Raw genomic sequence first — 98,512 nt, forward strand, 5'->3', positions numbered from 1 at the left:
CCACGCGCATCTGTTCCTCGGCATCCAGGAAGCGCAATGGATTCTCGACCAGCTCGGCGAAGACTATCCGGGGCTCGTCGCGGAAGTGCAGAAAGCGCTGCCGCTGCAGCGGATGGCCGACGTGCTGCGACGTCTGCTCGAGGAAAACGTGCCGATCCGCAATATCCGCAGCATCACCGAGAGCCTGATTGTCTGGGGGCCGAAGGAAAAGGACATGCTGATGCTGACCGAGTACATCCGCATCGACCTCGGCCGGCTGATCGCGTTTCGCGCCACCGGCGGGCCACGCGACCTGCCGGTGGTGCTCGTCGACGTGCAGGTCGAACAGCATATCCGGCAGTCGATCAAGCAGACGCCGACCGGCAATTTTCTCGCGCTGCCGCCGGATGAAATCGGTCATCTGGTCGGCAAGATCGCCGCGCTGGTCGGCGACGAGCCGCAGCAACCGATCGCGCTTGTCTCGTCGATGGATATTCGCCGCTACCTGAAACGGATGATCGAGTCGCGCATCGCGTGGCTGCCGGTCTACTCGTACCAGGAACTGGGCGCGCATATCGATCTGCAGCCGGTCGGCCGGCTCACGATGTAAGCGCAAGGAGCACAGCCATGCATCCGTCTTCCGTTCATCGCGCGCGCATCGTCGAAGCACCCGCTGCGCACGCTCACGACACGCGCCCGCTAGCGTCGCCGCAGTTGCGACGGCAGGCCGCGCTGTTCCAGGCGCATCGCGACCGCCTCGCCGCTGAAGAAAGCGCGAGCGCGCACGAGCCCGACGCCGCGCCGGATACTTTCGCGCAAGCCGATGCGTTGACCGACATGCGGCCCGACGTGCCGCTCTTTGCCGAGCGCGTCGAGTCGGACCAGCAACACACCCCCGACGACGGCGCAAGCGACGACGATGGCGACGCATCCGGCGAATCGGGTAGCGAAGACTCCGGCACGCCCCATCGCGCCGTTGCGGACACGCGAGACGGCGGCGCGACGCCGCAAATGCACGTCGACGCGCGGCTGCACCCGGTGTCGGGCCCGCGCGCGGCCGGCCCGCGTGCCGAGTCGTCCAGCGCCGCGCACGACGCAACCGAAGACCCGCCCGCGCCGGCTCGCGTGGTCGATTTCATCGTGTCGCGCGTCGCCGGTTTCTGCGCGAATCCCGCCGTGCTCGCGCGCGGCCACTGGCACATCACGATCGCGATCGACCCCGCGTTGCTGCCCGGCTGCAAGCTGAGTCTGACGCTTTCGCATTTCGCCCTCAGCCTTCGCTTCGATCTGAGCTGCGATCATTCAAGATACCTAATCTCGCAACATGAAGCGTCGCTGCGCGATCGCCTCGACGAGCTGATGCAGTCCCGCTCCGACGGCCCGTACAGCATCGACATCATCGTGACGTAACACGACATGAACCACGAGCCCATGCAACCCGACCACCACGCCGCCGTACCCGAACCGATGCCGGCGCCGCCGCTTGCGCTGCCCGTTTCGCTCGATCCCGCCCGGCTGCCCGCGCTCGCCGCGGCAACCGCGCGTCAACACCGGCTCGCCACCGACGAACGGCTCGCCGCGCTGCTCGCGCATACGCTCGGCATCGCGGGCTGGAGCGTCGGCAGCCGCGATGCGCTCGACCCGGCGCGCGCGGCGATCGTGCAACTGCGCTGGGGCGTTCACAGCGCGTCGCTGCGCATCGATCTCGCGCAGCACGCGAGCCTCGAAAGTGTCGCCGGCGCGGCGGGCCCCGCTCACGCGGGCCTGCGCTCCGCGCTCTGCGCGATCCTGCTCGAACCGCTGACGCGCGCCTTCGCGACCCTCGGCATCGACGGCGTCGAAGTCGTGTCGCTCGGGCGCGCAACCTCCGCTCGCGCCCGCACCGAGTGCTGCGCGCTCGCGTTCCGGCTCGGCGTACAGCGTATCGACGCGGTGCTCGAACACATCGACGACGGCTGGCTCGACGTGCTCGAACAACTGGTCGCGCAGCAATGCATGCCGTTCGCGACGCACGTCAGCGAGATCGCGGTGCCCGGCCGGCTGCTGATCGGCGAGAAGGCGATCAGCGTCACCACGCTCGATTCGCTGCGGCCGGGCGACATCATCCTCCGTGCGCTGCCGCCGGCACTGCGCGCACTGCTGCAAAACGACACGCCGTCGGTGCCGATGCAGCTGGTCTGGGGCCGCTACGGCACCCGCCAGCTGCGCGTGCGCGCCGACGTCTCGAAGCAATCCCTAACCTTGATCGAGGATCCGACCATGACCCATGACACGCAGTTCAGCGCCCCGCTTTCCGACACGGCCGACATGCCGGTCGACATCAGCCAGCTCGACCTGCCGCTCAAGCTCGAAATCGACACGGTGTCGCTGCCGGTCGCGCAGTTGTCCGCGCTGCGCGCGGGCTACGTGCTCGAACTGCCGACCGCGCTTCCCGATGCCCGCATCCGGCTCGTCACGTATGGCCAGACGATCGGCTTCGGCGAACTCGTCACGGTCGGCGACCATCTCGGCGTACGCCTCGTTCAGCTGTCCCAAAGCCATGGTTCAGTTTAGCGACCTCACCGGACTGCTGATCGCCGTCGTCGCGATCAGCCTGATTCCGTTTATCGCGATGGTCGCGACGTCGTACGCGAAGATCGTCGTCGTGCTCGGGCTGTTGCGCAATGCGCTCGGCGTCCAGCAGGTGCCGCCGAACATGGTGCTGAACGGCATCGCGGTGCTCGTCACCGCGTACGTGATGGCGCCGATCGGCATGCAGGCGATGCAGAACATGCAGAGCATGCATCGCGCGCCCGGCGCCGACGCGTCGGCGGTCGTGCTCGACGTGTTCGACGCCGGCAAGGAGCCGTTTCGCGCGTTCCTGAAAAAGCATGCGCACGAGCGGGAAAAACGCTTCTTCGTACGCTCGGCTGCGGCGATCTGGCCGAAGGACATGGCCGCGAAAGTCCACGACGACGACCTGATCGTGCTTGCCCCGGCCTTCACGCTGACCGAAATGGCCGACGCATTCAAGATCGGCTTCCTGCTGTACATCGCCTTCGTCGTCGTCGATCTCGTGATCGCGAACGTGCTGATGGCCATGGGCCTGAACCAGGTCCAGCCGACCAACGTCGCGATTCCTTTCAAGCTGCTGTTATTTGTCGTGATGAACGGGTGGTCGACGTTGGTTCACGGCCTTGTCATGACCTATCGTTAAACGGCCGCGCCATGGAAACCGAAACCCTGATTCGCCTCACCACCGAAGGACTGCTGCTATGCCTGTCGGTATCGATGCCCGTGGTCGTCGTGGCCGCGCTGTCCGGACTCGGTATCTCGTTCGTGCAGGCGATCACGTCGATGCAGGATCAAAGCATCTCGTATGCGGTGAAGCTGGTCGCGGTGGTCGCCACCGTGCTCGTGATGGGCGCGTGGGGCGCCGCCGCGATCCTGCGCTTCGCCAATGAGATCGTCACGCTCGCGGTGCCGTCATGAGCACGCGCATCCACGGCGGCGACCACCACCACGCCGAACAGGCGGCGCACGACGCGCATACCGGCGACGAACACGCGTCGCAGGCGCTCACAGGACAGGCGCACACGTCGCGCATGACCATGCAGCGTACGAAACTGCGCGCGAAGATCCAGCACAACAAGGCGCAAGTCGCCGCGTTCTACCGCAACAAGCGCTTCGCGACGTCGCATCACAAACCGCCGTCGGCCAGCGCGCAAAAGCTCGTGCGCCAGCTCGGCCAGCGGCCGCGGCCGGGGCAGTCCGCCAAAGGACGCGGCAAGGACGGCGTCGCGCGCGATCCGCGCGAGGACAGGCACGCGCGCGAGGACAATCAGAAGCGCGACGAGAAACACGAGCACAGCCGCGACCAGCACGGTCACGAGCACGAGCATCAGCGGCGCGATCAGGATCAGAACCAGGGTCAAGGACGCGGACAAGGCCAGTCGCGGCAGCAACAGCAACAACAACAGCCGCAGCAACAACAGCAACAGCAGCAGCAAGGACCCTCACAACGCGACGGACAGCCGCGCGAGCGCCGTGAGAAGCCGCCGAAATTCGCGCTGAAGGTCGGCAGGATCCCGGCAGTGCCGGCGCTGCCCACCGGGCTGCGGTCGATCGCCGAGCGGCACGGCGCCGCGCCGGACCTGCCGCACGTGCTGGCCACCGCGTACACGAAGGCGGTGGTCGGCCTCACGTCGCAGATGGAGCTCGGCCCGCTGCTGGCGCCGCTGCTCGTGCTCAACATGTCTTCGCGGATGACGTTGAAACGCGACCCCGAGCGGCTGAACGCGCAGCGCACGATCGCGCACCGGGCTGAAGCGGGTGGCGCGGGCGCCGCGGGTGCGCCGGCGAAAGCGGCCGCGGCCTGCATCATCGGTCAGTCGCTGGACATGACGCTCGCGCGGCAACGCTTCGCAATCGAGTATTCGGATGACGAACAGTCTCTGGCGATGGTCAAACAGTACCTGCTGGACGCAACCCGAAATACATCGGCTTCCTCTGCGAACAGCAGTTCGGATGCTTCGCGAAATTCTCAGGAAGTTCGCGTCGCCCCGCCGGGTAGCGGAACCGGCACCTAGACTGACGTCAACTGATGAAGCTTCGCAGGAGGCCTGAATCACGCGGCCGGGCACGACCCGGCGCCGTCAGGCACGATCAACCAGGCAGCCATCGCACAACGTCGGACCTATGGGAACCACCAGCATGAAATCACTGCGAGTACTGACCGGCGCTCATGCAGGCGCCCAGATCCGCTTGACGCAGGGTTCCTACCGGGTCAGCGCGGCCGACGATGCGGATATCTGCATCGGCGACTGGCGGGAAGACGAAGTGACGCTGACAGTCGGCGGCGACGGTGTGGCGCGCGTGCATTCGCACAACGGCGACGAGGTGCTGGTCGCCGACTTCATCGCGGTGCCGTTCGGCGACGTCGTGCTTTGCGTCGGCCCCGACGACACGGCCTGGCCGCGCGATCTCGATCTGCTCGCCGGGCTGTGGAAAACGGCTGAGCCGGCAACGCCTCATGGTGCGGATGCGCACGGCAACGCGGACGGCGATGGCAACGTCAAGGTCAACGTCGACGGCGGCACGCCTGCGGATGATCTCGCCTCAGCGGCACCGCGTACGCTGGGCTGGCGCGCCGCGGCGGTCGCGATCGCCTGCACCGCCGCGATCGGCGGGCTGACGACAGCCGGGATCATGCTCGCCGGCACGCAACCGAGCGAGGCCGCGTATGTGAAAGTCGACGCCGATGCGCTGTCGAAGCAGGTAACCGAAGCGCTGCATCGCGCCGGGCTCGCCGATCTCAACGCGACGGCGCGCGACGGCAACGTCGAGGTTACGGGCATTGTGTCCGGCACGGACGATAGCGTGAAGGCGCGCCGCATCATGGACGACCTCGCGCGCGGCAAGGTGCTGAAGGCTTACGACGTCGCGCAACAGGACGTCGACGACATCCAGCAGTCGCTTGCCGGCACCGGCGCACAGGTCAGTTATGCGGGCAAAGGCGTGTTCCGGATCAGCGGCAAAGTGAAGTCGATGTCGAGCTTCCGCGAACGCGTAGCCGGTGTGCGCGCGGACCTGGACAGCAACATCCGGCGCGTCGACGTGGACGTGAAGGAAGCGCGCTCGCCGATACCGGACATCGAATACACCGAGGTGGTTGCGACCGGCGGACTGCGCTACATCGAGACGCCCGACGGCACCAAACACCTTTTCGACAGCGCAGGCAGCGACTCAGGTAACCACTCAGGTAACGACTGAGCCAACCACTGAACCAACAACTGAACCCCAGGCAACCGAACCCAGGAACCGACATGTACGACGCATTGCTACCCATCGCCCAGGACTTGAACACGCTCGACGCGACACTGGCCGCGCCGGACAGCCATCAGCGCGTCGCGCGCATCGCGGCGGCGTTCGACGAAACGGCGCAGCGCATCAGCGCGGCGACGCAGTCCGCCGCCGACGACACCGCGCGTATCGAGCTGCAGAAGCTGTACCGCGGCATGATCGCCGCGCGGCGCATCGTGCTGACGCTCAGCGAGCGGCGCAGCGCGCGCAATACCGCGTACTGATGCGCCGCCGCGCCGCTGTTGCGCGTGCAGGGGTGCGGATGTGCAAATGAGCAGGTGCAGTACCCTGGTTGAACATCAGCCGCTTGAATTTCAACCTTTTTTAACCGGCAGTGACTTTCGACTCTTTCAGTAGCCGTACTTTCAACCGCAACTTCACCACAGGAGAGCAACATGTCCTCTATCACCAGTTCGGGCGTCCAGGACGCCGGCAGTCTGAATTCGTCGATGATCGGTCAGATGCAGCAGATGGCCGACCAGAACAACGCGATGACGATGGCCAGCATGCAGATCAACATGGAGCAGCAGGAGACCTCGGCGGTCGCCTCGGTCGGCAACAACGGCACGAAGAATATCGCCGATGCCGCGAAGGGCCAGTAAGCGTCGCAACCACGCCGTTGCTCCACCACCGCGGGCACGGAAACGGGAACGGTTGTTCCTCGCTCCGTGCCTCGCGCTTTCTTCGATCCACTAGCCGCCTGCCGCCACCCACACCATGAGCCGGGAACGTTACGTCGAACTGATTCACGAAGTCTGTACCGCCGTCGGCCTGCCCGACGCCGAGCATGTGGTCGAGACCCAGACGCTCGAGATCGAAGGCTTCGACGTGCGGCTCGATCACTACGAGACCGACCCCGGTTCGATTTACGTCTGCTTTCACTATGGCGCGGTGACCGCCGGACGCACGCTCGTCATCTTCCGCATGATGCTGGAAGCCAACCTGCTGATCTACGCGCAGGATCAGGCGCAGTTGTGTCTCGATTCCGACACCGGCAGCGTCGTGCTTCTGGTGCACGTGCCGATGGGCCCGGAGATTACCGGCGAGTATCTCGCGGATGTCTTCGCACACTATGCGGAGCATGGGCGCTACTGGCAGAACAATATCCTCGAATCCGCCGACGAGATGTTCGAAGGCATCGCATCGGGCAACTATATGTGGCTGCGCGCGTAGCGCAGCGCGCGCTGACCGGCCGTGATCGGCTACAAGCGGCCACAAGCGGTTGCAGTCGACCCGAACCCGGCGGGCGATCAACCCGCGATACGCGGGATCAGCAGCACGAGACGCCGTGGCGCTTGCGGATCGTCCGACAGCGGCGCCGCGATCGCGAGACAGTCGCCGGGCGCGACGCTCGTCTCGACAACGCGATGTTGCCGTGCGCCTTCGCCGCGCCCCAGTTCGATGCGCAAGCCGATCGGCGCGGCCGGCGCGGCCCCGCTCACCGCCGGCTGGACCGACATCCACAGATCGGGCGCGGTATCGCTCATATCGTTCGCGTTGTTCGCATCGTTTGTATAGCCGGCTTCGTCCGCCGCGTGACCCGAGCCGTCACCCACGCGCTGCGCAACGCGCGCCTCGTGCCGGTCGATCACCGCGGCCGAACGGTCGAGCGTCAATGCCGTGCGCGCGATTTCGAGCCGCGCATGCCGCGCCGCTTCGAGCGCGTCGAGCTGCGCAAGCAATGCGTGGCCACCGCCCGCAACGGTTGCGAATACCGGCTGCGCGGCGGCATCGGCTGCCGTCATTTGCGCCGGCAGCATCGGCTGCAGGCCGGCCAGCGCGCGCGGATCGATATCGACAACCCATGTCTGCACGGACACCACAGCGGGCCGCACATCGAGATCGGCAGCGAGCATGCCGTCGCCGTCGATGCGCTCCGGCTTGTCGCGTATCAGGATCGAGTTGGTCACCGCGTCGGCTTCGATCACCGGCAGCGGCGCATCGAATTCGACGATCGGGTCCGGCTGCGCGTCGGCGCCCGGCGCATCGGCACCCGGCGCGTCGGCGCCCGGCGCAGCCGCGTCGGGCGAGTTGCCCGCACGACGCTCGAAGCGCCGGCGCAGCAGCGTCGCCGCGCCGGGCACGGTCAGCGTGCGGCCGTCGAAGGCGCGGGTCTGGTCCGCCGCGGTGGCAATCGCTAACCGGATCACGCGCACTGTCGTGCGTGTGCGCGCGCGTGCGTCGCCCTCGAAACGCTGCGCGGCGTCGCGAACGTGTTCGACATACGAAGCCGGGCCGTGCACGCGCAACACGCGTGCGGTACGGTCGACCTCGGGCGGAAAATGCGTGTCTGTGACGCGCGCCCGATCGAGCGCCGCGAGCAGCGCGTCCGGCGTGATGAAATTCGGCCTGATCGCGATGCGCTGCTGCTCACCGGCCGTCGATACTTGCAACACCGCGCCGTCGTAGTACCAGACGAGCCCGTACGTGTTGCACAACGTATCGAGAAACTGTTGCGGCGGCATCGCGAAGCGCCCGCTGACGACGCCCGCGACGGCCCCGCTGATGCGCAGCGGCAGATGCTGACCCGCGGCGAACACGCTGAGCGCGTCGGCCACGCTGCTGCCGTTCGTCGCATACACGTAGCGGCCGCCGCTCCAGTCGACATTCGCGGCGTGCGCATGCGCCGCGGCAACCAACACGGCCGCGCCCACGGCGCGGCAGATGAGTTTGCGCACAGGCATCGCGTTCATGACAGGGAAGCGGACCCGTTATCCGCCGCGGCCCGGTTATCGTCCGGTTTCCCATCGGCGTCGGTATCGGGTTTCAGCGTCAACCGGTAGCCGGTCGCATAGACCGACTGTACGTTCCAGCCGATATCCGCAGCCTTCAGCTTCGCGCGCAGCCGGCTCACGTACATATCGACCGACCGGCTCTGCACCGCCGCGTCCCAGCCCCAGACCACGCTCATCAGATCCTGGCGCAGCACGACGGCGCCCTGATGCCGCGCGAGATGCCACAGAATGTCGAATTCTTTCGTGCCGAGCGCGAGCGCATGGTCGCCGCTCACGAGCGAGCGGGCCTGCTGGTCGAGCACACAGCCCTCGAGCATCATCTTGCGTCCCTGCACGCTGGTGGGCGTCGCGCGGCGCAGCAGCGCACGCACCCGCGCGAGCAGCACCTGCCGGTCGAATGGCTTCACCAGATAATCGTCCGCACCCGCGTCAAGAATCCGCACGATGTCCGATTCGTCCGAATGCACGGTCTGGAAAATCACCGCCATCGATGACTGCGAGCGGCCGCGAATCTTGTGCAGCAGGCGCTCGCCCGACACGCCCGGCACATCCCAGTCGAGAATCGCCAGATCGGCCCACTGGTCGGCCAGATACTGTTGCGCTTCGAGTCCGTTCTGAAACCCGTCGACGTGATAGCCCTCGGCCCTCAACCACGCGTTGAGCAGCATATGGTGAGCGATGTCGTCCTCGACGAGCAGAATGCGCATCGGTCTGCCTGCCATCAATTTCATCGTCGAACCTCGATCAAAGTAAGCGCAGCGTGCGCCGCATCAGCTACGGCGCGCCGCATGCAGCGCACGATCCGCATCGACCAGCGATGCGGGCGCGCTTTTCGCCGCGCCCGGATTCAGACACGGCAGCCGCAACACGAACAGCGTACCGCCGGAGCCGTTCAATTCGGCATACAGCGACCCGCCATGCAGCTCGACGATCTGTACCGCGAGCTTCAGGCCGAGGCCGAAACCGGTCGCCGTTTTCCTGCCGAGCTTTTCGAAACTGGTCAGACGCGCGCCCTCGACCAGCCCCGGCAGCCCGCCCGCGCGATCGCTGACCAGCACTTCGACGAAACCGCCTTCGAAGCGCAGCGAAACCGTCACCGCCTCGCCGCGGGTCGACGCGCGCACCGCGTTGTCGATCACGTTCTGGATCGCGCGCGCGACGAAGTTGCGCATGCCGCTCACCCAGACCGGCGCACTGTCCGACAGCCACAACTGCAGCGCCACGCCGCAGTAAAGCGCGGTGACTTCGAGCTGCAGGATGATCTGGCGCACCGTCGCGCGCAGATCGAAACGCTTGAAGTCGCGCGCATGCAGATGTTCGGCCACCGACGTGAAAATAAACTGCTCGCCGAGCGACAGCACATAGTGCGCAAGCTGTGTGATCTGTTGCATGCCGCCGCAGCGCTCGAACGCGTCGGAATCGGTCGCATCGAGTTGCGTCAGCGCGCTGATCGAATTGAGCGGCGAGCGCAGATCGTGCAGCAGGAAACGCAGCGACATCGCGCGTTCGTCGACCGCGCGCGCGAACGGCGTCACATCGTTCACGGTCACCACCGTGCCGCCCACGCCCGGCGCCTCGACAGCGCCGGCCTGCAACCACAGCGTGGTCTCGTCGACGCGCACGTCGATGCCGCGCGCGAGGTCGGCCGGGCGCAACACCTCGGTCATCGCGAAGTGTTCGCTGATCGCGTCGGCGAAATCGATGCCGGCCGGCAGCGGCATTTGCAGCATCGCGATCGCACGCGCGCTCGCGTCGAGCACTTCCCCGGCGGCGCCGAGCGCGACGACGCCGCACGGCAGGCCGCCGAGCAGCGCGCGCGTGCGCCGCGTTTCGCCGTCCGACAGGCGTGGCTCGAGTTCCAAGGTCGACTCCTGTTCGCGCTTACGGTGAAATAACGCGCGGAGACAGCAGGAACAACCGCTCCATGTGGCTCTTCGAATGGCTATCGGTTCTGAACAGCGCACCGATCACCGGGATTTTCGACAGCCCCGGCACGCCGGTCACGCCGTTCGAATCGCTATCCGCGCGATAGCCGGCGATCAGCAGCGCCTGCCCTTCGTCGATAAACGCCTGTGTGCTGATATTGCTGCGCTGGATCACCGGCAGGTTGCCGACCGTCTGCGACGTCAGCTCGCCGTCCTGAATCGCGACATCGAGTTTGATATGCGTCTGTCCATTCTCGTCGACGACCATCGGCAGCACGCGCAGCGAAATGCCGGTCGACACGCTGTACAGATCGCCCGCCGTATAACCCGACACCGGCACGAAGAACTGCGTCTTGTTGTCCATCACCGCTTCGATGTTGTTCAGCGTCACGACCTTCGGACTCGCGTCGACCTTTGCCGCATTGCTCTGCTGCAACGCCGAGATGCGCGCCATCAGATAGCGGCCCGCGTCGCCGAGCACCGCCGCGACCGACGCGCCCGCCGGCGACGCGGCCGCGAGCACATTGCCCGGCAGCGACGTCTGGCCGAAGTTCTGCGTGATCGTGCCGCCGTTGTACGTGCTTTGCGGCAGTTGCCCGTTGCCGGTCTGCACGTCGAGATGGCTGTTATGCAGGGTCCAGTCGATGCCGAGCTGCTGTAGCGCGTCGTCGTCGATCTCGATGATGTGCGCCTCGATTTCGATCAGTTGCGGCTTCACGTCGAGGCGCTCGATCAGCTTGTCGTATTGCGCCATCCGCTCGCCAGTGTCGCGAATCACGACCGAGTTGGTGCGCTGGTCCGCGACGATCACCGGCAGCGTTTCGTCGGGCATGCTCGCGTGACTCGTATCCTGCTGCGGCTGCGGCGGGCCACCGACCGCTTCGAGCACGGCCGGCGACGGCTGGCCGGTCAGGCCGCCGAGCAGCCCCTTGCCCGACGAGCCGCCCGGTATCGGCGGCGGAACGTAAGGGCTCGTGTACGTGTTGCCCGCCGCGTCGGTCATCGGCGTCTTGCGCGTGACGCCGTCGGCCGGATGACCGGCGCCGTTCTTTTCGCCGTGCTCCTTGCTCGCATGCGGATGGTAAATGCCGTTCAGCACCGACACGACACCTTGCAGCGTCACGTCCTGGCCATCGATCGTCACCGTCCGGTCCTGCGCCCACGCGTGATTGAGCGGGAACACGCGCACCTGCGTGCCGCCGCGGCGCGCCTCGTTCGAATCGAGCCGGTCGGCGATCTGCGTGACCATCTGCACATAGCGCGGCGGGCCGCTGACGAGCGCGGTGCCCTGCGCGCTGTCATAGACGATCGGAAACCGCTCGTCCGCGATATGCATGCGCTCGAGCGTGTCGCCCAGCGCCGCGGTGCTGGCCGTATCGAGCTTCACCAGCGTGCTTTGCAGGTCCGACGCGGGTACGATGTCGAGCACCTCGCCGTCGTAGTACCAGACAAAGCCGAACGACGCCGCCAGCATGTCGAGAAAGCGCCGCGGCGGCAGATGAAACTTGCCGCTCACATTGCCGCTCACGCCCTGCGCGATGCGCGTCGCGATGCCCTGGCTCGCGCCGAAATCGCGTAACACGTCGTTGATATCCTTGCCTTCGGCCGCATAGTCGACGTTCGACGATTTCCAGTGCACTTGCGCCGCCTGAACGGCCGGCGCGATCGAGCCGAACGCAAGCGATGCGCATAAGGCGGCGGCGTGCAGCTTCGCGGTCCACTTCATGATGGCTTGCCTGATAGTTTCATGTGAGAATTTCCTATCCGATCTCTTTCGACAGGCATTGACGATGACCGTCCCGAACCACGAACGCCGCGACCTGACCCGCGAGATTCTCGATCTGATCGACCTGCGCCAGACCTTCACGGACATCCACATCGAGCAGGACCGTCCGATCATGATCAAGGCGCCGCGCGGCTGGCTCGCGGTCGGCGAAGAGCCGGTGCTGTTCGACGAGATGACGCCGACGCTCGCGTCGATCGAACCCGAATGGGAAGCGCTCCTGCAGCATGGCGCGATCGACCGGCCGTTCGTGCTGACGCGCTGCCGCCTGCGCTGCAACATCTACCGCACGTACGGCGGGCGCAAGCTGGTCATCTCGATCCGCCGGCTGCCGCTGCAGCCGCTGCCGCTCGACAGGCTCGGCCTGCCCGCGTATATCCGCTCGATGATCGACAGCGCGAAGGGCCTCGTGCTCGTCACCGGCCCGACGGGTTCCGGCAAGACCACGACCATCGCGTCGATGCTCGATCACATCAACCGCTCGCGCAACAGCCACATCATCACGATCGAACAGCCGATCGAATACGAACTCGAAAGCCATACGTCGATCGTGTCGCAGCGCGAGGTGCCGATCGACACGCCGAGCTTCCCCGCGGGGCTGCGCGAAGCGTTGCGGCAAAAGCCGGACGTGATCATGGTCGGCGAGGTGCGCGACCCGGAAACCGCCGAAACCGCGCTGCAAGCGGGCGAATCGGGGCACCTCGTGCTCGCGACGATGCATACCGGCAGCGCGATCGGCACGCTCACGCGCCTGCTGTCGTTCTTTCCGCTCGAGCAGCGCGCGCGTTACGCGGCGTCGCTGGCCAATTCGCTGATCGGCATCGTCTGCCAGTGTCTCGTACCGACCGTCGACGGCGAGAACTTCGTACTCGCGAGCGAGCTGCTGTTCAACAACACGCAGCAGGTGAGCGCGCTGCTGACGGACCCGGCGAAGCTGCCGTTCGTCACGGACTTCATGAAGCGCAAGGAAGACAACATGTCGCGCCTGCTGAACGACCACCTGGCGAGCCTCGTCGCGAAGGGCCAGTGCTCGTCGCGCGACGCGCTGCGCATGACATACAACCGGATGGAACTGCACGAACTGCTGCAAACGCTCGCGCCGCATTGAGCGGCGCATTGAGCGGCCGGCGCGCGGCGGCTTGCGCCGTCGCGTTCGCGTTCGCATGGGCGGCTGCGTTTGCATCCGCAGCGGCGAGTGATATTTGCGCTGTGCCATCCGGTCGCTCAGTAATAGGAGTTGATCGACCATCCGGCCGCGATCGGCGTATTCGGAATGTACTGGTTCGATACGCCGCAAAAGCTGCTTTGCCAGGGCGTCAGAATCGTGTCGGGCGTATACGTGGCCCAGTTCGTCGTCACGACAACCTTGTACGTGCCGGGGTTGCCCGCCTGGGTCAGGCTATTGTTGATGCCCCCGGAATCGTTGTTGAGCGTGGGGCTCTGGCTTTCGATGTGCGCGATCGTGTTGTTGTTGCTGTCGAGCACATCGACGTCCTGCGAGATCTGCGCCATCGCGGCCGCACTGCGCCCCGGGCATGTGCCGTCGTTCAGGTGAGCCCATGTCGACGCGACGATAATGCCGGGCTTCTCGAGTGTGACGCTGGTCTGGTACGCGTACGAGTAAGTGCCGTTGGCCGAGTTGTACGCGAACGGCGCGGCCTGATAATTCGACCCCGGCGGCCCGGAGCAAGTCGTATAGTCGCCGGCGCCGGGCGTCGCCATCAGCATCATGCAGCCGGTGGTCGACGACACGAGATCGATTTCCGATTGGGTCTGCCACTTGCCGTTCACGCACGACAGCACGCGGCCGGTCTTGTCGGTCGTCACCGGCGTCGTGGCCGGCGGGGCGGAAGCCGCGGCGTCGCTGCAACTGTTGCCCGCGACCGCCGTGGCGCCCAGCGCGAGGTTGCCCTGCTCGTCCACCGCGAGCGCCTGCCATTTGCTGCCGTTGAACGTGTACGCGCGATCGGTCGCGAGCGTGATCGCGACGTCTCCGGTGCGCGGCAGCGGCAGGCCCGTCAGCGCGGCCGCGTTCGCCACCGGCCCGCGCCAGTGATACGACGCCTGCGGCTCCCATACGCCGTCGCAATTCAGCACATTGCCGAAGCTGTCGGCGGCGATCGCGCCGAGCTGGCCGCACGCCGCGTAATCGGTCTGCGCCGCGAGCACGATCGGCACCTGCATCGTATTCGCCGCCGGGTTGCCCGGCACGCCGACCCGATACAGGAAATCCGCGTTCTGCTGCTGCGTGCCGTTCGAGAACACGAGGCTCGCGAGATGCCCGACGCCGGTCTTGACGCCCGAGCACGATGCGCCCGCCGGGTTCGGCGCGCTCACCGACCAGCTGCCGTATGCGCCTTGCGCCGCACCCGCGGTTTTGCTCATCGCCTGAATCGAACCGCCGCCCGTACCCGCATTCGCCGCGATATAGCCGAGTTGCGGATCGGCGATGGTCTGGCCGCCTTCGGTCACGAGCAGCGCCTGCAATGCGTTGCCGGCCGCGTTCGAATAGACGAGCAGGCAGGGCGACTGCCCGTACGCGTTCTGTGCGCCGGTTGCGGCAGGCAGGTAGGTCGATAGCTGGTACGGCGCGCCGTTGAGCTTCACGACCACCGGCGCGGTGGACGTCGCCTGCGCCAGCAGCGCCTGATAGTTTTGCTGGATCAACTGCTCGGCCGCTCCCGCGAGCTTCGACTGATAAAGCGCCGCCTGCTGCGCGCGCGTGTCTTCCATCGACGAATTGATCATCGTCGTCACGCCCGCGACCATCAGCGCGGTCAACGCGAGCGCGGCGAGCAACTCGACCATCGTGAAGCCGCGTTCGCGGCGAGACCGCCGCGCGGCGCGGCGTGCATGCACGACCGGAGTGTCATTCATACGCTTGTGCCATCCATACCGGGACGCCGTTCGGCACGCTGCCGGCAACGCCGTCGGGTAGTGCAACCGGCAGATTGCCCGGCGACACGACCGTCTGGTTGAACGCGACACCCGCGAGCGCCGAACCCTGCGCGAGCTGCTCGATCTCGGGCACGACGCTCCCCGCGCTCGCCGACGCCGCGTAGATCACGACGAGGCTGCCCGCATAGTCCGCATCGGGCGCGACGTAATTGCGCCAGACCGGGTCGGGCGTGCTCGACGCGAGATACGGTTGCAGGCTGCCCGGCGGCACGCTGCCGGAAAACCCCGGGTTCGCGACCGCGAACGCGACAACCGCCTGCCGGTACTGGCTCATGTTCATCGCGAGATTCTGCGTCGAGACGCTCGGCGTGGACGGCGCGGTCTCGGCGCTGACGAGCGCATACCCGCCCGCGAGCATGCCGAAGGTGACCGCGATCCAGAACAGATACATGATCTCGCTCTACGTGGTGGACGATAGATGGATGAACGCGGTAAGACGATCAGGACGAGGTCCAGATGAGGTCGTTCGCACTGCCCTTGCTGCAATTGGTCTGCGCAGCGGTCGGACTGACTGGCGGCGTGAGAGCCGCAGCATTGACACTGACCGAGTTCCAGCTTCCACCGGCAGTGACTGCATTGATGCAGACGCTCGTCGGGACATTCTTGTATTCGATCGTGAACGTGCCTACCGCGGCGCTTGCCACAGTGACGCCCCCGCCCCACGTATTGGTCGCCGTGCCATCCGATGCGACCGGGATCGTGCTCGGAAATACGCCCGCACTCTCCAGCACACTGTTGGTCACGCCCGTGTACCCGTTCGCCTGCCCCATATACAGCTTCTTCACGCCCGTCTGAATCGCGTTCACCTGCTCCGCGAGTTCATTGGTTCCCGCGCTGCTGAACGCACCATTGAGCAGCGCGACCGCGCCGATCACGACAATCGCCGCGATCCCCAGATAGGCGATCGCTTCGAGCAGCGAAGCGCCGCGTTGCGCGCCTCGCGAACGCCGCCGCATACGCGCGGCGAGCGAAGGAACGACGGTTTGCTTCTGCTTCATGTTGCTCTCCTTGATGAACGGACGCCCCTGCCGTCAGGCTTCGGGCTGATTCGGATAACGGACATACGGCACACAATCGATTACAGAACACCCTCAATGGACAGTACGAGACAAAGCGGCAATTTCCTGTTGAATTCCGAAGAAGCCTGCGATCAGCCACGACAGCACGAGCGCGAGCGTGATGATCGCGACGCCGTTGACGACGCGCATCTGCGCCTCGATCGTCTCGACGCCTTCCTGCATCCATTCTTCGGCAAGCGTGCGCAACGCCTCCGCAAAGCCTTTGTACTCGGCGTACACGCACAGGTCGTCGACAATCGCCGGCGACGGAAACCGGTAACCGGTGTTCTTCATCGCCTCGCCGACGTTGAGCCCGGACTTCACGCCGAACAGCATGTCGTCGATCCGCTCGCGCAGCCACGGCTTCGCCGTATCCGCGAGCCGCGTCAGCGATTTCTCGACGGTGAAGCCCGCGGTCTGCAGCGACGAAAACGCGACGAGGAAACCGGAGCCGACGATCAGCCGGTAAATCGAATACGGCGGATAGCGGTCGAGCAGCACGCGCGTGCGGCCGGACCAGCGCGGCATCGAATAGAACAGCAGCACGATGAGCACCGCGAACAGCAGGACGACATAGATCATCCCGCCCTGCACGAACTGCGACAGCGAGTAGAGCGAATACGCGACGCCGTGCCAGCGATCGGGACTGACGATCTGCGTAAAGCGCGGAATCACGAGCTTGCCGAACAGAAACAGGTATCCGACCGTCATCACGAGAATCGCGGCCGGATACGCAAGGCCGCCGACAATCGCCGCGCGGACGCGGCGCCCCGACGTCACGACGCCGGTGACGGTCGTCAGCGACGTTTCGAGGCGCCCCGACTGTTCGCCGGCCATGACGATCATCTGTTCGGTGTGCGGCACCCACCACTGCATCGCTTCGGACAGCATGCCGCCGTTCTGCACGACGCGGCGCCAGTCGGCCAGCACGACGGCCTGCGGCTCGTTCGGCTTGCGGCCTTCGGACGATGCGCGCAATTCGAGCTCTTCGAGCACCTTCAGAAGCGGCAGTCCGTTCGCCAGCATCTTCGCGATCTTGCGGTAGATGCGCAGCCGCACTTGCGTCGTCAGTTGCAGGCGTGCCCAGTGGCGGTTCAGGTCAAACGCCATCGCCGGCTCCGTGCAAAGCGGCATGCCTGTCCGCCACACTGGCGGCACCGGCCGCCGGCAGCAGTCCGACCACACGCTCGGCCATGCGAGGATCGACAAGACCGGTCGCGACCTTTTCGACCGCATGTTGCGCAACCGTCTGGCCGCCGAGTTCGCGCAGCCAGTATTCGTGCGCGGCGGCCTTGTGCCCGCTGCGCAGCAGTTCGCACAGCGTCGCATCGGTATGGATCACTTCCGCGACCACCGTGCGGCCGATCGTGCCGTGCCCGCAATACGAGCAGCCGGAACCGGCAATGCGCACGTGCTCGAAACGCGCGCCGACCGCATCCTTGACACGCGCGACAAAACCCGGATCGAGTTCGCGCAGCGCATCGGTCAGCGGCCTGGAACAATGAGGACACAGCAGCTTCACGAGCCGCTGGCTGATCAGGCCGGTGACCAGCGACTCATCGGTGACCATCGCCAGCGGCAGACCGAGATCGGTCAGGCGGTCGACAATCGCCAGCGCGCTGTTCGCGTGCACCGTCGTCCACACCTGGTGGCCGGTCATCGCGGCGCGCAACGCGCTTTGCGCGGACGCGCGGTCGCGCATTTCGCCGATCATGATCGTATCGGGGTCGAGCCGCATCGCGTTCGCAATCGCCGCCGCGAACGCAAGCGAACGCGCTTCTTCGGTCGTCGCGTTGACGACCGGTGTCTGCACGGCGCCCGCGATCGGATACTCGACCGGGTCTTCGACGGTGATCACATGCGTCGAGCCGGCCATCGCGCGGATCTGTCCGGTCAGCACGCGTTGCAGCGTGGTCGATTTCCCGGAGCCGGTCGGCCCGCTGATGATGTTCATTCCATGCGGCCGCTGCGCGAGCAGATCGAACGCCGCCGACTGCGCGCGCGTGAAACCGAGCTGCGTCAGATCCGTCGATTCGCCCGCATCGTTGTACAGCAGACGCAGCACCATCAGGCTGCCGGTGCTAGTCGGCGCGGTCGCGATCCGCACGCCGAACAGACGATCCGGCAGCTTGTCCCGATCGCCGATGCTCGCGTCCTGCCGCTCGGTCGGCTTGTACGTGTTATCCGACACGTTTGCCATCGCCGAATACAGCGTGGCCAGCAGCCGTTCGCCGTATTCGCGGGTCTGCTCGCCGATCCGCGTCAGCTCGTTGTGAATCCGGAACAGGATCTCGGTGTTGAAGCGGTTCACGCGAATGTGAATGTCCGACGCGCGTTCGTCGCATGCGCGCGCGATCAGGTTCTTCGCGACCACCTGCATCTGCGTGTGATCGACACGCTCGGCCGTGCCGTCGCGGCGCTGGCCCTGATACGCGCGCCGCACGACGTCGAGGCTCACGAGCCGCGTCGTGTAGCGGTAGTTCAGGCGTTCGAGCCGCGCGCAATACGACAGCACGAACGGATTCATGTCGTGCCCTTCCGCGACGAGCAGACTGCCGTCTTCGAGCAGGCAGACGAACTTGCGCTCTTCGCCGCTCGCGGCGAACGCACCGCTGTCCGATAGCGGCCGCGTCGCCGCCGCGACCGGCGGCTGCGCCTGCGCGGGCGCGTGAACGAGCGGCGCGGACTGCAACGGCACCACGTCCGTCGCCGGCGCGAGCTGGGGCGCCGCGGCGATCCCGAGCGTGCGCGGCAGCGGCACGCGAGGCGTCGGCTTCAGGATATTGCCGGATTGCGGGAAGGAACTCATCGTCATCACCTCGTCGGCATGGACAGTGTCGGAATCGGCGGCACGCCGCCGTTCATCGCGCCGGCCGCGGCGACCCGCGACGGCGCCTTGCGGGCGGACATGACCGTCAGCGTCGTGCGATGGCCGTCCTTGCCCTCCACGATGACCGAGCCCGGACGGATCGACATGACCCGCATGCCGTTCGCCAGCGTGTCGCCCTGGTGGACGTCGTACTCGCCGGCGCCGTTGACGTCGACAGTTGCGCTGATGGTGTCGCCGAGACTCTGCGTGGCAAGCACGGAAATCTCGTCGTACGTGATCGTGCGGCCCATCCGATTGAGCGCCGCCTCGCGCTCGGCGACCTGCTGCTGCGCGTCGAGCTTCTTCAGCTGAGCCTTCAGCACGACGGTGTCCTCCTGCAGATGCATCAGCTCGTTGGCCGCCGCCGCGGCGGCCGGCGTCGGCACCACCGCCGCGGCAACCGGCGCGCTACCGGGCGCGGCGGTTTGCGCACGCACCGCCGCGGAAAACCCGATCACGCCCGCCAGCGCCACGACGCCGAGCACACGCTGCACCCGTCTCGCACGATCATTTTTCATAGAGCACTCCTTCGATGGTCCACTGTCCGGACTGGTACGACACCTTGTCGAGCCGCACGCCCGGCTGATCCAGATACCTGATGACGCTGGTCGGCGACAGGTCGCCGAGATTCGCGGACAGACGCCACGTCTGCCACGGCGGCGCTGCGTCGCGCTTGCCGCCCAACTGCCCGAGCGCGTCGGCGGCGAAACTTTTCGGCGGCGTCGCGGGCCGTTGCAACGAGAAGGTCAGCGACACGCCAAGCAGCTGGAACGCGGACAGCATGCGCAGACGCACACCGTGCACGTCGATCGCTTCATCGCCGCCCGCGGCCAGCGAGACCGGCACGACCAGCGTTGCATGATTGCCGCTCGTGTCAATCACCGCGCGCGGCTGCGCGGCCACCAGCATCGCCACGTTCGAATCCTCGCGCGACCAGCTATAGCTGACGTTGGTCTCGCGGCACGCGTAGCTGTCGAGCTGCCAGCCGCCCGGCGCGATCAGCACGAAGTGATCGACGCAGCCGCTCACGAAGGTCGACGGCAGCGGCGCGGCGGCCCACGGATGCGGCGCTTCGGGCGGCGCGACCGGATGCGGCGGATGCAGCCGCAACTGCTCGCGCGCGCGTTCGAAGGCCAGTTGGCGCGCGACTTCGAGCTTGTGCTCGCGATACCGGTACCCGCCCCACGCAAGCAGGCCGACCGCCGTCAGCACCCCCGCCGCGAGCGCGATCCTGCGCCACTGAACGCGCCGCGACACCGGCATCAGATTGACCCAGCGCGGCAGATGCGTCCTGCCGCCGCGCCGCGGAATCATGTTCTCGATACTGCGTGGATAGAAGTTATGAAAGCCCTGCACTTCGATCTGCGGATCGCCGATCACGACGTTCCAGCCTCCGAGGCTATAGTCGCTATGCAGGCGTTCGAACACCTCTTCGCTGCTGCCGACCCAATCGCCATTGGGCAGAAACGCGCCATCGCGCACCGCGAAATAGGCCCAGCGTTCGTCCGGCAGCCGGAATGCGCCGAGCCAGTTCGGCGCCGGCTGCTGGCGTCCATCGTAAAACGCGCCTTCGGTGGCGATCGCTTTCGATACCAGCGCGCCGAGCGACGGCAGACCAAGCTGCGCCCCTTCGCGCGTGCTCGCGAATCCCGCGCCCGCGAAGCTGCGGTCGATACGCAGCACCAACGCGTCGAAGCGCAGCCGCGCGGCCAGCTCGGTCGCTTCCGCGCGCAGTTCGTGCCGGCGCGACAACGACTGCCAGAACAGCCCGCAAAGAAAGCGGTGGCGGCCGATCTGGACGATTTGCGTAGCCATGATGGGGTTCCGGTGCGGGTCGCGTCACGCGCCGTTCATCGTGATCGGCGAAATCAGGATCACGATGATTTCGCGCGAATGCGTCGCGCTGCGGCCGCCGCCGAGCACGAAGTTCGAAGGCGTGCCGACGCCTTGCTGGTTGCTGTGGTCCTCGACGCCTTCGTAGCCGCTGATCACCAGCGTCTGGCCCGACTTCATCGCGACACGCTGCAGAAAGTTGCGCGTGTCGACGGTCGGCAGCTCGATCTTCTGCCCGGTGCCGCTATCGAACGGAACCAGCGACACGAGCGACGAGATGTTCGTGTAGAACTGCATCATCACCGTGCCGTCGTCGAGGATATGCGGCAGCAGCGTCAGGTTGAAGCCGGTGGTGACCGTGCCCGGCGTCAGCGCCGTCTGGCTGCCGACGTTGGCGGTCTGCGTCGTCGAGACCTGCGCGAGATAACCCTGCTGCTCGGCGACCTGCACGGGCACGGGCTGATCGTTGAGTGTCGTGACCGATGCCGACGTCTTGCGCCGCACGGTGCCCTGGTCGGACAACGCGGTGATCACCGCGTTGGTGGTCGACGCGCGGCTCGACGGCGTAATCACCGTCGCCGAAAACTGGTTACCGCCCGTCACGAGACTCGAGAACGTGTTCGTGATGCCGAATTTCGTGCCGAGCGCCTGGTAGACCGCCGTCCAGTCAATCCCGAAGGTATCGTCCGCCGACAGCGTCACCGAAAGCACAGTCACGTTCACGAGCACCTGCCGCGCCAGCACGCGGTTCTGCTGCTCGATGAACGTGCCGACGCGGTCGAGTACGTCGGGTGTATCGGTGACCGATATCGAACCGGTCGCGGGCGATGCGATCACGGTCCCGGCCGGCGACAGCATCGTCTTGATCGCGGACTGCAAACCGCTGTAGACCGATAGCTGAGCGTTCATCGCGGTGTTCGTCGAGTTATCGGACGATACCGTCGGCACGCCGCCGCTGCCCGAGCCGCCGCCCCCGCCGCCTCCGCCGCCACCCCCACCCGACAGCAGGCCGCCCGACGAAGCGCCGTTATTGTTCGACGCGCTCACGACGCTCGCGTCGAGTTTCGAGTCGCCGGGAATCGCGATCACCTGGTACACGCGCGTATCGGTATAGTAGAACGTGATCGCCCCGTCCGCGTATTTCCAGTACACGCTAAAGCGCGCGGCAGCCGCATCGAGCAGGCCATGCAGCGTACCGTGCGGATAAACGATGTGAACCTGCATCGGCTCGGACGACGCGCCGCGCGAGGCCCCCATCACCGTCGCCTGCGGCGATGGCCCCTGCAGCAGGCCAGTCGGCAACGGCGGCAGACCGGGCAACCCCGTGCTCGCGCTCGACGGTCCACCGCCGGGCTGCGCGGCTTGCGCGGCTGCGTCCTCCGCGCCGGGCGCCACCTTCGCCGGAATGTGCGTGAGACGCGTAATGCGCTCCGCGAACGCATGCAGAGAATCGACCGTGCCGTCGAAGCTCGCGGGTTCGTTAAAGAGATTCGGCAAGGTCGACTTCGCGGCAATCTTCAATGTATTGCCGGACAGCCACAGGTCGTCGCGAACGATCACGTCGTCCGGATCGTGACTGCGGTTGTCGCCCTGCGAAAGCTTGCCGAGCGCGCGTCCCGCTTGCGACGCGTCGGCGTGCGCATCGGTATCGACCTTGTTCCACAGGTTCGTGCAACCGGCGAGTTGCATCACGCACACGCCGATCGCGGCGAATTGACGAATGGTGCGCATCAGCCTGCTCCCTTAGGAATGACCCGCAGTACGCGATTACCCTGATACATGACGATCTGGATCGGCACCTGCGAATTGCCCAGCGCGTTCGCGACCGCGTGCAGCGCGTGCTCGAGCGTGCCGTGAATGGTTGCGTCCGCATCGACCGTGAAATCGGTCGGCACGTCCCAGATGAATTGCCAGCCCGCGTCGGACGCCCAGCGCGCGAGCGCATTGCGCACCGAACCGTCCGAGCGCCGCAGTTCCCAGGTCGTTTGCACCGGGGGCGCTTCCGAAGCGGCGGCGGGAGCGGACGCCGCGGCGGCAACCACCGACGCTGCGGACATCGAAGCGATTGCCGGCGACGCCGACGATGCCGGCAACGCGGGCGGCGCGGATGGAGCAGGTGTGGCGGACGCAACCGCGAGCGGAATGCCGGGTGCGCCGGCAACCGGCGCTTGCTGCGTAACCATCGCCGCGGCCTGCGTTTGCGTCTGCGCCGACGACGCGGCCGACGGCCACGCGGCAAGCGCCGGTTGCCGCAACGCGGGATGCGCGGTCACGGTCACAAGATGCAGGTCGGTATCGACATGCGCCTGCAACGTGGGGTCGCCCGACAGCAGTTCGCCGAGCACGTGCACGAACGAACCGCCTGCGTGCCAGCTGACCGGCGCGTCGGCCCATGGCCCCGCGTTCGGTACGTTGACGCTGTAACTGGCCGGCACCACCTGTTCGATCGCATGCAGAAGCGGCACGGCATGGCCGCTCGTGCGCACGGTGTCTGCCGCGCGATGCGCGCCCTCGACGATGACCTGCTGATCCGCCGCGAACGCCGATACGCACATGGCCCACGTGCAACACAACAGCAGTTTCAACCCCACCCCGAACCGTAGCCTTTGCATGTTGTCTTCTTGCGTTTGCTGAGCTGCTCCGGCAGCTGTGCAACCGGCGTGAACGCCGGCTGCTCCTTGATCGCGACACTCCGTGAGGCGGGCCTCGCACGTGCCGTCAAGCCGCGCTTGCAGTGCATTGTCACGACGCGACGATGAGCACGCCACACTGTTTGACACTCTGTTGCATTCCAGAGTGAACCGCGGTGTCCAGGGTCAGGACAGCAGGAAGGCACTCTTGAGTCGTGCGTCGGGACATACCCGAGGCAAGCGGTGTTGCCGATCGCTACCGACCACTGCCAAAGGACCGCGCATCGTCCGGCTAAACGCACGACGATGTGCGAACGTTGCCAGCACATACCGCTGTCTCGTTTACGGCGCGAGGAATCGTAGCTTTAATGGAATTTCAAAAATAGAAGAAGAAAAACGTAGGCTATTTTTCTCTCAACACTATTGAGCGCTCCTTCCAATTTCACATAAGGAGGCTAGCGCTTATTTCTGCCGGGCATTGAGAGGACAGTTTTTCATGACAGCCATGTCTAACATGGCGAATCGCTCGCAAAGCACTGTATACAAGCGATAAGCGCGCGCAAGCGGGTCTTATCGAAAACCCTGATTGTTCACTTGCGCAGCACATGGACCTCCAGACAAACGGTGCCGCGTGCGTAAAGCACTAGCATGAAATTATGTTTTAGCCATGATATCGATCGCCATTCGCGGCATGCTTTTCTATACCAGTCGGACGTGTCGCACGAATGAATTTGCGGTAAACATTACCAGTCGACACAATGCCCTTCCCCCTCAGCCGCGGTTCACGCCGGGCTGTCGAATCGTCTCGTTCGCATCGGTACCTGATAGCCGATGCCCGATGGCCTGATGCCATTTGCCCCGATTGTGAAAGCTCGAAGAAGAGAAAGTCGAGACAGAAAAATTAATACGCGTCATAAAGAAATCGTATGGCGAGCCCGCGCGCGCGGCGCTCGCTCCGTCATGACGATGCATCGGCATGCGTTCGCCACGCAGAAAGTAACAAACCATCACAAACACGAGCCAGGATCGCCGCGCGATGAAAACATGCGCTCACTGCTTCACGAATTTCGTTGCACCTCACCTAACGCACGCTCTCATCGAGCAAGGAGCACGACATGTTCTCGACGATCTACTTCGCAGCCTCCTCGGTCCTCGCCACCCGCGACATTCCGTCCGACCTCGCACGCAAGGTGCTCGACGGGCGCTTTCTCGATGCGGTGCGCACCGCGGCCAACCTCGCCGATTTCCACGACGATCACGATCTGCATGCGCGTGCGCGTCTGCAGATCTACGGTGACCTCGAACTCGCGCTCGGCCGCTACGAGGAAGCGGAGGAAACCTACCGCCGCACGCAGAAGGCGATTCGCCATTCGCGCGATACGCTGCGCACGGTGACCTGCCGCAACACGGGCTGGCAAGCGTTCTTTCGAAACCAGTTCAACGTCGCGCTGACCTGCTTCAAGCGCGTGGCCGAAGACAAGGCCGTCACGCCCGAGCAACGGCTCGATAGCCTAGTCGGCGCAACCCTCGTGCTGTTTCATCTCGGTTGTATCCAGGCCGCGTGCGACCGTCTGATCGAACTGGTGTCGCTTGCGCGCGCGAGCGGCGATCCACGCTGGGTCTATCTGGTCGACGCGCTGCGCCGCGATTTGCTCGCGCAGCATGAACTGCACTGCTTGGAACGCCTTGCCGATCACATTTACTGGCGCTCGGTGGTCGCAGGCTTCGCGCTCAGCGACGCGAGCACGCAAGACGCGTCCGGCGCCGGTGGGGCCATCCCGCTGCTCGCGCAGCGCCTCGACCATCTGGGTCATCTCCTGCGCCTGGCGGGCGGCAGCATCGCCGCGTGCGAGCCGCTCAACCAGTATCTGAACTGGAGCCGCATGACGGGGCTGCACGAGTATCACCGCAGTCTGTGCCTCGAAATCACGCTCGCGGCAATTGCCGGCCACCTGACGTCCGTCGCCGAGACGATGCTCGACACGTCGGGCGCGGCGGCCTCGCAGGGCAGCCAGCACGCGCGCTGGTATCTCGATTATCTGTACTGCAAGGCGAAGATCATGCAGCAGCAGGCGCGTACGCAGGAATTCGCGCAACTCTACGGCCGCTATGCGCTTGCGTCGATCCAGCACGTGCGCGCGGACAACGTATCGATGCCCGCTACCGTGTCGGACCTCGTGCTGCCGTCGCGCAACCAGCAGCAGCGCACCGACGATGTCAGCGCGCGGCTGCCGGCGAAATATCGACGCGCGTACCGCTATCTGATGGACAACCTCGATCAGAAGGATCTGTCCGTCCGCGAGGTTGCATCGCACGTCGGTGTGACCGAGCGCGCGATGCAGGCGGCGTTCAAGAATCATCTCGGACTGTCGCCGAGCGAACTGATCCGCCGGCAGCGCATGGAGCGTATCCGCGACGACCTGCTCGACGACTACGCACCGGTCGCACGCGTGCTCGACGTCGCGAAGAAATGGGGCGTGCAGCATCGGTCGACGCTGATCAACGGTTACCGCCGCGTGTTCCAGGAAGCGCCTTCCGAAACGCTCGCCGCACGCTGACATCTGTTTTCACACACACACTCACGCACGGTTCACGAGGAGAGGATCATGTCCGGCCTGTCAGTTCAAAGCGGTTATTCAGTCACCCCACAGGATTATTCGACCAGTGGCGCTAACTCAAGCTCGACGCAACAGATGATGCAGGAACTGCTGCAGGAGATCGAGGAAATCATCAGCGAGCTCCAGGATGCGTCGAACCCCGACGACACCCCGTCCACGCCGCCGCAATTGAATGCAGCGCCGCCCCCGTCGCAGGGCGGCGGCGAACCCTCGGGTCCTTCGGGCTCTGCCGGCCCCTCCGGCCCGTCGGGCGCGAGCCCGGCCACGGCGACCGGCGACCTCTCCGGCAGCGGCTCGACGCTGGGCCCGGGCTTCCCGTCGCAGCTCGAACCGTACCGCCAGGACATCGAGAACGCGTCGAAACAGACCGGCGTGCCGGCCAATATTCTCGCCGCGCAAATCTGGCAGGAGTCGCGCGGCGATGCGAATGCCGGCAGCACGAACGTCAACGGCATGACCGACCAGGGGCTGATGCAGGTCGATCCCGCGACGTTCTCCCAGTTGCAGCAGGAGCACCCCGAGTTGCAAGGCAAGAGCCTGTCGGACCCTTCGACGAACATCATGGCCGGCGCCTACTACATGGCCGATATGTCCAAACAGTTCGGCGGCAACTGGGGTGAGGCGCTGCGTGCATACAACTCCGGCCCCGATCAGGTCAATCCGTCGAACCTGTCCAGCGTGACAGTTGGCGATCCGAACTACGTCAGCGAGGTCAGCAACTTCGCGTCGATCATTCAGAACGGCGGACAACTGCCGGCTTGACGGCGGTTGCCTCGATGCGGCCGGCGCGCCATGCGCCGGCGTTGCCTTTATCCCGTCCCTCAGCAACGGCGCGCGCGGAATCCACGCGAGCACGCGTCGCGCTGCCGTTGCCTGTCGCGTCGACGGCTCACTGTCCCAAACATCATGTCCATCCGCCTGACATCACTGAAGCCCGCGGTTTCGCTAACGGTCGCGGCCGCCTGCCTTGCCCCCGCGAGCGCGCGTGCGGCCGGCGACTGTTTCGACGCCGCCGCCGCGTACCAGCACGTCAATCCGCTGATCCTGCGCGCGATCGCGTGGCAGGAGTCGCACGCGAACGCGGGCGCGATTCACCGCAACCGCAACGGCTCGACCGACTACGGAATGATGCAGATCAACTCGATCCATCTGCCGGTGCTCGCGCGCTACGGCATCTCAGCGGCCGACCTGATGAATCCGTGTGCGAACGTTTATATCGCCGCCTGGTATTTGCGGCGGATGATCGTCAAATATGGCTATACGTGGACGGCCATCGGTGCGTACCACTCCGAATCGCCTGCGGAACGCGACCGCTATGCGGGTGCGATAAAGGCGCTCGTCGAGCGGACGGCTGTGCTGCCGGTGGTGGACCGGCAGCGCTAACGTGACTGAGCGGGATTGAACGCGGCCGCCGCGATGCGCGCCGCGAACGAAAAACGGGCCGCACGCTGTCATCGCGTGCGGCCCGCCTGATGGGAATCGCCCCGTTTAGTTACCCTTTGCAGCCTGGTCGAGGTAGTCCGCTCCCTTGTTGCCCATCGATGCAATCGTGGAAGCAAACTTCATCTGCTGGCTGGCCGCGGCGCCGGCCTGAATCATCTCGATCTGTTCCTGCGCCTCGTGCTGGGTGAGACCCATCTTGACATCATTGCCAAACGACTCAGTGAGCTGCGGCAGGTAATTCTGCCCGTACATGGCGGCTGCACCTCCATAATTCATCAGCTTCCCCGCCATGCCGAGCGGCCCCGGCATATGCGACATCATTTGCCCCGCCATGTGAGTCATCCCCCCCGCCGACATGAAGCCGCCGGGGCTTTCGGGGCCGCGTTGAGGCAGTTGCGCGTTCATCCGCATCGGCGTGTGCGACGCCATCGGTGACGGCGTCCTGTCCGCCATCGACGTCAGACCGCCCAGATGATGCGTCCCCGGCGCGTATTGCGGCGTCGGCATCTGTATTTCGGGCATCTCGTGTGAGTGACCCGTGAACGCATCAAGGCCGGCTCCTGAACCAAGACGATCAATTCCATCAGGCATATTTAGCACCTCATAAAATACTAGAATTTTCCGCTCGCTATGAGGGGCGCGCCTGCACCAGGCGAAAGCGCGCATGGATCTCGCGTGAGCGGGACAGTAACGAATCATGCAATGAAACATTAGTATTGCGAGCTTTCTGTCATTCGAAAGCGCGCGACAAATTGCACCATTTCGCGAAGCACCGTCTTCGCGCGAAGGTTCCGCGGGAAGACGGCGGGCGTGCTATCGGCGCAGCCGTCACGCAAGCGGCGGCGTGCTGCGCGGCTCCAGCTCGATCCGTTCCGGATCCGGCGGCACGGACGCTTCGTGGCGAACGGCGTCCGATGATTCCGCGGTCGTCGGTTCGGTCGTCGGTTCGGTCGTCGCTGCGTCGACCGCGTGATCGGACAGACCGGCGGTGTCGCCGGTATCCATTTTTCGCAAGGTCTCGAGCATCGGCCCCATCTGCTCGGCCTGGGTCCTGAAGTCCGCGAAAGCCTTGCCCGCCTCCTTCAGACCTCGACCGCTCTGCCACCAGTTGTCGTACAGATAAAAGGCGGGAGCAATCGTGCCTTTGCCGAACTGCGTCATGAAACCGATCGCGTCTTTGGCATCGGCATCGCGGCGCTGATTCTTGACGTTCGTCACCATCCCCTGGGTTCCCGCGGCGAACAGCCCGACCATAAAGCTGGCAATGGCCAGGTAGAACTGCACGGCAAGCGAAACGTGATCGTTTCCGCCTTGCGACGCGGAGATCATGCGTCCTCCCGCGGTCGCGCCCGCGCTTCCGAATGCGCCGAACGTAAAAGTCTGTCCGAGCCGCTGCGATATTTGCGCGCTGAGTTCGAGCGGCTTGGTGAGCTTCGCGTAACCTTCACGCAGTGCGAAGAGTCCGGAACCGTTCATCGCGGATTCCAGCAGCGCTTTGGTATCCGGGTGCATATCGTCGTTCACGTCGAACTTGCGGAGATTCTCCCGATCCCGCTTGTAGTCGTCGATTTTTATCTGCAGCGCAGGGTCGCCAGCCGGCTGCCCGCCCATTTCCGCGAGGTTGCCGCCAGTCTGAGCCGCTTTCTTGCGCTCCTGCCGCGCCTCGAGATTTTTCACCTCGGCCGCAAGCCGGTCCGCGACACGCAGCACCATGGACGCTTCCGGAAGCACGACCATCTTCCGGCACTTTTCGACGTCGATATCCTGCGCGTCGATTTTTCCCGTTCGGGCTATCTTGTCCTTCGCGCCATCGACGAACATATCGGCATGCAGCATGTTCAGCTTGTGCTCATGCCTGAGTCCGTTGACTTCATCTTTCGCGGCGGCTCGATGCTGCGCGAAAATCGCAAGGAGCGCCACGGCTGCCGAAACGCCCGATACCCCATAGGAGGATGGAATCTTCACGTGGGTGTTGTCAAAGAATGAAGCGGTCGCATGTGTGCCGCGTTCTCTGAAGACCGGCGAAAGAACACTGCTGCCCGAGCGCGCACCGCGGGCGGGAATCTGCCACAACGTCGACTCGATCTGACGGGCGTGCGAGCCGTCGACAGCATGCATCTGACTCGCGTGCCCGCAAAGCGCCAGCTGGTTTTCCAGATGTTTCTCACAATCCGCGATGAACTGCTTCGTTTCTTCCGGGCTAAGACCGCTATTCGCCAGTTTCTCGAGATCGACCTGTCCGTCCTGATCGATCAGCTTGCGGCTGCCAAGGAAATCCTTGATCTTCTGTTCGCTTTCCTGCGCCGTCTTGATGCTTTGCTGGATGTTCCCTCGTATCTGGGACTGTGTGACGCTGGAATTGATCGCGCCTTTGTCCACTTTCACGTCGATGTTGCCCGTGCGCCTGAAATAGTCGATCGCACCGATCACCAGCGACTGTATCGGCGCGGTGATGACCGGCTGAGCCAGCACCACGCCGAGGCCGGCAAAAGCCGCGTTCCATGGCTTCATCTTCTGCGTCGCAAAAGGAATCACGAAATAGCTGATCGCATTGAATACCGTGCCGCTTGTCGGAATCCACAAGCCTGCCTTGTGTGCGGCGCTTTCCATGCCGTCGATCTGCGCATCGGTGATGGAGAGCGCGTGGTACCAGTCCTTGAGCTGCGCATTCGAAATGTTATTGACGAGTTGCCGGTTCGACGGCACGGGGCCGCCCGCATGGTCGCCGAGCGGATGGAATCGAACGGCTTGCAGAACCTCGGCAAGATCGCCGGTGTTGATTTCTCTCTCTTTCTGACTTTTCAACGCGGCTTGCAGTTTGGGCAGATCGGTAGGGAACATCCATTTTCCCTGTCGCGCCTGCTGGACTGCCGGGCTTTCGATCTCGATCGAATCGGACTTTTCGACGGCGCCCTTCGATGTTTTTTGCAGCGCGCCTGTGGCATCCGGCTTCGACGGTGTGCTTTCGCGCGCGCTGAGCTCATGCCCGGCGTCGACGGTCTGAATCTCGTCAGAGGCAACCTGCGGGCTGGCCGGCAATGACGCGCGCAAGCGCAGCGAGCCGCGCGAGGCGGTCGACGGCGTCGGTGACGCCGGCCGGTTCTCCTTCAGTTTATCGAACGCTTCCGAGCCGGCCGAGACCTTTTTCTTTGGAACACCCGGTTGAGCGCTGGTGGCTTCGGGACTGTCGTGAGCGAATGTCACGTCTTGAGACTTGAAGGTTTGCAGCGGAATCGATGTCGGTGGCGTTGACATGGCGGAGTTGGATCCTTTTTCGGTAACGAGCGGAACGATTGATTGATGCCCGCGCATCGTAGAAATCGCTCGTGACACGCAAAAGATCGACTACCGAAGAATCAGGCGCAAACGCGAAGCTCAACCGTGCTCAAGCAACGGGCACTGCCCGAATGGATTTCGCGGCCGGATCGCTCGCCTCATGGTTTGCATCGAACGATACGTCAATATGACTACCGGGCGGCGGCTGATCATCGGGAATCACAGCAGCATCGGCATCGGTGAGTTGAGACCGTTGCAACCTGCCCTCCCCTCGTTTCGATCCGCGCGGGACCGGCTAGCCGCCGCTGGGTAACGCTGAGGGCGATGCCTGCCAGTATTAAGCAGGCGGCCGTTCCCGCAGCGAGCTGTGACGCCCGCATCTGCTCCCACCGATCCCCCGCTCCATTTCGAGCAGGCGACGCGCGGGCGACCGCTAACGTTGCACGCCGCGATGAGACCCGCTCCGCAGCCCCTCCTTTTTGACGCTAACGACGGTCAATAACGGCTAACGAGCATCTAATGGTGCTAATGGCGATTAGCGCCATTGGGCAAACGGGGCAGGTTGATACAATGACCTGTCGGACCTCCGCGGCCACGTTTGGCGTCCTCGTTGTTAATTTGCGCGGAGTCCTGATCCACCCAAATCAACAAATCCCCCTCAGGGAGCGCCGGCAATGAACGCCTGGCTTGCCGCCGCGATGTCCATCTGGCGACCGGGAATACAGTGCACTATTCTCGTAAAGAGCGTTTAGAGCCTTGTCAATCAAGAAATTGAGGTTGCCAGTTTGTCACCCAACGAGGGCGAAATGCGGCGAACCACGTCCTGGCATGCGCTTGTCTTGATGGCCCTGATGTCTTTCGGGACCGTTCCGCGGCTCGTTTCAGCGCAGTCCGGGTGCACCGCGGCGAACGACAACGAGGACCAGCTATGCAGCGTAAGCTGTCCGATCGGCGAGACCGCTTCATGCAATGCGGGGATAGGTTCCAGCGCTCCAAAATGCGTGTGCTCCAGCGCTAGCACCGCCATCGATCTGCCGGCCGATATCGCAAGCCCAATGCGTCGCGAATCAATGGACATTGACGAAACAGCCCCCGCGTTTGCGCGCAGCATCAATCGATCTTCTTGCCGTCCGGCAGTTTGTCCGGCACAGCCCTATCCGGCTGCCTGCGACACCAAGGGAACCTCAGTCACTCAATGCGATGACGTTGCTGGACGAGATCGAGAAACAGCTCGAGCGCGCGCGTTCGAGGCCGGGAAATTTCAATGATCGCGCTGATCGTATTTTCATAGACCGGGCCTGACGGCACTTTCGCCAGCGCGTGCCGTTTCGCGAACGACGCGGCGTAAAACTGCGGCAACAAGCCGACGTAATGCCCGGACAGCACCAGCATCGCGACGGCCTCGAGGCCCGACGCCGACGGTCCGCGCTGCATCCCCAGCTTATGAAGCGCCTCGTGCACGAACGGCTGCTCACGATAGACGAGCGGCAGTGTCGACGCGTCGCGCATCCTGCGACGCGCCACATACAGCGCTTGCCGCTCGATAAAGAGCGGCAGGTAATGGAAACCAGCCTCACGCCGGTACATGCCGCGAATCGCCACCTGCACCCGACGCTCCCGCAACGCCAGATCGAGTTCATTGAAGGTCATGACCTGTAACTCGACGCTCACGTCGGGCGCCTGTTCCTTCAGCGCGGCGAGCACCTCAGGCAGACGACAGGCTTCGTCGCTGGCGATGTGCTCGACCATCCCGATCGACAGCGTGCCGGACAGCACGCCGCGCAGCGCGTCAATTTCCGGCTGGATCCGTTCCAGCGAGCGAATCGCATCGCGCGCAAGATCGAGTGCGACCTTCCCCGCATGCGTCAGCACGAAGCCGGACGGACCCCGCTCGCATAGCCGGGCGCCGAGCGTTTCCTCGACTTCGCGGATGTGACGGCTAATCGAGGCCTTCGACATATTCAGCTGCTTCTCCGCCGCAGCGAAGCCATTGGCTTGCGCAACCGCGCAGAAGATACGCAGCGAGCGCAGATCGCGTTCGCTGAAATCAGGTCGCTGCACCTGGATGGCTCCTTAAGTTCGCCGAACGGCCGGTACAAACGCTTCCAAACACATTCCAAACGCATTCGAAAGGTTTCGTTTTCCAAAACCATACCGATAAAAAAATCATTTTTCACGCTCTTTATGGCGGCATACATTCGGGCACCTGGCGAATCGCGCGATGCCGCGGCGTCCGCGACGCGCCGGCCCGTCACCACACGGCCACACGACCCGCACGCGGAGAGAGCAATGAAGAACCTCACCAGACGATCTTTCCTTAAAACCACGCTCGCGTCGGGGGCCGCACTGGCGCTGCCGAAGCTCGCGCTCGCCGAGGGCGGCACGCTCGCGGACATCAAGCAACGCGGCAAACTCGTGGTCGGCACCGAAGCCGCGTACGAGCCGTTCGAATTCGTCCAGAACGGTCAGATCGTCGGCTACGGGCACGATGTGCTTGAACTGATGGCGGCGAAGCTCGGCGTGAAACTCGAGCAGATGAATCTGCCGTTTCAAGGCCTGCTTCCAGGCCTGATGGCGCACAAGTTCGACTTCGTCGCGACCAGTGTCGGCATCACGCCGGAGCGCGCCAAACGGTTTGCGTTCAGCGAGCCGGTCGGCGTGGTGCGCTCCGTGCTGCTGGTACGCGCCGACGATGCGTCGATCAAGCGCGATCTCGACATCGGCGGCAAGACGATCGGCACGCAAATGGGCTCGTCGTCACAGCCTGTCGCCGACGAGTTCGAAAAGGAACTGAAGGAAAAGACCGGCAAGGGCTACGCGGACACCAAGCTATTCCAGGCGTATCCGGACGTGTCGAACGCGCTCGCGAACAAGACCGTCGACGTCGCGCTCATGCCGTCGAACATCGCCGCCGTGGAGATGAAGCGTCAGCCGAGCGAATTCCGTATTGCCGGCACGATCGGTCAGCCGAAGCTGCTCGCATGGGTCGCCAACCCGAACGATCTCGAGATCCGTAAGTTCATCAACGATTCGCTCGATGAATTCCGCGCGAACGGCAAGCTCGCCGCATTGCAGACGAAATGGTTCGGCACGCCGATGGACACGCCGCACGCGAACTATCTGCCGGCCGGCGCCATCTGACGCGCCGTCATGCTCAACGCGCTCGGCCAAGGCGGCGTGATGGCGCCATTTCTCGATGGCGTCGTATCGGGCACCGCGCTGACGCTGGCCGCCTCGGCCGGTGCGTTCGTCATCGGACTCGCGCTCGGCATCGCCCTGCTGCTCGCGCGCATCTCGCCGTTCGGTCCGCTGCGCGCACTGGTGGTGCTGTGGGTGAGCCTGATTCGCGGCACGCCGGTGCTGATCCACATGCTGATCGCGTACTACATGGTGCCGGCGCTGCTCAATATTTCGATCTCGCCGATCACCGCGGGTATCGCCGCGCTTGCCTGCAATACCAGCGCGTATATCGTCGAAATCCTGCGCGGTTCGCTCGGCACCATCCCGTGGGGACAGCGCGCGGCCAGTTACGCGCTGGGCATGCGCACCGCCCAGGTGTGGCGTTACGTATTGCTGCCGCAGATGATCTATCGCGCGATTCCGCCGCTCACCAGCGAGTTCACGCTGCTGTTGAAAGCGTCGTCGCTGATGTCGATCATCGCGGTGCCGGAACTCGCGACGGTCGCGCGCAACGCCACGCTGCAAACCGACTTGCCGCTGCAGGTCTTCACGATCACCGCGGCGGTCTACTTCGTGATCCTGTTCTGCATCTCGGCCGTCTCGCGACTCTGCGAGCGCCGTGTTTCAAGGATGCTGCCCCATGGCCATTGATATGTCGGTCGTCCGCGAGGCGGTGCCGGTGCTGCTCGACGGACTTCGCATCACCGCGCTGGTCAGCGCGATCGGTATCCCGATCGGCGCCGCCGCCGGCGTCGTCGCCGCGTATGCCGCGCAATCGCACACCTTGCTCAAGCCGATCGCGCTCGCCTACGTCGAACTGGTGCGCAACATCCCCTATCTGATTTTGGTCTACCTGTCGTTCTTCGGCCTCCCGAAGCTCGGCGTGGGCGCCTCGGCGATGACCGTCGCGATCGGCTGCACGGCGTTCTACACGGGTGGCTACTTCTGCGAAATCCTGCGAGCGGCGCTGCGCAGCGTGCCACGCGGCCAGACCCAGGCGGCGCTTTCCCTCGGCCTGACGTTCTGGCAGACACAGCGCCTCGTGATCGCGCCGCAGTTGTTCGGCTATATCACGCCGCCGGCCACCAGCCTCGCGATCATGATGTTCAAGGATTCGGCGATTTTCTCGGTGATGAGCCTGCCGGAGATGACTTACCAGAGCAATCTGCTCACCGCGAACACCTTTGCCTATGTCGAAGTGCTCGGCACGACGGCATTGATCTACTGGATCTGCAGCGTTCTGCTGGCCGGCGTCGGACGACGTCTGGAGATAGCGATCGGACGGCGCACGCGCCCTGTCTGACGCAGATCCGCCCTTCCCCTGGAGATGCTCGCATGACCCGATACACCGTAGCGCCGCGCACCGGCCACCCCACCCTGCTCTACTCGGAACTCGATCTCGACATCGACAACCTGAAGGCCGATATCGCCGTGCTCGGCATGCCGTACGGCGCACCGTACGCGCCATCCGACTTCAGCAACGACCAGACCAATGCGCCATCGGCAATCCGTCAGGCGACCGACCGTGTGGTGCGCAAACCGGAGCACTACGACTTCGATATCGACGGTCCGCTGCTGCAAGGCCGCGACGACGTGCGCTTCGTCGATTGCGGCGACATCATTCCCGATCTGACCCGGCCGGGCGAGCACTACGCGCGCGCCGAAGCCGCGGTTCGCCGCATCGTGGCCGGCGGCGCAATGCCGATCGTGCTGGGCGGCGATCACGGCATCACGACGCCGATCCTGCGCGGCCTCGATGCCAAAGGTCCGATCACGCTCGTGCACATCGACGCCCACCTCGACTGGCGCGACGACGTCAACGGCGTGCGCGAAGGCCTGTCGAGCCCGATTCGCCGTGCGTCGGAAATGGCGCACGTCGATCGCATCGTCCAGATCGGTTTGCGCGCGCAAGGCAGCGGGCGTGCCGCGGAACTCGCCGCCGCACGCGCGTACGGCTCGGAACTCGTGACCGCGTACGAACTGCACGACATCGGCATGGATGCGGTGCTCGCACGCATCCCCGACGGCGGCAACTACTATCTGACAATCGACGCCGACGGCCTCGACCCGTCGGTGATGCCGGCCGTCGCGGGTCCGGCGCCCGGTGGAGTGACCTTCGTGCAAGCGCGCAAGCTGATTCACGGGCTGGTGAAGAAAGGCCGTGTGGTCGGCATGGACATCGTCGAAATCCAGCCGGAAAAGGACGACGCGAATCTCATTTCGTGCGTGACTGCCGGGCGGCTGATTCTCAACCTGATCGGCGCGTCGATCCGCGCGGGATATTTCGACAAATGAACGCGAATAACGCCCCCAGCGCTGCCGCGCAACGCTTTCTCTCCCGCACTCTTCATCGCTGAACTTTTCGAATCGTCACGACATGACCACTCATACGCGCATCCGCAAATTCAATACTCGAGAAACGTATCCCGAACAGAAGCTGGACAACGATCTGTGCCAGGCGGTCGTGGCCGGCAACACGGTCTACCTGCGCGGCCAGATCGGCCAGGATCTCGATACGCGCGAATCGGTCGGCATCGGCGACGTGGTCGCGCAAACCGAGAAAGCGATGTCGAATGTCAAGATGCTGCTCGATGAATGCGGCAGCAAGCTCGAGGACATCTGCAAGGTCACGGTCTATATCATCGATCCGCGTTATCGCGAGGCCGTCTACAACGTGATGGGCCGTTGGCTCAAGGGCGTGTTCCCGGTGTCGACGGGAATCGTCGTGCAGGCACTCGCGCGCCCCGAATGGGTCGTCGAAATCGACGTCATCGCGGTCAAGCCGGACGCGTGACCATGCCGCTTGCCCGACGGGCCGAACGCGTGAAAACGCGGTTCTCGGGCACGACCAGTCGACGGGTCCGGCGTGACGCCATAGGGCTACTTTTTGCGGTCGACGACACGGCCGACGAACTTCCAGCCCTGGTCACGTATCCACACGTAGGTATAGCCGGTAGGACCGTCGATAAATACGGCTAACGGGTGGATTGCAACAGCCTCCTCCCTCAACTGGGACACAGCCGCCGAGGTCACGTGCGCTTCGGTTCGCTGCGCAACGGCATTGCGATCATCGAGCGTCCAGCCGTCGTCCGCAAGGTAAGCAAGCTGGCGTGCGCTGCCGCCGGCAGGTTGAACAAGCAGCGTGAGCGGCGCATCCGTCACCGCCGTTTCCTGTTCGTGTCTTGCCGGCGCATCGCGCGCCGCCACGGCTTCCACCCGGACGGGATCCCCGCTGTCGGTCTCGCCGGCAGCCAGCGAAACCTGGCCGACGGTCACAAGCGCCAGCGCGCTTAGCGCTGCGCTCAGCAATCGTGCGCCTCTATTCGATCGTTTCATTGTGTTACCTCTACCAGTCATGAACCGAAGGCCACCGCGCTTCCGATACGCGGCCGCCGCCCGGGCAATCCACCAACGAAGCCGCCGCGCCACGATGGTCCGCGCAGCTCACACCATCGGCACCGCGCTGCGTCTCGCGCGCATCAGATCTCCAGCATATTCATGCGGCGTTCGAGTTCGCCCATGTCGGTCGCGGACGCCAGATAGGCGTCGCGCCGATTGTGTTCGGCGCGATCAAGCGCCTTTCTCAACAACGGGTACAAATAGATAAACAGAATCAGCACAGCGCCCTCCGGTCGATTGCGCGTTGCGCCCGAAAGGGCGCAAGCACGGGTTCCAGACGTGCATTCGCGACAGGCATCCGGGTTCGATGGATCGAGGGGTGCGCGACGGCTGGACGCTGTTTAACGCAGGGGTTGTGCCATACGGCCGCCGTCCTTGTCAGACGGGCGTTTCAGCGATATTGCGGAGTGCTGGAGAGCGAAAGTGTCGTCGCGCGGCCAACGCATCGAAAGAAAAAGTGGGGCCGCGCCGAACACGTATTCGTGTGCGCGAATGGGTGACCGGAATCGTTGCTGGCGAAGCCCCGCCCCGACGCAATTCCGGTTGCTAAAACAGGGGCTTTTTCGGACCGCGTCACATCATCGGCATATGCAGATGATGCGGATCCCTGAGCGTTTCGGCGACACGTTTCAACGCCTCGCGGCAATCGTCGCGATCCTGGGGGCCGCCGAGACACACCCGGATCGCGTTGGGCGGATTGCCGTCCGTCGAAAATGCCGCGCCCGCCACCGTGCCCACGCCCTGGTTGCGCAGTTGCAGCGCCAACTCCGGCGCGCTCCAGTTGCAGTTCGACGGAATGCCGAGCCACAGGTGAAAGCCGTCGTTCTGCGCATCGAATCGCCACTCGTCGAGCTCTTCCGCCGCGATGTCCTGACGTGCATTCGCTTCGCGGCGTATCGCGGCTAGCATCTCGTGCGCAGTACCGTCGTTGACCCACTGCGTCGCGAGTATCACGGTGAAGGGACTCGGCATCACCGTGGTTGCGCGTAACGCACCCGATATGCGCTGCGCCTGGCGCGCATTCGGCGCGCGCAGGTACGCGACGCGCAGGCCCGCGCCGAGCGTCTTCGAGAAGCCGGTCACGTAGTAGGTCAGATCCGGCGCAAGGGTTGCCAGTGCGACCGGCTTGCGCGCCGGCAGCCAGCCGTACGCATCGTCTTCGATAATCGGCACGCTGTAGCGCAATGCGACGTCCGCCAGCGCCTCGCGCCGCTGGATCGACAGCGTCAACGTGCTCGGATTCTGCAAGGTCGGGTTGCAATAGAACGCGCCGGGCTTTTCGCTCTTGCACAGCGCTTCGAACGCGTGCGGCAACGGACCTTCGTCGTCGCGCGGCAGCGGTTGCAGGCGCACGCCGAGTTGCGACGCGATCGCCTTGATGCCCGGATAGGCAAGCGTATCGAGGCAGATCGTCTCGCCGGGCCGCGCGAGTTGCGACACGAGCGCGACCAGCGCGCTATGAATACCGGGGCAGACGAGCACCGTGTCTTCCGTGCAATCGGGCAGCCTGTCCTTGAGCCACGTGCGTCCCGCCGCGCGGTCGTCGGGTGTGCCGCCAAAATCCTGATAGCGCAGCAGCCGGTAGGGGTCGGCCTGCGCAAACAGCTGGGACGCCGAATCGCGCAGGCGCGCGACCAGTTCGGGCGGCTCCGGCGGCATGTTCATCGACATCTCGACACTGCTGCCGCCCGCCAGCGGCAAGGTCTGCGTGCGGCCTCGCACGAACGTGCCGCTGCCCGCGCGTGCGTCGAGCAGCCCCCGCTTGCGCGCCTCCGCATAGGCGCGCGCGATCGTCGTATAGTTCAGTTGCAGTGCGCAGGCCAGATCGCGCAACCCGGGCAGACGGTCGCGCGGACGCAGACGTCCGCTCGCAAGGTCTTCCTCGATCAGATCCGGAATCACGAGATAAGCTGGCTTACGGCTTTCAGTCAGCCGCTTCAGCCAGTGATGCGTGAAACTGTCCACGATATGCATTCCTTAACGGGTTGCTGAACGGGTCGTTAGACGAATCACTAAAACCTAACACGAAGCCCCTGCCGGAAAACAATTTTCCTTGAACGCCGCGCGGCCCTGATTGCATTGATCGCATCAGTGCACGTCCGCGGGGTATCTCGCACCACGTGCACGCACAGCGCGCATCGCCGCTGCGCTGAGACGGTGCGCACGCAATCGATGCAATCAGCCGCAAAGCCCCATCCAGCAAGCATTGCAAAGAAAATTTCAGGTCGCTCGAACGTTTCGGCTCTAATTGATCGGCAATTGATTGCATGAACCGCGCCGGGCATTGGCATATCCGTTGCGTGATGAGGCGCGCCGGTCCGCACTGTGATCCGGACCGAGTTATCCGATTCCTCACGCGACTTACTGGAGAGCGCGCCATGCCTGCCGTCACGCAACCGTTGCATCAGAAAGGCGATTATCTGGTCGACTATGAAGAGAAGGTGTTTCCCGATGTCAAAGCCGAGCCCGGCGAAAAGGCGCTCGTCACGTTTCATACGGTCGCGTTCGAAGGCTCGATCGGTTTCGTCAACCTGCTGCAAGCCACGCGTCTGCAGCGCAAGGGCTTCGATACGTCGGTGCTGCTATACGGCCCGGGCGTCACGCTCGGCCTGCAGCGCGGCTTTCCGACGCTCGGCGACGAAGCGTTTCCGGGCCATCTGAACTTCAACAAGCAGCTGATGAAGTTCATGGAGGAAGGCGGCAAGGTCTATGCGTGCCGTTTCGCCTTGCAGGCGCTGTACGGCCATGGCGAAGCATCGCTGATCGAAGGCATCCGGCCGATCAATCCGCTCGACGTGCTCGATCTCCAGCTGCTGCATCGCAAGGAGAACGCACTGATCATCCATACGTGGACCGTCTGACGGGGAACGGTCATGTCCGAGCAGCGAATCATCCGTGCAGCGGCGGTGCAGATCGCGCCCGACCTCGAGCGGCCCGGCGGCACGCTCGACAAGGTGTGCGACGCGCTCGACGAAGCCGCGGCGCAAGGCGTGCAGCTCGCCGTCTTTCCCGAGACGTTCGTGCCGTACTACCCGTACTTTTCCTTCGTGCGTCCGCCGGTCGCGTCGGGCGCCGATCACATGCGCCTGTACGAGCACGCGGTGGCGGTGCCGGGCCCGGTCACGCAGGCGGTCGCGGAGCGCGCGCGGCGGCACCGGATGGTCGTCGTACTCGGCGTGAACGAGCGCGATTACGGCAGCCTGTACAACACGCAGCTGGTGTTTGACGCCAATGGCCAGCTCGCGCTCAAGCGCCGCAAGCTCACACCGACGTTTCACGAACGGATGATCTGGGGCCAGGGCGACGCGGCGGGCCTGAAGGTCGTACAGACCGCCTATGCGCGCGTCGGGGCGCTGGCGTGCTGGGAGCATTACAACCCGCTCGCGCGCTATGCGCTGATGACCCAGCACGAGGAAATCCACTGTAGCCAGTTTCCCGGTTCGCTCGTTGGGCCGATTTTCTCGGAGCAGATCGATGTGACGATCCGCCACCATGCGCTCGAATCCGGCTGCTTCGTGGTCAATTCGACGGGCTGGCTCAGCGACGCGCAGATCGAATCGGTGACGGCCGATCCGAAGCTGCAAAAAGCGCTGCGCGGCGGCTGCCATGCGGCGATCGTGTCGCCCGAAGGCCAGCATCTGGCAGAGCCGCTGCGCGAGGGCGAAGGCATGGTGGTCGCGGACCTCGACATGGCGCTGATCACCAAGCGCAAGCGGATGATGGATTCGGTCGGCCATTACGCGCGGCCCGAATTGCTGAGCCTCGCCATCAACGACCGGCCGGCGACACCCTCGATGCCGATGGCCGCCGCGTTTGGACATGGCGCGGGACCCGCATTCGGTCCGATACAGAGCGCCGCGTCGGCCGAACCGGTCAACGCGATCACCGATCCCACTTCAGGAAACGAGCATGAACGCCAGCACGAACCTGTCTCCGGTTGATACGCACGCCGGCGAGCAGCGGATGGTGGACCTGCGCACCGAACTGCAATCCGCCGGCCTGCGTCTCGTCGACCCGCACGCGGGCGCCGCGAGCCGGCGCGGCGGCGCGGGCCCGTCGGATCACAAGGCGGTGATCGTCGACGGCGTGACGATCATGGTGCCGGTCCATACGAGTTCCGCGTGGGATTCGCCGTTTGTCGCCGGCGTGCCGGATGCGTCGGGTCAGAGCACGCTGATGCGCGGCACGATTCCGATCGCGAACGTCAGCTTTGCGCGTGCGCCGCGTTTCACGCGGCTGCAAACGCTCGACGGCGTGCCCTACTCGCATATCGCGACGCTGCACGGCACCGACGTGCTCGCGACGACCGTGTTGCAAACCTGTATCCGCTACGAAAGCCGCAAGAAAAGTTGCAAGTTCTGCGCGATCGGCCAGTCGCTTGCGGCAGGCCGCACCATTGCACGCAAGACACCGGAACAGCTTGCCGAAGTGGCGCGCGCCGCGGTGCTGCTCGATGGCGTCAAACATATGGTGCTGACCACCGGCACACCGCCGACGCCCGATCGCGGCGCGCAGATCCTCTGCGAAAGCGCGTTTGCGATCAAGGCGGCGGTCGACCTGCCGATTCAGGCGCAATGCGAGCCGCCCGACGACGACCGCTGGTTCGAGCGGATGAAGGCAAGCGGCGTCGACACGCTCGGCATGCATCTCGAAGCGGTCACGCCCGCGGTGCGCGAGCGGATCATGCCCGGCAAGGCGAGTGTGCCGGTGTCGCGCTACATGGACGCGTTCAAGGCGGCCGTCGCGGTATTCGGGCGTGGCCAGGTGAGCACCTATATTCTTGCGGGCCTCGGCGACAGCGCGGACGCGATTCTCGCGATGTCGCGCGAGCTGATCGCGCTTGGCGTCTATCCGTTCGTCGTGCCGTTCGTGCCGATCAGCGGCACGCCGCTCGAGGACCATCCCGCGCCGTCGCCGGAATTCATGAAGTCGGTGCTCGCGCCGCTCGGCGCGATGCTGCGCGGCGCGCAGATGCATTCCGCCGATATCAAGGCCGGCTGCGGCAAATGCGGCGCGTGTTCGTCGCTGGCATCGTACGAGGCCTGAGCATGTATTGCGACACCTTCGATATAGCCAACGCGGCGGCGCCGCCGCTCGAATTCACGCCGGCCGAGTATCGCGTCAAATGGGCGACGCTGCCGTGGGAGAGCGAGCGCGCCTATGCGCTGCGGCGTGCGGTGTTCTGTATCGAGCAAGGCATTTTCGTCGGCGACGATCGCGATGAAATCGACCGTCACGCGAAGCTGCTGGTCGCGCTGAGCTGCGTCGCGGGCATGCCCGAGCAGGTGGTCGGCACCGTGCGGATTCACGAGACCGCGCCACGCGAATGGCTTGGCTCGCGCCTCGCGGTCCACGCGGCGTTCCGTTCGCACGGACGGCTGGGGTCGACGCTGATCCGGCTCGCCGTATGCAGCGCGCACGCACTCGGCTGCGACACTTTTCTTGCGCACGTACAAGGCCAGAACGTGCCTTTGTTCCGCCGCCTGCATTGGCAAACGGTCGCCGAAGAGACGCTGTTCGGCCGGCTTCATCATCGGATGCAGGCGGACCTCGCCTGGTATCCGCCGTGCCACACCCCCGAAAGCGGGTTCGTCACGTCCGGGGCGCGGGGGCGTTCATGAGCCTCGACGCGCTCGTTCAACGGCAGCGCGAAGGCCGCGGCTTTCGCCACAAGACCGATATCGCCGGGGTGGTCGCTTCGCTGTCCGAACGCTTGCCGGGCGGCGTCGACGCGCTTGCCCAGGCGGTCGCGGTCGGCGACGATTGCGCGGCAATCGCGGACCACGACGGCTATCTGCTGTTTGCGATCGAGGGGCTGGTCAGCGATTTCGTCGAAGCGATGCCGTGGTTCGCCGGCTACAGCAGCGTGATGGTCAACGTCAGCGATATCTACGCGATGGGCGGGCGGCCGCTCGCCGTCGTCGATGCCCTCTGGAGCGACGGGCACGCGCGAGCGCAAGACATGCTTGCCGGTATCGCCGCCGCCTCGTCCGCGTACGGCGTGCCGGTGGTCGGCGGCCACAGCAATACGCGTAGCGCGGCCCCGCAGCTCGCGGTATCGATCGTCGGACGCGCGCGCCGGCTGCTGTCGAGCTTCAATGCGCGCGCGGGCGATCGGCTCGTGATGGCGGCCGACCTGCGCGGCCGTTTCGAAGATCCGTATCCGTTCTGGAATGCGTCCGTCGGCGCGCCTGCCGAGCGGTTGCGCGGCGACCTCGAACTGCTGCCGATGCTTGCCGAGAGCGGCCTGTGCGATGCGGCGAAAGACATCAGCATGGCCGGCGTGCTGGGTACCTCGCTGATGCTGCTCGAATGCTCGGGGGTCGGCGCACGGATCGATCTCGATGCGATCCCCTGCCCCGACGGCGTCGATTTCGAGCGCTGGCTCAGCGCGTTTCCGAGCTTCGGCTTCGTGCTGTCGGTGCGCGAGCCGCAGGTCGACACGGTGCTCGCGCGCTTTCGCGAGCGTGGTCTTGCCTGCGCGGCAATCGGTGAGGTCGATGCGTCCCGCGAAGTGATGATCGCACGGCGCGACGACGCCGCGCTGCTGTGGAATTTCGCCGACCGCCCGTTTATCGGCGCGCCGTCGAAGCATGCCGCAAGCGCAGCGGCGCGCGCGCCGCGCAAGGAGCCCGCATGAACGGCACGCCTTTGCGCATTGCGCTGTTCACGCATTCGGTAAACCCGCGCGGTGGGGTCGTGCATACGCTCGAACTCGGCCGCGCGCTGGCGGCCGAAGGGCACGACGTGACGATTTTCGCGCCCACCGAGGACGATGCGCCGATGTTCCGTCCGTCGCCGTGCCGGATCGTGCTCGCAAACGTCCCGGCGCGCGCGGTCGATACGGTATCGATGGTGCAGTCGCGTATCGATGCGTTGAAAAACGCCTTGAAACTTACGCTGCGCGCACAGGCGCCGGCCGGCTTCGACGTGCTGCACGCACAGGACAGCATCAGCGGCAACGCGCTGGCCGAACTGCGCGCCGAAGGCGCGATTCGCGGCTACGTGCGCACGGTCCACCATCTCGACGCGTTTCGCGATCCGCGCCTCGCGCAATGGCAGCGTCGCGCGTATGCGGACGCCGACGCAGTGTTCTGCGTGAGCGAGGTCTGGACCCAGATGATGAAAACCCGCTTCGGCGTCGAAGCGGTCACCGTCAACAACGGCGTCGATCTGCAGCGCTTTCGCGCGGCGCGCGAAATGGACGACGTCACGCTGCCCGCCGAGCTCGGCGTGCGCGGCGACCCGGTCGTGCTGGCGGTCGGCGGTATCGAGGAACGCAAGAACACGCTGCAATTGCTCGAAGCATTTGCGCTGCTGAGAAAGACGCGGCGCGCGGCACAGCTGGTCATTGCGGGCGGCGCGAGTCTGCTCGATCACGACGCGTACACGCGCCGTTTCGCCGCGCGAGCCGCCGAACTCGGTCTGCCGATCGGCCTTGGCGAAGCGATCGTCGTGACCGGCGCGCTCGACGACGACGCGATTCCGGCACTGATGCGGCGCGCCGATGTCGTCGCGATGGTATCGCTGCGCGAAGGCTTCGGCCTCGTCGTGCTCGAAGCGCTGTCATCCGGCGCACCGGTGGTCGTATCGCAGATCGCGCCATTTACGGAATACCTGAACGGGCGTGTCTGCTACTGGGCGCAGCCGCACGACGCGCACAGCATTGCGGCGGCCTTGCAGCGCGCACTCGACGAGCGGCGCGGCATCGATTTCACCGATACGGTGTCGGCCTTGTTGCAGCGCTTCAGCTGGCGGGCGAGCGCGTTGCGTCATCTCGCGCTGTATCGCGAGCGGATGCACGCGGCGACGGTGTGAACCATCCAACGAATGCAAAGGAGAACCTGATGCCAGTCATGCATTTCCGGGTCGAGTGGCCCGATGGCGAAGAGGTCAACTGTTACTCACCGTCGACGGTGGTCGGCGAATTCTTCGTCGCCGGGCGGCGCTATCCGCTTGCCGATTTCGTCTCGCGCGCACGCGAGGCGCTGCATATCGGCTCCGAGCGCGTGCGCGAAAAGTACGGCTTCGCATGTTCGGCCGCGCTCGACCAGCTCGCGCAGATCGAACAGCATGCGGACCGCTTCGCCGCGGACCCGGCTGCCGAAGTGAAAGTGATCGAACTCTCTTGAACGGGATAGCATCATGTCGAACGTATCGTTGACGTCGCCGCCCCAAGGCGATGTGCCGCACCGCACGGTGATCGTGATCGGCGGCGGCCAGGCCGGACTGTCGATCAGCTACTACCTGAAGGCGGCGGGCATCGACCATCTGGTGATCGAAAAAGCGACGCTCGCTCACACGTGGCGCACGCAGCGCTGGGACACGTTCTGTCTCGTCACGCCGAACTGGCAGTGCGCGCTGCCCGGTCATCCGTATCGCGGCGACGATCCGCACGGCTTCATGAAGAAGGACGAGATCGTCGCGTATCTCGACGGATTCATCGAGAAACTCGCGGCACCGGTGCTCGAACATACCGAAGTGAAACGGGTCAGGCGCCAGCCCGACGGACGCTACGCGGTGACAACCTCGAACGGCGACTGGACCGCCGATCATGTGGTGGTCGCATCGGGCGGTTATCACACGCCGATCGTGCCGCGCATGGCCGAGCGCCTGCCGCCGGGCATCGCGCAATGGCAGTCGTCGGCTTACCGCAATCCGCACAGCCTGCCTGACGGCGCGGTGCTGGTGGTCGGCTCCGGCCAGTCCGGCGCGCAGATCGCGGAGGATCTGCACCTCGCGGGCCGCAAGGTCTATCTGGCGGTCGGCGAGGCGCCCCGCTGCGCGCGCTTCTATCGGGGCCGCGACGTGGTCGACTGGCTCGCCGACATGCGCTACTACGACATGCCCGTCGAACAGCATCCGCTGCGCGAAGGCGTGCGCGACAACACCAATCATTACGTGACCGGCCGCGACGGCGGCCGCGATATCGACCTGCGGCGTTTCGCGCAGGAAGGCATGGAGCTCTATGGCCGGCTCGACGATCTGCGTGACGGCTGCCTGCAATTCGCGCCGAACCTGATCGCGAACCTCGACAGCGCCGACGACACATACAACCGGATCAACGCGAGCATCGACGCGTTCATCGACCGGCAGCGCATCGACGCACCGGCGGGCGAGCCGTACCGCCCGGTCTGGCAACCGCAGCACGAGCGCACCTCGCTCGACCTGGCGGCGAGCGGCATTACATCGGTGATCTGGTGCATCGGCTTTACGCCGGACTTCAACTGGCTCGACGCGCCCGTGTTCAACGGGCGCGGCTACCCGGCGCACACGCGCGGCATCACGCCGCAAGCGGGTTTGTACTTTATCGGCTTGCCATGGCTGCATACGTGGGGCTCCGGGCGCTTCTCGGGCATTGCGCGCGACGCGGAGCATGTGGTCGATGCGATTCGCGCGTCCACGATGGCTTCGCAGGCAAGCTCCGCGAGCCTCGCCGCATGATGCCGGCCGACCGCTATCGGGCCGGCATGCCGCAGCTGACCTATACGGGCCTGTCGGAAAACTGGCTGCTCAAGGAATGCGGGCACCGGCACTGGGAAGCGCTCGCGGCGCACGCGGGCCGCGCCACGCACGACTTCGGCGATGACGGCGGGCACCGCTCGTACGCGGCCTTTACCGCGATCCGCCTGGAGGCGTTCGGCTTCGACTCGCTGGGCGAGAACGACGAGTTCGAGATCGGCAGCACATTGTGCCGGACCGGCGCGGTGCGGCACGTGAGCACGCATCGCGTCGAGCGGGACGGCGTGCCGCTTGCGCAGATATCGATGTCGTCGACGTTCGTCACGCGCGGCGGCGCGCGCGGCAATCGCTGCGTCGCGCGTGCGGCGCTGTCGGCACTGCCGGGCGATCTGAGCCCGGTGCCCGACGAAGCGGTGCCGATGATCGAACTCGGCAAGCGCATGCGCGCGGGCGACGCGGCGCTCGCGGACGGATTGCCGGCCACCGGCTGCGCGCCCGCCGAGTTTCTGCCCTGTCCGAACAGCGATTTCAACGGCGCGGACTTTCTGTACTTCGCGAACTTCCAGTCTTTCGTCGATCGTGCCGAATGGCAGCGTCATCGCTTCCCGGAACCGCCGGTCGTCGCGAGCCGCTCGCTGTACTACTACGGCAACGTCGACCTCGGCGACGCGCTCAGCGTTCATGTGATCGGCGAGCGCACCGGCGAGCGTGGCATCACGCACTGGAGCGAAGTGCGCCGCGCAAGCGACGGCCGCAAGATCGCCGACGTGATGACCGAAAAACACTGGAGGCGGCGATGACGCGCCCGGTCGGCAGCAGGCGTCGCCGCGCCGTTACGCTCAAGCCGCTCTACACGCGCGCGGATACCGAAGGCCTCGCTCACCTCGACAGCCTGCCCGGCGCGGCGCCGTTCGTGCGCGGGCCGTACGCGTCGATGTACACCGGCAGGCGCTGGACGATCCGCCAGTACGCGGGTTACGCGCAAGCGGCGGACACCAACCTGGCGTTTCGCACCGCACTCGCGGAAGGGGCGCAGGGTCTGTCGGTCGCGTTCGATCTGCCGACGCAGCGCGGCTACGACTCGGACGATCCTCGCGTGGCGGCGGATGTCGGCGTGACCGGCGTCGCGATCGATACCGTCGAAGACATGGCGCGGCTCTTCGCGGATATCGCGCTCGAGCGCACCTCCGTATCGATGACGATGAACGGCGCGGTGCTGCCGGTGCTGGCCGCGTTCATCGTCGCAGCCGAAGAGCGCGGCGTGGCTGCGGCGCAATTGACCGGCACGATCCAGAACGACATTCTCAAGGAGTTCATCACCCGTCATACGTGCATCTTCGAGCCGGAACCGTCGTTGCGAATCGCGGCGGATGTCGTCGAGTATCTGGCGAGCCATGCGCCGCGCTTCCATGCGCTATCGGTGTCGGGCTACCATTTTCAGGAAGCGGGCGCCGACCCGGTGCTCGAACTCGCGCTGACGATGGCCGACGCGCGCGAGTATGTGTGCACGCTCGTCGAGCGCGGCATGGGCGCGGACGACGTGTGCGAACGCATCAGCTTTTTCTTCGGCGTCGGCACCGATTTCTATGCGGAGATCGCCAAACTGCGCGCGGCGCGGCTCGTCTGGTCGACGCTTGCCGCGCAATGCGGCGCGCGTTCCGATCGCGCGCGTGCACTGCGCATGCACTGCCAGACGTCGGGCTGGTCGCTGACCGCGCAAAAGCCGCTGAACAATGTCGTGCGCACCACCATCGAAGCGCTGGCGGCGGTATTCGGCGGCACGCAATCGCTGCACACGAATGCCTACGACGAGGCGCTTGCCCTGCCCTGTGCAGCGTCGGCGCGCGTCGCGCGCGACACGCAACTGGTGCTGCAGCACGAGACCGGCATTGGCGACGTGATCGACCCGTGGGCCGGCTCGTACATGATGGAATCGCTGACCGCCGATATCGCCGCGCGCGTGCAGGCGCTGCTCGACGAGATCGACCAGCAGGGCGGGATAGTCGGCGCGATCCGCTCGGGATGGGCGCGCGAGCGCCTGAACCGCTGTGCGCTCGACGTGCAGGCGGAGATCGAAAGCGGTGCGCGGCCGATCGTCGGTGTGAACGGCTACCGGCAGGACGACGGCGAGCCGGAGACGTGCGAGGACGCGCGCGGGTCGGGTTTCGATGCGGCGCAAGTCGCGCGGCACCAGGCGCGCCGGATCGCGGACGTGAAATCGAGGCGGGACGGCGAACGGGTCGGCGCCGCGCTCCGGGCGCTCGAACAGGCGGCCCGCGACGGCAACGGCAATCTGCTCGCGTTGACGATCGACTGCATGCGCGCCCGGGCCACGGTCGGCGAATGCACCCGGGCGCTCGAAGCCGTATGGCCGCGGCACACGGTGGCGCTGCATGTCGGCGCCGGCGCTTATCACGAAGCGTTATCGGACGATCCCGCATGGCGGGCGGCATGCGATGCGGTGGCGCGCGTCAGTGCGGCGTTGGGCCGCCGGCCGCGCGTGTTGATGACGAAGCTCGGACAGGACGGACACGATCGCGGCGCGCGAGTGGTCGCCGCCGCGCTGACCGACGCCGGCTTCGATGTCGTCGCGAGCCCGCTGTTCGCGCCGGCGGCCGACATCTGCGCGCAGGCGATCGAACAACAGGTGGACATGATCGGTGTGTCGTCGCTATCGGGCGCGCACGGCGCGCTGGTGCTCGAATTGCTCGGGCAACTGCGCATACGGGGCGCGCGGATGCCCGTCGTGGTCGGCGGAAATCTGGATGACGAGAGCCGGCGCGGGTTGCAGTCCGCCGGCGTCGCGGCGTGCTTTCCGGTGGGCAGCAGCGTGAGCGATATCGTGTCCGGCCTCGCGCGGATCAGCGAACATCACGCGACGCCGGGCGCCAGCGGGACGCTATCCGGGCAGGGGCTTGTAGCGATAGGCCGTTGAAGCGGACGCGCCCATCGCGATCGACGCATGGGGCGCTAAACCATCGGGCGGCACCCGGCTACATCACAACGGGAAAGCTTGGTAAATCCTCTCGCGGCGGCGTGCGCGTCGGGAAATGCGCGTTCAGCAGCGCGGAGACCTGCTCGATGCCGTGTATGGCGCCGGGCTGATACTTGCCGCACCGGAAATCCGCTTCCATCATCCGGCAGACGGCTTCCCACTCCTCGCCCGAGACGCGGGCATCGATACCGCGGTCCGCGACGATTTCCACATCCCGGTCGGCCAGAAGCAGGTAAATGAGGATTCCGTTGTTGTGCTCGGTGTCCCACACCCTGAGTTGCGAGAAAACGTCGATTGCCCGCTCGCGAGCCGTCAGTCCATCGAAGAGATCGGCGCTGTCGAGCGCGCCTTCCACAACGAATCTGACCTGGCCCGCGTGAGTCCGGTGACTTTCCCGGATCGCGCCGCCGATCGCGGATAGCACGCGCGCCGAGAACGCTCGTCTAACCCGCCAGCGCGTCATCAGCAGATGTCGAAAAATGCGCTTCAGGTCCACGGTTACCACCTGCCCGAGGCACCGCCGCCGCCGAACCCGCCTCCCCCGCCGCGGAAGATGTCGCGATTCGAACGGCCGCCCGAGCCACCCAATCCCCCCCATCCGCCCGAACCTCCGCCCAGGTAACGGCCGCCGGCGAAGGCGCCTGGACCGCCGCCCGCCAGCGTAAACACCAGCGCTATCGCACCCGCAATGACGGCAAGCAGGATGGCGCCGGAGAACAGCCATGCAATCACGCCGACCACGCCACCGGTCACCATCGCGCCAGGCAGGCGACCGAACATCGCGCGCAGCACACCGCCCGCGACCACGGCTATCACGAGCAATGCCGGCAGCAGGCCCGTAACGCCATCGGTTTCGCCCGTGCGGCGAGACGGCGGTGGCAGCGGCTCGCCGCTTACGACGTTCATCATGCTGTCGAGTCCGGCCTTGACGCCCCCATAGAAATCGCCTTGCCTGAACCTGGGCACGATCGTCTCGTGGATGATCCGATTGCTTGTCGCGTCGTTGAGGGCGCCTTCGAGGCCATATCCGACTTCGATTCGAAGCGCGCGGTCATTTTTGGCCACGATCAGCATGGCCCCGTCATCGACCCGCTTACGACCGAGCTTCCATTGCTCGACCACACGCATCGAGTACTGCTCGATGGTTTCCGGTTGCGTGGTGGGAACCATCAGCAATGAAATCTGCGCACCTTTGCGTAACTCGAAGTCTTTCAGGGTCGCTTCGAGCGACGACCGCTGTGCGGGCGACAGTGTTCCCGTTTCATCGATAACCCGCGCCGTCAGAGGCGGTATCGACGCATCGGCATACGCGTCGACGGCAATAAAAGCGAGGCCCAGACAGACGAATATAAACAGTGAGCGGAGCGTCTTCAATTGCTGCCTCCACCGGCAGAAGCGGGCGTCGCGCCAAAATCGACGCGCGGCGGTCGCGCGATTTCCGTTTCGTTAGCAACAGAAAAATTCGGCTTCTCCGCGTAGCCGAACATCTTTGCCGTCAGGTTATTCGGAAACGACCGTACCGTTGAGTTGTACTGCTGGACCGCCTGGATGTAACGGGTGCGGGCGACCGTAATCCGGTTTTCGGTTCCTTCCAGTTGCGCCTGCAAATCCCTGAAATTCGCATCGGACTTCAGTTGCGGATAGTTCTCCGAGACAACGAGCAGACGCGAGAGCGACGAGGTGAGCTGGCCTTGCGCCGCCTCGAATTGAGAGAAGGCCTGCGGGTCGGACAGCGTTTCGGGGCTCACCCGAATGGAGCCCACCTGCGCGCGCGCCTCGGTCACACGCGTCAGGACCTCTTTCTCCTGGTTGGCGTAACCCTTGACCGTATTCACGAGGTTGGGAACCAGGTCGGCCCGGCGCTGATATTGGTTAAGCACCTCGGACCAGCCCGCCTTGACCTGCTCGTCCTCGCTCTGGATGGTGTTGTAGCCGCACCCGGCGACGGCAAGAGCGGTTAGCAGCAGGACAACTCGTCCGGTCGCCCGCATGGGGGCTTCGACAACGATGATCGACAAGCCGCGCATCGGTTTGCTCCTTCGCATGAGCTGCATCGGGCTAGTGGCCGGTGCGGGTTGCCGACTTGAGCGACAGCATCCGGTAATAGCATTGACCAGGCAATGTAAGCAAGGTTCTACCTGCGGGCGTTCGACCGCGGTTCTGCCGGCCCCCGGGATCCGACCGAAGCATCCAGCAGGAAGCCGATCGCCTCGCGCCACCCGCTATCGTCGACGTAGTCGATCCAGTCGTTGTGCCCGGCGTCTTGCACGACAATCAGCCGTTTCGGACCGTGCAGCGCGTGGTAGAGCGCTTCGCCGAAGCGCGCGGGAACGATGCTGTCGCGCTGCGCGGTCACGACGACAACAGCACGGTCGAACGCGTCCAGGTGAGCGGCGCTGGCGTACCGGTCGCGCAGCAACCACTTCGCCGGCAGCCACGGATAGTGATACGCAGCGACGTGCTCGAGGCAATCCCATGGCGTGATGAGAAGCAGACCTGCAATCGCGTCGCGCTCTCGCGAGGCGGCCGAAGCAGCGACGGCGGCCCCGAGCGACTCACCGATAACCAGCAGTGGCGCGCCGTACAGGCGGTGCGCAAGCGCGATTGTCTGTTCGGCATCGGCGGTCAGAGGCTTTTCGCCGGGCTCGCCGTCGCGTGGCCCGTAGCCCGGGTATTCGGCAAGAATCACGCGCAGCCCCAGCCGCGTCAGCGCCGCGGCGTACCGCGAACGGTGGCCGGCGTGTCCCGCATTGCCGTGAAAGACGATGGCCGTGCCGCGCGCCGCTCGGGGCGGCTCGGCGACGAGCCCCCGGAAAGCGTCAGGTGTGGGCCACGCGCGAAGGCCTTCCGACACGACATCCGCAATCGCGGCTTTCTCGGGGAAGTACAGCAAACGATCCTGCAGCATGGCGCCCCCTGCGAACGGGGCGAGACATGCGACGCCGACGAGCACGATCCATCCGATGAATTGCATTGCCGCAAGCCCGATCGCTCATGCCCTGCCCGGCCGACATGCGATCGACCGCACGGTGAACCGGATTCCTCGTGCCGGCGAGGTCTCTTTTCGCGAAGCGCTACCGCCTTTTCACTGGACTGTTTCTCAGCGGTGATACGGGTAACGATGCCAACCCCGATAACCGCCATAACCATATCTGTAGCCTGGCCAGTACGGACGCCCCCACCCGGTCCGATAGCCGAACGGATAGCCGTAGTAATAACGGGGAACCGGTGCGTATACGATGGGCGGTGAGCCATACAGGAACGGCGGCGCCGCATAAACCACTGGCGGATAAGGCCGATAAACGACCGGTGGCGGACCGACATAAACCGGACCGCCCAGGTAAATGCCGACGTTCCCGTGCGCGAGCACGGCAGCGGAGATGCAAGCCAGCGCAACGCCCGCTGCAAGCGCCATGAATGCGCGTTTCATGATGACTTCCGTTCCCGTCGCAGATGCGACTCGTGATGCCTTTCAAAGCATAGGGCGCAAGAACGCGGACCGCCAGTGACAGCGAGGGATCGCCGTCCCGGTTCGGGCATGCATCGTGTTACTGCTGATCAGGACCCGCGTGCGCGCCACACCGCACCTCGCCCGGAGCCGAGCGAATGTTGCGCTTCCCGACAGGCTGGATTTTCCAGAGGAATCCCTATGAAACCGACCGATCAAACCAGCGGACGTGCCCCCAATATCGGCGAACGTTCACTGGAACGAGGTATTTTCGCGAGCCGCTGGATCCTCGCGCCGATATATGCCGGTCTCGCGCTCAGTTTGCTGATGCTGCTCGTCAAGTTCGGACAGGAGTTCTGGCAAATGGCATCGAGCCTCGTGGCAAGCAGTTCTGACGATGTGATTCTTGGCGTTCTTTCGCTCATCGATCTTTCGCTGATGGCGAACCTGTTGTTGATGATTATCTTCGGCGGTTACCAGAACTTCGTTTCGAAGCTCGAACTGGACGGACATAAGGACACCCCCGACTGGATCGGCAACGTCGGATTCAGCGACATCAAGCTGAAACTGATGGCGTCGATCGTGGCGATTTCGGCCATCGAAGTGTTGCAGGGATTCCTGTCGGTCGAACAGGTCGGCACGCAGACCGTCGTCTGGGGAATAGCGGTGCACATCACGTTTGTCGTTTCGGCGCTGCTGCTCGCTATCATGGATTGGGTCATCGCGAAGTCGCGTCGAAGCCGGGCGGTGTGACCCGCCCTTCTCCGCCGCCACGCAGCGTTCTGGCAATCCCTTTGCCGTATCTCGATGCAAAGTTAAGCATCTCGCGCAGAAAACGTCGTCTCCCGCTACCATAAATATTGCACTCGCCTTTCGTCAGCGCCGATAGAGTCCAGCAGTCGAACTAAAGGAAAAAGGTGTTTATGGGCGCGAGCTATCCTGGGTCCGTGGTCAGGCACGTCATCCTCGCGTTTCTGCTGGGCGGGCTCGTCGTGCTGGGCTACGTCGTGCTGTACCCGTTCCTGGTGCCCCTCGCCTGGGGCACCATCATTGCCTACGTGACCTGGCCCGCCTATCGCCGCCTGCGCGCGCTGATGCGCGGCCGCGCCAGCGCCAGCGCGCTACTGCTGACGATCATTGTCGCGGCAGCGCTCGTTCTGCCCTTGATCTGGCTCACCATGCTGCTGCGCGGCGAAATGGTCGCCGCATACGAGGCCGTTGCCGGCTACCTCGCCAACGGCCCGCCCAGGCTGCCGGAATTCATTGCGCGTATCCCGTGGCTCGGACGATCGCTGCAGGAGCTTCTGAATCAGGTATCGGCGGATCCGACGGCTTTTCGTGCCCAACTCGCGGAGTGGGCCCGGCAGTGGACCGGGCAAATCGGCCAGTTGATCGGCAGCGTGGGGCGCAATGCAACGAAACTGGGCTTCGCGTTGCTCACCCTGTTCTTTATGTACCGGGACGGAGAAAGCGCGCTGAATCAACTGCGCGGCCTGCTGCGGCGTTTTCTGGGCGACCGCCTCGACGCCTATTTCGCTTCTATCGGCGGCACGATCAAGGCGGTCGTCTACGGACTCGTGCTGACCGCGTTGGTGCAGGGCACGCTTGCCGGCCTCGGTTACTGGGTTGCCGGCATGCGTGCGCCTGTGTTGCTGGCTGCGCTCACGGCGCTGATCGCGCTCGTACCGTTTGGCACCCCCTTCGTGTGGGGATCGATTGGAATCTGGCTTCTCGTCACCGGACACACGCTGGCCGGCGTGGGGCTTTTGCTCTGGGGTGCGCTGGTCGTGAGCTCGGTGGACAACCTGATTCGTCCGCTCGTGATCAGCAGCGCCACACGGATCCCGTTTCTTCTGGTCGTATTCGGCGTGCTCGGAGGTCTCGCGGCCTTCGGTCTGATAGGGCTGTTTATCGGACCCGTCATCCTGGCGGTTCTGATCGCCGTATGGCGTGGATGGCTGGAACAACAGGCAATCGTGGATACTGGAACACAGCCCTAGCCCGGCTTGACGCTAAAGCAATCGAACGCTGTTCGCTCTCATGCGGCTAGCGCAGTTGAAACCGGGCCGACGGTGGCGGATCTCAGCCCCCGGTCACCGGCTTAACCCCGCGGCAGGCTGAACGCGCGCCGGCAGCCCCCACTGCCGCGGCTCGAACTGATCGAGCGATGCCAGCACCGAATGCGCGTGCGCAAAGCGCGCGGCGCTCATCGCCGGGTCCGGCACGGCAATCACGTGCATACCGGCCGCCCGCGCAGCCGTTACGCCGAACGGCGAATCCTCGAAGACCAGCACGTCGTCGGGCGCGACACCGAGGCGCCGTGCCGCGACAAGAAAAATATCGGGCGCCGGCTTCGCCTCGCGCACGTCTCGATCGTCGGCTGTCACGACAACATCGAACAGACGAAACCAGTCCTGATGCCGCGACGTCTTGATATCGAAGAAAGTCCGTGACGAACTCGTCCCAACGGCGATCGGCACGCCCTGTTCCGCCAGATGCCGTACCAGCGCCGCGGCGCCCGGTTTTGCCGGCGCATCGGCGAAACCGGCGCGCAACAGCGGCTCGCGCTCGACGAGAAATTCTTCCGCGGTCATCGGCAAGCCGAGCGCGCTCACCACGTACTCGGCCAGATCGCGCGCGCCGCGCCCGATCGTATTCTGCTTGACCTCCCAGTCGAAGGTCTTGCCGAAACGCGAGGCGATCTGCTGCGTGACCGATGTATAGATGCCTTCCGAATCGAGCAGCAGCCCATCCATATCGAAGATAACCGCACGCGCGACGCGCCCGGCCTGCTCATTCGCCATACGGCACCCAGATGTTCTTCACTTGCAACGCGCGGTTCGCGAACTCGCCGAACGCATAGCGGTCGGCGCCCTCGTCGAACATCGCCGGATCGGGCGTCCATACCGGCTTCAGATTGCCCGCCGATTCCGCTTCGGCGCAAGTCCGTCCGGCCGCGTCGCCGGCATACCAGAAGGCGTCGACGTCGTTATGCGCGGCGAGTGTTTGAACCAGTTCGTCACGCGGTCCGCTGAGCAGATTCACGACCCCGCCCGGCACGTCGCTGGTATCGAGCAGCGCATAGAAATCGACGCCGACCAGCGGATGCGTTTGCGAAACGACCGCGACCACCCGATTACCGAGCGCGATCGCCGGCGCGATCATCGAGACCATGCCGACCAGCGGCGCATCGTCCGGGCACGCGATGCCCAGCACGCCCCAAGGCTCGTTCATCGCGAGCGTCACGTGACGCGTCAACGTCGAGTGGACCCGGCCATCGTGTTTGTCCGCGAGCGCGGCACACCGGAACAGACGCCGCACACTCAGCTCCACCTCGCGTGCGGCGTCCGCTTCGGCCGCTCCTGTGCATTCGCGCAGCAACGCGGCAAACGCCGTCTTGCGCGCGGCCAGATTTTCCGCGAGATAGTAGACGACCTGCGCGCGCGCATGCCCCGACATGCCGGACCAGCTGCCTGCCTTGCGCGCTGCCTCGACGGCATTGCGCACATCCTTTCGGTTGCCAAGCGGCGCGAGACCGAGCGGCGCGCCGTCGGCGCCGAACACGCGGTAGCTGTAACCGGAGTCGGGCCGCGTTTGCTTGCCGCCGATATACAGCTTCGCGGTCCGGTCGACCTGCCCGTTCTGCGCGACGAAGCCTTGCGAAGGAACCGGCGAACGCAGCGCGGCGGCACTTGCCGCGCCGGCCGCGTTGGCAGGACGCGGCCCGGCGCCGCCGGCGACCTCGCCACCGCGCGCACCGCGCAGCGCCAGATATTCGAGCATCCCTTCGCGCCCACCCTCGCGCCCATAGCCGCTTTCGCGATAGCCGCCGAAACCGGCTGCCGCGTCGAACTGATTCGCGCTGTTGATCCACACCACCCCTGCCTTCACCGCGGCCGCGACCTCGAGCGTGCGATTGAGATTCTCCGACCATACCGACGCGGCAAGACCGTAGCGCGTGTCATTGGCGAGCGCGACCGCTTCATCGGGCGTACGAAACGTGCTCGACGTGACGACCGGGCCGAACACCTCCTCACGCACCAGCACGGACGACGTCTCGACATCGGTCACGAGCGTCGGCGGATAGAAGAAGCCCACGTCGCGAACCGCCATCGGTGGTTGAAAGCAGGTTGCCCCTTCGGTCACGCCTCGCTGCACGAGCGACGCGATCCGTTCGAGCTGCACGCGATCGACGACAGCGCCGATGTCGGTCGATTTATCGAGCGGATCGCCGACCCGCAGCGCGCTCATGCGCGCGCGCAATTTCGCGTGGAAACGATCGGCCACGCCTTCCTGCACGAGAATGCGCGAGCCCGCGCAGCAGACCTGCCCCTGGTTGAACCAGATCGAATCGACGACGCCTTCGACGGCCGCGTCGAGATCCGCATCGTCGAACACGATAAACGGCGACTTGCCGCCGAGTTCGAGCGAGAGTTTCTTGCCGGTGCCCGCGGTCGCGCGGCGAATCGCGCGTCCCACTTCGGTCGAGCCGGTAAACGCGATCTTGTCGACGCCGGGATGCGCGACGATCGCGGCGCCTGTCGCGCCATCGCCGGTCACGATATTGACGACACCGGCCGGCAGTCCGACCTGCTGGCAAATTTCCGCGAACGCGAGCGCGGTGAGCGGCGTGAATTCGGCCGGCTTCAGCACCACCGTGTTGCCGGCCGCGAGCGCCGGTGCGATCTTCCACGCCAGCATCAGCAGCGGAAAATTCCACGGAATGATCTGCCCGCATACGCCGAGCGCTTCATGATGCGGAAACTCGTCGCCCGCGAGTTCGGCCCAGCCCGCGTGATGATAGAAATGCCGCGCGACGAGCGGAACGTCGATATCGCGCGACTCGCGAATCGGTTTGCCGTTGTCGAGGCTTTCGAGCACCGCAAGAAAGCGCGCGTGCTTCTGGATGTGCCGCGCGAGCGCGTACAGCAGGCGCGCACGTTCATGTCCCGGCGCGGACGACCACGCCGGAAATGCGCGTCGGGCGGCCGCGACCGACGCGTCGACATCGGCCGCGCCGCCTTGCGCGACATGCGCAAGCAGCGACTCGTTCGCGGGGTTCACCACCGCGAAGCGCGCACCGTCCGCCGGCGCGACGAATGCCCCGTCGATGAAATGGTCGAATGCGCGCCCGCGCGCTTCGAGCCAGCTCATTGCGACATCGGCGCTTTCGGGGGCGGGGCCATATTCCATGGTTTCGAGTATGTCTGTGATACGGGCTTGTGAAGTTTTCATGCGTGTATCCCGAGGGTTCCGGTGAGTCCGCCCATGGCCGCGCGGGCGCAAGCGTTATGCGAGACCGTGCCGGTGCAGCGCCGAATATTGACCGGTGACGAAATGCTCGATTTGCCGTTCGATATCGCCGAGCAGCGAGCTCGCGCCGATACGGAACAGGTTCGGTTCAAGCCACGCCCGGCCGAGTTCTTCTTTCATCAGGATCAGCCAGTTCATCGCGTCCTTCGCGGTGCGCAATCCGCCGGCGGGTTTGAAGCCGATCCTGAAACCCGTCAGCGTTTCGTAGTCGCGAATCGCGCGGCACATCACGAGGCTCACGGGCAAGGTCGCGTTGACGTCCTCCTTGCCGGTCGACGTCTTGATGAAATCCGCGCCGGCCATCATCGACACCATGCTCGCGCGGTACACGTTGCGCAGCGTCTTCAGGTCGCCCGTCGCAAGAATCGCCTTCAGATGCGCTTCGCCGCACGCCTCGCGCATCTGTCTGACTTCGTCGTAAAGCGCGTCCCACTGCTGCAGCAGCACGTGTTCGCGTGTAATCACGATGTCGATTTCGCGTGCGCCTTCGGCCACCGCATAACGGATTTCATCGAGCCGTTGCCTGAGCGGCGTAAGGCCGGCCGGGAAACCCGTCGCGACCGACGCGACGGGAATACCCGAGCCTTCGAGCGCCGCCACGGCCGCGCCGACCATCGTCGGATAGACGCAGACGGCGCCTGTCCTGGGCGGCGCGTCGTCGAGGCCGAGTGCGCTGATCAGATCGTCGCGCAGCGGCCGGCGTGCCTTCGCGCAGAGGCGTTTGACGCGGCCGGGCGTGTCGTCGCCCGCCAGGGTGGTGAGGTCGATGCAGGAAATCGCCTTGACGTGCCACGCGGCCTGCCAGACCTTTTTGACGGAGCGGCGTGCCTTGAGCGTGTCGCTGCGGCGCGCGGCGGCAGGCGCGTTGACCTGCGGGCCGAGTACGGCGTCGAGGGCGAGCGCCACACCCGGATTGCGTGCTAAGTGTTCGGACATGGAGTCGGGATGCGGAGGTTGAGCGGGAATGGCGGCCGGCGACGCTGCCGCCCGCCGCCGTCTGGACGTAGGGGCGCCGGCGGTCATGTGCGCCCCGCATAGTGGTCGATCAGGCGGTTCAGCAGAATCGCCAGCACGATGATCACGCCGGTAATCGTCATCTGGTAGAACGAGCCGAGTCCGACGAGGTTGAAGATGTTGCGCAACACCTGCAGCAGCATCACGGCGAAGGTCGTGCCGAGCATGCCGCCGCGCCCGCCGAAGAGGCTCGTGCCGCCGAGCACGACAGCCGCGATCGCATCGAGTTCGAGCCCTTGCGCCGAGGTTGGCTGGCCGATGTGCAAGCGCGACGTGAGCAGCACGCCGCCGAGCGCCGCAAGCAGGCCCGAGATCGCGAAAACGGCAATCGAAATCGCGCGCACCGGCACGCCCGACAGACGCGCGGCTTCGATATTGCCGCCCGTCGCGAGCACGTACTCGCCGAACACCGTGTAGCGCAGCACGAGTCCCGCGATCACTGCGATCGCGAGAAAGATGATGCCCATCACCGGGAACAGCAGATTCGAACCGGGCAGGATCGGGATCATGGCCGATCCGATGCTGCTGAAGCCGCTCGGCAGGCCGCCGATCGGCGAGCCGTCCGAGAGCAGATAGGTCGCGCCACGCAGCGAGACGAGGCCCGCGAGCGTGATAATGAAGCTCGGCACCTTTCCGTACACCGATATCGCGCCCATCGAGGCGCCGGCGAGCAGCCCGACGAGCAGCGCGAGCGGCGCCGCAAGCCAGCCCGACATGCCGCCGTGCAGCAGCGTGGCGACCACGATCCCCGTGAAGGCCGACAGGCTGCCGACCGACAGATCGATATTGGCGGTCAGAATCACGAAGGTCATGCCAATCGCCACGATGCCGACCACCGCGGCCTGCTGGAACAGATTCGCGATATTGCCGAAAGTCAGGAAATCGCTGGACAGCGAAGTCGCCACCGCCACCGCAAGCAGAAAAATCAGAATGAAGTTGTACCGCATCGCCCATTCGACGAGCGGACTGTTGATGAGGCTGCGCCGGGGGCCGCTATCGGCGCCGCGCGTGACGATCTCTTTTGACGTCGTATCCATGTTTCAAGCCCTTCGTCCGATGATGGTCGCCTGCTGGATCTCGAGGCTCGGCGTGACGGCCGGATCGAAACAGACGACGTTTTTGCCTTCGTGAATGACCCAGATGCGATTGCAGTTCGCGTACAGCTCTTCGAGCTCGCTGCTCGCGACGAGCACGGCCGCGCCCTGTTCGGCGAGACCGCGCGCGAGCCGATAGAGGTCCGCCTTTGCGCCGATGTCGAGACCGCGGCTCGGTTCGTCGAGCAGCAGCAGTTTCGCGCCGTCGATCACCCACTTCGCGAGCACGACCTTCTGCTGGTTGCCGCCCGAGAGCTGACGCACGGGTTGCGTGAGCGAGCCGAATTTCGTCTGCAACTGCCCCAGCACCGGTTGCGTGCGCGCCTTCATGCGCCGATGCGAAAGCCAGCGGTAGCGGCGGTTGTGCGCGAGCGTCGCATTGCGATAGATCGGTGCATCGAGCACAAGACCTTCGGTCTTGCGGCTTTCGGGAACGAGGCCGATGCCGCGGCGGATGGCGTCTTTCGCATGTTTCGGGCGATAGGGCTCGCCGAACAGTTCGATATCGCCGCTCGAAGGCTGCACGCCGAACAGCGCTTTCAACAGCGTCGTACGGCCCGCACCGTTCAGTCCCGCGAGCCCGACCACTTCACCCTCGCGCACTTCGAGATTGCGAATGTCGAGACCGGCGGGACCGGCAAGGCGCCGGATCCGCAAGGCCAACGTCTCGCGCGGCGGCGCATGCTCGCCGCGCTCCAGCAGTTCGTGGCTGTCGCCGACCACGGCCGACACGAGCGTGCGTTCGTCGACGGCGGCCACCTCGAACGTCTCGACGGTCTTGCCCGCGCGCAGCACCGTCACGCGGTCGCCGATCTCGCGAATTTCGTTCAGGCGGTGGCTCACATAGACGACGGACACGCCGCTGGCCACGATCTCGCGAATCACCTGAAACACCTTCTCGAGCTCGGTTTCGTTGAGCGCCGCCGAAGGCTCGTCCATCACGACGACCTTCGCGGCGCCGGTCAACGCGCGCGCAATGGCGGCAAGCTGCTGATTCGCGATGGACAGCGTCTCCACGCGTGCGGTCAGCGAGAAGGTCGCGCCGACCCGCGCGAGCGCCGCCGCGGCAAGCGCACGGCGCTTCGCGCGGGACACGATGCCGAAGCGGCGCGGCACGTGGCCGAGCAGCAGGTTTTCTTCGACCGTCATCTGCGGGATCAGGTCGAGTTCCTGATAGATCATCGCAATGCCTGCCGCGCTCGCCTCCTGCGGGTTGCGCAGATCGACCGGCTTGCCATCGATATGCAGCGCGCCTGTATCGGGCCGATGCGCGCCGGCCACGATCTTGAGCAACGTGCTCTTGCCGGCGCCGTTCGCGCCGAGCAGGCAATGCACTTCGCCGCGCCGCACGCGCAACGACGCGTCGACGAGCGCGACCACGTTCGGCGGAAAGCGCTTCGACACATGGCTCACGTCCAGTACGTTGTCACTCATCGCCGTGCTCCAGCAGGAAGCGCGCGGTCGCTTCGTCGGTCGCGAGCACGTTGACATAGCGCGCGCGCAAACAGGCGCGCGCGACCTTGTGTTTGCGCTCGCCGACGCACACGCCGATCGAGTACGCCTTGTCGCGCAATCGCTCGGGCCGCAAGCCGATGGTGCGGCTATCGAGTTCCGGCGCGACGATCTCGCCATTCCCGTCGACGAAGCGGCCGAGAATATCGCCGACGGCGCCGCGCTTCGCGAGGTCGCGCATGATCGCCTGGTCGACATAGCCCGACTCGACGAGCACCGAGCGGTCCGACAGCTCGCCCATGCTGAAGCAGGCAACCGGCGCCTCGTCGGCAACCCGCAGTGCTTCGGCGACCACCGTGTCCTGCTCGAGCGCTTCGCGCGTGCGCGCGCTGCCGAGCATCGCGGGCACCGGCAAGAGCGTTGCGTGGCCGTTACCGGCATGCGCGAAACGCTCGGCGACGTTGTTGGTCTGCTCGGCGACGTTGCGGATACTGATCGCGCCGTTCAACAGCACGACGTGCACGCCATCGTTCCAGCGCGGCGGCAGCCACTGCGCCATCTTGATCATGGTGCGGCCCCACGACACGCCGACGAGTTGCGGCGGCGGCTGCAGACCGGCGAGATAGCGCCCCGCCGCCTGCGTGACGACGTTCAGCTCGACGTCCTCGTCGCCGCTTGCCGCGAGCACGATCGCTTCGCGCAGCCCGAAGCGGCGTTGCATGTCAGCCTCGAGATGCGGCAGACGCGGCGAGCGCGGAATGATCTCGATGCGCACGATGCCGACCTCCTTCGCTTCGCGCAGCAGCCGCGCGACCTGCCAGCGCGTGAGGCCGGTTTCCTTCGCGATATCGTTCTGTGTGCGCTCGAGGTCGTAGTAAAGCTTGGCGACCTGCGCCATCAATTGCTCGCGTTGCGGATCGGAATTCAAGCGCGACGGCAGCGAGTCGTTCGTCGAAGGGTTTGTCATGCTGCGGACCTCATGGCGGAAGCCGCCTCGAGCGGCGGCCGGGAGACGATGGGTCCCACCGTGTCGGTCGCCTCGCGATAGCGTTCGAGCAGCATCTGGTATTGCTCGTGCGCTTGCGGGTCCGGGTCGACGCGCACGCCGTGCGTCGCGAAACTCGCGACCGCCTCGCGCAACTGCGCGCATTCGCCGACGCCGCATGCCGCGGCGGCGGCCGCGCCGATCAGCGTCAGATTGTCGTGCGCGACGACTTCGAACGGAACGCCCGTCGCATCGATGGTTGCGCGCAACCATAGCGGGTTCTTCTGAAAACCGCCAGCCGCGATCACGCGCCGCACGTCGATACCGGCTGTACGCAACGTATGAAACACATTGGCCGAGCCGAGCGCGATCGCTTCGACCGACGCGCGGTAGACATCCTTGCGCTGATGGTTCAGCGACAGGCCGAGGATCGCGCCGCGCAACTCGGACGAACGGTAGGGCGTGCGGTTGCCCATCCAGTAGTCGAGCACCAGCAGGCCCGTTTCGCCGGGTTTGAGTTCGGCCGCCTCGGCGATCAGCGCCTGGTGACCCGTTTCGTCGAGACCGAACATCTGATGCGCGAGCCAGTGCAGGATCGAGCCGGCCGATACCTGCCCGCCCTCGATAAGCCACGGCCCGTCGATCAGCGCGTTCGGATACGGTCCCCACATGCCGGGCACGTCGACCCATTCGGGGATATGCATGAGCTGGACGATCGACGTGCCGCCGATAAAGAGCAGGTCGCCCGCGCCCGTGGCGCCGGCGCTCAGCATCGCCATGTGCGCATCGATGCCGCCCTGCGCCACAACCGGCCGGCCGGCGATACCCAGATGCTGCGCAGCCTCTTGCGTGAGCGGGCCGATCCGGCCGCCGACCCGGATCATCTCGCCGGGAAGCTTGTCGGCGAGGTCCGGCACGCCGAGCCGCTCGTAGAGATCGACCGGGAAGCGCTGCTGGACCGTGTCGTAGTTCCACTTGCAGGTCGCATTCAATTGCGACGCCACCCAGCGGCCGGTGAGCCAGTAGTTCACGAGATCGACGGCTTCGCAGATTCGCGCGGCCCGGCGATACAGGTCCGGTTCGTTGCGAGCGAGCCAGATCGCTTTCGGCACGAGCCATTCGACCGCGTCGCCGCCGGCGCTCATCATCGGATGACGGACCGCACGCGTGCCGTTCGCTTCATTGCCTGCGCGGCAATCCATCCACAGCAACGCGGGCCGCAGCGGGACGCCGTGTTCGTCCGCGGCGACAACGGTCGAGGAAGTCGTCGCCACGCAAATTCCGGCGATCCGCGGATGCCCGGACCCCGCCATCAGTTCGCGGCAGGCTTCGCCGAGCGCCTGCCACCACGTGAGCGGCGCCTGCTCCGCCCATCCAAGGCGCGGATAGACCGTCGGGTAGCGTGCCTCCGCGACACGCACGAGCTTGTGGGTGCCCGCATCGTATAAACCGGCACGAACGCTGCCCGTGCCGAAGTCCAGCCCCAAGAGCAAGGACATTCTGTCTCCTCCTACGTTTGTTATGTCGACTCCATATTACGCAGGACGCTACGACGGGCGGAACACGACTTTGGCCGCCCCCTTCTTTTCCGCAAAATGCTGGAACATGTCGGGCAGTGCCTCGAGCGGAAGATCGTGCGTGATCATGAAGTCCCAGCGCAGCGCGCCGGTCGCGAGCTTGTCGATCGCAGCCGTCCACTCGTCGCCGGGGAACGGACCCGAGAACGAATTCCATGCGCCGTGCAGCGAGACTTCCTGACGCAGAAAGTGCGAGAAGCTCCTGTTCGTGAGCGCGACATCGGCGGTCGGAATACCGATGAACACCACGTGGCCGCCCGGGCCCGCGAGCTGGACCGCCTGGTTGATCGCACTGGGGTGACCCGCCGCTTCGACGATCAGATGGCAACGCGGCAGATCCGCGTCCGGCTGGCCGCTCAGCAGCGTATGCGTGGCGCCCGCGGTGCGCGCCATCTCGAGCTTGTCCTCGGCGATATCGATGGCGACGATGTTGCGCGCGCCCATCAGCTTCATCCATTGAATCGCGAACAGGCCGATCGGTCCGCAGCCGACCACAGCGGCGTTCTGGCCGGCCTTCAGCTCGCCCTGCCAGATCGCGTGAATCGCGATCGCAGCGGGATCGACGAGCGAGGCCGCGGTGGGGTCCATCGTCTGCGGCACTTTCACGAGATTGGTGGCCGGCACGCCGACAAACTCGGCATATGCGCCGTCGCGGCGGCTGCCGAAGTAGTCGTAGTCGAGACAACGCGACGGGTGCCCGCGCATGCATTGATCGCATTTCAGACATGGAATCAGCGGCGGCACGGTAACCAGTTCGCCAACTGAAAAGCCTTCCACGCCATTGCCGAGCGCTTCGACAAAGCCGGCGAATTCGTGACCGCAAATGAGCGGCATCACATGCGCGCCCTTGCTCAGCATGCGCGGGATATCGGACCCGCACACGCCGCACGCGGCCACGCGCACGAGCGCGTGTCCCGGCCTCACAGACGGTTTTTCGACTTCTTCGACGCGGATGTCGCCCGGCCGATGCATGACAGCTGCTCGCACGATGATTTCCTTAGCAAGTGAGTAGATGAAAAACCTGCCGCGAGCCGTTAAGACGCTTAACGGCTTCCACGCTTCCATGATTCAAAGGCGATGCCGGACGCGCTCGTGGCGAGGTGGTCCGGGCCGGCCCGACGGCGGAACGCGGCGCTTGCCGGGCCGCCGAAAAGATCAGTACACCTTCGGACGGTATTCGCCGAACAGCCCGTCGTGCTTGATCTGCTTGACGTTGTCCTTCGTGACGACTTCCGTGCCGGCATCGACGAACGACGGCACCTTCTTGCCGGCCGCGACCTGCTCGGCGGTCTGAATCGTGATGTCGCCGAGATAGCGCGGGTCGTTCAACGCGGTCGCGACATACTGGTTGCCGCTTTCGATCGCATTGAGCGCTTCGGACAGCCCATCGATGCCGGCGACGAGTACGTCCTTGCGATTGGCTTCCTGCAGCACCTGCATCGCGCCGAGCGCCATGTCGTCGTTATGCGCGACCACCGCCCTGAGGTCCGCATTCGCCTGCAGCAGATCCTGCATCGCGGTAACTGCGTTCGCACGAATGTATTCGCTGTACGGACCTTCGACGATCTTGAATCCCGTGCCGTTGAACGCGGTATGGAAACCCTTGCGGCGATCCTGCATGACGGTGCCGCCGGCGTCGCCCTGAATCTCGACGATCTTGCCGCTCGTCACGCCTTTCTTCTTCAGTGCGGCAACGAGCGCCTTGCCCGAGAGTTCGCCCATCTTCACGTTATCGCGGCCGATATAGGCCGCCACGCTGCCGTGCACGGCACGGTCGACGGTGATGACGGGCACATGCGCACGGCTCGCGGCATCGAGCGACGGGGCCACCGCATCGGGGTTCACAGGGTTGACGATCAGCACGTTGACCTTGCGCGTAAGCAGATCCTGAATGTCGTTGTTCTGCTTGTTCACGTCACCGTTTGCGTCGAGAAAGATCAACTCGTCGCCGTTCGCCTTCGCGGCGGCCTGCGCGCCCTCCTTGAGCTGGACATAGAACGGCGACTGGAGCGTCACCTGGCTAAAGCCGATTTTGAGTCCTTTGGCATTCGCAGACGAGGTGGCGGTCAGCGCGGCGGCCGCCAATGCGGCGACCGACACGAATCTCAATGCATGAGCAGTGCTCTTGAACATCGGTTGTCTCCAATTTGTTGTTTTACTGCTTTGTCATCACAAATGTGAATGCTACGCACATTTGTGATGACAAAGATAGGAGCTATTGCCGGCCTTGTCAATTGGATGAATCGCGCCTTTGACGAACCGGCCGTGCGGCAAAGACCGCGGCCCTGCTGCGCCGGTCACCGAAAGATGTGCGAAAAGGGGGATGAAGACGCCCGCGAACGTCGGGATCCCGAACAGGGGGCGGCGGCCGCGCGGCCTGGGCGGATGGACGCTTCCTGGACAACAAAAAGCCCTGGCTTCGCGCGCGACAAGCTTGCGCGGAGCCAGGGCCACGATACCGGCTTAGATACCGGCTTAGATACCGGCTTAGATACCGGCATTAGATACCGGCATGAGCCAGGAGCGGCATAGGAGCCGCTCCGAGGTGCATTACGCGATCGTGTCAATCACCTTGTTCATTGTCGAACTCGGGCGCATCGCCTTGCTCGCGAGATCGGTGTTCGGGCGATAGTAGCCGCCGATGTTCACCGGCTTGCCTTGCGCGGCCGCCAGCTCTTCGACGATGCGCGTCTCGTTCTCCGCAAGCGCCGCGGCCACACCCTTGAACTGCGCGCTCAGGTCGGCGTCGTCGGTCTGCTTCGCCAGCGCCTCGGCCCAGTACAGGCTCAGATAGAAATGGCTGCCGCGGTTGTCGATTCCGCCGACCTTGCGCGCCGGCGACCGGTTCAGGTCGAGCAGCTTGCCCGTCGCTTCATCGAGCGTGGTTGCCAGCACCTTGGCCTTCGCATTCCCGTACGCAGCGCTCAGGTGTTCGAGCGACGCCGCCAGCGCAAGGAATTCGCCGAGCGAATCCCAGCGCAGGAAGCCTTCCTGCACCAGTTGCTGGACGTGCTTCGGCGCCGAGCCGCCCGCGCCCGTTTCGAACATGCCGCCGCCCGCCATCAACGGCACGATCGACAGCATCTTCGCGCTCGTGCCCAGTTCCATGATCGGAAACAGGTCCGTCAGGTAGTCGCGCAACACGTTGCCGGTCACCGAAATCGTGTCCTTGCCCGCGCGAATGCGCTCGAGCGAAAAACGCGTCGCGGCGACCGGCTCCAGCACGCGGATATCGAGGCCGCTCACGTCGTGCTGCTGGAGGTAGGTCTCGACCTTTTTGATCAGCTGTGCGTCGTGCGCGCGGTTGGCGTCGAGCCAGAACACCGCGGGCGTGTGCGACGCGCGGGCACGGTTTACCGCGAGCTTGACCCAATCCTGCACCGCCGCGTCCTTGGTCTGGCACATGCGCCAGATGTCGCCGGCTTCGACGGCATGCTCGAGCAGCACCTTGCCGGCCGCGTCGGTCACGCGCACCACGCCGTCTGCCGCGATCTGGAAGGTCTTGTCGTGCGAGCCGTACTCTTCGGCGGCCTGCGCCATCAGACCCACGTTCGGCACGCTGCCCATCGTGACCGGATCGAACGGGCCATGCTGCTTGCAGTCTTCGATGGTCGCCGCGTAGACGCCGGCGTAGCACCGGTCCGGGACGACTGCCTTCGCGTCGTGAAGCGCGCCATCCGCGCCCCACATCTTGCCCGACTCGCGAATCATCGCCGGCATCGACGCGTCGATAATCACGTCGCTCGGCACGTGCAGATTGGTAATGCCCTTGTCCGAATTGACCATCGCGAGATTCGGGCGCTGCGCGTATTGCGTCTGGATATCGGCTTCGATCGCATCGCGCACGTCGGCCGGCAGACTTGCCAGGCGCGCGTAAAGGTCGCCGATGCCGTTGTTCGGATTGAAGCCCGCCGCAGCCAGCGTATCCGCGTGCCTCGCCAGCACATCCTTGTAGAACGCCGACACGACCTCGCCGAACAGAATCGGGTCCGAGACCTTCATCATGGTCGCTTTCAGGTGCACGGAGAACAGCACGCCTTGCTGTTTCGCCTCGGCGATCTGCGCCTCGAGGAACGCGCGCAGCGCCTTGCGGCTCATCACGGACGCGTCGATGATCTCGCCCGCGCGCACCGCCACTTTCTCTTTGAGCACCGTCTTCGCGCCGTCGGCCGCCGTCAGTTCGATCCGGACGCTGCCCGCCTCGCCGATCAGCGCCGACTTCTCGCTGCCGTAGAAATCGCCGTGGCTCATACTCGACACGTGCGTCTTCGATTCCGCGCTCCACGCGCCCATCTTGTGCGGATGCTTGCGCGCATAGTTCTTCACCGACAGCGGCGCGCGGCGATCCGAGTTGCCTTCGCGCAAAACCGGATTCACGGCGCTGCCCTTGATCCTGTCGTAACGCGCCCTCGCGTCTTTCTCCGCGTCGGTGTTAGCCTGGTCGGGATAAGACGGCAGCTTGTACCCGAGATCGCGCAATTCGGTGATCGCGTCTTTCAGTTGCGGCACCGATGCGCTGATGTTCGGCAGCTTGATGATGTTGGCTTCGGGACGCGTGGTGAGTTCACCGAGTTCCGCGAGATCGTCGGAAATCTTCTGTTCGGCTTTCAGAACGTCAGGAAATGCAGCGATGATGCGGCCCGCAAGCGAGATGTCACGGGTTTCGACCGTGATGCCCGACGATCGCGTAAAGGCTTTGACGATCGGTAGCAGCGAGTATGTGGCGAGCGCGGGAGCTTCATCGGTGAGGGTGTAGATAATCTTCGGCGGCGTAGACATATCGGATTCAGCGTTTACACAAAAGGTCAAACCGGCGATATTAGTTGATCTGGTCGGATTCTGCAGCGTTATCTCGGCTGCGAGCCGCTTTCATGCACCATTGCGGCGAATCCTGCCCCGGTTCCGGCCCCGCTGAAACGCCCCGAATTGCGGCCACAAATACACCTATTGCCGATGGTTGAGCCGCGCGCTAAACCAGTTCCTCCGTCACCGCCGGCGCCTGCACCGGCGACAGCTTGACGCCCTTGGCAAGCCGATGCGACGGCGCTTCGATCAGCAGATAAAACAGATACGCGTACACGAGCGTCAATATCGCCGTGAACAGCCATCCCGAGCGCGTGTATTCGTCGATTGCGGGCACATAGCGCTTCACGCCTTCGAGCACGCTCGGATGGACCAGATACAGCGAGTAGCTGAATGCGCCGGCCGCCGCGAGCAATGGCGAGGCCGCCCGGTTCTTGTGATACGCGATCTCGGCGCGAATCCAGAAATACGCCACGCCGCCGACGTACATCATGCTCACGATCTTCGAAACGCCCATATGAAACAGCAGGAACTCGCTGAGCCACATCGTGAGCCACGCGCTCATGCGCCACGCCCATATCGTCCAGGTGCTTTCCAATGGCTTTAAGGCCTGTGCCTTTTCAGCGAGAATGCACCCGCTCATCCAGACCGGAAACAGGATCAACGCGGTCGCGATCGGACCGATATCGGACCATTCGGACGCCCGGTGAAAAATGTCGGAAAGCACAATGCTCGTCGCAATCGCGACGCCCATCACGGGCCACCAGCCCACCCTGAAGCGGATCGCACGAAGCGCCGGATAGACCGCGTAATAGATCTCCTCGCATACAAGGCTCCACAGCATGCTTTTCCACAGAATCGAATCGCTGCCGAAAATATGCATCTCGGGGAACAGATGCGACATCAGCGTCACTGTCACCAGAACCGGCGCGAGCACGCGGATATAACGCCGCAAGTAAAACCTTGCGATAGGAATCTTGCCGGGCCGCCTGAATGGCATGTGGATGCAAAAGCCCGAAATCACAAAAAACGCCATGACCGCCGGTAAACCCCATATCAGCGTATGGGTGAATCGATCTATCGAATGGATGGCGCCGGTCGCGCCAATTGCCTGCTTGCCGAAGAGGGGGAAATGTCCGAGATGCCCTATCGCAACCCACGCAGCCAGAACAAAGCGCAATGCATCGATCACGTCATATCTGCTTTTCATGCCTGTTCCCCACATGATTCAGTTCCTGGCACTACTGATGTGGCAAATCAATCATCAGATCAATCATTAACCGGTCTGACTGTGGCGGCGATACGCCGGAAACAAAATTAGTGCGTGGACCAATTACCGGCACGAGGCCCGACGAAGCGAGGAGCCCCCGGCGCGAAGCGCATTCATTAAATCGACATCAAAACATTACAAAACACCCCGATTTAAAAAAAGAAAATTAAATGCCTTTAAACATTGAGTTGTTAGTTATCCTCGAAAAATATCCAAATAGAATACGAACCCGCACTAATGGAATGGCCGCTTCAAAGAAGAAATTGAAATCCCGATGGCCGGAGAGTCACCCTGAACGGGGTGTCCGGCCGCCGGCCTCTCGATGTGCATGTGACGCTCACGCGCGACGGTCTGCGTGCCGCCATCCCCGCCGCGGTGCCCCACCCTGCCCATCATCGTCCGCCTCCACTTTTTTAGAGACAATACGTACCGTTTATTGATCGAAACAGGTTGACGACGGGCGAGCGATGACCTACATTCGTCTCATACACAAATATTCAGGAACATTTCGTTCCGTTTAATGTACGCACGGAGACACCATGAGCGAACACGATCAGGCGCATTCGAACCCCAGCACGGCCACCGTCACGGGCCCCCAGGCCATGACGCCTTCGGAAGCTTTCGTCGAAACCCTCGCCGCCAACGGCGTGACGGACATGTTCGGCATCATGGGCTCCGCGTTTATGGACGCGATGGATATCTTCGCGCCCGCCGGCATCCGCCTCATTCCGGTCGTTCACGAACAGGGCGCGGGCCATATGGCCGACGGCTATGCACGCGTCTCGGGGCGCCACGGCGTCGTCATCGGCCAGAACGGGCCGGGCATCAGCAACTGCGTCACCGCCATCGCGGCGGCTTACTGGGCGCACAGCCCCGTCGTCATCGTCACGCCCGAAGCGGGCACCATGGGTATCGGCCTCGGCGGCTTCCAGGAAGCGAAGCAGTTGCCGATGTTCCAGGAGTTCACCAAATACCAGGGGCATGTCACGCACCCCGCGCGCATGGCCGAGTTCACGGCCCGCTGCTTCGACCGCGCGATGTCCGAGATGGGCCCCACGCAGCTCAACATTCCGCGCGACTACTTCTATGGCCAGATCAAGGCCGAGATCGCGCAGCCGCAGCGTCTCGATCGCGGCGCCGGCGGCGAGCAGCGCCTCAACGAGGCAGCCGATCTGATCGCACAGGCGACATTCCCCGTCATCATCTCGGGCGGCGGCGTCGTCATGGCCGATGCCATCGACGAATGCAAGGCGCTGGCCGAGCGTCTCGGCGCCCCCGTCGTCAACAGCTATCTGCACAACGACTCCTTCCCTGCCCGTCATCCGTTGTGGTGCGGGCCGCTCGGCTACCAGGGCTCGAAAGCCGCGATGAAGCTGCTCGCGCAGGCCGATCTTGTGATCGCGCTGGGCTCGCGCCTCGGACCGTTCGGCACGCTGCCGCAGCACGGCCTCGAATACTGGCCGCAAAACGCGAAAATCATCCAGATCGACGCCGATCACAAGATGCTCGGCCTCGTCAAAAAGATTTCGGTCGGCATCTGCGGCGACGCGAAAGCCACGGCCGTCGCGTTGACCGAGCGCCTGAAGACCCGCACGCTGACCTGCGATGCGACGCGCGAAACGCGTGCGAGCCAGATTGCCGCCGAAAAGGCCGCGTGGGAAAAAGAACTCGACGAATGGACGCACGAACGCGACCCCTACAGCCTCGACATGATCGAGGAGCAGAAGGGCGAGCGCACACCGACCGGCGGCCAGTATCTGCATCCGCGCCAGGTGCTGCGCGAACTCGAAAAAGCGATGCCCGAAGACGTCATGGTGTCCACCGACATCGGCAACATCAATTCGATCGCCAACAGCTACCTGCGCTTTAACCGGCCGCGCAGCTTCTTCGCGGCAATGAGCTGGGGCAATTGCGGCTACGCGTTCCCGACCATCATCGGCGCAAAGGTCGCGGCGCCGCACCGGCCGGCCGTGTCGTATGCGGGCGACGGCGCGTGGGGCATGAGCCTGATGGAGACCTTGACCTGCGTGCGCCACAAGATCCCCGTGACCGCGGTCGTATTCCATAACCGCCAGTGGGGCGCGGAAAAGAAGAATCAGGTCGACTTCTACAACCGGCGTTTTGTGGCGGGCGAACTCGATAGCCCGAGCTTTGCGGGTATCGCAAAGGCGATGGGCGCCGAAGGCATCGTCGTCGACAGGCTCGAAGACGTCGGCCCCGCGCTGAAAAAGGCGATCGACATGCAGATGAATCACGGCAAAACCACGATCGTCGAGATCATGTGCACGCGCGAACTGGGCGACCCGTTCCGCCGCGATGCACTGTCGAAGCCCGTGCGCCTGCTCGACAAGTACAAGGATTACGTCTGAGTCTGGGGCGAGTCTGAGTGGGAGGAGCCCGGTATTTCCGGCTGCGTGCGGATCGACCGCACGCGCCGGACATGCCGCGTTGATCAAGACGAACCCGCGGACGCACCCGGGTTCGAACCGCACGGCGCAGCCATGAAAGCGATCAACCGGATCATCGAGCAAGCGCGTCAGCACCCGATGCGTATCGTGATGTGCGAGAGCGGCGACGCGCGGATTCTGCAGGCCGCACAACGCGCGACCGTCGCGGGCATTGCGCGCATCGTGCTGGTCGGCGAACCCGAGGCCACGCGGCAGGCCGCGCAAACGGCGGGCGTCGATCTTGCCGGCATCGATATCGTCGACCCGGCTACCTCCGCGCTCACGCGTGCTTGCGCAGACGAACTGTTCGCTCTGCGTAGCAAGAAAGGCATGACGCTCGAGCAGGCGCAACGCGACGTGCTGCATCCGCTGTGCTTTGCAAACCTGATGGTGCGGCTCGGTCACGCCGACGGATCGATTGCGGGCGCCGTCAATACCACGGCGGATGTGGTGCGCACGGCGATTCAGCTGATCGGTATTCGCCCCTCGTTCAAGCTCGTCTCGAGCTTCTTTCTGATGATGTTGTGCGAGCCCTTTCACACCATGAAAGGCGGGCTGATTTTCTCCGACTGCGCGCTCGTCGTCGATCCGGATGCGCAGCAGTTGTCCGAAATCGCGATGGCCGCGGCCGACAGCGCGCGCAGTCTGCTGATGGAAGAACCGCGCGTCGCGATGCTGTCGTTTTCCACGAGCGGCAGCGCGAAGCATGCAGCCGTCGACAAAGTGGTCGAGGCAACCCATCTCGTGCAGGCGGCCAGACCGGGGCTTGCGATCGACGGCGACGTGCAGCTCGATGCCGCGATCGTCGCGGAGATCGCGCTGCGCAAGGTGCATCACTCGCAAGTCGAAGGTCATGCGAACACGCTGATCTTTCCGAGTCTCGATGCGGGCAATATCGGTTACAAGCTCGCCGAGCGCATCGGCGGCGCGAAGGCAATCGGCCCGCTGCTGCAAGGCCTGCAGAAGCCGGCCAACGATTTATCGCGCGGTTGCTGCGCCGACGATATTTTCCACGTGGTCGCGGTGACCTGCGTGCAGGCTCAGGCCGCGGTCGGTCTGCCGATCCAGCGGACCACCTCAGAGAACAACGCCATATCGGGCGCGACGGACAGATCCACCGCGAGCGAATACCGGTAATACGGGCTCAAATCGAGCCCGACGCCAAGACCCAGCACGTCGACCTCGCCGGTTGCGCGCTGCTGCGCGACGACCTGCTTCAGATGATTGTCGAGGTAGTACGCATCGTTTGCCTGATGCGTCGCGGCATCCATCGGACTGCCATCCGATATGACGATCAGCACACGGCGCTGTGCCGCATGCGCGCGCATCCGGTTGCACGCCCATTCGACCGCCTCCCCGTCCACGCCTTCGCGAAACAGGTCGCCTTTGAGCAACGCGGCAATATCGGCGCGCGCGCGTCGCCAACTCGTGTCGGCATCCTTGAAGACGAGATTCAACACCTCGTTGAGCCGCCCCGGATGTTCGGGCCGCCCGTCGGCGATCCAGTCGGATCGAGCCCGCCCGCCATTCCACGCGCCGGTCGTGAAGCCGAGAATTTCACTGGCGATGCCCGCGCCATCGAGCGCACGCGCGAGCACGTCGACCAGCATCGCCACGGGTTCGATCCGCGCTCTCATCGAGCCCGAGCAGTCGATCAGAAAGCCGACGATCGCTCCGGACATCAGCGTGTGCCGCTCAAGACGAAACAGGCGTCGCTCGGCCGGCGAACTGACGAGCTGCGCGAGCCGCCGGCCGTCGATGCGCCCGCTTTCCTCGCCGAACGACCAGTCGTCGCGCTCCGGCTCGGCAAGCGTTGCCTTCAGCATGCGGGCAAGCCTTGCGACGTTGACCGGTTGCGCGCGAATGCGTTCGTCCAGACGCGCGCGGCATTCGGCAAGCAGCGCCTCGCGGACGCGTGTCGCCGCGTAGGCTTCGCGATCGTAGCGGTGCGTAAACACGCGGTATCCATGCTCCGACGCGCGCAGCACCCTGCTCTCACCCGTATGGGCAAGCGCGATGCCTTCGTCGTCGCCGTCTTCGAATTCGAGAAAGAGCGAGAACGCGTTTCGTGCGGCCTGTTCGTTCTGCTTGCTCTGGGCGTCGTCTTCCTCGAGGCCGGCAGCGGCGCGTTGTGCGTCGATCATCTCCCTCACGTCGCGCGCCAGTTCGAGCGCGTAAACCGCGAAGGCATGCTGATCGAAACGCGTGCGCCGCAGGTTCGCAAGCGCCACGCCGATCACCGGCGCGATAAACGCGCGCGTCGCTTCGATCACCCCTTCCGTTTCTTCCAGCACGGGCCAGCCCGACAGACGCGACCAGCACATCTGCGCGACGGTGTAGAGCAGCAACCCCGCTTCGCTGTCGATCACGCCCGACAGATAGACGCCGTGCGACCACGCGTCGAAACGCGCGCGCAGATTGTGCGCAAGACCCGGCATGCCTGGCGGCAGCAACGATTCGCAACGCAGCTGTTCGAGCGATTCGAAAAGCAGCCGTTCGACCGGATCGGCGGGCATGCGCTGCCTGTGCCATTCGGTATCCGAATGAAGCGCGCGCAACGCGGCGCCGTCGGCTGCGCCGCGCAAGGACGCCAATGACGAGTCCAACGAGGACGTCGATGATGACATCAATGAGGACGCCCCCGCCCGCTCGTCCTGTGTGACCCGCAGGTGCGGCGCGTGAAACGGCAACGGCGTCATGTTCCGGCATAAGCGGCCGCCGCTGTAATGCAAGGCGGCATCGCCGGTAATCGCGCGCACTGTCGCGGCACGCAACGCTTCCGCACGCGCGGCGCGCTGCGTGGCGGCGCGATCGGTTTCGCTCATCGCGCCGCCACCGGCAGCGTGACGGCGCTTTCGAACGAGGCCAGTTCCTTATCGAACGCGCGCTGAAAGTACTCGGCCACGATGGGCCGCTCGGCCTCGTCGCATTTATTGAGGAACGTAAGGCTAAACGCGAGGCCCGCGTCGCGAAAAATACCGATATTCTCGGCCCAGTTGATCACCGTTCGCGGCGACATCAGCGTCGACAGATCGCCGGTCGCAAAGCCCTTACGCGTAAGTTCGGCCACGCTCACCATCGATTCGACGAGCGTACGGCCGCGGTCATCGGCGAGTTCGGGCACACGCGCCAGCACGATGCGGATCTCGTCGTTGCGCGACAGGTAGTCGAGGTTGGCCACCACATTCCAGCGGTCGATCTGCGCATGATTGAGCGCCTGCGTGCCGTGATAGAGCCCATTCAGGTTGCCGAGCCCGACCGTATTGGCGGTGGCGAACAGCCGGAACGACGGATGCGGATGAATCACGCGGTTCTGATCGAGCAGCGTGAATTTGCCGTCCGTTTCGAGAATGCGCTGAATCACGAACATCACGTCGGGGCGCCCCGCATCGTATTCGTCGAACACGAGCGCAACCGGGCGCTGCAGCGCCCACGGCACGATGCCCTCCTGAAATTCGGTAACCTGAGCGCCGTCGCGCACGACGATCGCATCCTTGCCGACCAGGTCGAGCCGGCTGATATGGCCGTCCAGATTGATCCGCACGCATGGCCAGTTCAGACGCGCCGCGACCTGCTCGATATGCGAGGACTTCCCGGTGCCATGCAACCCCTGCACCATCACGCGCCGGTTGCACATAAAGCCGGCGAGAATCGCCAGCGTGACTGCCGGGTTGAACAGATAGACGTCGTCGATTTCGGGCACATGGTCGTCCCGTTCGCTGAAAGCGGGCACCTGCAGATCAACGTCGATGCCGAATACGCTGCGCGCATCGACGATACGGTCCGGCTTGCCGGTCTCGATCTCGGTCACATCGGTCTCCTCGCACGGTGCGGTTCCACCGTTTGAGCCATGATAAACCGATTCATTTTTAGATACAAATCGTACCGTTTATTTTTTCTTAAAGTTGACCGATACGCACCGGTGGCCTACATTTGATCCATATCCCACCGCCGGGAACAAATTGTTCCGCTAAATTCATTCATTGAATCTAGCACCTGGGGAGGCACCACCCGTGTCATCGATCGATTCCACCGCAGACGCAGCACCGCCGCAAACACCCGCCACGGACGCGCACGCCGCCCGTGGCGCGCGTTCCGAAAACCGCAGCGGCGCATCGCCATCGATGCCCGACACGCGCGGGTCCGATCGTTCCGCCGCACGGCACGCCAAGGCATTTCAGTACAATACGGCCGATCCATTTTCCGGAACGGCGGACATGAACAAGGCGGATACCCCGACACTGCGCGCGTTTTCGCTGCTCGAACATCTGATCGCGGCGAACGGCCCGGTTTCGCTGGCCGATATCGCTCACGACATCGACCTGCCGAAGGCGTCGCTGCACCGCATGCTTGCTTCGCTCGAAGCCGGCGGCCTCGTGATTCGCGAGCCGGGGCAAAAGAACGCGTATGTGATCGGCCCGCGGCTGTCGCAACTGGGGCTTGGCGTGATGATGCACTCGGGCGCGCGGCGCCTGCGTCACGCCATCCTCGGGCGGCTCGTGGCCGACCTCGGCGAGACCTGCAACCTGACGATGCTGCACGAAACCGAGGTGCTCTATCTCGACCGGATGGAAGCGCCGTGGCCGTTGCGGCTCGATCTGAAACCAGGTTCGCACGTGCCCGCTTACTGCAGCGCAAGCGGCAAACTGCTGCTCGCGATGCTGCCGCGCGACGAGCGTTCGGCGCTGATCCGCGCGATGCACTTTCACCGCTTCACGGCGAACACGCTGACCGACCCGGAACTGCTTGAAAGCGAGCTCGACCGCATCGCGCACAAAGGGATTGCGGTTGATAACGAGGAGTTCGTGGTCGGGATCGCCTGCGTGGCTGCGCCCGTGATCGACGAGCAGGGCCAGTGCATCGCCGCGGTCGCCGTGCATGCGCCGGTGTCGCGCACGCCGCTGCCGCGCGCGCTCGAATTCGTGCCGCGCCTGCAGGAAGCGACCAAAGAACTGGCCACGACATTCTGACTGCACTGACGGTTTTCACATAGCGCAGCGGTCCTGGCCGGCGGCAAGCTTGCTGCCGCCTTTCTGCCGCTGCGGCTGAAACCGCGCCAACGCGCACCGTCCGCGCGCATCGTTGCCGCGCCCCCCCGGACAGATTGCACATGAAAAAGTCCGCCCGCCCCGCGCCGCCGATGCGATCTTTTCCTTCCTGCGATAATCGCGGTTCCTCGCCTCATACCGTCCACACAGTCACTCGAAGGAATCGCCGTGAGCGTTACCCATCCCTCCTCCCAATCAGCCGGTGCGCGGCCGTCAGTCGCTAACGTGACGTTTCTCGGGCTCGGCGTCATGGGCTACCCGATGGCCGGGCATCTGGCCAAAGCCGGCCTGAACGTCACCGTCTACAACCGCACCGCTAAGAAAGCCCAGCAATGGGTCTCCGAATATGGCGGACGTTCGGCTGCGACGCCGCGCGAAGCGGTGCAAGGCGCGGACCTCGTGCTGTCGTGCGTCGGCAACGACAACGATCTGCGCAGCGTGGTGCTCGGCGACGACGGCGCTTACGCCGGCATGACGAAAGACGCGGTGTTCATCGATCACACCACCGCCTCGGCCGACGTCGCGCGCGAACTCGCCGCGCGGGCCGCCGAACACGGCCTGCACTTTATCGACGCGCCCGTCTCGGGCGGCGAAGCCGGCGCACAGAATGGCAAGTTGACCATCATGTGCGGCGGCGAAGCCGATGCTTTCGAGCGCGCCGCGGGCACGCTCCAGCATTACGCATCGGCCGTTACGCTGCTGGGCCCGGCCGGTTCCGGTCAGCTCGCGAAGATGGTCAACCAGATCTGCATCGCGGGCATGGTGCAAGGCCTCTCCGAAGCGCTGCATTTCGGCCAGCGCGCGGGCCTCGATATGCCGCGCGTGCTCGAGGTGATCGGCAAAGGCGCCGCCGCGAGCTGGCAGATGAGCAACCGCGGCACGACGATGCTCGACGGCAAGTTCGACTTCGGTTTCGCGGTCGACTGGATGCGCAAGGACCTTGGCATCTGTCTCGACGAAGCGAAACGCAACGGCGCATCGTTACCGGTGACCGCGCTGGTCGATCAGTTCTACGGCGACGTGCAGACGCTCGGCGGGAATCGCTACGATACGTCGAGCCTGATCTGGCGCTTGCGCAAGGTGAATCCGGCGCGTTGATCTGATTTGGATTGCGGCACTGGCGCGGGCGAACGCAGCCCGCGCGAGGCGCTCATTCAAACACACTGAGGCGGGCACACTTAAGGGGATAGTTCTCAGCTAGTTCTCTGACGCGGATGGAAGGTCGCGACACCACACGGCAATAACGCGACGGGGCCACGACAGTTTTTTACATGCGCTCCGGGGCGGCCTGCTAGAAATCGGTCCAGACAGACTTTGACCCTTTTCACACAGGAGAACAACACAATGGGAACGCCCCTGCATCTATGGCTTACCGATGAAGAAGACACACCCGTCCGTGGCGGCAGCGACGTGTTCGGACGTGAGGGAAGCATCGAGATACTGAGCCTCACGCATGGCCTCGACGCACCGGTCGATCACCACACCGGCAAGCTGATGGGCAGGCATTCACACCGGCCACTCACCGTCGAGAAGGAAATCGACCGATCGACGCCTCTGCTCTATCAGGCGATTGTGCGCGGACAGACGTTCAACAGCGCCGTGCTCAGGTGGTATCGAACAAACGACGCGGGCATCGAGGAAAACTACTTCACGATGTCCATGAAGAACGTAAAGGTCGCGTCAATTTCGCCAAAGCTGTTAAACATAAAAGAGCAACAGTATCAGCACAGGATGCACTTCGAATTTGTCGAACTGCGATACGCTGAAATCACGTGGAACTATCACGAAGGCAATTTGCTGTTTGCCGACGCCTGGCGTTACGCATGACGGAGTGAGTCATGCCGATCCAGTGCACATTCAGGCTTAACAGCCAGGTTACCTCAACGCTCTACTGCTCGGGCTTTGGCAGCGTCAATGCGTTCTCGGGGCAGAAGGATGGCCGGGATAATCCAAAAGCAATTGCCGTCGAGAAGATTGGCCCGATTCCGCCGGGGAAATACTATTTGCTCGACCGGCGCTCAGGCGGGCGTTTGGGGTGGCTCTACGACATGGTCTCACAGGCGGGCATATTTTCGAGTGACCGATCGAAATGGTTCATGCTGTGGAACGAGCGAACCGGAGACTCGACCTTTATCAACGGCGTGAGGCGTGGCGAGTTCCGATTGCATCCGGCAGGTTCGGGAAACTATAGCGAAGGCTGCATTACTGTGCCGTCGTCTGTCGAGTTTGACAGGCTCGAACGCTACATCCGGTCACGCGAACCGGACACTCCGGTACCCGGCACAACAGACAAGGCATACGGAACGGTGATCGTCCAATGAGGAGGCTCGCGCGCATCTTCGGATTTCTTGCCTGGACCTACGTGGCGGGCTCGTTGTTCGCCAGGATATATCTGGAAATGCCCATCGAGCTGCCTGACTGGCTTCGCTATGTCACGGAAGTCGTGTTACGTATGACCGACCTGGAGCCCGCGTCCCACCCTGAAGAAGCGGACATCATGGCCGAATTCATTGTCTTATGCATATCCTGGACACTGACCGGCCTGGTGCTTTGGCTGGTTGTGGTTAAAGCGTCGCGTCCAGGGAATCGCAAGTCTGATGCCGCATAGCCTTTAGCCCGGCATGGGTGTCGCGTTGCGCACGCCGTGGAGAACCAAAGTTTCCTCAAGCCGACGCAACGCGACACCGCTACCATGGACTGAACCTTCGCACTCAAGCACCCCCCCTCACTTGCGCCACCGCAACGGCCGCCGCAAATGATGCCGGTCAAGCCGCAGCGCCGGTGTCGCATGCGCGAAGGCAGGCATGCCCGCCACGTCTTCCAAACCCTGCCGTTCGCGCTCCTCGTCCGCTTCCACCGTCTTGCTCGTATCGATAAAACACGCGGCGACGATACCGATCGCAAGCAGCGCAGCGGAAATCGTAAACGGCACGTTGTAACTGCCCGTGGTCTGGATCAGATAACCGAACACGACCGGCGACACCATCCCAGCCACGCCGAAGCCCGTGTTCATCATGCCGCCGGCCGTGCCCGCGTATTTGCCGGCGATATCGAGCGGCAGCGTCCACAGCACCGGGTTTGTGATCTCGAGGAAGAAGAACGACCCCGACAGGAACAGCACGGCCATCAGCGGGCTGCTTGCCGAGATCATCGGCAGCAGGAATGCGAGCGAACCGCCCATGCCGACCACCAGCACCGCGCAGCGCGCAAAGCGCAGGCGCCCGGTGCGCTTGTACAGCTTGTCCGATACAACGCCGCCGAGCGTGTCGCCGATCACGCCCGCGAGCAGCGGCAAGGCCGTAAACAGCGCAAGGTGCTTGAGATCGAAGCCGCGCGACTCCTTCAGATACGACGGCAGCCAGGTCAGATACACCCACAACAGCCAGCCATAGCAGAAGTCGACAAAGGTCACGAGCCACATGCGGCGAATCAGTCTGCGCCACGGCGTGGCGGCATGTTTCGCGCGCTCGCAATCGCCCTTCCGGTAACCGATCTCGGCGGTTTCCTCGGGCGTGATGCGCTTGTTCTGCTCAGGCGAGTTGGTGAATACGCGCAGATAGAGCACGGTCCACGCAAGGCTCAAAACGCCGAGCAGGATGAACGAATCGCGCCAGCCGCCCCACGCGACCACCGCCAGCACGAGCGGTGGCGTCACCGCCCCGCCGAGACGCGCGAAGCTGTGCGTGATGCCCTGCGCGAAGCCGCGCTCCGACACCGGCATCCAGTATGTGAAAGCGCGCGTGGCCGTCGGGAACGCGCCGCCTTCGCCGATACCGAGTATGAAACGCAACACGACGAGCATCATGACGCTGCCGGCAAAACCGGTCAGCAGCGTGGCGACGCCCCAGATCAGCGACAACACGGTCAGCACGAGCTTCGGGCCGAACTTGTCCGACAGCCAGCCGCCGATGATCTGCATCATCGCGTACGGATAGGCGAATGCGGAGAAAATCAGTCCGAGCTCCGTCGACGTCAGTCCCATTTCATGACGGATCAACGGGCCGGCCACTGCGATGTTCACGCGATCGATGTACGAAATGAAATACATGATGCACATGACCGCCAGAATGATGTGACGCGTCTTGACGCGCCGCTTAGGCATTTCCATGTTGTCTCCAATGTATTTTTAAGGCTTCCTGGCGTTTTTGACGCCGATTGCTCGTTGCGAACTTCAGGGCGGATCGTGTCCGTCTCTTTCTACGTCTACCTGGTCTGCCCGGCTTGAATCGTTTCCTTGTGCTGCTGTATTGAACGAGCGTATCCCTATGTCTGCGTCTGCAACAGCTTCAACCGCTGCACCTTGCCCGACGGCCCGCGCGGCAGTTCCGCGACGAAGCGGAATTCCTTCGGCGTCTTGTACCGGCCCAGTTCGCGCAGGCAATGCGCGCGCAGATCGGCGATATCGAGGCTTCCACAGTGGTTCGTTTGAAGATCGCCGTCCGTTCCGCGCGGCACGATATACGCGACGATGTCCTGTCCATACGCGCTATCGGGCACACCGACGGCCGCCGCATCGAGCACGCCAGGATGCTTGAGCAAGGCCTCGTCGATTTCGCGCGGGGCGATGTTTTCGCCGCCCTTGATAATCAGTTCCTTCGCGCGGCCGTTGATAAAGAAATAGCCTTCTTCGTCGCGATAGCCGAGGTCGCCGGTGCGCAGCCACCCATCGGCCGTAAAGGCGGCGAGCGTCTCTTCGGGGCGCTTGTAGTAACCGCGCATCACCTGTTCGCCGCGCAGCACGATTTCGCCGCATTGGTTCGGCGCGCATTCGCGGCCGTCGCGGTCGAGCACCTTCGCTTCGGCGCCCGACGGCAAACCGATGCTGCCGACCTTGCGCCGCGATGCGTCATACGGATTACTGAAGATCGGTGCGGCGGTCTCCGTCATGCCCATCGTTTCGATAATACCGATGCCGAAGCGCGCTTCGAATGCGCGATGATGCTCGGCCGGTAATGCAGCGGACGCGCTCCGGCAAAACTTCAGCGCGGACAGATCGAACACGCACGCTTCATCGCAATTGAGCAGATACGCGACGATGGTCGGCACGACATTGATCCACGTGCAGCCATGAAACGCGGCATCGCGCCAGAATGTGCGCGCCGAAAAGCGCGGCGTCATCACAACCGAGCCTGCATGAAACAGCGGCGTGATCAGCGTCACGACCAGACCGTTGATGTGATAAAGCGGCAACGATGCGAGCACGCGGTCGTCGTCGGCCAGCCGATGCTCGTCGGTGATGCGCGCCGCGTTTGCCAGCAGGTTGCGGTGCGTCAGCAGCACGCCTTTGGGCAAGCCGGTCGTGCCCGACGTGTACATCAGCAGCGCCACGTCGGTCTCGCACAGCTCGTTACGCAGCGCGGATGGCGTCTCGCTTATCGTCGCGGCAACCGAACCATCGTCGCCCGACCCCGACGCGCGCTGTGCTTCGTTGCGTTGCGTCGCGGCCTCAGCCAATGCGGTTTCGGCATAAGGCAAAACGGGTAAGGCCCGCGCATCCGGTTCCGTCTCGATGACGAGAATGTCCCGCGCGAGCCTTTTCCCTTGCGATTCGGTGCGCAATTCCGCAAGCGCTGACTCGATCGCCGGATGCGTTTCTTTCTCGACGAAAATCGCACGCGTATCCGAATGCTCGACGATATAGCGAAGTTGCGACGGCTGGCAAAGCAGATTGAGCGGATTGGCGACGAGCCCGCTGTACATCGCGGCCAGCAGAATCCTGCCGGTCTGGATGCCATTGCTCATCAACACCGATACCGTGTCGCCGGGCCGTAAGCCCGCATCGAGAAAACGCGCTTCCAGCGCGCGGCAATCGTTGCGCAGTTCGGCATACGTCAACGCCGTCAAGGCGGCCGCTCGGCCCGTGCCGGCGCCGGCCGCAACAACCTCGGGTTCGCCGATGCAGTCGAGCAGGAACGGCTTGTCCGGATACTGCGCGGCGCGCTCGTCGATCAGCGCGCGAAGCGTGGCAGGCGTGCTCATCGTCCGGCCCTCCGGAAAAATTCGCCGAGCAGATCGTCCGCTTCGGGAACATGCTCCTCGATCGGATAAGCGACGCGCGTGATGTTCAGATACTGATGAAAATTCAGATTGGTGGAGAAGTTATTGCGTCCCCACGTGCCGCAGCCCATCGATAGCGAGAAAGGCAGGCCGTTGTCGAAGTTGCCGCCGGTTGCAAGGCAATGCGCCTGGTTGACGATCACGCGCGCAACCGGCAACGTCTCGCCGAGTTCGACGGCGCGCGCGGTATCGGCCGCAGCGAGCCCGGTATGCAGACCGACCGAGTGCCCCGCGCCCATATACGAATAGATGTCGCCGACAATCCCGGCCGCGTGTTCGAAGTCGCGCGCGCGATAGACGGTCAGCACCGGCGCAAGTTTTTCACCCGAAAACGGATAGCGCTCGCCGAAGCCGGTTTCCTTCACCATCAGAAACGCGGGCCCGCGCTCGGCAATCTCGTCGAGGCCCGCGACGCGCGCGATCACCGCCGCCGAACGCGCCGTGCATTGCGGCGACAGCTTGCCGTCGCGCCACATCGCGGCTTGCAGTTTCGCCTTCTGTGCATTGTCGAGCAGCACGCCGCCGCATGCGGCGAGCGCATCGAGCATCGGCTGATAGACGGCGTCTTCGATCACGACGCTGTTTTCCGATGAACAGCTCGTCGCATTGTCGAAGGTCTTCGAGAGCGCGATCTTGCGGGCCGCATCGTGCAAATCGGCCGATGCGGTAACGATCGACGCGACATTGCCCGCGCCCACCCCGAACGCCGGCGTGCCGCTTGCATAAGCCATGCGCACATTGGCCTGCGAGCCGGTCGCCACCACGAGGTCCGCCTGCCGCATCAATTCGGCCGTGGCCGCCTTGCTGATCGGCGCGGGCAGCATCTGCACGAGATCGGGCGAAAGCCCGGCCTTCTCGAGCTGCGCGTGGATAAAGCCGATCAGCAGTGCGCACGACGAATAGCCCTTCGGCGAAGGCGCGACGATTACCGCATTGCCGCATTTGAGCGCGTTGACGATCTTGTTGGCGGGCGTCGCGGCTGGATTCGTCGACGGCGTGATGGCCGCGACGACGCCGACCGCGCGCGCGATTTCCACGATGCCGTTTGCTGCATTGCGTGCGATGACGCCCGTGGTTTTCTGCCCATGCAGATCGCGCAGCAGGCCCAGTGTCTTGCGATAGTTCTTGCGGAATTTGTCGTCGGCATTGCCGAGCGCCGTGTCTCGCACCGACAGTTCGGCCAGTTGCCGGTTGCGTGCCGGCTCCATGATCGCCCACGCGGCCGCGGCGGCCGCCATATCGAGCGCGTCCTGTCCGGCCCGCTCGAATTCGCGCTGCGCGACGCGGGCCCGGCCGACGAGCGCGGCGACCTCCTCCGCGACGCTGCTCTCTGCGTGTGTCCCCTGTGCGCCCACTTCGGCGTGACTTGCCCTCACATTCATCGATCTCCTCCGAACGGTTATGTCTGGTCGTGCGAATAAATCTAGTGGGCGCGGCGACGAACGTAGTCCCGTTTTCCGAGCGTTTCTGTGCTGTCCAACGTCGTGAATCGAAAAATGCAAAATTCGGGACTTTCCTGAGTCCCGAAAACTGAGCATTCCGATGCAAAATGTCTTCTATAAATTCGATGACGGCGCGCACTTGCGGTCAGAGCAGCGCGCCGCACTCTGGAGACCCGATGTCCTTCTCTAACCAGTCGAATGCCGCCGCCGTGCGCGCGTTCCGCGTCCTCGAAACGCTTGCCGAAGCCGGCCATCCGCTATCGATGACGGACCTCGTGAATGCCCTCGGCTTACCGAAGCAGACCGTGCATCGAATCCTCGTGCAATTGATGGACGCATGGCTCGTCACGCGCGTCGCGGGCAATCGGCTTTACGAGTGCTCGCCGCGCGTGCGCATGCTGGCCGTCAACGTGCTGATGCACGCCGGGCCGGCCGCGGCGCGCCATGTCCTGCTCGAACAACTGGTGTCGAAAATCGGCGAGACCTGCAATCTGACGATGCTGGCCGGCAACGACGTTGTTTATGTCGATCGCGTCGAGACTGAATGGCCATTGCGCATGCATCTGCAGCCCGGCTCGCACGTGCCGCTGCATTGCTCCGCGAGCGGCAAGCTGCTGCTGAGCTTCTTGCCGAAGGAAAGACGCGAACGCGTGATCGACGCGCTGCCGCTGCGCGCGTATTCGGACCAAACCATCACCGACCGCGATGCACTGCGCAAGGAACTGACGGAAACGCGCCGGCGCCTGCTCGCGATCAATAACCAGGAGCATCTGCAAGGGCTGATCGCGATCGCCGTGCCGGTGATGCTCGACCGCAGCCGCGCCTGCGCCGCGATCGCGGTTCAGGCGCCCGTCGGCCGGGTCACGCTCGACGACCTGCTCGCCTTCGTGCCCGACCTGCGCTTTGCCGCCGACGAAACCGCAAAGACGTTCCGCGAGTGAGTGTGCTCGACGCGCGCTTTCGACGCGCGTTCAGATGCGCGTCTTCAATGCACGCCATGCCGCCCGTCACGAACGCCCGTCACGAATGCGCACTCGCCACTGCGCCATACGCGCTCGCCCTTCGCTCGATCGCGCGCGCGGACCATGCCGATATCAGCGCGGACAGCATCACGTATGCGCAAACCATCCACGGCTTGCCCTGATTGACACGCATCAGCGCGGTCGCAATGATCGGCGTGAGCCCGCTCGCGAAGATGCCTGAGAACTGATAGACAAACGAAATACCGGTGTAGCGCACATTCGCATCGAACAGCTCGGCAAAGAGCGCCGCTTCGGGGCCGTAAACCATCGCATAGAAAATGCCGAACGGCACGACGATCGCGAGCCAGATCATCAAGGTATTGCCCGGCTGGCTTTCCATCAACCAGAACGCCGGCAACACCGACAGCCCGCAAATCAGCGACCCCCAGCGATAAACGCGCGCCCGCCCCAACTGGTCCGACATCCTGCCGAACAGCGGGATAAAAAAGCACATCACGACGGCCGCGATCATCACGCCGAGCAGCGCATCGGTGCGGCTCATCGATAGATGCTGGGTCAGGTAACCGATCGAAAACACCGCAAACACATTGAAGAACACGCCGTCGATATAGCGCGCGCCCATGCCGAGCACGACCGCGCCGCGATAGCGCGTCATCATGTCGACAAAGGGAATCTTCGCTTCGCGCCGGTTGCGTTTCAAGGCGAGAAACTCGGGTGTTTCCATCACTTTCAGGCGGATATACAAGCCGATCAGCACGAGCAGCAGCGACGCGCCGAACGCGATGCGCCAGCCCCACACGAAGAAATCCGCATCGGGCAGGATGCGCGAGATGCCGGCGACGACGCCGGCCGCGAGGCACAGCCCGATCGACAGGCCGATTTGCGGCAGGCTCGCATAGAGCCCGCGACGATGCGGCGGCGCATATTCATAGGCCATCAGCACCGCGCCGCCCCACTCGCCGCCCAGGCCGATGCCTTGCAGCACGCGCAACGTCAACAATAGAATCGGCGCCCAGATGCCGATTTGCGCGTAAGTCGGCACAAAAGCGACGCCGGCCGTCGAAATGCCCATGATTACGAGCGTCAGAATCAGCGCGGACTTGCGCCCCACACGGTCGCCGAAATGGCCGAACAGCACGCCGCCGAGCGGCCGCGTGACGAAGCCGACCGCGAACGTCGAATACGCAAGCATCGTCGAGACAAGCGGATCGCTCGCCGGGAAATACAGCTTGTTGAACACGATACCCGCCACGACGCCATACAGAAAGAAGTCGTACCACTCGACCGTCGCGCCGATCACGCTGGCAAATGCGACGCGGCGGACGACGCGCTGATCCACGCGCTGATCGTTTGACATAGCTGCTCCTCCAATGGAAGGCCGTACCCCTCGGCACGGCGTCTTTTATGTGTTGCTCTCCCTTCAAACCACCGCTGCCGCGGTAGCCGGCATGCGCTCGCCGTGCGCCGCATCACCTGCGCGCGCATCGGCGAGAATCATGTCGGACGCTTTCTCCGCCACCATCACGATCGGTACGTTCGTATTGCCGGACACGAGCGTCGGCATGATCGAACAGTCGACCACGCGCAAGCCGCGCGTGCCGTACACACGCAGACGCTCATCGACCACGGCGAGCGGATCGTTAGCCATCCCCATCTTCGCCGTGCCCGACGGATGGAAAATCGTCTGCCCGTATTCGCGGCAAAAATGCAGCAGTTCGTCGTCGCTTTGCGCATCGGCGCCCGGGCGCACCTCGCGCTTCATCAGCGCGGCCATCGGCTGCGTGGCGGCGACACGGCGCGCGAAGCGCACGCCAGCAACGGTCGTGCGGCGATCCAGATCGGTCGCGAGATAGTTCGGCACGATCGACGGCGCATCGCGCATCTCGGTCGAGCGGATGCGCACGCTGCCGCGCGACTCGGGCCGCAGCTGGCAGATCGAATAGGTGCAGCCCGGAAACGCGTGGACTTCGCCGCCCGCGGAATCGGCGGAAAGCGTCGAGAAATGAAACTGGATATCGGGCGTAGCCGCTTCGTCGGGCAAGGCACGGCAAAACATGCCGCCCTGGTTGATGCCGACCGCAAGCGGCCCGCTGCGAAAGAGCGCCCATTCGAGGCCCATCTTTGCACGGCCCGTCCACGATCGCAGCAGATCGTTGGTGGTGATCGGCTTGGTCACTTCGTAGATCAAACGGACCTGTAAATGGTCCTGCAGGTTTTCGCCGACACCGGCGCGATCCGCGACCACCGGAATGCCCAGCTCGCGCAACAGCGCCGCGGGCCCGACACCCGATAGCTGCAACAGTTGCGGCGACTGCAATGCGCCTGCGGTCAGAATCACTTCGCGCCGCGCGCTGACCTCGCGCATTTCGCCATGCTGCAAAAACCGTACGCCGGTTGCACGCGTGCCGTCGAAGCGGATGCGCGATGCGAGCGCATCGGTCTCCACATGCAGATTCGCACGATGGCGCGCGGGCTTCAGATACGCGACCGCCGTCGAACAGCGCCAGCCGTGACGCGTCGTCAGCTGGTAGTAGCCGACGCCTTCCTGGTCGCCCGTGTTGAAGTCGTCGACCGTGCGCACGCCGAGCCGGTTCGACGCCGCGATAAACGCATCGACGAGCGCATGCGGCTGCCGGATCGTCGAGGCCCACAGCGGCCCGTCAACGCCGCGCGTCGGCCCCGCGCCCAGTTCGTTGTGCTCGAGCCGCCGGAAGTACGGCAGGCAGTCGTCCCAGCTCCAGCCGCGATTGCCGAGCGCGGCCCACCGGTCGTAGTCCTCCTTCTGACCGCGCACGTAAATGAGGCCGTTGATCGAGCTGCTTCCGCCGAGCGTGCGGCCGCGCGGCCAGTACAGCCGGCGGTTGTTCATATTCGGGTCCGGCTCGGTATGAAAGCCCCAGTTGTAGACCGGGTGAAACATCGTCTTGCCGTAGCCGATCGGAATATGAATCCACAGGTAGCGGTCGGCGGGCCCCGCTTCGAGCAGGCAGACCGAATAACGGCCGCCTTCCGAAAGGCGGTTGGCAAGGACGCAGCCGGCCGAGCCTGCGCCGACCACGACATAGTCGAAGGTACCTGGCATTGCGCGTGTCTCCTGCTTCTTATCGTTCGACCCGATGGATCACCGGTCTTAAAAAGCGGTATGTTTCGTTTGAATTTATTGAGCTAGCGCAACCGCCGCAACCCCTTTCGTCGCGCCAGGCGCAAATCCGGACCGGAATTTGACCTTTCTGTTTCAGTTTGGCCTGCTTGCGGTACCTGGAGCCCTGTTTAAGGCACGCTATGTCATGAGAGATTCGATCCCATCCGCCCGCATCGACTGTCTGTCGGACAACACGCGCGTGTTGCGCGCGCTTGCCGTGCTCGAGGAACTGGCCGCGGCGGGCCAGCCGTTCTCGCTGTCGCAACTGTCGGCACGGCTGCATATTCCGAAGGCGACGCTGATGCGGTTGATCGAATCGCTCGAAATACAGGGCTATGTCACGCATATGCCGGATTCGCGCGGCGCCGACCGCGCGATTGCACTCGGCCCTCGCGCCGCACAACTCGCGCTGACCACGCTGGCGAACAATACGTTCACGCGCGCCTGCCGTTCGCTGTTGCGCTCGCTCGTCGATGCGCTCGGCGAAACCTGCAACCTCACCGCGCTCGACGGCGACGCCGTGCTTTATATCGAACGCGTCGAAACCACCGAACCGCTGCGCCTGCAGATGCAGCCGGGCACGCGCGTGCCGCTGCATTGCACGGCAAGCGGCAAGCTCTTCCTGTCGCAGATGCCGCCGTCTGAACGGCGGCTCGTGCTGGCGCGCCTCGCGCTCAAGCGCATGACCTATCGCACGCTGACCGATACCACCTTGCTCGAAGCGGAACTCGACCGGCTTGCCGCACGCGGTATCGGCATCGATAACGAGGAATTCGTCAGGGGAATGGTGGCGGTTGCCGTGCCTGTCAAAGATGTGGCGAACGGCCATGCGCTCGCATCGCTGGCGATTCACGCGCCGACCGCGCGCGCGAATCTCAACGACCTGCTGGCAACGGTGCCGAAGCTGAAGGAAACGGCGCAGGCGCTTGCGCCGCTGCTGCAGCATGTCGAAACGATGCCGGGTCGGGGCGTGAAAGAAGCTGCAGTAAGGTGAGAGGCAGCCCGGCCAGGCCACGGTTGTTTCTCAGGACAAGCCGACGGAATTAATTCCCAATGAAAGGTCGCCGCAATTGCCGCCACGCCGTCGACTTCTGAAGCAAGCCGTCATTCGACCGCCGTTGAAAACGCGCGGGCGCGCAATGGCCGATGGCCGATGGCCTGCCAGCGAATTCCGCGACAACATGGAGCATTATCCGGTCACCGGGGACGGTCTCTTCCTGAGGGATGACCCCAGGTCCCGGCCGTGTGCATCGTCGAGCTCAACGCGATGATCCGCTCGAAGTCGCGCAAGCCCGACGCCCCCGTCTTGCGCAGAATGGCGCGAATCTGGCTGCGTACCGTATCGAGCGCGACATGTCTCGCACGCGCGACCTCCTCGGCGGTCACACCACCGGCCAGCACCACCGCAACTTCGGCTTCCGAGCGCGTCAGACCGAACAGATCGATGAGCAGTCCGACGGGCGGCGTCGACGGTCCGAGCAGACGGCGCACGAGCACGGTTGCCGCGCCGCGAAGGACGCTCGTGCCCATGTTTGACTGCCCTGGCGAAGACAGATGGCGCAACGCGGGGCATATCAACGTAGAGAGCGAGGCGGAATCGCCGGCCAGCGCGCCCGGACGTGCGCGGATCTGCATGCCGCCGCCCGCGCCGCCTCGCGAAGCGGCGCCGACAAGGCGGCAAAGCTGTGCGTTGTCGTCCGGATGTCGCGCCACGAGCCTCGATGCGCTCGTGCCGGGTCCGCGCCCATGCCGGGCAACGAACAGTCCCGACTGCGCGTCGCCGAGCAAGGCCGCCGCTTCCGCGTTGCAGTAAAGAAGCCGCAGTTCCTGATCGACGATCATGACGCCGAGCGGCAGCACGTCGAGCGCGCCCGCACCGAGACTCGATGCCGTCGGCGCGAGCCGAGCGCGCAGCTGGAGCGCGCGTTGCAAATGCGGAAGGATCAGGGAAAGCGTGCGCTTGTCGTCATCGGCAAATGGCCGGGATTCAGCATCCCGATGCAATCCGAGCGGGATGACCTTCGACGTACCGATCAGGCCGCCGATCATGTAGCGCCGGGCGCTCTTGCGGCCGAAGTCCGCGTAGAACTCGCTCTTCACATAGCTCGCGTCGGGAATGATCTCGTGGCCAAGCCGGACGTCCCCCCTCCGGCGCGCGGTCTCCTCGAGGCCGACCTTGCCCGCCGCCGCGCGATAGGGGTCGAGCGCAACGTATCTGGACGCATATTCCTCGTCATAGGCATCGGTGCGCATCAACAGATTGCCTGTTGCGCCAGGTCCATCGGTCAGCCATAGCGTGGCGCGCTGGGCGTCCATGAGCGTCATCAACCGGTCACCGAGATCCTGCCAGCTCGCACCTTCGCCGAGCGCGGCGGCATAGATCAGATCGACAACGTCCGTGAGTTCGAAGCGTTGCAAGGAAGGATCCACGTGAAGAGACGATTCGGCGCGAACATCCCCAGTTCTGGGGATGGCTGATTGCACTTTATATTACACACTTCATTCGATCTTCACGCAGTCCACGCCTTCGGTCGACGCAATGGCCATGCGCCTGTGCGTGGGCATCGACGCGCGAGGCCGTGTCGATCGGGCGATCGTGCAGCGACCCTTAACGCGGCCGGCAGCGCATAAGGAGAGACAACATGTCCCGGGATGCAGCAGGGCACCGCACGCGTACAACACGTCGCGTGCGGCGTTCGATTGCCTTGGCGGTGGCAACGTCGTCACTGGTGCTTCTGGTTCACGGCTGTCATGGCAACGACCGTAGCGACGCGCCCACGGTCGTGACAAGGACCAAACTGGACGGAAACTGCTTCGCCAGGTTCGCCATTCCGATGCCGGTGTTCGGGCCGGCCGGCCCCCTGCCGCGCGTGGATGCCCGGGCGCATCCCAATCTGACTGTCACCATGTCCGAAACCGAACAGCAGGTGCTGCCGCCGGGTTCCTACGCTCGATGCGGCTCGGGCGTGACACTGGGTCCGACGCGCGTATGGACATACCAGACAACCGATTCCAACACGGGCGCGGTGCTTGGTCCCGCCCACTGGCCGGCCGTCACCATTACGGCTCAGCGCGGCGTCGCAACGCGTGCGACCTATGTCAATAAGCTGCCGAGCTTCGACCCGAATAATCCGACCGGCCCGGGTATGGTCCAGGGCGAGTTGCCTTTCGATCAGACCGTACACTGGGCCGATCCTTTGAAAAGCGGCTGCGGCATGCCGAAGCAAGGTGCGACGGTCAGTCCTGCGTGCAAGTCGAACTACATCGGTCCCGTTCCGGCCGTCGTGCACTTGCACGGAGCGGAACTGCCCGCCGCCTATGATGGCGATCCGGAATCATGGTTCACGCCGGGCGGTCTGAAAGGCGCCGACTACCACACGCTCGGAAATCCGGGGCCTGGCGCGGCGATCTATGAATACCCCAATTCACAGGAGCCCGGTACGCTCTGGTTCCACGATCATGCATTGGGAACGACGCGGCTCAACGTCTACGCGGGGCTCGCCGGATTCTATTTTCTGAAGGACGCCAGTACCGAGCCCAAAGGCTATCCGGACGGCCCTTACGAGATAGAGATGGCGGTGCAGGACCATATGTTCGACACCACCGGCCAGTCCTATTTGCCCATACAGCAGCCTTCCCTCAACCATCCGTTCTGGAGCCCGATCTTCGAAGGCGATGTGGCGGTCGTGAATGGAGCGGCTTTCCCCTACCTCAACGTGGAGCCGCGACGCTACCGGCTGCACCTCCTGAACGGCAGCCTGAATCGAGGCTACACATTTGTGTTTGGCAACGCGCCCGTTTATCTGGTCGGAAGCGACGACAACTATTTCGACAAGCCCGTTGCGCTTCCCGTCTCTTCCGCTGGCGCGTCCGCGGGACTACCGGTTTCGCCGGGAGAACGCGCCGACATCATCGTCGACTTCTCCAGGTTCGCCGGCCAGACGATCGAACTCACGAACTCGCAGGCGGGCCAGGATGTTCAGTTACCCGACATCATGGAGTTCAGGGTGGCGTCATCGACCTCCACGCCGGACACGAGTTGCGATCCCGCGAGTCCGGATACATCCGGCGGCGTCTGCGCCCGGCCCAATCCGATGGTTCACCTGACAGACGGTCAAGGCAGCGTGTCGCCCGGCGTGAAAATCGACCGGGTCAGACAGATGGTCCTCTATGATCAGGTCGACAGCTCCGGCGGCCCGGTTCCCACCGACATCAAGGAGTACGTGAACAACACCACGTGGAATGGCCTCGAATCGCCGAGCATCGCCCACGATTTTCCGACGGATGGCATCAGCGAATTGCCGCGCGTGGGATCGACGGAAATGTGGGAGATCGTCTATCTCTCCACCATGCCCGGAGCGAGCCATCCGGTGCACATCCATCTCTCGCAGTTTCAGGTACTCAATCGTCAGGCGATCAACACGAGTCGATATCTCGCGGACTGGAGCAAGGCATTCGGTGCGGCAGGCGGCAGTCCGGTGGCTCTGCCGGCGGGATGCACGGCGGGCGCATATTGCACCGATTACGGACCGCCGCTGGACTATGCAACGCCGAACAAGGACGGCGCGCTGGGCGGCAATCTTCCCTTCAGCGGCTATCTGCAAGGCGCCACCATCGCCCCGACGGCGGGAGAATCCGGCTGGAAAGACACGGCCGACGCCCACTCCGGAGAGGTCCTGAGAATCCTCGTGCGATGGACGCCTTCGAGCGTTCCCGTGCAATCCGGTCAATCCTATGCGGGAGAGAACCTTTACGAGTTCGATCCGACCCAGGGATATTACGTCTGGCACTGTCATGTCCTCACCCATGAAGACAATGAAATGATGCGGCCATATCGCGTTACGAATTGAGTCGAGAACATGCATCGGCTAACGGGGTGCCTGCTGATCGGCGTGAGCGCTGCGACGTTCCCTGTCGCATCGACGTCCTGGCCGCAGCTCGAAAACGAAACGACGGTCTATATGCTGTCTTGCGACGGAGAGCGGGTGAACGATGTGTGCAGGGGATACGAGAGAACCGGCGTGCCTTTCACATACAAGGTGTCGGTCGATCAGCATTCCGTTCTGTACTGGACAACGAGCAATCCGAGCCTGCCACGCAGACTTCCGTTCTGCGCGATCCAGAACGCGCGAAGCTGGTTGTGTCAATGGAATAACGACGACATTCCAAAGACCAGGTTCGGAATGGTGGGCGGGCGTTACGTGGAAATCGCCGTCTGCACGACCCGCGCGCCCGTCCCGATGTTTTATCAGGTCCCTAAGTGGCGCTGGTGGCTCGTCAGATTGCATGAAGAACTCGGAGGCTCTCTTGCAAATGCGCGTCGGCCGCTTTCCACGATGCGAACGAATATGTGAATGACACGGTCGCGTAAGGCGATGTGTTTTTTAAAGCTTCCGCGTGCATGATCTCAATCGATCGGCGCGAGCCGCGCACGACCGAAGTCCGCATCGAGTATCGTCCTGACGTCCCGCTTCGGGGGCGTTCCGAACAGACGGCTGTATTCGCGGCTGAACTGCGTCGCGCTTTCGTAGCCGACCCGGTGCGCGGCGGTGCCCGCATCGATGCGCTGGTTGATCATGAGACGACGGGCCTCGTGCAGCCGCAAGCGTTTCTGATATTGCAGCGGACTCATGTTGGTCAGCGTGCGGAAATGCTGATGCAGCGTGGACTCGCCCATTCCGACCTGATCCGCGAGTTCCTTGATGCGAAGCGGGCGCGCGTAGTTCTGCCGGATCCAGCGCACCGCTGCCGCAACCCGGTTGCCTTGGGCGCGCAGATCGACGGCCTGGCGCAGCCGGCCGCCGGCAGGACTGATCAGCACACGATAGAGAAGTTCGCGCTGCAGCGAGCGCGCGAGAATGGGGACGTCCTCGGGCGTATCGAGCAGCTCCGCAAGCCGCAACGTCGCGGTCGCAAGCGGCTGCGTGACCGGTCCGAGTGCCATCCCGGTTTCTGGCGACGTGGTGCGCAAGCCGCGCGCGTCGACGTCCGTGATCAGCTCGCTCGCCAGTTCGAGATCGATATTGAGTTTGACCGAGTAGTACGGTCTGCTTGCGTTCGCACCGAGCACCTGCACGATGGTCGGCAGTCCGATCGCGGTCAGCAGGAAATGACTTTCGTCGTAGACGTATGTCTCGTCGGCGAGCACGACGCGCTTCGAGCCGCTCGCGATCAGCGCGAACGAAGGCTCATACAGATACGACGTCGGTTCCGACGGCCGGCTCGTGCCGTGTATGGTCAGTCCCGGTATCGGCGTTTCGCTTTCGCGCCTGTCGCCGAGATGGCGCGCGATGATATCCGCCAGTTGCCCGCGGATGGCGGCGCACGGGTCCGCTTGCCGTGCCAGGGTATGCATGGATGCCATTTGCCGATCTTCCGTTGTCTGCTGATTGCGGTGCCCGCCGGAACGTAAGCCGACCGCGCTGCCGCCGACAGTTTCAACCGCCCGCGCGTTTGCCAGATCCTCTAGCGGGTGGCTCCAGTATAGGATGCCGTCCGCCTGCCCAGGCGCGGATTCTTGCCTGATCCGATATAAGCTTTGCCCATTTCCCCCGCCGGTGCGCTGATATCGCATCGGGCAAGAACGACGATGCATCGGGCTACCGCCTGCTGTCGCTGCCGTACTAAATTCGCCTCGACGGTACTGAACGTTCGATGGAGAAAGACAGCATGAGCAACTGGTTGATCACGGGCGCGAATCGCGGATTCGGACTGGAAATCACGCGCGCGGCACTGGAGGCCGGCGACCGGGTCATCGCGACCGCGCGCAAGCCCGCATCGATTCACGCGGCGCTTGGCGGTTTCGCCGACCGGCTCGCAGCCGTGCCGCTCGACGTAACGGACAGCAAGGCGATATCCGCCGCCGTTACTGCGGCGCGCGAACGCTTTGGCCGCATCGACGTGCTCGTGAACAACGCCGGCTACGGCCAGCTCGGCGCCTTCGAGCTCGTGTCGCCGCAAGCGATTGCACGCCAGTTTGCGACCAACGTCTTCGGTGCATTCGCGCTCACGCGGGCCGTGTTGCCGGTAATGCGATCGCAGCGCTCGGGGCACATCATCAATATCTCGTCCATCTCCGGCATCAAGGGCTTTGAGGGATCGTCGATCTATTGCGCGTCGAAGTTCGCCCTGGAAGGATGGTCCGAGTCGCTCAGCGACGAGCTGGCTCCTTTCGGCATCAGCACGACGCTCATCGAGCCCGGCCGTTTTCGCACCGATTTTCTCGATACAAGTTCCGTCGTCCACGGCGATCTCGCAATCGACGACTATGCCGAATATGCCGCTCAACGCAAAGCCGAACTCGATGCCGCAAATCATCGTCAGGCGGGCGACCCCGTCCGGCTTGGCCGCGCAGTCGTCGAGCTCGCGCGCGCGGCAAAACCGCCCGTGCGTTTTGCCGCAGGCCGCGAAGCCTACGCCGTGCTGCTCGAACGGGCCGAGCGGCTAAACGCGCAAGCGCAAGCGTGGGCCGACCTGTCGCTATCGCTCGATATCGTCGAAGCGGTCGGCGGCAAGGAGGTCCACGATGACTGACGCGACGCCGGACGAATCGCGACGCCGGTTTCTTGCGGCCGCGTCGTGCCTCGTCGTCGCCACGGCGCTGCCGTTTCGCCGCGGCTTCGCGCGCGACACCGCGACGCCAGCGGATACGTTCGCGCCGAATGCGTTCGTCCGCATCGGCGCAAACGATGTCGTCACGGTGATCAGCAAGCACATCGAATTCGGTCAGGGGACGCACACCGGTATGGCGACGCTCGTCGCCGAAGAACTCGACGCCGACTGGTCGACGATCCGTGTGGAAACCGCGCCGGCCGACCAGGCAATCTACGCGCACCTCCTGTACAAGTGGCAGGGCACGGGCGGTTCTAGCGCGATCGCCGAGGCGCACGAGCAGATGCGCCGGATGGGCGCGATGGCGCGTTTGATGCTCGTGCAGGCGGCGGCCAGACAATGGCGCGTGCCGGCAACCGAGATTCGGACCGGCAATGGCGTGCTCATCCATCGGGCGACCGCGCGCCGCGCGCGCTTCGGCGCATTCGCTGCGCTCGCCGCGCGCATGCCGCCACCCGAGCCCGGCACGCTCGTGTTGAAGCGGACCGACCAATTCCGGCTGATCGGCAAGACCTCGGAACTGCCACGCGTCGATTCGCTCGCGAAGTGCAGCGGCCGCGCGCAGTTTGCGATCGATGTCCGGGAGCCGGACATGCTGACGGTGACGATCCGCAAGGCGCCCCGCTTCGGCGGCAAGCTGAAGTCGTTCGACGCGACGCGCGCGCGAGCGGTGCCTGGCGTCGTCGACGTACGGAGGATCGACACGGGCGTGGCCGTCTACGCGAACAGCACGTGGGCAGCCATCCGGGGCCGCGAGCAACTGGACGTGCAGTGGGACGAAAGCGGCGCGCAGTCGCGCGACTGCGCGGCGATTCTCGAACATTTTCGCGAGGTGATCGGCC

At 64.4% G+C, this 98,512-nt stretch carries 88 protein-coding genes; 44 read left to right on the plus strand and 44 right to left on the minus strand.

The genetic code is table 11. From position 1 onward, the window contains the following. The 10 genes from ACYPXD_RS15865 to ACYPXD_RS15910 all read left to right on the plus strand — a co-directional run. Positions 1-589 (plus strand): FHIPEP family type III secretion protein (locus tag ACYPXD_RS15865; protein WP_459712928.1); only part of this gene is annotated, 589 nt, incomplete at its 5' end. Positions 590-606: 17 nt separating this feature from the next. Then, positions 607-1,389, plus strand: coding sequence for a type III secretion system protein SctP (gene sctP / locus ACYPXD_RS15870; RefSeq protein ID WP_459712930.1), 783 nt, complete (start codon positions 607-609; stop codon positions 1,387-1,389). A gap of 21 nt (positions 1,390-1,410) precedes the next feature. Further along, the gene (gene sctQ, locus ACYPXD_RS15875; RefSeq protein ID WP_459712932.1) at positions 1,411-2,532 is read left to right on the plus strand and encodes a type III secretion system cytoplasmic ring protein SctQ; all 1,122 of its coding nucleotides are present in this window, start codon (positions 1,411-1,413) and stop codon (positions 2,530-2,532) included. Further along, a complete protein-coding gene (gene sctR / locus ACYPXD_RS15880; RefSeq protein ID WP_459712934.1) occupies positions 2,519-3,175 on the plus strand; it encodes a type III secretion system export apparatus subunit SctR in 657 nt (218 codons plus the stop codon). Before sctQ ends, sctR begins: the two co-directional genes overlap by 14 nt. Positions 3,176-3,186: 11 nt before the next feature. Further along, positions 3,187-3,450, plus strand: coding sequence for a type III secretion system export apparatus subunit SctS (gene sctS / locus ACYPXD_RS15885; protein WP_459712937.1), 264 nt, complete (start codon positions 3,187-3,189; stop codon positions 3,448-3,450). Beyond that, positions 3,447-4,547 (plus strand): helicase, encoded by a 1,101-nt coding sequence (locus ACYPXD_RS15890; protein WP_459712939.1) that lies wholly within the window; start codon positions 3,447-3,449, stop codon positions 4,545-4,547. The genes sctS and ACYPXD_RS15890 overlap by 4 nt, the downstream gene beginning before the upstream one ends. A gap of 124 nt (positions 4,548-4,671) precedes the next feature. Beyond that, on the plus strand, positions 4,672-5,730 hold the full coding sequence (gene hrpD5, locus ACYPXD_RS15895) for an HrpD5 family protein (RefSeq protein WP_459712941.1): 1,059 nt from the start codon (positions 4,672-4,674) through the stop codon (positions 5,728-5,730). Positions 5,731-5,783: 53 nt separating this feature from the next. After that, a complete protein-coding gene (locus tag ACYPXD_RS15900) occupies positions 5,784-6,044 on the plus strand; it encodes a type III secretion system protein (RefSeq protein WP_459712943.1) in 261 nt (86 codons plus the stop codon). A 171-nt stretch (positions 6,045-6,215) separates the two neighbouring features. Further along, positions 6,216-6,422: a hypothetical protein gene (locus ACYPXD_RS15905; RefSeq protein ID WP_459712945.1), complete on the plus strand. Its 207-nt coding sequence runs from the start codon at positions 6,216-6,218 to the stop codon at positions 6,420-6,422. 115 nt (positions 6,423-6,537) lie between these two features. Further along, a complete protein-coding gene (locus ACYPXD_RS15910) occupies positions 6,538-6,993 on the plus strand; it encodes a molecular chaperone Tir (RefSeq protein ID WP_459712948.1) in 456 nt (151 codons plus the stop codon). Positions 6,994-7,070: 77 nt separating this feature from the next. On the opposite strand, the gene ACYPXD_RS15915 is transcribed toward ACYPXD_RS15910, so the two are convergent. The 4 genes from ACYPXD_RS15915 to sctC are packed head-to-tail and all read right to left on the minus strand — an operon-like array spanning position 7,071 to position 12,206. Further along, a complete protein-coding gene (locus tag ACYPXD_RS15915; protein ID WP_459713364.1) occupies positions 7,071-8,504 on the minus strand; it encodes a type II/III secretion system family protein in 1,434 nt (477 codons plus the stop codon). A 5-nt stretch (positions 8,505-8,509) separates the two neighbouring features. Further along, positions 8,510-9,286: a response regulator transcription factor gene (locus ACYPXD_RS15920; protein WP_459712951.1), complete on the minus strand. Its 777-nt coding sequence runs from the start codon at positions 9,284-9,286 to the stop codon at positions 8,510-8,512. Positions 9,287-9,325: 39 nt separating this feature from the next. Further along, the gene (locus ACYPXD_RS15925) at positions 9,326-10,399 is read right to left on the minus strand and encodes a sensor histidine kinase (protein ID WP_459713367.1); all 1,074 of its coding nucleotides are present in this window, start codon (positions 10,397-10,399) and stop codon (positions 9,326-9,328) included. A gap of 37 nt (positions 10,400-10,436) precedes the next feature. Then, positions 10,437-12,206, minus strand: a complete 1,770-nt coding sequence (sctC, locus tag ACYPXD_RS15930) for a type III secretion system outer membrane ring subunit SctC (protein WP_459712954.1) — start codon at positions 12,204-12,206, stop codon at positions 10,437-10,439. A 64-nt stretch (positions 12,207-12,270) separates the two neighbouring features. Between sctC and ACYPXD_RS15935 the strand changes: the two genes are divergently transcribed. Then, a complete protein-coding gene (locus ACYPXD_RS15935; RefSeq protein WP_459712956.1) occupies positions 12,271-13,371 on the plus strand; it encodes a type IV pilus twitching motility protein PilT in 1,101 nt (366 codons plus the stop codon). 116 nt (positions 13,372-13,487) lie between these two features. Here the strand turns inward: ACYPXD_RS15935 and pilV are convergent, their stop codons facing one another. From pilV to ACYPXD_RS15980, 9 genes are all read right to left on the minus strand, one after another. Then, a complete protein-coding gene (gene pilV, locus ACYPXD_RS15940; RefSeq protein WP_459712958.1) occupies positions 13,488-15,140 on the minus strand; it encodes a shufflon system plasmid conjugative transfer pilus tip adhesin PilV in 1,653 nt (550 codons plus the stop codon). Next, on the minus strand, positions 15,133-15,612 hold the full coding sequence (pilM, locus tag ACYPXD_RS15945; RefSeq protein ID WP_459712961.1) for a type IV pilus biogenesis protein PilM: 480 nt from the start codon (positions 15,610-15,612) through the stop codon (positions 15,133-15,135). The genes pilV and pilM overlap by 8 nt, the downstream gene beginning before the upstream one ends. Before the next feature lie 49 nt (positions 15,613-15,661). Further along, positions 15,662-16,219, minus strand: a complete 558-nt coding sequence (locus ACYPXD_RS15950; RefSeq protein WP_459712963.1) for a type 4 pilus major pilin — start codon at positions 16,217-16,219, stop codon at positions 15,662-15,664. A 93-nt stretch (positions 16,220-16,312) separates the two neighbouring features. After that, complete coding sequence (locus ACYPXD_RS15955) at positions 16,313-17,389, minus strand: type II secretion system F family protein (RefSeq protein ID WP_459712966.1); 1,077 nt, start codon at positions 17,387-17,389, stop codon at positions 16,313-16,315. Beyond that, positions 17,379-19,088, minus strand: a complete 1,710-nt coding sequence (locus ACYPXD_RS15960) for a GspE/PulE family protein (protein WP_459712969.1) — start codon at positions 19,086-19,088, stop codon at positions 17,379-17,381. Before ACYPXD_RS15960 ends, ACYPXD_RS15955 begins: the two co-directional genes overlap by 11 nt. Positions 19,089-19,093: 5 nt before the next feature. Further along, complete coding sequence (locus tag ACYPXD_RS15965) at positions 19,094-19,666, minus strand: type IV pilus biogenesis protein PilP (protein WP_459712971.1); 573 nt, start codon at positions 19,664-19,666, stop codon at positions 19,094-19,096. Next, positions 19,656-20,963 (minus strand): type 4b pilus protein PilO2, encoded by a 1,308-nt coding sequence (gene pilO2, locus ACYPXD_RS15970; RefSeq protein ID WP_459712973.1) that lies wholly within the window; start codon positions 20,961-20,963, stop codon positions 19,656-19,658. Before pilO2 ends, ACYPXD_RS15965 begins: the two co-directional genes overlap by 11 nt. Positions 20,964-20,987: 24 nt before the next feature. Beyond that, a complete protein-coding gene (gene pilN, locus ACYPXD_RS15975; protein WP_459712974.1) occupies positions 20,988-22,712 on the minus strand; it encodes a PilN family type IVB pilus formation outer membrane protein in 1,725 nt (574 codons plus the stop codon). Next, positions 22,712-23,593, minus strand: coding sequence for a toxin co-regulated pilus biosynthesis Q family protein (locus tag ACYPXD_RS15980; RefSeq protein ID WP_459712975.1), 882 nt, complete (start codon positions 23,591-23,593; stop codon positions 22,712-22,714). The genes pilN and ACYPXD_RS15980 overlap by 1 nt, the downstream gene beginning before the upstream one ends. 1,133 nt (positions 23,594-24,726) lie before the next feature. On the opposite strand from ACYPXD_RS15980, the gene ACYPXD_RS15985 reads away from it, so the two are divergent. The 3 genes from ACYPXD_RS15985 (at position 24,727) to ACYPXD_RS15995 (ending at position 27,612) form a co-directional block, all read left to right on the plus strand. Then, the gene (locus tag ACYPXD_RS15985; protein ID WP_459712978.1) at positions 24,727-26,169 is read left to right on the plus strand and encodes a helix-turn-helix transcriptional regulator; all 1,443 of its coding nucleotides are present in this window, start codon (positions 24,727-24,729) and stop codon (positions 26,167-26,169) included. Between the two features lie 138 nt (positions 26,170-26,307). After that, complete coding sequence (locus tag ACYPXD_RS15990) at positions 26,308-26,991, plus strand: lytic transglycosylase domain-containing protein (protein WP_459712981.1); 684 nt, start codon at positions 26,308-26,310, stop codon at positions 26,989-26,991. 144 nt (positions 26,992-27,135) lie between these two features. After that, a complete protein-coding gene (locus ACYPXD_RS15995) occupies positions 27,136-27,612 on the plus strand; it encodes a lytic transglycosylase domain-containing protein (protein ID WP_459712983.1) in 477 nt (158 codons plus the stop codon). Positions 27,613-27,717: 105 nt separating this feature from the next. On the opposite strand, the gene ACYPXD_RS16000 is transcribed toward ACYPXD_RS15995, so the two are convergent. The 3 genes from ACYPXD_RS16000 to ACYPXD_RS16010 form a co-directional block, all read right to left on the minus strand. Next, complete coding sequence (locus ACYPXD_RS16000) at positions 27,718-28,263, minus strand: hypothetical protein (RefSeq protein WP_459712985.1); 546 nt, start codon at positions 28,261-28,263, stop codon at positions 27,718-27,720. A gap of 237 nt (positions 28,264-28,500) precedes the next feature. Continuing rightward, on the minus strand, positions 28,501-30,927 hold the full coding sequence (locus tag ACYPXD_RS16005) for a hypothetical protein (protein WP_459712987.1): 2,427 nt from the start codon (positions 30,925-30,927) through the stop codon (positions 28,501-28,503). A gap of 1,209 nt (positions 30,928-32,136) precedes the next feature. Beyond that, complete coding sequence (locus ACYPXD_RS16010; protein ID WP_459712991.1) at positions 32,137-33,009, minus strand: LysR family transcriptional regulator; 873 nt, start codon at positions 33,007-33,009, stop codon at positions 32,137-32,139. Positions 33,010-33,237: 228 nt separating this feature from the next. Here ACYPXD_RS16010 and ACYPXD_RS16015 point away from each other — a divergent pair, with 228 nt between their 5' ends. The 5 genes from ACYPXD_RS16015 (at position 33,238) to ACYPXD_RS16035 (ending at position 36,922) form a co-directional block, all read left to right on the plus strand. Continuing rightward, complete coding sequence (locus ACYPXD_RS16015) at positions 33,238-34,089, plus strand: transporter substrate-binding domain-containing protein (protein WP_459712993.1); 852 nt, start codon at positions 33,238-33,240, stop codon at positions 34,087-34,089. Between the two features lie 9 nt (positions 34,090-34,098). Next, on the plus strand, positions 34,099-34,779 hold the full coding sequence (locus ACYPXD_RS16020; RefSeq protein WP_459712995.1) for an amino acid ABC transporter permease: 681 nt from the start codon (positions 34,099-34,101) through the stop codon (positions 34,777-34,779). After that, positions 34,769-35,431: an amino acid ABC transporter permease gene (locus ACYPXD_RS16025; protein WP_459712997.1), complete on the plus strand. Its 663-nt coding sequence runs from the start codon at positions 34,769-34,771 to the stop codon at positions 35,429-35,431. Before ACYPXD_RS16020 ends, ACYPXD_RS16025 begins: the two co-directional genes overlap by 11 nt. 32 nt (positions 35,432-35,463) lie before the next feature. Then, entirely contained in the window at positions 35,464-36,423 is a 960-nt protein-coding gene (locus ACYPXD_RS16030; protein WP_459713000.1) for an agmatinase, read from the plus strand. An 82-nt stretch (positions 36,424-36,505) separates the two neighbouring features. Beyond that, a complete protein-coding gene (locus ACYPXD_RS16035) occupies positions 36,506-36,922 on the plus strand; it encodes a RidA family protein (RefSeq protein ID WP_408357135.1) in 417 nt (138 codons plus the stop codon). 86 nt (positions 36,923-37,008) lie between these two features. Here ACYPXD_RS16035 and ACYPXD_RS16040 read toward each other — a convergent pair whose 3' ends face one another. The 3 genes from ACYPXD_RS16040 to ACYPXD_RS16050 all read right to left on the minus strand — a co-directional run bounded on the left by ACYPXD_RS16040 (position 37,009) and on the right by ACYPXD_RS16050 (position 39,492). Continuing rightward, positions 37,009-37,404, minus strand: coding sequence for a hypothetical protein (locus ACYPXD_RS16040; protein ID WP_459713003.1), 396 nt, complete (start codon positions 37,402-37,404; stop codon positions 37,009-37,011). A 203-nt stretch (positions 37,405-37,607) separates the two neighbouring features. Next, entirely contained in the window at positions 37,608-37,748 is a 141-nt protein-coding gene (locus ACYPXD_RS16045; RefSeq protein ID WP_459713005.1) for a DUF3563 family protein, read from the minus strand. 352 nt (positions 37,749-38,100) lie between these two features. Then, positions 38,101-39,492 carry an aminotransferase-like domain-containing protein gene (locus ACYPXD_RS16050; protein WP_459713007.1) on the minus strand — a complete coding sequence of 464 codons (1,392 nt, stop codon included), beginning with the start codon at positions 39,490-39,492 and terminating at the stop codon, positions 38,101-38,103. A gap of 413 nt (positions 39,493-39,905) precedes the next feature. Here ACYPXD_RS16050 and ACYPXD_RS16055 point away from each other — a divergent pair, with 413 nt between their 5' ends. Genes ACYPXD_RS16055 through scpA form a run of 10 tightly spaced genes read left to right on the plus strand, consistent with a single transcriptional unit; the run spans position 39,906 to position 49,924 of the window. Continuing rightward, complete coding sequence (locus ACYPXD_RS16055; RefSeq protein WP_459713009.1) at positions 39,906-40,388, plus strand: MSMEG_0572/Sll0783 family nitrogen starvation response protein; 483 nt, start codon at positions 39,906-39,908, stop codon at positions 40,386-40,388. Between the two features lie 12 nt (positions 40,389-40,400). Continuing rightward, entirely contained in the window at positions 40,401-41,468 is a 1,068-nt protein-coding gene (locus ACYPXD_RS16060; protein ID WP_459713011.1) for a Nit6803 family nitrilase, read from the plus strand. Further along, entirely contained in the window at positions 41,437-42,573 is a 1,137-nt protein-coding gene (locus ACYPXD_RS16065; RefSeq protein WP_459713013.1) for an MSMEG_0568 family radical SAM protein, read from the plus strand. Before ACYPXD_RS16060 ends, ACYPXD_RS16065 begins: the two co-directional genes overlap by 32 nt. Before the next feature lie 2 nt (positions 42,574-42,575). Next, on the plus strand, positions 42,576-43,148 hold the full coding sequence (locus ACYPXD_RS16070; protein ID WP_459713016.1) for an MSMEG_0567/Sll0786 family nitrogen starvation N-acetyltransferase: 573 nt from the start codon (positions 42,576-42,578) through the stop codon (positions 43,146-43,148). Beyond that, the gene (locus ACYPXD_RS16075; protein WP_459713018.1) at positions 43,145-44,167 is read left to right on the plus strand and encodes a sll0787 family AIR synthase-like protein; all 1,023 of its coding nucleotides are present in this window, start codon (positions 43,145-43,147) and stop codon (positions 44,165-44,167) included. The genes ACYPXD_RS16070 and ACYPXD_RS16075 overlap by 4 nt, the downstream gene beginning before the upstream one ends. After that, a complete protein-coding gene (locus ACYPXD_RS16080; protein WP_459713020.1) occupies positions 44,164-45,345 on the plus strand; it encodes an MSMEG_0565 family glycosyltransferase in 1,182 nt (393 codons plus the stop codon). The genes ACYPXD_RS16075 and ACYPXD_RS16080 overlap by 4 nt, the downstream gene beginning before the upstream one ends. A 29-nt stretch (positions 45,346-45,374) precedes the next feature. Further along, complete coding sequence (locus ACYPXD_RS16085; protein ID WP_459713022.1) at positions 45,375-45,659, plus strand: MSMEG_0570 family nitrogen starvation response protein; 285 nt, start codon at positions 45,375-45,377, stop codon at positions 45,657-45,659. Positions 45,660-45,672: 13 nt separating this feature from the next. Beyond that, complete coding sequence (locus ACYPXD_RS16090; RefSeq protein WP_459713024.1) at positions 45,673-46,971, plus strand: MSMEG_0569 family flavin-dependent oxidoreductase; 1,299 nt, start codon at positions 45,673-45,675, stop codon at positions 46,969-46,971. Next, positions 46,968-47,789, plus strand: coding sequence for a Pnap_2097 family protein (locus ACYPXD_RS16095; protein ID WP_459713026.1), 822 nt, complete (start codon positions 46,968-46,970; stop codon positions 47,787-47,789). Before ACYPXD_RS16090 ends, ACYPXD_RS16095 begins: the two co-directional genes overlap by 4 nt. Continuing rightward, positions 47,786-49,924: a methylmalonyl-CoA mutase gene (gene scpA / locus ACYPXD_RS16100; protein WP_459713029.1), complete on the plus strand. Its 2,139-nt coding sequence runs from the start codon at positions 47,786-47,788 to the stop codon at positions 49,922-49,924. The genes ACYPXD_RS16095 and scpA overlap by 4 nt, the downstream gene beginning before the upstream one ends. Before the next feature lie 58 nt (positions 49,925-49,982). On the opposite strand, the gene ACYPXD_RS16105 is transcribed toward scpA, so the two are convergent. The 5 genes from ACYPXD_RS16105 to ACYPXD_RS16125 form a co-directional block, all read right to left on the minus strand. After that, positions 49,983-50,480 carry a TPM domain-containing protein gene (locus tag ACYPXD_RS16105; protein ID WP_459713033.1) on the minus strand — a complete coding sequence of 166 codons (498 nt, stop codon included), beginning with the start codon at positions 50,478-50,480 and terminating at the stop codon, positions 49,983-49,985. A 2-nt stretch (positions 50,481-50,482) separates the two neighbouring features. Beyond that, a complete protein-coding gene (locus ACYPXD_RS16110; RefSeq protein WP_459713370.1) occupies positions 50,483-51,340 on the minus strand; it encodes a TPM domain-containing protein in 858 nt (285 codons plus the stop codon). A gap of 14 nt (positions 51,341-51,354) precedes the next feature. Continuing rightward, positions 51,355-51,975 carry a LemA family protein gene (locus ACYPXD_RS16115; RefSeq protein ID WP_459713374.1) on the minus strand — a complete coding sequence of 207 codons (621 nt, stop codon included), beginning with the start codon at positions 51,973-51,975 and terminating at the stop codon, positions 51,355-51,357. A 143-nt stretch (positions 51,976-52,118) separates the two neighbouring features. Then, a complete protein-coding gene (locus tag ACYPXD_RS16120; RefSeq protein ID WP_459713035.1) occupies positions 52,119-52,892 on the minus strand; it encodes an alpha/beta hydrolase in 774 nt (257 codons plus the stop codon). 192 nt (positions 52,893-53,084) lie between these two features. Beyond that, positions 53,085-53,414 (minus strand): hypothetical protein, encoded by a 330-nt coding sequence (locus ACYPXD_RS16125; RefSeq protein ID WP_459713037.1) that lies wholly within the window; start codon positions 53,412-53,414, stop codon positions 53,085-53,087. Positions 53,415-53,633: 219 nt separating this feature from the next. Here ACYPXD_RS16125 and ACYPXD_RS16130 point away from each other — a divergent pair, with 219 nt between their 5' ends. Together ACYPXD_RS16130 and ACYPXD_RS16135 are read left to right on the plus strand one after the other, a co-directional pair. Next, entirely contained in the window at positions 53,634-54,185 is a 552-nt protein-coding gene (locus ACYPXD_RS16130) for a TIGR00645 family protein (RefSeq protein ID WP_459713039.1), read from the plus strand. A 170-nt stretch (positions 54,186-54,355) separates the two neighbouring features. Continuing rightward, positions 54,356-55,432, plus strand: a complete 1,077-nt coding sequence (locus ACYPXD_RS16135; protein WP_459713042.1) for an AI-2E family transporter — start codon at positions 54,356-54,358, stop codon at positions 55,430-55,432. Positions 55,433-55,525: 93 nt separating this feature from the next. Here ACYPXD_RS16135 and ACYPXD_RS16140 read toward each other — a convergent pair whose 3' ends face one another. The 11 genes from ACYPXD_RS16140 to ACYPXD_RS16190 all read right to left on the minus strand — a co-directional run bounded on the left by ACYPXD_RS16140 (position 55,526) and on the right by ACYPXD_RS16190 (position 70,880). Continuing rightward, positions 55,526-56,236, minus strand: coding sequence for an HAD-IA family hydrolase (locus ACYPXD_RS16140; RefSeq protein ID WP_459713044.1), 711 nt, complete (start codon positions 56,234-56,236; stop codon positions 55,526-55,528). Beyond that, positions 56,226-58,667: an aldehyde dehydrogenase family protein gene (locus ACYPXD_RS16145; protein WP_459713046.1), complete on the minus strand. Its 2,442-nt coding sequence runs from the start codon at positions 58,665-58,667 to the stop codon at positions 56,226-56,228. Before ACYPXD_RS16145 ends, ACYPXD_RS16140 begins: the two co-directional genes overlap by 11 nt. 54 nt (positions 58,668-58,721) lie before the next feature. Continuing rightward, positions 58,722-59,681 (minus strand): deoxyribose-phosphate aldolase, encoded by a 960-nt coding sequence (gene deoC, locus ACYPXD_RS16150; protein ID WP_459713048.1) that lies wholly within the window; start codon positions 59,679-59,681, stop codon positions 58,722-58,724. Positions 59,682-59,764: 83 nt separating this feature from the next. Next, positions 59,765-60,796: an ABC transporter permease gene (locus ACYPXD_RS16155; protein WP_459713050.1), complete on the minus strand. Its 1,032-nt coding sequence runs from the start codon at positions 60,794-60,796 to the stop codon at positions 59,765-59,767. Positions 60,797-60,799: 3 nt separating this feature from the next. After that, the gene (locus tag ACYPXD_RS16160; RefSeq protein ID WP_459713052.1) at positions 60,800-62,287 is read right to left on the minus strand and encodes a sugar ABC transporter ATP-binding protein; all 1,488 of its coding nucleotides are present in this window, start codon (positions 62,285-62,287) and stop codon (positions 60,800-60,802) included. Beyond that, the gene (locus tag ACYPXD_RS16165; RefSeq protein WP_459713054.1) at positions 62,280-63,272 is read right to left on the minus strand and encodes a sugar-binding transcriptional regulator; all 993 of its coding nucleotides are present in this window, start codon (positions 63,270-63,272) and stop codon (positions 62,280-62,282) included. The genes ACYPXD_RS16160 and ACYPXD_RS16165 overlap by 8 nt, the downstream gene beginning before the upstream one ends. Further along, on the minus strand, positions 63,269-64,789 hold the full coding sequence (locus ACYPXD_RS16170) for an FGGY-family carbohydrate kinase (protein WP_459713057.1): 1,521 nt from the start codon (positions 64,787-64,789) through the stop codon (positions 63,269-63,271). The genes ACYPXD_RS16165 and ACYPXD_RS16170 overlap by 4 nt, the downstream gene beginning before the upstream one ends. Before the next feature lie 48 nt (positions 64,790-64,837). Further along, positions 64,838-65,854, minus strand: a complete 1,017-nt coding sequence (locus ACYPXD_RS16175; RefSeq protein WP_459713059.1) for a galactitol-1-phosphate 5-dehydrogenase — start codon at positions 65,852-65,854, stop codon at positions 64,838-64,840. A gap of 168 nt (positions 65,855-66,022) precedes the next feature. Further along, a complete protein-coding gene (locus ACYPXD_RS16180) occupies positions 66,023-67,000 on the minus strand; it encodes a substrate-binding domain-containing protein (protein WP_459713061.1) in 978 nt (325 codons plus the stop codon). 417 nt (positions 67,001-67,417) lie between these two features. Then, entirely contained in the window at positions 67,418-69,646 is a 2,229-nt protein-coding gene (locus ACYPXD_RS16185; RefSeq protein ID WP_459713063.1) for an NADP-dependent isocitrate dehydrogenase, read from the minus strand. A gap of 190 nt (positions 69,647-69,836) precedes the next feature. After that, the gene (locus ACYPXD_RS16190; RefSeq protein ID WP_459713065.1) at positions 69,837-70,880 is read right to left on the minus strand and encodes an acyltransferase family protein; all 1,044 of its coding nucleotides are present in this window, start codon (positions 70,878-70,880) and stop codon (positions 69,837-69,839) included. Between the two features lie 599 nt (positions 70,881-71,479). Between ACYPXD_RS16190 and xsc the strand changes: the two genes are divergently transcribed. Beyond that, positions 71,480-73,309: a sulfoacetaldehyde acetyltransferase gene (gene xsc, locus ACYPXD_RS16195; RefSeq protein ID WP_459713067.1), complete on the plus strand. Its 1,830-nt coding sequence runs from the start codon at positions 71,480-71,482 to the stop codon at positions 73,307-73,309. A gap of 132 nt (positions 73,310-73,441) precedes the next feature. Then, on the plus strand, positions 73,442-74,524 hold the full coding sequence (gene pta / locus ACYPXD_RS16200) for a phosphate acetyltransferase (RefSeq protein ID WP_459713069.1): 1,083 nt from the start codon (positions 73,442-73,444) through the stop codon (positions 74,522-74,524). Here pta and ACYPXD_RS16205 read toward each other — a convergent pair. Together ACYPXD_RS16205 and ACYPXD_RS16210 are read right to left on the minus strand one after the other, a co-directional pair. Continuing rightward, on the minus strand, positions 74,428-76,212 hold the full coding sequence (locus ACYPXD_RS16205) for a cobaltochelatase CobT-related protein (protein WP_459713071.1): 1,785 nt from the start codon (positions 76,210-76,212) through the stop codon (positions 74,428-74,430). The two genes, pta and ACYPXD_RS16205, sit on opposite strands and share 97 nt — an antisense overlap. Further along, complete coding sequence (locus ACYPXD_RS16210; protein ID WP_459713073.1) at positions 76,209-77,198, minus strand: AAA family ATPase; 990 nt, start codon at positions 77,196-77,198, stop codon at positions 76,209-76,211. Before ACYPXD_RS16210 ends, ACYPXD_RS16205 begins: the two co-directional genes overlap by 4 nt. A gap of 406 nt (positions 77,199-77,604) precedes the next feature. Here ACYPXD_RS16210 and ACYPXD_RS16215 point away from each other — a divergent pair, with 406 nt between their 5' ends. From ACYPXD_RS16215 to ACYPXD_RS16235, 5 genes are all read left to right on the plus strand, one after another. Beyond that, a complete protein-coding gene (locus ACYPXD_RS16215) occupies positions 77,605-78,357 on the plus strand; it encodes an IclR family transcriptional regulator (RefSeq protein ID WP_459713075.1) in 753 nt (250 codons plus the stop codon). A gap of 246 nt (positions 78,358-78,603) precedes the next feature. Further along, complete coding sequence (locus ACYPXD_RS16220; protein WP_459713077.1) at positions 78,604-79,533, plus strand: NAD(P)-dependent oxidoreductase; 930 nt, start codon at positions 78,604-78,606, stop codon at positions 79,531-79,533. A 246-nt stretch (positions 79,534-79,779) separates the two neighbouring features. Further along, on the plus strand, positions 79,780-80,262 hold the full coding sequence (gene tssD / locus ACYPXD_RS16225; protein ID WP_459713079.1) for a type VI secretion system tube protein TssD: 483 nt from the start codon (positions 79,780-79,782) through the stop codon (positions 80,260-80,262). 11 nt (positions 80,263-80,273) lie between these two features. After that, on the plus strand, positions 80,274-80,756 hold the full coding sequence (locus ACYPXD_RS16230) for a DUF2778 domain-containing protein (protein ID WP_459713082.1): 483 nt from the start codon (positions 80,274-80,276) through the stop codon (positions 80,754-80,756). After that, on the plus strand, positions 80,753-81,043 hold the full coding sequence (locus tag ACYPXD_RS16235; protein ID WP_459713084.1) for a hypothetical protein: 291 nt from the start codon (positions 80,753-80,755) through the stop codon (positions 81,041-81,043). The genes ACYPXD_RS16230 and ACYPXD_RS16235 overlap by 4 nt, the downstream gene beginning before the upstream one ends. 117 nt (positions 81,044-81,160) lie before the next feature. On the opposite strand, the gene ACYPXD_RS16240 is transcribed toward ACYPXD_RS16235, so the two are convergent. From ACYPXD_RS16240 to sauS, 3 genes are all read right to left on the minus strand, one after another. After that, positions 81,161-82,543, minus strand: coding sequence for an MFS transporter (locus ACYPXD_RS16240; protein ID WP_459713086.1), 1,383 nt, complete (start codon positions 82,541-82,543; stop codon positions 81,161-81,163). Between the two features lie 155 nt (positions 82,544-82,698). Next, complete coding sequence (locus ACYPXD_RS16245) at positions 82,699-84,414, minus strand: AMP-binding protein (RefSeq protein WP_459713088.1); 1,716 nt, start codon at positions 84,412-84,414, stop codon at positions 82,699-82,701. After that, positions 84,411-85,874, minus strand: a complete 1,464-nt coding sequence (sauS, locus tag ACYPXD_RS16250; RefSeq protein ID WP_459713090.1) for an acylating sulfoacetaldehyde dehydrogenase — start codon at positions 85,872-85,874, stop codon at positions 84,411-84,413. The genes ACYPXD_RS16245 and sauS overlap by 4 nt, the downstream gene beginning before the upstream one ends. Positions 85,875-86,110: 236 nt before the next feature. Here sauS and ACYPXD_RS16255 point away from each other — a divergent pair, with 236 nt between their 5' ends. Continuing rightward, positions 86,111-86,875, plus strand: coding sequence for an IclR family transcriptional regulator (locus ACYPXD_RS16255; RefSeq protein ID WP_459713092.1), 765 nt, complete (start codon positions 86,111-86,113; stop codon positions 86,873-86,875). Positions 86,876-86,954: 79 nt separating this feature from the next. Here ACYPXD_RS16255 and ACYPXD_RS16260 read toward each other — a convergent pair whose 3' ends face one another. After that, positions 86,955-88,274 (minus strand): MFS transporter, encoded by a 1,320-nt coding sequence (locus tag ACYPXD_RS16260; RefSeq protein ID WP_459713094.1) that lies wholly within the window; start codon positions 88,272-88,274, stop codon positions 86,955-86,957. A gap of 63 nt (positions 88,275-88,337) precedes the next feature. Further along, the gene (locus ACYPXD_RS16265) at positions 88,338-89,999 is read right to left on the minus strand and encodes a GMC family oxidoreductase (RefSeq protein ID WP_459713096.1); all 1,662 of its coding nucleotides are present in this window, start codon (positions 89,997-89,999) and stop codon (positions 88,338-88,340) included. Positions 90,000-90,204: 205 nt separating this feature from the next. Between ACYPXD_RS16265 and ACYPXD_RS16270 the strand changes: the two genes are divergently transcribed. Further along, positions 90,205-91,053 (plus strand): IclR family transcriptional regulator, encoded by an 849-nt coding sequence (locus tag ACYPXD_RS16270; protein ID WP_459713098.1) that lies wholly within the window; start codon positions 90,205-90,207, stop codon positions 91,051-91,053. A gap of 203 nt (positions 91,054-91,256) precedes the next feature. On the opposite strand, the gene ACYPXD_RS16275 is transcribed toward ACYPXD_RS16270, so the two are convergent. Then, entirely contained in the window at positions 91,257-92,477 is a 1,221-nt protein-coding gene (locus ACYPXD_RS16275) for a helix-turn-helix transcriptional regulator (RefSeq protein ID WP_459713100.1), read from the minus strand. Between the two features lie 224 nt (positions 92,478-92,701). Here ACYPXD_RS16275 and ACYPXD_RS16280 point away from each other — a divergent pair, with 224 nt between their 5' ends. Beyond that, entirely contained in the window at positions 92,702-94,909 is a 2,208-nt protein-coding gene (locus ACYPXD_RS16280) for a multicopper oxidase family protein (protein ID WP_459713102.1), read from the plus strand. Positions 94,910-94,918: 9 nt separating this feature from the next. Continuing rightward, positions 94,919-95,413 carry a hypothetical protein gene (locus ACYPXD_RS16285; protein WP_459713104.1) on the plus strand — a complete coding sequence of 165 codons (495 nt, stop codon included), beginning with the start codon at positions 94,919-94,921 and terminating at the stop codon, positions 95,411-95,413. Between the two features lie 53 nt (positions 95,414-95,466). On the opposite strand, the gene ACYPXD_RS16290 is transcribed toward ACYPXD_RS16285, so the two are convergent. After that, positions 95,467-96,423, minus strand: coding sequence for an AraC family transcriptional regulator (locus ACYPXD_RS16290; protein ID WP_459713106.1), 957 nt, complete (start codon positions 96,421-96,423; stop codon positions 95,467-95,469). 305 nt (positions 96,424-96,728) lie between these two features. On the opposite strand from ACYPXD_RS16290, the gene ACYPXD_RS16295 reads away from it, so the two are divergent. Both ACYPXD_RS16295 and ACYPXD_RS16300 read left to right on the plus strand, forming a co-directional pair. Further along, a complete protein-coding gene (locus ACYPXD_RS16295; RefSeq protein ID WP_459713108.1) occupies positions 96,729-97,592 on the plus strand; it encodes an oxidoreductase in 864 nt (287 codons plus the stop codon). Next, a partial coding sequence (locus ACYPXD_RS16300; RefSeq protein ID WP_459713111.1) for a molybdopterin cofactor-binding domain-containing protein occupies positions 97,585-98,512 on the plus strand: 928 nt, incomplete at its 3' end. The genes ACYPXD_RS16295 and ACYPXD_RS16300, both read left to right, overlap by 8 nt.

The organism is Paraburkholderia sp. 2C, from assembly GCF_054589215.1.

Excerpts from the sequence above, each read along its gene's own strand:
- sctP (WP_459712930.1), top strand. The coding sequence starts at position 607 with ATGCATCCGTCTTCCGTTCATCGCGCGCGCATCGTCGAAGCACCCGCT.
- sctQ (WP_459712932.1), top strand. The coding sequence starts at position 1,411 with ATGCAACCCGACCACCACGCCGCCGTACCCGAACCGATGCCGGCGCCG.
- sctR (WP_459712934.1), top strand. The coding sequence starts at position 2,519 with ATGGTTCAGTTTAGCGACCTCACCGGACTGCTGATCGCCGTCGTCGCG.
- sctS (WP_459712937.1), top strand. The coding sequence starts at position 3,187 with ATGGAAACCGAAACCCTGATTCGCCTCACCACCGAAGGACTGCTGCTA.
- ACYPXD_RS15890 (WP_459712939.1), top strand. The coding sequence starts at position 3,447 with ATGAGCACGCGCATCCACGGCGGCGACCACCACCACGCCGAACAGGCG.
- hrpD5 (WP_459712941.1), top strand. The coding sequence starts at position 4,672 with ATGAAATCACTGCGAGTACTGACCGGCGCTCATGCAGGCGCCCAGATC.
- ACYPXD_RS15900 (WP_459712943.1), top strand. The coding sequence starts at position 5,784 with ATGTACGACGCATTGCTACCCATCGCCCAGGACTTGAACACGCTCGAC.
- ACYPXD_RS15905 (WP_459712945.1), top strand. The coding sequence starts at position 6,216 with ATGTCCTCTATCACCAGTTCGGGCGTCCAGGACGCCGGCAGTCTGAAT.
- ACYPXD_RS15910 (WP_459712948.1), top strand. The coding sequence starts at position 6,538 with ATGAGCCGGGAACGTTACGTCGAACTGATTCACGAAGTCTGTACCGCC.
- ACYPXD_RS15915 (WP_459713364.1), bottom strand. The coding sequence starts at position 8,504 with ATGCCTGTGCGCAAACTCATCTGCCGCGCCGTGGGCGCGGCCGTGTTG.
- ACYPXD_RS15920 (WP_459712951.1), bottom strand. The coding sequence starts at position 9,286 with ATGAAATTGATGGCAGGCAGACCGATGCGCATTCTGCTCGTCGAGGAC.
- sctC (WP_459712954.1), bottom strand. The coding sequence starts at position 12,206 with ATGAAGTGGACCGCGAAGCTGCACGCCGCCGCCTTATGCGCATCGCTT.
- ACYPXD_RS15935 (WP_459712956.1), top strand. The coding sequence starts at position 12,271 with ATGACCGTCCCGAACCACGAACGCCGCGACCTGACCCGCGAGATTCTC.
- pilV (WP_459712958.1), bottom strand. The coding sequence starts at position 15,140 with ATGAATGACACTCCGGTCGTGCATGCACGCCGCGCCGCGCGGCGGTCT.
- pilM (WP_459712961.1), bottom strand. The coding sequence starts at position 15,612 with ATGTATCTGTTCTGGATCGCGGTCACCTTCGGCATGCTCGCGGGCGGG.
- ACYPXD_RS15950 (WP_459712963.1), bottom strand. The coding sequence starts at position 16,219 with ATGAAGCAGAAGCAAACCGTCGTTCCTTCGCTCGCCGCGCGTATGCGG.
- ACYPXD_RS15955 (WP_459712966.1), bottom strand. The coding sequence starts at position 17,389 with ATGGCGTTTGACCTGAACCGCCACTGGGCACGCCTGCAACTGACGACG.
- ACYPXD_RS15960 (WP_459712969.1), bottom strand. The coding sequence starts at position 19,088 with ATGAGTTCCTTCCCGCAATCCGGCAATATCCTGAAGCCGACGCCTCGC.
- ACYPXD_RS15965 (WP_459712971.1), bottom strand. The coding sequence starts at position 19,666 with ATGAAAAATGATCGTGCGAGACGGGTGCAGCGTGTGCTCGGCGTCGTG.
- pilO2 (WP_459712973.1), bottom strand. The coding sequence starts at position 20,963 with ATGGCTACGCAAATCGTCCAGATCGGCCGCCACCGCTTTCTTTGCGGG.
- pilN (WP_459712974.1), bottom strand. The coding sequence starts at position 22,712 with ATGCGCACCATTCGTCAATTCGCCGCGATCGGCGTGTGCGTGATGCAA.
- ACYPXD_RS15980 (WP_459712975.1), bottom strand. The coding sequence starts at position 23,593 with ATGCAAAGGCTACGGTTCGGGGTGGGGTTGAAACTGCTGTTGTGTTGC.
- ACYPXD_RS15985 (WP_459712978.1), top strand. The coding sequence starts at position 24,727 with ATGTTCTCGACGATCTACTTCGCAGCCTCCTCGGTCCTCGCCACCCGC.
- ACYPXD_RS15990 (WP_459712981.1), top strand. The coding sequence starts at position 26,308 with ATGCAGGAACTGCTGCAGGAGATCGAGGAAATCATCAGCGAGCTCCAG.
- ACYPXD_RS15995 (WP_459712983.1), top strand. The coding sequence starts at position 27,136 with ATGTCCATCCGCCTGACATCACTGAAGCCCGCGGTTTCGCTAACGGTC.
- ACYPXD_RS16000 (WP_459712985.1), bottom strand. The coding sequence starts at position 28,263 with ATGCCTGATGGAATTGATCGTCTTGGTTCAGGAGCCGGCCTTGATGCG.
- ACYPXD_RS16005 (WP_459712987.1), bottom strand. The coding sequence starts at position 30,927 with ATGTCAACGCCACCGACATCGATTCCGCTGCAAACCTTCAAGTCTCAA.
- ACYPXD_RS16015 (WP_459712993.1), top strand. The coding sequence starts at position 33,238 with ATGAAGAACCTCACCAGACGATCTTTCCTTAAAACCACGCTCGCGTCG.
- ACYPXD_RS16020 (WP_459712995.1), top strand. The coding sequence starts at position 34,099 with ATGCTCAACGCGCTCGGCCAAGGCGGCGTGATGGCGCCATTTCTCGAT.
- ACYPXD_RS16025 (WP_459712997.1), top strand. The coding sequence starts at position 34,769 with ATGGCCATTGATATGTCGGTCGTCCGCGAGGCGGTGCCGGTGCTGCTC.
- ACYPXD_RS16030 (WP_459713000.1), top strand. The coding sequence starts at position 35,464 with ATGACCCGATACACCGTAGCGCCGCGCACCGGCCACCCCACCCTGCTC.
- ACYPXD_RS16035 (WP_408357135.1), top strand. The coding sequence starts at position 36,506 with ATGACCACTCATACGCGCATCCGCAAATTCAATACTCGAGAAACGTAT.
- ACYPXD_RS16055 (WP_459713009.1), top strand. The coding sequence starts at position 39,906 with ATGCCTGCCGTCACGCAACCGTTGCATCAGAAAGGCGATTATCTGGTC.
- ACYPXD_RS16060 (WP_459713011.1), top strand. The coding sequence starts at position 40,401 with ATGTCCGAGCAGCGAATCATCCGTGCAGCGGCGGTGCAGATCGCGCCC.
- ACYPXD_RS16065 (WP_459713013.1), top strand. The coding sequence starts at position 41,437 with ATGAACGCCAGCACGAACCTGTCTCCGGTTGATACGCACGCCGGCGAG.
- ACYPXD_RS16070 (WP_459713016.1), top strand. The coding sequence starts at position 42,576 with ATGTATTGCGACACCTTCGATATAGCCAACGCGGCGGCGCCGCCGCTC.
- ACYPXD_RS16075 (WP_459713018.1), top strand. The coding sequence starts at position 43,145 with ATGAGCCTCGACGCGCTCGTTCAACGGCAGCGCGAAGGCCGCGGCTTT.
- ACYPXD_RS16080 (WP_459713020.1), top strand. The coding sequence starts at position 44,164 with ATGAACGGCACGCCTTTGCGCATTGCGCTGTTCACGCATTCGGTAAAC.
- ACYPXD_RS16085 (WP_459713022.1), top strand. The coding sequence starts at position 45,375 with ATGCCAGTCATGCATTTCCGGGTCGAGTGGCCCGATGGCGAAGAGGTC.
- ACYPXD_RS16090 (WP_459713024.1), top strand. The coding sequence starts at position 45,673 with ATGTCGAACGTATCGTTGACGTCGCCGCCCCAAGGCGATGTGCCGCAC.
- ACYPXD_RS16095 (WP_459713026.1), top strand. The coding sequence starts at position 46,968 with ATGATGCCGGCCGACCGCTATCGGGCCGGCATGCCGCAGCTGACCTAT.
- scpA (WP_459713029.1), top strand. The coding sequence starts at position 47,786 with ATGACGCGCCCGGTCGGCAGCAGGCGTCGCCGCGCCGTTACGCTCAAG.
- ACYPXD_RS16115 (WP_459713374.1), bottom strand. The coding sequence starts at position 51,975 with ATGCGGGCGACCGGACGAGTTGTCCTGCTGCTAACCGCTCTTGCCGTC.
- ACYPXD_RS16120 (WP_459713035.1), bottom strand. The coding sequence starts at position 52,892 with ATGCTGCAGGATCGTTTGCTGTACTTCCCCGAGAAAGCCGCGATTGCG.
- ACYPXD_RS16125 (WP_459713037.1), bottom strand. The coding sequence starts at position 53,414 with ATGAAACGCGCATTCATGGCGCTTGCAGCGGGCGTTGCGCTGGCTTGC.
- ACYPXD_RS16130 (WP_459713039.1), top strand. The coding sequence starts at position 53,634 with ATGAAACCGACCGATCAAACCAGCGGACGTGCCCCCAATATCGGCGAA.
- ACYPXD_RS16135 (WP_459713042.1), top strand. The coding sequence starts at position 54,356 with ATGGGCGCGAGCTATCCTGGGTCCGTGGTCAGGCACGTCATCCTCGCG.
- ACYPXD_RS16140 (WP_459713044.1), bottom strand. The coding sequence starts at position 56,236 with ATGGCGAATGAGCAGGCCGGGCGCGTCGCGCGTGCGGTTATCTTCGAT.
- ACYPXD_RS16145 (WP_459713046.1), bottom strand. The coding sequence starts at position 58,667 with ATGAAAACTTCACAAGCCCGTATCACAGACATACTCGAAACCATGGAA.
- deoC (WP_459713048.1), bottom strand. The coding sequence starts at position 59,681 with ATGTCCGAACACTTAGCACGCAATCCGGGTGTGGCGCTCGCCCTCGAC.
- ACYPXD_RS16155 (WP_459713050.1), bottom strand. The coding sequence starts at position 60,796 with ATGGATACGACGTCAAAAGAGATCGTCACGCGCGGCGCCGATAGCGGC.
- ACYPXD_RS16160 (WP_459713052.1), bottom strand. The coding sequence starts at position 62,287 with ATGAGTGACAACGTACTGGACGTGAGCCATGTGTCGAAGCGCTTTCCG.
- ACYPXD_RS16165 (WP_459713054.1), bottom strand. The coding sequence starts at position 63,272 with ATGACAAACCCTTCGACGAACGACTCGCTGCCGTCGCGCTTGAATTCC.
- ACYPXD_RS16170 (WP_459713057.1), bottom strand. The coding sequence starts at position 64,789 with ATGTCCTTGCTCTTGGGGCTGGACTTCGGCACGGGCAGCGTTCGTGCC.
- ACYPXD_RS16180 (WP_459713061.1), bottom strand. The coding sequence starts at position 67,000 with ATGTTCAAGAGCACTGCTCATGCATTGAGATTCGTGTCGGTCGCCGCA.
- ACYPXD_RS16185 (WP_459713063.1), bottom strand. The coding sequence starts at position 69,646 with ATGTCTACGCCGCCGAAGATTATCTACACCCTCACCGATGAAGCTCCC.
- ACYPXD_RS16190 (WP_459713065.1), bottom strand. The coding sequence starts at position 70,880 with ATGAAAAGCAGATATGACGTGATCGATGCATTGCGCTTTGTTCTGGCT.
- xsc (WP_459713067.1), top strand. The coding sequence starts at position 71,480 with ATGAGCGAACACGATCAGGCGCATTCGAACCCCAGCACGGCCACCGTC.
- pta (WP_459713069.1), top strand. The coding sequence starts at position 73,442 with ATGAAAGCGATCAACCGGATCATCGAGCAAGCGCGTCAGCACCCGATG.
- ACYPXD_RS16205 (WP_459713071.1), bottom strand. The coding sequence starts at position 76,212 with ATGAGCGAAACCGATCGCGCCGCCACGCAGCGCGCCGCGCGTGCGGAA.
- ACYPXD_RS16215 (WP_459713075.1), top strand. The coding sequence starts at position 77,605 with ATGAACAAGGCGGATACCCCGACACTGCGCGCGTTTTCGCTGCTCGAA.
- tssD (WP_459713079.1), top strand. The coding sequence starts at position 79,780 with ATGGGAACGCCCCTGCATCTATGGCTTACCGATGAAGAAGACACACCC.
- ACYPXD_RS16230 (WP_459713082.1), top strand. The coding sequence starts at position 80,274 with ATGCCGATCCAGTGCACATTCAGGCTTAACAGCCAGGTTACCTCAACG.
- ACYPXD_RS16235 (WP_459713084.1), top strand. The coding sequence starts at position 80,753 with ATGAGGAGGCTCGCGCGCATCTTCGGATTTCTTGCCTGGACCTACGTG.
- ACYPXD_RS16240 (WP_459713086.1), bottom strand. The coding sequence starts at position 82,543 with ATGGAAATGCCTAAGCGGCGCGTCAAGACGCGTCACATCATTCTGGCG.
- ACYPXD_RS16245 (WP_459713088.1), bottom strand. The coding sequence starts at position 84,414 with ATGAGCACGCCTGCCACGCTTCGCGCGCTGATCGACGAGCGCGCCGCG.
- sauS (WP_459713090.1), bottom strand. The coding sequence starts at position 85,874 with ATGAATGTGAGGGCAAGTCACGCCGAAGTGGGCGCACAGGGGACACAC.
- ACYPXD_RS16255 (WP_459713092.1), top strand. The coding sequence starts at position 86,111 with ATGTCCTTCTCTAACCAGTCGAATGCCGCCGCCGTGCGCGCGTTCCGC.
- ACYPXD_RS16260 (WP_459713094.1), bottom strand. The coding sequence starts at position 88,274 with ATGTCAAACGATCAGCGCGTGGATCAGCGCGTCGTCCGCCGCGTCGCA.
- ACYPXD_RS16265 (WP_459713096.1), bottom strand. The coding sequence starts at position 89,999 with ATGCCAGGTACCTTCGACTATGTCGTGGTCGGCGCAGGCTCGGCCGGC.
- ACYPXD_RS16270 (WP_459713098.1), top strand. The coding sequence starts at position 90,205 with ATGAGAGATTCGATCCCATCCGCCCGCATCGACTGTCTGTCGGACAAC.
- ACYPXD_RS16280 (WP_459713102.1), top strand. The coding sequence starts at position 92,702 with ATGTCCCGGGATGCAGCAGGGCACCGCACGCGTACAACACGTCGCGTG.
- ACYPXD_RS16285 (WP_459713104.1), top strand. The coding sequence starts at position 94,919 with ATGCATCGGCTAACGGGGTGCCTGCTGATCGGCGTGAGCGCTGCGACG.
- ACYPXD_RS16290 (WP_459713106.1), bottom strand. The coding sequence starts at position 96,423 with ATGGCATCCATGCATACCCTGGCACGGCAAGCGGACCCGTGCGCCGCC.
- ACYPXD_RS16295 (WP_459713108.1), top strand. The coding sequence starts at position 96,729 with ATGAGCAACTGGTTGATCACGGGCGCGAATCGCGGATTCGGACTGGAA.